Source organism: Endozoicomonas sp. ALC020 (assembly GCF_049275935.1).
Lineage (GTDB): Bacteria > Pseudomonadota > Gammaproteobacteria > Pseudomonadales > Endozoicomonadaceae > Endozoicomonas_A.
This window is the reverse complement of record NZ_CP184830.1, coordinates 6,617,620-6,732,962: the sequence shown is the minus strand read 5'-3', so window position 1 is coordinate 6,732,962 and position 115,343 is coordinate 6,617,620. Positions and strand designations below refer to the sequence as shown.

The window sequence follows — 115,343 nt, the reverse complement described above, 5'->3', positions numbered from 1 at the left end:
TCAACCGCTGCAGCATGAGCCTGCATCAATGTGCTGTTGATAATCTTGATCAGGTCGGATTCAGGCAGGCCAGCAATGTGGGCATAAGGTGTCAGGGTATCCTGAACATTAGCCAGAAATGCCGCCGTCTTGCGGCCGTTTTCAAAGGCAATATCGTCAAGAACGTAATTGGCGATGACCGCAGCTGCGTAGTCTTTCATGCCGGCAACAGACTCTTTCATACCGGCTGGGCCAGAGCCGGTGACGGCCACAGGAGTAAAGGCACTGCGCATAAGTTCCTCAGCCCCCTTGTCGGACAGCATCTGAACAACCTTCCTGAACTCAGGCACCTTGACGCCCTGGTTGTAGCCAAGGAAGTGTTCAAACTCATCCACTGTCTGATAACCGTCGACACCTCTGACGGCCTTTATGTAGTTCTCAAGTTCAACCTTGCTGATCAGACCTTCACGCAGCAGTGTTATGATCTTGTTACCACTGGCAGAATGGATCTCGAAGTATTCCGAGAAGCTTTTCAGGTGCCCTGATTCATGTTCGACGAAGTAAATGGCTGTTTCACCCATGCCGTTAATGATTTCGTCGTAATATTTAGCACCTCTTCCTATCTCATTCCTGGCTCGGTGCGCCAGAATCTGGACTTGTTCAATGAGGGTCTGGGGCTGATCTCTCTCAGGCTCGAAAGGAGGAGGGGGGGAGGGGAAGTCTGCCTTGAGGCTTCTGAAAACTTCCAGCATCCGACCGGCCTGATCAAACGTCAGATCTTGTCCGGCCATTGCCTGTAAGCGAATGGGCGCAAACTCATCGTCAAAATCGAAGGTCGCAAGGCAAGGTATTGCCTTTCTGCTCTTTTCTGAAGAGGCTGCCAGACCTATTGCGGCTTCCAGAGCTTGTTTCCAGAGAGAGTGCTGCTGCGTGAAATCGTAAATATCAGCCAGAACTTTTACCTGTCTCGGTGTGTACTGGAAGGGGCCGCCGTCGTTTTCGGCGGTTTGCTCTGCAGTCTTCAGGTTCTCCTTCATTCTCTCAATGTCTGCTTTTCTGGTTTCTATCTCACCTTCCAGGCGGCCCTGTTCCTGAATCAGTCGCTCGATCCTGCCGCCAGTGCCATCTTCCCCGCCCAGTTGCAGCTGTTTTTTTCTAAGGGCATCAATCCGTTGTTCATTGGTTTCAGAAGCGTCTGGTTTGAGACCCACAGCTTCTTCAGTGGCCTCAAGAGCCGTTTTGTGATGTTCCATCAGAGCGATTTCTGCTTTTGATAAAGCATCACTTTTCTGCTTCAGGGCCAGATCCAGCAGCTCTATCTCGTTTTCTATCGCCTCTTTTCTTCGATCCAGGTTCTCTTGCACAGCAAGCCGACGAACCACTTCCGATTCATCGTTGGCGATCAAACATCTCAGGGCATCCCGTTTCTCGATATCGGTAGAGTCTGGTTCAGGACCTGTGGCTTTCTCAGTGGCTGCAATAGCCTCTTTTCTTCGATCCAGGTTCTCTTGCACAGCAAGCCGACGAGCCACTACCGATGCATCGTTGGCGATCAAACATCTCAGGGCATCCCGTTTCTCGATATCGGTAGAGTCTGGTTCAGGACCTGTGGCTTTCTCAGTGGCTTCAATATTCGCTTTATGAGCCTCCTGAACTTTCGATGCTTCTGATTCAGCGTCACTTTTCTGCTCCGGGGTTTGCTTCAGGTCGGTCTGCTCAGGGTCTGTAATCTGCGATTCAAATTCGTTCTCATGTTCGGTTTTAACTTTTTGTTCGATGCCTCCGGCTTTGTTAATCTCCTCTTTTTTACGATCCAGATTCTCTTGTGCAAGCGCCTTTTGATGCCGTGCAGATTCTATGTCCATGCCTTTTCTGTCGTGTACACTCAGGAATTCCGTGACCTGAGTGTATTTTTTTCTGGTTAAAGGCAGTTCACCTAATGTTTCATCGACTTCATTGATTTCGTCCCGGCCATGAATTTTTGCGAAGGCTGTAATGGCAAAATAATCAGCTTGTTTCGGTAATCGGAGGTGATCTTTTATCTGGATGTTCAGGTTTTTTGTGGCAGCCTCCAGTTTATCAATGATTTCATCTCGTCTCTCTGCACCGTCTCTCTGCATAAAGCGGTTGATGTCGTCTACTCGTTCTTCAGTGGTTTGTTCGTCACCTGCAGGCAGACCCAGTTCGGTCTGTATTTTTTCCATTGCCTGATTGAGAGCGCTGCTATCTTCATCCGAGATAGGTTCAATGCCATCGCGATTTACCAGCACTAATTGTTTGCGACGAAGATCATTCAGCTTGCGATGAGCACCTGCCAGCTCAGTGTTAGCTCTTTCTATGACTTGCCTGGCTGTGGCGACATCACGTTCAAGAACGAATCGGGGTTTAGGTCCAAGGCGGCCCAATTGCCTGTCAAGCTCATCTTCAATGGCTGCGACACGCTCTTCAACTTCAGGCTGACCTGCATCCATCGATTCTTGATCCAGTTGCTGGGTCAGTTGCTGGAGTTTGCCGTTAATCAGCTCGATCTGGTCGTGGATAGCGGCATCATCTTTATACTCCTTAACGTTGAGTTGATGAGCCAATCCATTGTTAAAGGTTCTTTTGGCAGCTTCATCCCTATAGCCTTTGTGTAATTCATCCATCATTTTGTGAAGTACGGCACCCAGAGCATACATCCGGTCAGACAGGCTGAGATCCTTTTCAAACTCTAACTTCATATCACTGGCCAGCTTGTCAGTGAAAGCCTCGTGTCTTTTATTAGCAGCAGGGTTTTTCTGAGGGTTGATACCCAGCTTTTTCTCAATAGCAGTAAGATAATTAAGCTGGTGTTCTCTGGCTCGCAGATCGGATTCTTCGACTCGAGAGGTCAGATGCTCACGAAGCCTGTCGAGCCGTATATCTCCTTTCTCCGGATCCACCAGCGTTATGTCGTCCGTGAGGATCTTAACCATCTCGTCCAGCTGGTATTCTGATATATCATCACCGTTAAACTTTGAACGAACTGTTTCAAGTCTTGCTTCTTTGCCAGCATATTTGTCGATTTCGAGGTGGAATATTTCTTCCAGTGCTTCCAGTATGTTCAGAGCCTCTTCCTCTGACCTTTTTTCGGCTTCCGTGATGTATGTCTTTATGTCATCAGAAATAGCCTCGCGCCGGAGATAAACGTCTTCTTCTCCACCGGGGAGAGTCATCTCCATGGCATTTTCCACGGCACTCAGTTTCTCAATTACTTCAGGCTTGGCTTTGGGATGGCCCGGAGTTCTGACGTCTTCCAGTTCTTGTTCCAGTTCTGCAAGTCTGGAGAGCTTCTCGTAGACGGTTGACTCCAGAGTGACGGGGTCTTCCTCATTCAGCTTAATACCAAGAACCGCTTCTAAAGCGCCTTTTCTGGCCTCGGTGTAAGAATTCTCTGCATCCTGTCGATCAGCCTCAACTTTATGATGCAGCCGTTCCGGATGGTCTTCCAGTGCCGAAAGTCTTTGAATCAGGTACTGTTTTGAATTCTCCATCATCTTGATTTTTTTAAGCAGGCTTTCTTGCTGTTCATCAATATCTGCATCGCTATCAAAATTCTGAATGTTCAGATGTGCGGCAATGGTTGCATAGCGAGGTTTGATTTCAGCGACTACTTTCGAATCTTTTCTGATGTTCTGCTGCAGAAAGCGTTCTCGATCTATCTGAGCTGCCTGCTGTTTCAGGTGCAGCTGAACAGTCTGGAAACGGGCTTCCAGATTTTTATCGTCAACCGGGAAAAGGCCGAGCTGTATTTCAATGTCTGTCAGCCTGTTTTTTACGACATCATCGGTTACTTCTATCTGCAGTTGCTTGAAGTATTGGGCGGCCTTGTGAATGGAATCAAAGCGGCTAATCAGATCGTTTTCATTGTCTGGAGTCAGTTTGAGCCCTTTTTCAATCTCCGCCATTTTTACTTTTAAAGCTTCAGCCCGCTGTTGTTCTGTTGCGGCAGCTGAACTCTCGATTTCGTTAATTTTCTCTCTGATGAGTCTGGCTTGCTCTTCTGATGGCGTGCTATCAATACCAAGCTCTTCTGCCAGCTGGATGTTATATTTGTCTATGTGTGCTGTTAATGTTATGTGATAGTCTTTTCTCTTATTCAGAGTTTGATCGACTTCCTTCCGAAGATCTGTCAACTGTTTTTTCTGTATTTCCAGCCCCTGCTGATGCTCAAGATGTTTCTGAATGGCCTGGTGACGGGCCTTCAGGTCATCTTTGTTAATCGGCATCAGCCCGAGTTGATCTTCTATAACAGCCAGCGCTTCTTCTTCGGCGAGTTCTGCCCGTTGCTCCATATACTCTTGAATAAACGCAAAGCGGGAACCCAGATCGCTTTCATCGTCCGGAGTAATTCCTAACACGCTTTCAATCGCCGCCAGTTTTGCCTCTGGAGCTTCTTCATAAGACTCTCCTGTTGCAGCGAATGTTGCGGCCACCGCCAGGTTCATTTTATGAATTTTTTTTATAATGAGTCTGATTTGTTCTTCGGATGGCTGGGTATTATCCCAGTTGTCAATACCCAGTTCTGCTGCCAGTTGAGTGTTGTAATTTTTTATGGCCTCTTCTCTGGCATGACTAACTTGTTGTTCCAGCTCTGGAATTCGTTTGACTTCCTGCTTAAGTTGATCTGAATGCTCTTGCAGCTGTTCAATCACTTCACGATTCTCTGCAAGCTGACTCTCAACTTTTTGCTTGAGTTGAACTGCATAGAGTTTTTCTTCCTCACTGATAGCGGCTTTCTCCGACAGGAGTTTCAGCTCGTTTGTAATCTGAGCCAGCTTACCCTCTAAGGCCATATGCTTTGTCAGCTTCATTTCCATCTGAACCATTTGGTTGGCGATGTCGCTCAAGACTCTGGAAGCAAACTCTTCGTTGTGAGCTAAAGCATCGAGCATTAATGAGTCGGCGGTGAGTAGATTACTCAAAATACCCTTAGCAAAACTCTTAATGATTAGATGGTGTCTTAGTGCGGGTTTGAAACTGAAGTGTCTGGCGAGTTGAATCTGCATCCAGGTTGGCGTGATGACAGACGAAGCAACTCTGACCTGTTCCATTGAGAATTCAAATTCATCTGCTGGAGCTGCTGCAGCAGCACTGGCCAATGCCTGCTGGAGATATTCGTAGTGTGAAAGCGCACGAAACGCCTGCAGATCTTCGTCTGTATACGTCACCGGTTGATCTTTGTCAGCTCCGGTAGAGTGCGTCGCTACAAGCTCCTCCAGCAGTGCCATCTGCCTGCATCGAATGGCGAACTGGTAGCTTCCGACCTTATGTTTATTGACCACTGTTGCTGGAGCGGGTTTGTTTGCCTCTGTTTCTACCCAGAGTTTATGGAGGTTTTCTACAAAAGCGACATCTTGCGGATTCAGCCTCTGGCCATGGAAAACAATCACTCCCTCCGAAGCTTCTGATACTTCCAGCTTCGGATAGCCCGCAGGCACAGGATAAACCTCTGTGTCATCTTCGGCCTTTACAACGTAGCCGACGGGTTTGCTGTGTGCCAGGAGTTCATTAAGAGCCTGCTGTTGTAAATCCTCTTCCAGAACATGAACCTGAATATAGGCAGAGGCGGCGGCTGCCAGGAGAGCATCGTCATTGACAAAGAGCGATTGCCCCAGACGATCCAGTTCAGGGGGCTGAACGCCCGAAGCGACAAGACGCATGAAGGTGCGCCCATTGACCTCAACTTTTTCTACTTCTATGGTGGCAAGGGCAACATAGTGATCACTTGAGCCGAGGTTTCCTGCTCTGTCGTTGGCGGCGTCCAGCACATCAGCCAGTTGTATGGGGGTGGCGATTTTTGTTGACGGTTCCAGTGATTTGATGCCATGCGATTGCCATCCTTTACGAATAACCTCAATTGAATCCTGATCGGTCATTCCGCCTCTGACTTCAATGAGCAGTTCGTTTTCTTCAAGGTTATGGGTGATCCTGAATACGCCCTCATTACCCGCCTTCAGGACTTTGGTGTATTTCCTGGCAACATTATTCTCGTCTGTCTCAAACTGATCAACACTGGAAACTGTGCAACGAGTATTATAAAAAATTTCTGAAAAGCTTATAGAAGGATAGAGAAGGTCCTCATTTACTGCAGGCTCATAAGGGTAGGTGGTTGTAATGGATTTGGGTATTGGCTGTTGGTCATCACCTGAAGTTGGCTGAACCCTGACCACACTCTGAGTGAACTCCACATGTCCATTGCCCAGAATATCGGCAGATTTTGTCTGCAGCTTGCGATCGGCCAGTGCCTGTGTGCCAGTGATGGAAGAGCAGATTGCAAAGGTCACAGCAAGGCTTAGTGCATTGGGGTGAGTATTTGTCATTCTAATACCTCAGAGCGGAGTACTTCTGATACTGCGAAAAGTGATTTCCATACCAGCCAAGGATGCAGATTCCGGTCAGTAGCTCATGGCTGTTAATCGCGTATGGCTGTTAATCGCTCATGGCTGTCAATCGCTCATGGCTGTCCCGGTAAGCGGTTGAGAGAATTTGTAAGTACCCAAAACTTTTAGCAGTTAAATGGAGAGCTGCAAGTTCAAGTGTCTAAATATCCAAATTCTGGCCAATGAGCAGGTAAAGATATGAGACCTGTTTCAGCTGTTTCAGAAGATCATTATTGGGAAGGTCTGATGGGAGCCAGTCACGGTTTGTTGTGTTCTCTGAGCAACGAACTGCGAAACAGGAACCTGTCAGGTGACTAACAGTAATCCCCGTCGTCTGGTGGGTGTCAAAAGGGAAAGTGTCAAAAGGGAAAGTGGGCTGAGGCGGTAGCCTCAGCCTAACTGGTGAGCCACTCAGAATCAGGCTGCGGCTGCGGTACTAATGTACTGACTCCTTAACTCTTCGATCTTCTGCAGATAGCCGTTGTATTCAGGGGAACCGTCGTGTGAATAGTTCAGGTTCTTGAGCAGGCCGGTCAGCTTGACGAAGTAGTCACGGGCAACTTCTTTATCCTTGAAGGCGTACTGCTGACTGATCAGGCTCACAACCAGCTCGAAGCAGGCCTGCTGGCGACTCAGTGGGCAACTGCTGTCGACGTCATCAAAGGCGTCCTGCTGGAGGTAAACCATATCCAGGAAGAAAGACTTCTGGAAAGTAACGTAATCTTCCAGAGTAATACCTTCTTCACCGGTCACCTGCATCATCTGGTTAATACTGTCACCTTTGACAAGCAGAGCCTGCATTGCCTTGACGGTATCGACCCAGTCAGGGGACAGGTTTTTGCTGTACCAATCGGACAACTGATCAAGATAACGGGACCAGGAGATCAGTGGATCTATGGCAGGGTAGAAACGCTTGTAGGCGCGGTCGTAAGACAGCCCCAGAAAAGTTTTGACCGTACTCAGAGTGGCCTGGGTGACAGGCTCCTCGAAGTTACCACCGGCAGGAGATACGGAGCCTACCAGAGTCAGGGAACCTTCGTTTCCTTCTTCGTTACGAATCACACCACAACGCTCGTATACACCTTTAATGGCGGAGTCCATGTAAGCAGGGAAGCCTTCTTCACCCGGAATTTCTTCCAGACGGTTGGAGGTCTCACGCATGGCCTGGGCCCAGCGGGAAGTTGAGTCTGCCAGAGCGAGGACGTTGTATCCCATCTGACGATAGTACTCACCCAGTGTCAGACCCGTGTAGATAGAAGCCTCACGGGCAGCTACCGGCATGGATGAGGTATTACAGATGATGACGGTGCGGTCGATGAGAGAGCCGCCTGTTGTTGGATCTTGCAGGTGCGGGAATTCTTCAATGGTTTCCACCACCTCACCGGCACGTTCACCACAGGCTGTTACAATGACGATGTCGGCATCGCAGTAACGGGAGAAAGAGTGCTGGAGTACCGTTTTTCCGGAACCGAATGGACCGGGGATACAACCGGTGCCACCACGGGCAATGGGGAAGAAAGTGTCCACGATTCTCTGGGTGGTGACCAGGGGAGTATCAGGATACTGACGTTCAGTTTTACCTTTTCTGGACAGGGTTTCAGAAATGGAGTGACGCACTGGCCACTTTTGAACCATGGTCAGGGCAACCTCGTCTCCCATCTGATTGCGCACTTTGGCAACAACGGTATCAACGCTGAAGGAGCCTTCCTGAATCCAGATCACTTCCACTTCACCTTCGGTGTTGAAAGGAATCATGATTTTGTGGGTAAAGCGACCTTCCGGGACCGTACCAAAGGTTTCACCCGCGTGAAGTTTGTCGCCAATCTTGGCCACAGCTGTGAATGCCCATGTCTGACTGCGATCAAGCGCATCAATCTGAACACCACGCTGCAAGAACTTGCCGTGCAGAGACGCCAGTCTTTCCAGAGGGTTCTGCAGACCATCGTAGATCATGGAAAGAATGCCGGGACCCAGTTCCAGTGAGAGCAGCTGCCCCGTTTGGATGATAGCATCACCTACCGCGACACCCCGGGTGTCTTCGTAAACCTGAATATCTGCGATATCACCGCGAACCCTCAGGACTTCCGCCATCAGTTGCTCTTCAACCTGTTCATTGGAACGACGGCCGGGCATCACATAGACGACTTCGTTTTTGGTCAGTGGCTTACTGCCCAGACTCTTGATGGTGATGATATCACCCATTACGGCAACGACTTGGGCAGAGGCTCCGTGGGCCAGTGCCTGCTGTTCCGGTTCTGTGTTTGTCTGTTCACTCATTGGCGTTTTCCAAAAGCTGTTTACTGCTTGCCATGACGATAGAGTCCTCAGGCATCAGAGGGATGCTGTATCTTTTCATGGCTGCTTATATCAGGCTGTCCCCCAGGTACTGGTTCCAGATAGTGGGTGGACAAATTCGCCCAGCGCCAGGTCGGTCAATTCGTTAAAACGTTCCACTGCCTGGTCACCGTCGTAGGCTGTCCAGCGGGCGACCAGGTTCCAGCGCAGAAGATAGATCACAACCGCTTCAAAGTCGAAGCTGTGTTGTCTGCCAGCGTCGTCCAGTCGGCGCCACACGGCTTCCAGCAGGGTTTTCTCCAGTGTCAGATAGTCCTGCTTGTTCAGGCAATCAATAGCCTGTGGAATCCATGGGAAGGCATGCTGAAGGCCCAGTGTCGGGTTGCTCCAGTTGCGACGAATGTAAGCATAGCGGGTACCGAAGCTCCACTGGGGATCGCCCGGTGCCTGCTTGCCCTGCATTTTACGACGCAGTGCTGCCATGACCGTTCTCATGTCCAGCCGCCAGTTGATCAGATCACGCAGAGTCTGGCTGGGAAGTTCTCCATGCAGACGGGCAGCCAGCTTGATCAGGGCTGCCTCGTCTACATCTTCACCCAGGTGGCTCCAGTGCATAAGCTGCTCGACCTTGATCAGGGTATCCTTGTCTTCCTGATTCAACATGGAGAGGCGTCGATCCAGTTGCAGACGGGAGATCGGAGTGATCTTGCTGTCAAACAGTGAATCGATGTGAGGCAGCGAAGTCACCAGGGTGTAATAGGCGTTTTCTGCCATTTCATGCTCCCAAAAAGTCCGGCGTTTTCAGTCTTGACTGTCAACTTCCGACTCTTAACTCATTATTTGACGATACCTTCCAGCAGCGCCCGGAAACGAGGCTGTAGGTGCCTCAGTAAGACAGCAGTGACGGTTTGGTCACTCAGTTCTACTTCGATCTCCTTGTCCTGAAGACGGAATTTGATACCGCTCTGACTGGTCTTGCCTACCGAGAAAGTCACCCCCTCCTGAAGCATTTCAGCAGCCTGACCAGTGACGAAGTCCAACAGAGGACCTTTTTTAACCAGGTCCGGGTTTTTGCGCAGCTCATCAAGACCAATGACCTTGCGAGGCAGGACCACTTCCAGGTTTTTCTCGCCATGCAGGTTATTTTCGCCCGCCACTTCAAGAATCATCTGCTTGAGCACTTCTTCTTTCTCGAGGGAGCCGCTGACCAGGGCGCTGATCTGTCCGGAGAATTTTTCCAACAGGTAATCTTTCAGCTCCAGAACGGCATTACGCTCCGCGAGTTGCAGGGCTTCCTGACCGGATTGGGTGATAAAGTCCGCCTCTTCACGGGCTTTGCTGACAATCATGTCGGCTTTCGCCTGAGCTTCCCGGACCAGCTCGGCGGCATGGCTCTGGGCCTCGCTGACAATCCGGTCAGCCCGCTCACGACCGTCCTGTACGCCCTGATTGCGCAGTTTTTCGATCAGCTCCTGGACGCCAACAGAGACGTTCTGGCCGCCAGGATTCATTGCTGCTGTCATAATTTATTCCTCTGGTTAACAGTCCACCGTCTATTGTTCACAGTCTTCTGATCAGGCCGTGATCTGCTGACCCAGCACCAGAGCAAATACGAATGCGAATACCGAAAAGCCCTCAACAATTGCAGCAGGCGCAATGGAAAGGCCAAAGACTTCCGGTTTGTTCTTGGAGGCATTGATACAAGCGGCAACTGCCTGACCCTGGTAGATAGCAGAGTACATCAGGGCAATACCGGTCAGCAGACCAATACCCAGCAGGCCCGGGGCGCTGTTATCGGAAACACCGATACCGCTGAGGGTGAACATGATTACAATGCCGTATATAACCTGTGATGAAGGCATTGCCGACAGGCCGATAAATTTACCGTAGCCACTTTCAACATCCAGCATGGCACCACAGGCCGCCTGACCAGCGACTGAACAGCCAATGGCTGAACCCACTGCCCCCAGTGCAACCGGTGCAAATACGCCTATCCAGCCCAGGGCCAAGATCAGATTTTCCATGTTTAATCCTCTTGTTTTCTAAAAGATTTGAATGGGTAGCCCTCGTCGGACAGTCCCCAGTTAACGAATTCAATCACGTTGAGACGCATGCCATGTACGACACCGCTCATGATGCAAAGGGAAAAGTTGAGTATGTGTCCCAGCAGCAGAATCAGGCCGCTGAACAGCACGCCAATGACCGGACTGGAATCCAGGGCGTCCATAGCCAGGGTGTTGAAGGTCATTGCCAGGGAGGCACCGGAAAGACCCAAGGCAAACAGACGCATGTAACTCAGCACGTCACCGAAAGCGGAGGTGATGTTATAAATACCTTTCAGGCCGTCCAGACCTCTGAGGCAAAGACTGCCGATGGAGCGAACCGGACGGGTGCTGGTAAACAGGAACACCAGTAAAGCACCTGTGATCAGCCCGGCAGGTCCAACCTTGTCGGCAAAAACAGTCGGCAGAGTACCAGTCGTGCCCAGCCACATTGACAAACCCGAGGCCATAATAATTGCCCAGCCAACCGGGGCGAGCGCATGACTGCTACCCCGGTTGACCACTGCCGTCATGATGTTGGCAATGATCAAATGTGTCACACCGACAAAGACCGACAGTTTCATCATGGCACTGTAGTTGTTCAGGTTGATGACGGCCAGATGACCGAGAATCCCCCCCGATTCTGGTGCCACACCAAAGTAACTGCCAATCAGAACACCCCAGACAACGCCGGCCGCTGACATGAAGTAAGCCAGATTCATCAGGCGTGAACCGGCCTCGGTTTTTTTCAGGTTCTTGCGGAACATGAACACGATGCCACCAAACAGCAGGCTGTACATGGCGTCACTCATGATCATGGCGAAGAACAGTGAAAACGAGTAAAAGACCAGATTGCCCGGGTCCCAGGTACGATAGTTGGGTGTCTGGAAGAAGCCCAATGCATCTGAGCCACCGCCAATGCTGTCGGATTTTGCCAGCAGGGTAGGCGGATTGTCTTCTTCAGAGGGCTCCTCGAAGATCGCCGCAACGCCGTTTTCCAGACAAAAAGCCTCCACCGCTTTTTTCTCCGATACCGCTACCCAGCCCTGAACCAGGAAGAAAGTTCCCTCATCCTGAGTGCCACTGCTGGCTTCTTCCAGGGCAGCCTGGTCCAATCTGGCTGCCACCGTCTGACCCAGCAGATAGTGCCAGCGGGTCAGAGCTTCACGCTCTGCCAGCAGTTCTTCCAGCAGATGCTCAGACTCTTCCAGTTCCGTTTCAAGTCTGGAAAGAGGCACCATACCTACATGGGAGCGTGGTACTGGCAGCAGGTCTTCTGCCGGTTCACTGGTAGAAATGACAATCACATAGGCCTGGCGATGGTCCCTGTGAATTTCCTCCCAGGGCAGGTCATCTTCCTTCAGGACTTCGGAGAGAGCCTCCATTTCACCCAAAGGAACGACATAAAACCAGAAGCGCTGGCCATTCAGGTCGGACAGGCTGGGCAAGCTGAACTCTCCCCACTGACGAACTTCACGGATTCGCTCAACCAGTTTGTCACGGGCATCGGACACTTCCCGAACAGAGGTCTTGTTGTCCAGAACCTCGGCAACGACCTGATCAATGCAGACATGGTTTTTGTCTTTGAGCTGTCGACGTGTTCGTGGTGAGCGCTCCAGCCAGGCTATAGCTTCACTGGCCTGTGCCGGTTGCATGCGCAGGCTCTGATCCACGTTGTTATCGGACAGTGGAATCAGGTGCATGCATCCCAGAGTCTGGAGTCCCTGAAGAATCCGGCTTTTGTCTTCTCCGGGCCCGTATAGGGTAATTTTATTCAGCCGTTTAATGGCCATTGACGTCTGCCTCCAGTGATTCCAGTTCACGGGCTCTGGCCAACCTGGCTTCCTGAGCCAGCACTTTACCCTTGGAGAGCTTGGCGTTCATGACGTTGGCACGATCCTGGTCAGACAGGTAGATCTGGATTTTCTGGATACTCTTGCGGGTTTGCGGAATCAGTACCTTGGAAAACAGATTTACCCTTTGGGATGTTGTCCGGGTGGCCTTGTCCAGCTCTTTATGACGCAGCTCGCGCACCTGGTACTCAATGCGCAGACGCACCATCTGCTGAAGCAGTTCAACCAGAAAGTCGACCCAGACCGGCTTGGCCAGGTCACTGTAGGCTTTCAGGCTAATGGCGATGTTCTCTACCCTGGGTACTGCTGTACCCACGATATTCTCATCGATCAATGTGACTCTGGTTACCTTGACCAATCCTTCCAGAGGCACGTCTTCCCGGGCCAGCATCGGGAGCTGTTCCCTGACCAGACGCTCAACGTCCGCCAGATGAGACCGGGTTTCTGCCAGCGCCTCTTCAGCCTTTTTCCGTTCAACCATCAACTGTTGGCGCTTCAATTCCAGTGCCGGCAGATAACGGTTGTAGGTTTTGAGGCTGCGTTTTTCTTTGTTCAGCGAGCTTTTATTGAGGGCTACCTTGGCCATGGTTTAAGCCTCTGTCGCAGCTGTTTCCGAGCCAGACTTTTCAGTGGCCCCGGCGGATTCTCTGGCTTCGTCAAGACCAGGCCAGTACTTGTCCAGCAGGCTCTGTTTGAGCAGGGTTTCTTCGGGTTCAAAACATTCAGCCAGTGTCTGCCAGCAAAGATCCAGGGCTTCTTCCAGACCCATCCGGGCTTCAAGAACCATGAAGCGACTTTTGAATTTTTCACCGAAGGCGATCGCTTTCAGGTCGTAGCTGGACAATTCAAAGGCCATGGCCTGTTTCTGCTGGGCATTCACAGAGTCGGAGTAGAAACGGATCATGGTGTTCATGATGTGAGCATGGTCGTCGCGGGTTTCTTTGCCCTGAATCATCTGTTTCAAACGGGACAGAGAACCGAATGGATCAATGACGCCATTGTGCAGGTAGAACTGACCTTCGGTGATGTAACCGGTGTTATCCGGCACCGGGTGAGTGACATCGTTGCCCGGCATGGTGGTTACCGCGAGGATGGTGACAGAGCCTGCACCCTTGTAATCACAGGCTTTTTCATAACGCTTGGCCAGCTGGGAGTAGAGGTCACCCATGTAACCCCGGTTAGCCGGGATCTTGTCCATTGCTACGCCGATCTCTTTCATGGCGTCAGCGTAGGAGGTCATGTCGGTTAGCAGAACCAGAACCTTCTTGCTTTCGTTCACGGCAAAGTGCTCTGCCACTGCCAGCGCCATATCAGGCGTCAGAAGACGTTCAACGGTCGGATCAGAGGCCTGGTTGGTAAACATGACGGTACGGGAAGATACACCGGCTTCTTCAAAGGTTGTACGGAAGAAGTGGTAATCGTCGAAGATCAGGCCCATGCCAGCAAACACGACCACGTCAGCTTCAGCCTGAATGGCAATACGGGCGAGGAACCGGTTGTAAGGTTCACCGGCCACCGAGAAAATGGGGATCTTCTGTGATTCAACCAGGGTGTTGAATACGTCAATCATTGGAACATTGGTTCGTACCATTCTTGACGCCAGTACACGACGGACTGGGTTTACCGACGGGCCGTCAATTTCAACCTTGGGGTCTTGCTCCAGAGCCGGACCACCATCAATAGGTTCACCGGCACCGTTAAAAATGCGGCCCAGGATGTTGGGAGAATAGGTGGCCTTCATAGGCTCGCCCAGGAAGCAGACGGAGGCATCAGTAGAGAGACCCTTGGTGCCGGCAAATACCTGCAGGGAAACTTCTTCGTGATCAATCTTGATGATCTGGGCCAGGGAATAAACCTGTCCGTTTTGTTCGATCATCGCCAGATCGCCATAGCTGGCCCGGGAATTGCCTGCCGTCAGGTTAGGCACTTGAACGCGAATCAAGTCACCAACAATGCTGAGAATGTTGGTGTATCGCAATAGACTCTGGGGCATTTCTGCTCCTCTATACGGCTTGGGAACTGAAAAATCAGGACGATTGACCGGAAAGCCGGAACTTAATCACCATGTGCCTCTCTTAACCTAAAAAAAGAAACTCATGGTCATGGCGGTTCAGGTCAGGATCAAAGGGCCTCTGGTTAATCATAAGTTATCTGTCGCCTATAAACTTGAGGGGCCGACGATCAGATACTACCGGGCTGCAGAAGGTTTTGGAGTGATAGCTCCGCAGTCTCTGCAGCAGCCGGGTTGCATTGCAAAATTTACTCAATAGTAGACAATTCCGGACGTTTCAGTCTCGAGACTTTGTCAGGTTCACTCTTGGCACAATAAATATCTCTCTTCGATTACCGTCGTTTTGCTCTGACCGGTCAGGCTCCTAGGAGCCTGACCGAGAATAGACTGCCCTACTGCGGCGGCAGCAAATTGGTCTGAAAATCCGCTTTTGTTCGTCAAATAGCTCGCTATTCTCCTTACAAAACCGAATTTTCATCCTCAATTTTCTGCCGTCCTCGCTACGGGCGCTATTCTCGGTCAGGCTCCTAGTGTAGCCACCATAACGGCCTTGATGGTGTGCATACGGTTTTCTGCCTGATCAAAAACGATGGAGTGTTCAGACTCAAAAACATCTTCCGTTACTTCCAGGCCCGACATGCCGTATTTACTGGCAATCTCAAGGCCAATAGTCGTTTCATCGTTATGAAAAGCAGGCAGGCAATGCAGGAATCGGGCGTCAGGATTGCCCGTTTTTTCAAGCATAGAGGCATTTACCTGATAGGGCGTCATCAGACGTACACGCTCATCCCAGGCCGCTACCGGTTCACCCATGGAGACCCAGACATCGGTATAGATAAAGTCACATTCATGCACCGCTTCTTCTACGGACTGTGTGACGGTGATTCTGGCTCCTGATTTTTCTGCTAATGACTGGCAGCGTTCGAGCAGTTCCTGGGCAGGGGTATAACCTTCTGGTGCGGCAATTCTGAAGTCAACGCCCATTTTGGCACAACCTACCAGAAGTGAGTTCGCCACATTATTCCGGCCATCGCCTGCATAACAAAGCTTAAGTTTGTTCAGGGGGCGCCCTTTGCCATGTTCCAGCATGGTCAGAAAATCTGCCAGAATCTGAGTCGGGTGCCAGTCATCGGTCAGGCCATTCCAAACCGGGACGCCTGAGTATTCTGCCAGTTCTTCAACATGCTGCTGGGAGTGGCCACGAAACTCAATGCCGTCGTACATTCTTCCCAGAACCCTGGCAGTGTCTTTCACAGATTCTTTACTGCCCATCTGTGAGCCACCGGAAATGTAAGTCACATTGGCACCCTGATCAAAGCTGGCTACTTCAAAGGCACAGCGGGTTCGGGTGGACGCTTTTTCAAAAATCAATGCGATGTTGCGACCCTCAAGAAAACGGGGCTCGTTACCGCTTTTTTTGGCCTGCTTCAGCTGCGCTGACAGATCGAGCAGTGAAGCAATATCCTCTTTAGTGAAATCAAGCAGTTTCAGGAAATGGTGGTTGGGCAGTCTGAAATCCATCGTTTTACTCTTGCTTTTTGGTAGGCGCATGGTTACATGCTAAATGCACTGGTCGTATCTTCCGGTGGCACTCCAGACGTAAAGGTACACGATTCCGGGAGGCAATAGAGTATATGCGCAAAAACCGGATGACACTACGTAGAATTACTATTAATGTTGCTGCTCAAAGTAGATAAGGCTCTCGTAATCAGTAAGTACTTACGTTATGTTTTTCATCTAAAGGATTAAAACCCAAGAGCTTCTATTTCTTCACGAGCAATATTGCGCACCACAAAATGCAAACTACCGCTATGTGCTAAAGAGTAGGAGGTCGTTATTTCCGCGAAGGAGGCTGTCGCAAAGGCGGGAATCATTCAGCTCGAGTTAACAAGCTTGCAGTCATACCTGCTGGCGAGTAAACACTCACTCTTTTATATCAAGGTTCGTTACGAAATTGTCCCCTTCAGAGATCGTGTCGTCACCAGAATATACGCAACTAAACCCTCAGTTCTTCAGGCTTTTTTCAGTCTTGGTTACTCTTTGGAAGCTCGTACCTTGTCAAGGGCATCAAATTCGATGCATCGCCAGTATCCGTTTTTTTCTGTCGGTACACGGAAGGGGTCGACAGATCGTGCTCTTGAGAACCATTTATTCCATTCTTGATCACTGGCCCCCATCATCCTGAGACAATGGGCTTTTTGCGAATAAGCTCCAGCATTTGGAGGGTAATTTTTTATGACGGATTCCACAAACTCAAGCGCCTTGTTAAGGTTATCTTTTCCTGCCGCCGCGCCATCTTTGCTTATCTGCTTACAAGCCAGAGCATAATAGTGGATCGAGGTCGCCAGCAATGTGTTGGCACTTTTCGGATACCCGGCAATCATTTCCATAAACCCTACTTGCCCAATGAATAATTTAAACAGTGCCGATTCACATTCATCCGAACGATATCTTGTATAGCAATGCTGAAGCAGTCTTATAGCCGGTTCCGTTTTGCCAGCCGTTTGCCAGAGTCGCGCCAGAGCCAGGTCAATGTCATGATGCCCGGAAGGTTGCCACAGGCTCTCTTCACTATTATCGGGGTGTTTGCCAGTCATGTTCAGCAGCAGTCTTTCAGCCAGTTCATATTTGCCAAGCGACTGCCAGAGTCGCACCAGAGCCAGGTCAATTTCATAATGCCCAAAGGGCTTGCAAAGGACTTCTTCACCGGCATCAGGGTGCTTGCCAGTCATGTTCAGCAGCAGCCTTTCAGCCCACGCAAATTTGCTTCTTCCCTGCCAGTGTCGTACCAGAGTCAGGTCAATTTCGTGGTGCCCGCAGGGCAGGCACAGAGACAGCTCACTGGCATTGGGGTGCTTGCCGCTCATATTCAGCAGCAGTCTTTCAGCCAGTTCATGCTTCTCCATTACCTGCCAGTGTCGCACCAGAGTCAGGTCAGTGTCATAATTCCCACAGAGCTTGCAGAGGGCCTCGACACTGGCATCAGGATGCTTGCCACTCATGTTCAGCAGGAGTCTTTCAGTCATTTTATATTTGCCCATCAGCTGCCAGTGCCGCGCCAGACAGAGGTTGACATCATGATAAGCACAGGGCTTACACAGGGCATCCTCGGTGTCATCGGGGCGTTTGTTGCTCATGTTTAACAGCAGCTTTTCAGTCAATTGATGTTTGCCCATTATCTGCCAGTGTCGCGACAGGCAAAGGTTAATGTCATGGTGCTCACAGGGAGTACAAAGGATTTCCTCAGAGGCATTGAGGGGCTTGCCACTCATTTGCAGCAGCAGACTTTCAGCCGGTTTATGCTCACCCTTACACTGCCAGAGTCTTACCAGAGAAATATTGACGGTATGAAGGTATTTACTTAGTTTCTTTATGGTGCGAGGAAACGTCGATAACCGCAGCTTTTCAGTCAGCTCTGACTTTAAGTTCTGAAGTAGCGGTTCAACCAGCTCATATTTGTACAACAGCTGCCACTGCCTGGTCAGGCAAATATCAACTTCGTAATTGCGGGAAGGTTTGCACAGCGTCTGCACATTAGCATTGGGCTTTTTGTTACTGAGAGCTAAAAGTCGTGCTTCAGCGTGGAGGTTTCTTCCAAGTAGCTGTTCACAGCGGCTCAGGGTTAGATCAAGGTTATGAATGGTTGACGCCCCGTACTCAGTGAAGGTTCCGGTCAATCTGAGTTCTTCCAGAAGATAACAGGCCTCTTTCAGCTTTTCGTAGGTTTGTTCTTTCAACGATCTTGCAAGCCCTATGACTGAGCTTTGGTAGTGGAATTCACCCAGTACGGCCCTGCCATTTTGTATGATCCTTCGGAACATTCTTTCAACATTGATAAAATTTTTTTCTTTTATTAGTTCATCGAAAGCGCTATCGATCTGTTTTTGAATAGCTTCAGGACAACGGGCATTCGCCCTTGTTTGAAACTCCCGGGGAAAGCGCGATTGGAATACAGTTGTTTGCCGGTTCCTGATATTGGAGGGTCTGTTCCAATGTTCCCAGGCACACTGAGCAGGTTGATTAAACACTAAAGCTTTCGGGTCTATGGCAGATGGACGCTTTGTTGCATTATGGTCAGAACCTGAGGCACGATGCTGTAAAGGTTGCGATATTGTTCCGGTCGCAGCGCTGATTGTTGGTGGTAATCCGTAATTCATAGCAATCTAATCTCTCTGGCTATGCCTCTGAATCTGATGGGCATAAAGGTTCATGTTTATTTGCTTGCTCTGTGGGGCTTAACATTTTCTGAAGAGCAGCAGATTCGCAGCTTCGCCAGGACGAATTTTTATTCTTATATGTCCGGCTGGAGTCAAGTAAGTTGGCTTTATTGAAACTGGCTCGCCATACCTCCTCACTGGCGCCCATCATTCTGAGACAGTGGGCTTTTTGTGAATGAGCGCTTGCATTCAGGGGGTACTTCTCCAAAGTTGATTCCACATATTGAAGAGCTTTATTGAGATTATCCTTTCCTGATTTCAGGTCATCATTGATGATCTGTTCACAAGCCAGATTGAAATGATGGATCGAGGTAACCAGCAATGTGTTGGCACTTTCAGGATAATGGCTAATCATCTCCATAAATCCTGTTTGCCCGGCGTACAGACATAACAGAGATAATTGAAATTCATCCGAATGATAAAATTTGCTGCAACGCCAGAGCAGTCTTTCAGCCAGTTCATTTTTGCCCGTCACCTGCCAGATGCATGCCAGGGCCAGGTCAATGTCATGTTGCCCAGAGGGCTTGCACAGGATGTCTTCACTGTCATGGGGGTCCCTGCCACTGATGTTCAGCAGCAGCTTTTCAGTCAGTGTATGTTTGCCTATTACCTCCCAGTGTCTTGCCAGAGCGAGGTCAGTGTTATGATGCGCACAAGGTTTGCAGAGGTTTTCTTCACTGTCATCGGGATGCTTGTTGCTCATGTTCAGCAGCAACTTTCCGGTCATTTCATGTTTGTCCATCTCTTGCCAGAGTATTGCCAGAGCCAAATTAATCTCATGCTGTGGACAGGGCTTACACAGGCTTTCTTCGCTGCCATCAGGGTGCTTGCCACTCATGTTCAGCAGCAGTCTTTCAGTGCGTTCAGATTTGCCCATCATCTGCCAGACGCGCGCCAGAGCCAGGTCAATGTCACGATGCTCAGAGGGGCTGCACAGTACCTCCTCACTGGCATTGGGATGTTTAACAATCATGCTAAGCAGCAGGTTTTCAGCCCATTCATATTTACCCGTCAATTGCCAGTTTCGAGCCAGAGCCAGGTTTACGGTATGGAGATAGCTGTGCCGTTTTTGTGAAGTGACAGCGGACCGGTTTGAATGCAGCTCTGTAAACAGTGCTTTTCCCATGTTCATCAGAAGTGCTTCAGTCAGCGTGTTTTTTTTCATCAACTGCCACAGTCGGGCATTAGTAATATCTGCGTCAAAATTGCCAGAAGGCGTGCACAGTGCCTGAACATCGGCATCGGACTTCAGGTTCCTCAGCGCTATAAGTCGTGTTTCAGCTTCAAGGTATTTTCCCAGTACCTGTTCACATCGGCTCAGGGTCAGATCAAGGTGATGGATGGTCGAAGCCCTGAACTCGGTAAACGATCCAGTCAACCTGAGTTTTTCCAGAAGAGAGCAGGCTTCCAGCTGTTTTTTTCGGGTTTGCTCTTTTAGCGACCTTGCAAGCCCTATGGTAGCGTTCTGGTAGTCAAATGTACTTAGTATCTGCTGGTTTTCGTTTAAAATGTTCCGGAATGCTGTTTCTGCATCGATGAATTTTCGTTTTGTCAGTTCTTTGAATGCATCATTGATTCTGCCTTTAATATCCGCAGAGTCTTTTGGCTCCGTCCATTGCGAAAGTGTCTGGGGTATAAGCGTTTGGCATGCCGCTGCCTGTCGGTCTTTAATGTCTGAAAGTTTGACCGAATGCTCATGAACACGCTGAGCATGCGGAATAAATACTGAAGCTTCAGGGTTTAAGGTGTATTTGCTTTTTGTTGTCGAACGGGTTGTTGTCGAACAGGTTGTTGTCGAACTGGCGGCAGCAGCCGAACCAACGGCAGCGCTCGAATGGGCTGCGTTGCTCCTGACTGGCGGTAATCCGTAACTCATAGCAATCAAACTCTGCTGAAAAACTATGCTCTTGGACAGTTAATGGAGATAAAAGTTCATCTTGATCCATTCAGTCTGTGAGGTCCCTTATCTTCTGGAGGGCAGCTGATTCCATGATTCGCCAGCAGTCGTTTTTGTCCTTCACTGCACGAAAGGGTTCAAGGAATGTTGATTTTAGGAACAGCTCCCGCCATACAGGCTCTGCTGCACCCATCATTCTCAGGCAGTGTGCTTTTTGCGAAAAAGCGCCTGCACTCGGAGGGTACTTCTCCAATGCTGATTCAACAAGCGCAAGAGCCTTGTTAAGGTTATCGTCTCCTGACTTCGGGCCATCCTTTATTATTTGCCGACAAGCCAGATTGAAATAGTGTAAGGAAGCTGCCAGCAGTTTATTGGCGCTGTCCGGATACAGGGCCATCCTTTCTATAAACACTGATTGTCCAATCGATAAACACAACAGTGCTGATGCACATTCATCCGAACGATACAAGGCGAAGCAACGACTAAGCAGTTTTTCTGCTGACTCATAGTTGCCAGCCTTTTGCCAGGTTCGAGCCAGGGCCAGGTCGAGCTCTTGATTCCCGGAAGGTCTGAACAAGTTGTCCTCACTGTCATTGATGGACTTGCCACTCATACTCAGCAGCAGTCTTTCACTCCGTTCATGATTACCCGTGACTTGCCAGAGTATTGCCAGCGCCAGATCAATAGCATTTCTGCCAGTGGTCTTGCACAGATTCTCCTCACTGTCGGCGGGGCACTTACCACTCATGTTCAGCAGCAGTTTTTCAGCCAGTCCTTGTTTGCCGATCAGCTGCCAGTGTCGCACCAGAGTCAGATCAATATTACAATGCCCACTGGGCTGGCACAGGGTCTCCTCGTCGTCACCGGGATTCATGCCAGTCATGTTTAGCAGCAGTCTTTCAGCTCGTTCATGTTGGCCTGATATCTGCCAGTGTCGCACCAGAGCCATGTCAGTGTAATAATTCCCACAAGGCTTGCACAGGATCTCTTCACTGTTATCGAGACGCTTGCCACTCATCTTCAGCAGCAGCCTTTCAGTCCGTTTATCTTGGCTCATTATCTGCCAGAGTCGTGCCAGAGCCAGATAAAAATCATATTTTCCAGAGGGCTTTAACGGGATATCCTCACCGTTATCAGGGTGCTTGCCAATCAGGTTCAGCAGCAGTCTTTCAGCCCGTTCGTATTGACCCATCAATTCCCAGAGTAGTGCCAGAGCCAGATCAATATCATTTTTTCCAGAGGGCCTGCAGAGGATCTCCTCACTGTCATCGGGGTGCTTGCGAGTCATGCACAGCAGCATGCTTTCAGCCCATTTGTATTTGCCCATTACCTGCCAGTGTCTTGCCAGAGCGAGATTTACGGTATGAAGGTTTCTACGCAGTGCCTTGACAGTGGGAGCTGGTGAGGTCAATTGCAACCGGGACATCAGCTTTGCTCTCAGTTTTATCAGCAGTGTTTCAGCCAGTGTGTGCTTTTCCATAAGCTGCCATAGTCGTTCATTAGCAATATCAGCGTCAAAATTGTCAGAAGGTTCACACAGGGACAGCTCATCGGCATCAGGCTTTTTGTTTCTCAGTCTCGAAAGTCGTTTTTCAGCATCAATGTACTGTCCCAGCGCCTCTTCACATCGGCTCAGGGTCAGGTCAAGGTTATGAATGGTCGAGGCCCCGAAGTCATTGAGCGGTGCTTTCGACCTGAGTTCTTCCAGACAAGAGCAGGCCTCTTTCTGTTTTGAGTAGGTTTGCTCTTTTAGAGACCTTGCAAGTCCAATGACTAAGTTCTGGTGCTCGAATGTACTTAAGCTGCTCTCGTTTTTGTCCAGGATGAGCCGGAAAGCTGCTTCTGCATCTATGAATTTTTTATTTGTCAGTGCTTCGAAAGCCTTGTTGATCGCTTCTGTAATGGCATCAGGACAGGAAACATTCGTCCTTTGCTGAAATGTCCGGGAAGCAAAGGTTTCATCTGCAGTGACCCGCCTGCCAGAAATAGTTGGGAGCCTGTTGGAACGATCATCAATACGTTGAACGCGTTCAGCACGTGGAATGAACACTGGAGCTTCAGGGTTAAGGTTAGAGGTATGCTCTGAACCTGTCGCACGATTCTGTGACGGTTGTGATGTCGTATTGCTTGTGGCGCTGGCTGTTGCTGTAAATCCGTAACTCATGGCAATCAAAACTTCCGGGAAAACTAGGCTCTTGGACAGTTAACGGATATTAAAGTTCCTTGTGATCCATTTGCGCTTTGAGCCCCTGCAGCTTCTGAAGAGCAGTAGCTTCGTTTCTTCGCCAAAATTCAGTTTTACGCACATGCCCACGGTTGATGGCGAGGGAAGTGGCTTTTTTGAAGTATTTCTTCCATTCCTCAACGGTGGCACCCATCATTCTGAGACAATGCGCTTTTTGTGAAAGACCGGCCGCACTGGTGGGGTACTTTTCCAGGAGTGATTCCACAGTCTCAAGGGCTTTACTCAGGTTTTTATTTCCTGACTCCGGTTCATCATTTGTTATCTGTCCACAAGCCAGAGTGAAATAATGGATTGAAGTGGCCAGCAATCTACTTTCACCTTCCGGATAGCGGCTAACCAGTTCCATAAATCCCGGTTGCTCGCAAGATGAGACCAGGAGTGTGAGCTGACACTCCTTGGATTGATATAACTCACTGCAATTTTTAATCAGCCTCTCTGCCAGCCAATGTTTGTCAATTATCTCCCAGACGCGAACCAGAGCCAGATCAATGTCATGACGTCCGCAAGGTTTGCAGAGAATGTCCTCACTGGCATCGGGATGCTTGCCACTCACCTTCAGCAGTAGCTTCTCAGCGAGATGATATTTTTTTGTTGTCTGCCAATATCTCACCAGGGCCAGATCGACAGCATCATGGCCAGAGGGTTGGCACAGAATATCCTCACTGGCATCGGGATGCTTGTTACTCATGTTCAGCAGCAGCTTTCCAGCCCGTTCGTGTTGGTCCGACTCCTGCCAGAGTATCACTAGGGACAGGTCAATCTCAGAGTGCCCGGAGGGTTTGCACAGAATTTCCTCAAGGTTATTGGGGTGTCTGCCACACATACTCAACAGCAGCCTTTCGGCCAATCTGTGTTTGCCCCCATGTTCCCAGTGATACGCCAGAGTTATGTCAATTTTGTAATGCCCACAAGCCTGGCAAAGGAGATATTCACTGGCTTTGGGGTCCTTGCCACTCAGGTTCAGTAGCAGTTTTTCAGTCAGATGATGTTTTCCTGTTACCTCCCAATTTCGTGCCTGAGTCAGATCAATATCAAGCTGTCCAGTGGGTCTGCACAGGGCGCTGTCACTGGCATTGGAGGGCTTGTTACTCATGTTCAATAGCAGTTTTTCAGCCAGGTGATTTTTGCCCGACACCACCCAGTGCACAGCCAGAGCCATGTTAATGTCATGATGCCTGCAGGGTTTGCACAGTATGTCCTCGCTTGCATTGAGGGGCTTACCGCTCATGTTCAGAAGCAGCTTTTCAACCAGTTGATATTTGCCCATTTCCTGCCAGACTATTGCCAGAGTCAGATTCACGTTGCGATTTTCACAAGGCTTGCAGAGCACCTCTACGCTGGCACCCGGGTGTTTGCCACTCATGTTCAGCAGCAGACCTTCAGCCTTTTCATAATGGCTTTTCCCCTGCCAGAGTCGCACCAGAGCAATTTTTACGATATGGAGGTATTTATCCAGTCTTTCGGTAGTTTCAGTGGAAGTTACAGTGGATTGTCTCAACTTCAGCTCAGTTATCAGCTGTTTTTCCATGTTCAGCAGGAGTGTTTCAGCCAGTGTGTGTTTTTTCATAAGCTGCCATAGTCGTGTACTGGCGATGTCAGCGTTAAAATTGTCAGAAGGCTTGCACAGGGTCTCCTCATCGGCATCCGGCTTGATGTTTCTCAATGCTGTAAGTCGTGCATCAGCATCAGCGTACTGTCGAAGTGCCTGTTCACAGAGACTCAGGGTCAGATCAAGATCAGGAATGGTCGAAGCCCCGTGCGCAGTGAACCTTCCCTTCAACCTGAGCTCTTTCAGAAGAGAGCAGGCTTCTTTCTGTTTTTCGTGGGTTTGCTCTTTGAGCGACCTTGCAAGTCCTATCGTCAGGTTTTTCCATTCGCGATCACTCAGTTTATTCTTGTCTTCCTTCAAGATGGTCCGAAATGCTTCTTCTGCATTGCTGAATTTTTGTTTGCTCAGCTCTTTAAAGGCGTCATTGATTTTTGCTCTTTTAACACTCTTGGGTGGTGTCGCACTATCGCTTTGCTGAAACGTTTGTAGTGAAGGGTTTTGGCTTGCCTTTGTTTGCCGGTCCCTGATATTTGATCTGTCAGGATATTGGTGACCACGTTGAGCATGCGGACAACGCGGAATAAACGTTGGAACGTTCGTGCGTGCGGAAGATTGGCTCTTTTCGGTCGCATCCCGATCTGAACCTGACGCACGATACCCTGGCGGTTGTATTGTCGAACTGTCCGTGGTGCCGGTGGTTGCTGTTAATCCGTAGCTCATAAGTCACACAACATACTTGTAAAGTTATGCCTTTGGACAGCAAACGAACAAAAAAGTTCATGCTTACCCAGGTACCTGATCAGGTAATTTTTTAGTGAGACCCCTTAACTTCTGAAGAGCAGTGGCTTCGTTGCCTCGCCAAAAATCAGTTTTACTCCTGTAGGCCCGTCCGGGATCAAGGGATTCTGCTCTGTTAAACCATTCCCTCCATTCTTGCTCACTTCTACCCAGCATTCTGAGACAATGCCCTTTTTGTGAATAAGCTCCCGAATTGACAGGGTATTTTTCCAGTGCCGATTCAACAATCTCAAGCGCCTTCATAAGGTGATCGCTGCCTGCCTTTGGGTCATCATTTGTTATATGCTTACAAGCCAGACTGAAATAATGGATTGAGGTAACCAGCAAGGTATTGGCACTTTCCGGATAGCGGCTGATCATTTCCAGAAATCCCGCTTTCCCGGCAGACAAGCCCAACAGGGTTAATTGACATTCATCCGAATGATATAACTCACAGCAACGCCTGGATAGTCTTTCAGCCTCTTCAAATTTGCCCATAACGGTCCATAGTCTTATCAAAGCCAGGTCAATCTGTTGATTCCCGGAAGGCTTGAACAGGCTGTCTTCATCGGCATTGAGGTGCTTGCCACTCATGTTCAGCAGCAGACTTTCAGACAGTTCAAATTTGTTCATATTCTGCCAGAGTCGTGCCCGGGTCAGGTCAATGTTATGATGCCCGAATGGCTTGCACAACTCTTTCGCAATAGCTCCAGGGGGCTTGCCAATCATCTTCAGCATCAGCTGTTCAGACCATTGATATTTGCCCATCATTTGCCAGAGTCTCACCCGAGCCAGGTCAATTTCCAGGTTCCCACAGGGGCTGCACAGGCTGTCTATACTGGCACCGGGATGCTTGCCAGTCATGTTCAGCAGGAGTTTTTCAGCGAGTGTATATTTGCCAACAACCTCCCAATATCGCACCAGAGTCAGATCAATCTCATGGTGCCAGCAAGGCTTGCAAAGTTCTTCCTCGCTGGCATCAGGATGCTTGCCACTCATTTTCAGCAGCAGCTTTTCAGCCAATTGATTGTTGCCTACCTGCTCCCAATACCGCATCAGAGCCAGGTCAGTCAGATAATTCCCACAGGGGGTGCAAAGGGTCTCCTCGTTGGCATCAGGGGGCTTGTTACTCATGTTCAGCAGCAGTTTTTCAGTTCGTTTATGTTTGCCGACAGTCTGCCAAAGTCGCGCCAGGGTCAGATCAAGGTCGAACTGCCCAGAGGGTTTACACAGTTCTTCTTCACTGTTATTGGGGTTCTTGCCACTCACGTTCAGCAACAGCTCTTCAGCCAATTTATATTGGCCCGTCTGCTCCCACTGTCGCACCAAAACAATATTTACGGTACGGAGTTTTTGATGCAGTTTTTCAACAGCTGCGGCGGATTGCTTCTGCTGCAGCTTTTCAGTCAGCCTTGTTTTCATATTTAGCAGGAGTGTTTCAGTCAGCGTGTGTTTTTCCACAAACTGCCAAACTCGTGTAATAGTCATATCAGCGTCAAAATCGTCAGAAGGCTCGCACAGTGCTTTCACATCGGCATCGGGCTTTTTGTTTCTCATTCTTAAAAGTCGTGTTTCTGCATCAAGGTATCGTCCCAGTGCCAGTTCACTTCGGCTCAGGGTCAGGTCAAGGTTATGAATGATCGAGGCCCCGAACTCATTGAGCGGTGCCTTCGATCTGAGCTCTTTCAGAAGGGAACATGCTTCTTCCTGTTTAGCCCGGGTTTGTTCATTCAGAGACCTGGCAAGCCCTATGTGCATCTTTTGGTAGTCGTATTGGCTCAGTATGTCCTGGTCTATGCATAAGATGGATTGAAATGCCACTTCTGCACTTCTGAATTTTTGTGTTTTCAGTGCATCGTAAGCGTCATTTATCCTTTTTACCGTATCATCAGGGTATGTTGGTTTCTCTCTCCATCGATGAAACTTCTGAAGTACATCGGTTTTGCGTTCAGTGGCTTGTCGGTCTCTGATATTTGAGGGGGTGTTCCATTGATCAGCACCCTGATTACGAGGAACAAACGGAGCGGCTTCCGGGTTTAAGGTAAATCGACGTTCTGTTGTTACAGAATCTGCATTCTGTGGCGGTTGCGGTGTCGCACTGGTCGCAGGGTTGGTGATTGGAGGTAGTCCGTAACTCATAGCAATCTAAAATGATTGGAAACTTATGCTCTTGGACGGCAAACGGGTCTGAAAGTTCACTGATATCTATCTGACCTGTGAGGCCAGCACCTTTTGAAGAGCGGTAGATTCGTTGCTTCGCCAAAAATGACTTTTAACCTTATATACCCGAGCGGGGTCAATAGCTTCTGCTCTGCCAAAGCATTCTAGCCATTCTTGCTCACTTCTGCCCTGCATTCTGAGACAATGCGCTTTTTGCGAATAAGCTGCCGCATTGGAAGGGTACTTTTCCAGTAACGATTCAAGAATCTCAAGCGACTTATTAAGGTTATCGTTTCCTGCCTCCGGACCTTCTTTTATTATCTGCTCACAAGCCAGTTTGAAATAGTGGATTGAGGTAGCCAGCAGGGTGTTGGCACTTTCCGGATAGTGACTAATCATTTCCATAAATTCGGGCCACCCGGAAGATAGGGTTAAGAGCATATACTCACATTCATTCGTCTGATACAAATCACGGCAACGCCTGAGCAGCCTTTGAGCCCATTTGTTTCTGCCTATCATTTCCCAGGAGCATACCAGAGCCAGATCAATGTCATGATGACCACAGGGTCTGCACAGGCTTTCCTCACTGTCATTGAGAGATTTGTTACAAATATTCAGCAACAGTCTTTCAGTTTGTTCAGGTTTACCCATCACCTGCCAGAGTCGCGCCCGAGCCATGTCAATATCATAATTTCCACTGGGCCCATACAGGATCTCCTCAATGTCACTGGGGTGCGTGCCAATCATGTTCAACAGCAGTTTTTCAGCTCGTTTATATTTGCCTGTATTCTGCCAGTGTCGTACCAGACTCAGATCAATGACATGCCGCCAGCAGGGCACGCACAGGATCTCTTCTCTGGCATCGGGATGCTTGCCACTCATGTTCAGCAGCAGTTTTTCAGCCAATTTATTTTTGCCGATCTGCTCCCAATATCGCACCAGAGCCAGGTCTGTTTGACCATTCCCACAAGGCTTGCAAAGGGTCTCCCTGTTGGCACCTGGATGCTTGCCACTCATGTTCAACAGCAGTCTTTCAGCTCGTTTATGTCTGCCAATTATCTGCCAGAGCCGTGCCAGAGTCAGATCAAGGTCATGATCTCCACACGACCCGCAGAGGGTCTCCTCGTTGTCATTGGGGTTCTTGCCACTTATATTCAGCAACAGTTTTTCGGCCAGCTCATTTTTGTCCATTGTTTCCCAGATTCGCACCAGAGCCAGATCAATGCTTCGCTGGCCAGTGGGTTTGCACAGAATCTCCTCAGGGTCATCGGGACGCTTGTGACTTGTTTTCAGTAGCAGCTCTTCAGACTGGTGATGTTTGTCCATCAACTGCCAGATTCGTCCCAGAGCCACATTGACGGTATCGAGGTATTTACGCAGTTTTGATGTATCAGGAATGTATGGTTTTGACTGCAGCTCGTTAATCAGCTCTGCTTGTATGTTCATCAGGAGTGCTTCAGCCAGCCTGTGTTTGCCCATAGACTGCCATAGTCGGGCATTAGTAATGTCTGCAGCATAATGGCGAGAAGGTTTGCACAGGACCTCCTCATTGGCATTGCACCTTTTCTCTCTCAGTCTCAAAAGTCGTAGTTCGGCATCAAAGTGCCTTCCAAGTGCCTCTTCACAGAGGCTCAGGGTCAGATCAAGGTGATAAGTGGTCGAAGCCCCGAAGCTGGTGAATGTTCCATCTAACCTGAGTTCTTCCAGAATAGAGCAGGCTTCTATCTGTTTTTCGAAGGTTTGCTCTTTTAGCGATCTTGCAAGACCGATGGTTATGTTTTGCTTATCGAATGAACTCAGTATGCCCTGGTTTTTGTGTAAGATGATCCGGAATGCTTTTTCTGCCTCTGTGAAATTTTTGTTATTGAGTATTGCGAAAGCATCACTGACCTCTTCCTCAATAGCTTCAGGAGATGAGCTCTTAGTGCCCGGGTGAAAGGTCCGGGGAGTAACCCCCTGGTATTCAGAGGCCTGACGGTCTGAAAGAGTTGAGAGTATGTTCGAACGTTCTTGTACACCTTGATGAAGTCGCCTGCCTGGAATAAACGTTGGCGCTTCCGGATTTAAGGTAAGCCTGCGCCCTGTTGCTGCAGCCGCATCTGAACCTGACGCACCATACTGTGACCGTTGCGATGCCAAAGTGGTCGTTGAGTTCGAACTTGTGGTAGCACTGGTTGTTGGTAATCCGTAACTCATAGCCATTTAAACTCTCTGGAAAACATTACCCCGTCTGCCTGAAGGTGACACCTTCAGGCAGACGGGGTAGTCGTTGGACAGTCAATGGACAAAAAAGTTCATGGCTATCTACTTAACCTGTGAGGCCAGTAACTTTTGCAGAGCAGTGGTTTCGTTGCTTCGCCAAAAATCAGTTTTAACCTTATATGCCCGGCCGGGGTCGATCATTTCTGCTCTGTTAAACCATTCCCTCCATTCTTGCTCACTGCTTCCCAGCATTCTGAGACAATGCGCTTTTTGTGAATAAGCTCCCGCATTGAAAGGGTATTTTTCCAGTGCCGATTCAATAATCTCAAGTGCCTTCATCAGGTTATCGTTTCCTGACTTCGGACCTTTTTCTGCTATCTGTTCACACGCCAGGCTGAAATAATGGATCGAGGTAACCAGCAAGGTATTGGCACTTTCCGGATAGTTGCTAATCATTTCCATAAATCCTGCCTGCCCTGCAGATAAAGCTAACAGCGTATATTCACATTCATTCGTTTGATACATATCACGGCAACGCCTGAGCAGTATTTCAGCCCATTTATGTTTGCCTGTCTTTGCCCAGACACATACCAGAGCCAGATCAATGTCATGATGACCAGTGGGCTTGCAGAGGCTTTCTTCACTGACATTGAGGGACTTGCTACTCATGTTTAGCAATAGCCTTTCAGTCCGTTCAGGTTTATCCATGATCTGCCAGAGTCGCGCCCGAGTCAGGTCAAGATCATTATGTCCACTGGGCTCACACAGGATCTCTTCAGTGTTATTGGGTTGCATGCCAATCATGTTCAACAACAGTCTTTCACTCAGGTGATATTTGCCCACAACCTCCCAAAATCGCACCAGAGTCAGATCAATGACATAATTCCAGCAGGGCTTGCACAGAATCTCTTCACTGGCAACGGGATGCTTCCCACTCATGTTCAACAGCAGCTTTTCAGCTAATTTATATTTGCCCGTCAGCTCCCAATGTCGAACCAGAGCCAGGTCAATTTCATGATTCCCAGTGAGCTTGCACAGTTCATCCTCGCTGGCACAAGAGTGCTTTTTACTCATGTTTAGCAGCAGCTTTTCAGCTCTTTGATGTTTGTATAACTTCTGCCAGAGTCGCACCAGAATGAGATCAGTGTCATGATGCCCAGAGGGCTTACACAGGACCTCCTCATCGTCATTGAGGTGCTTACAACTCATGTTTAACAGCAGTTTTTCAGCCAGCTTATTTTTGTCTGTCTGTTCCCAGGTTCGCACCAGAGCCAAGTCAATGCCTTGATGGCCAGTGGGCCTGCACAGAATCTCCTCACTGTCATCGGGATGCTTGCGACTCATGCTCAGCAGCAGTCTCTCAGCCCGTTCACGCTTGTCAAAATCCAGCCAGATAATAACCAGAGCCAGGTCAATGTCTTTACGATCGGAGTGCTTGCAGAGCTTGTCCTCATTGTCATCGGAGCGCTTGCCAATCATTTCGAGAAGAAGCTCTTCAGATTGTTGTTGCTTGTTCATCAACGGCCAGATCCTTCCCAGAGCCAAATTGACGGTATCAAGGTATTTACGCAATCTTGCTGCTTTAGGCGCGTATAGTGTTTTCTGCAGCTCGTTAATCAGCTCTGTCTTTATGTTCAGTAAGAGTGTTTCAGCCAGCGTGTGTTTGCCCATAGACTGCCAGAGTCGGGCATTGGAAATATCTGCGGCATAGTAGCGAGAAGACTTGCACAGCTGGTTCTCATCGGCATTGCGATTTTTTCTTCTCAGTCTCAAAAGTCGTCTTTCGGCTGCAAAGTTCCTTCCAAGTGCCTCTTCACAGCGGCTCAGGGCCAGATCAAGGTTATGAATGGTTGAAGCCCCGAACCTGGTGAATCTTCCATCTAGCCGGAGTTCTTCCAGAATAGAGCAGGCTTCTTTCCGTTTTTCGAAGGTTTGCTCTTTTAACGATTTTGCAAGACCTATGGTTATGTCCTGCTTCTCGGATGAACTCAGTAGGCCCTGGTATTTGTGTAAGATGAGTCGGAATGCTTTTTCTGCCTCTATGAAATCTTTATTATTGAATATTGCGTAAGCCTCATTGATATTTTTCTCAATAGCTTTAGAAGAGGGCCTTTTCGCCACTGGTTGAAACGTCCGGGGAGTACGCCCCCGGTATGCAGTTGCTTGCCGGCCTGAAATATTTGAGGATCTGTTCGACGGTTGATGAACATCTTTTAGAAGTTGGGCTCGCGGAGCAAGAGATTTAGCTTCCCGGTCTGAGGTAGATGGTTGTTTTTTTACCGCATCAGCATATGAACCTGACGCACAATACTGAGACGGTTGCGATGTCACAGTGTCCGGACTGGTCGTGGTGCCCGAACTCGCGGCAGCACTGGTTGTTGTTGGTAATCCGTAACTCATAGCCATTGAAACTCTCTGGAAAATGGGTACCCCGTTTGCCTGAATGTGTTGCCTGTAGACAGAAGAGGTAGTTTTTGGACAGTCAACGGACAAAAAAGTTCAGGGTTATCTATTTAACCTGTGAGGCCTGCACCTTTTGAAGAGCGGTGGTTTCGTTGCTTCGCCAAAAATCAGTTTTACCCCTGTGTGCCCGTCCGGGGTCAAGGGATAATGCTCTGTAAAAAAAAAATAAGACACCCATAAATAAAAAAATAAGACACCCATTAAATAAATAAGACATTTAAAAACTGTATTCCCAAAAAAGGATCTGAAAACCTATCTTCGAATAGCCTATCAGCGAGCCACACAGGAGCATTCGACGAACAGAGGCTGCTCGAGCCATGTTCAGACGACACAAACTTATTCCGACTTAAAGTCGAGGAGGGATAAAGAGAAAGTGTTTAATTTCTTAACTGACTTCTACGCTAACTTGTCAGATACAACCGCCTGCAGGCGTTTAAACCTCGAAGCCACTTCTGTCCAACTTCAAGTGCAAAGGCCTTCATCGCTTCCAGACGGCCAACTGCCCGATAAAAACGATTATTCCATTGCATGGTTTTCAGCCACTCATCCGGATCAATGTCCAATCTTTCAAGAATAGGAGGGGTACACGACGGGATGGAACCTTTCTTATCTGTTCTGACAATGCGGCCACTCCAGTCAACCAGTTCCAGATAGTCGTGAAGAAGGTAGGGAAGGGCAACGTCCGTATTCTGGCCCTGCGAACAAAAAGGTTTCAGGGTCAGCGGCTGTTTTTTAGTCTCAGAATGTGTAACCTGCTCCACGCGTTCCTGAATCGACGTGTAGTCTGATGCTTCCGGTGTTTCTACCTTACCAGCCCGAATCGGATTCAAGTCAACGTAGGTCATGCAGGTCAGTAACGCTGCTTCGTCCAGCAATGCCTGGCTTTTAAAGCGTCCTTCCCAGAAGCGTCCTTTACACTCGTCTTCTTTGTTGGCCTCACGAGCAAGATGTTCATTCAGGCAGCGCATAAACCAGCTGATATCCGTTAAACGACGCCGGTATTCCTCAGCATATTCATCAATACGGGCCAATTCAGCGCTGCCCAGTTTGTCAGCGGCCAGGTGCCTTTGCACCAGAAGCGGACCTGCGAACAAGGTCGTCCAACGATGAAGCACTTCATTCCGTGACCAGCCTCTGGCAGATGACTGATTGATGTGCAAAACCACATGATAATGATTCGACATGACAGCGTAAGCGCAGACTTCGATAGCGAAGACTGAAACCAGTTCCCGGAGTTTATCCACCACCCACTGGCGGCGATGCTCGTAACTCTTGCCAGTCAGGTGGTTCTCTCCACAGAGGTAAGCCTGACGAACACATCTTGCCATGCAGTGGTAATAAGGCGTTGAGCCGGGATCAATCAGGGTACTGCGAGCTTGGGCCATGAACTCACCTGTCTGGACAAAAAATCAGTTGTAGGTGAAAAGTAGACCAGGTGGATGGTAAAGCAAATTTATGGGTGTCTTTTTTTCTTTTTTTAAACTTTGAGACTGCGCAACTTCAGCAGAGCAGTGGCTTCGTTGTTTCGCCACAAATCAGTTTTCTCTTTATAAAGCCGACCGGGGTCAAGGGATGCTGCTTTTTCAAACCATTCCCTCCATTCTTGCTCACCTCTGCCCAGCATCCTGAGACAATGCGCTTTTTGCGAATAAGCTCCCGTGTATAGAGGGTACTTTTTCAGTATTGACTCAACAATCTCAAGCGCCTTTTCAAGGCTATCCTTTCCTGACTCCGGGTCGTCATTTGTTATCTGCTTACAAGCCAGGTTGAAATAGTGGATCGAGGTGACCAGCAAGGTATTGGCAGTTTCTGGATAGTTGCCAATCATTTCCATAAATCCTGCTTGCCCCGCAGAAAAACATAACAGCGTATATTCACATTCGTTCGTATGATACAAGTCACAGCAACGCCTGAGCAGCCTTCCAGCCCATTCATGTTTGCCCATCATCTCCCAGAGTCGTACCAGAGCCAGGTCAATGTCATGTTGGCCAAAGGGTATGCAAAGGCTTTCTTCACTGTCATTGGCGGACTTGCCACTCATGTTCAGTAGCAGTTTTTCAGCCAGCTCATGTTTTTCCAGTTTTTCCCAGAGTAGCACCAGAGCCAGGTCAATGTCGTTATGGCCACAGGCCCTGCATAGTTCTTGTTCACTGGCACAGGAGGACTTGCCACTCATGTTCAACAGCAGTTTTTCAGACCATTTATATTTGCCCATGACATCCCATTGTCGCACCAGGGTCAGATCAATGACATTTTTCCAGCAAGGCTGAAACAGAATCTCTTCACTGGCACCGGGTTGCTTGCCACTCATGTTCAGCAGTAGTCTTTCAGCCCGTTCATGTTTGCCCATTATCTGCCATAGTCGTGCCAGAGCCAGATCAATGTCATGATGACCAGAGGGTTTGCACAGGCTTTCCTCACTGTCATTGAGGGGCTTGGCACTCATGTTCAGCAGCAGTCTTTCAGCTCGTTCAGTTTTATCCATATCCTGCCAGATTTTCGCCCGAGCCAAGTCAATATCATGATGTCCGCTGGGCTCACACAGGATGTCCTCATCGTCATCGGGGTGCTTGTGAATCATGTTCAACAGCAGTCTTTCACTCAGGCTATGTTTGCCATTAGCCGCCCAATGTCGCACCAGTGTCAGGTCAATTTTACGCTGCCAGCAGGGCTTGCAGAGAATCTCTTCACTGGCATCGGGATGTTTGCCACTCATTTTCAGCAGCAGCTTTTCAGCCAATTTATTTTTGCCTGTCAGTTCCCAATGCCTTACCAGAGTCAGATCAATGTCATGCTTACGGCAGGGTTTGCACAGTTCTTCCTCGCTGGCACCGGGGCGCTTACCACTCATGTTCAGCAGCAGCTTTTCAGCACGGTTATTTTTGCCTTTTATCTGCCACAGTCGTACGAGGGTCAGGTCAGTGTCAAGATGCCCACAGGGCTTGCACAGAGCCTCCTCACTGTCATTGGGATGCTTGCGACTCATGATCAGCAGCAGTTTTTCAGCCGATTCATGTTTATTCATCACTTCCCAGAGTCGCACCAGCGCCATATTTACGCTGTCGAGGTATTTCTGCAGCTTTGGTGCAATTGCAGCGGAGGGTTCTGACTGCAGCCTTTCGATCAGATCTGCTTTGACGTTCAGCAGGAGCCTTTCAGCCTGAGTGTTTTTGCCCATAGACTGCCACAGTCGGGCATTATTAATATCTGCGGGATAATAGCGAGAAGACTTGCACAAGGCTCTCTCATCGGCATTGGGACTTACTCTTCTCAGTTTCAAAAGTCGTGTTTCAGCCTCAAGTTGCTTTCCGAGGGCCTCTTCGCAAAGACTCAGGGTCAGGTCAAGGTTACAAATGGTCGAAGCCCCAAACCAGCTGAGTTTACCTTCCAACCTGAGTTCTTCCAGAAGAGAGCAGGCTTCTATCTGTTTTTCGCGGGTTTGCTCTTTTAGTGATCTTGCAAGCCCTACGGTTGTGTTCTCCTTTTCGAACGTAGTCAGTTCGCCCCAATTGTCGGTTAAGATGATCCGGAATGCTTTTTCTGCACCTATGAAATTTTGATTATTGAGTATTGCGTAAGCACTATCGATCTCTTTTGCAATCAGTTGTGAAGAGGCTTCCCTGACAGCTGGTTGAAACGGACGGGAAGTAGACTTCCGGTTTGCAGTTACTTGTCGTTCTGAAATATTTGCAGCCCTGTTCGAACGTTTGTGAACACCATGATGATGCGGAGCACTTGGAATAAACGTTCGAGTTCTCCTGTTAAAGGTAAATCCAGTCTCTGTTGTCGCAGGGGTATCAGTACCTGACGCACAATCCTGTTTCGGTTGTGATGCCGTAGTGGTCGAGGTGCCCGAACTTGCGGCGGCACTGGTTGTTGTTAATCCGTAATTCATAGCCATTTAAACTCTCTGGAAAGCGGTACACCTGTCTGAATGTAACAAGTTCAGGCAGTGGGGTAATGGTTGGACAATCAATGGACATAAAAGTTCACGCTCATGTCTGAACCAGTACCTTTTGAAGAGCCGCGTATTCGTTGCTCCGCCAGGCGTCCGTTTTACCCTTATATTTGCGGGCGGAGTCAAGGGCATTGGCTTTTTGGAAGTATTCCCCCCATTCTTGCTCATTTTTCCCCATCATTCTGAGACAGTGCGCTTTTTGTGAATAAGCTCCAGCAGTCGGGGGGTACCTCTCAAGTGTTAATTCCACATGCTCAAGCGCCTTAATGAGGTTTTCCTCTCCTGACTTGGGACTGGCTTCTGATATCTCCTTACACGCCAGTGCAAAATAATGGATTGAGATAACCAACAACTGATTGGCACTTTCCGGATACCTGTTAATCACCTCCATAAAGCTTGCTTTCCCGACAGATAAGGACAAATGTGATAATTCACATTCATCGGAATGGTATAAGTCACAGCAACGCTCAATCAGTTTTTCAGCCTGTTTATCTTTGTCGATCATCTGCCAGAGGCGTACCAGAGCCAGATCAATATCATGATTCCCGCAAGGCATGCACAGACTGTCCTCACTGTCGTTGAGGTGCTTGTTGCTCATGTTCAGCAGCAGCCCTTCAGTTAGATGATGTTTGTTCTCTATCTCCCAATGCAGCGCCAGAACCAGGTCAATGCCATGGTTTCCACAGGGCCTGCAAAGTTCTTCTATAGCGGCATCGGGGCGCTTGTTACTCATGTTCAGCAGCAGTATTTCTGCTTGTTTATGTTTGTTCAACTTCTGCCAGAGTCGAACCAGTGTCAGGTCAATGTCATGATGCCCACAGGGCTGACACAAGGTATCCTCATTTACATCAGGGTGCTTGGCACTCATATTCAACAGCAGCCTTTCGGCCCGTTGATATTGGCCCATTAGCTCCCAGAGTCGTGCAAGAGCCAGATCAATCTCATGTTTTCCAGAGGGCTTGCACAGGATCTCCTCAGTGTCATCGGGGTGCTTGTAAATGACATTGAGCAAGAGTTTTTCACTCAGTTGATGTTTGCCTGTCTCCTGCCAGAGAAGCGCCAGAGCCAGATTGAATTCGGGGTGCACAGAGGGTGTACAGAGGCTCTCGATACCGTCTTTGGAGTCTTTGCCACTCATGTTGAGCAGCAGTTTTTCAGCCCATTCATATTTACCCATCACCTGCCAGTGTCGTACCAGGTCTATGTCATGATGCCCAGAGGGTTTGCAAAGGGTCTCGATACTTTCATCGAGGTGCTTGCCACCCATGTTCAGCAACAGATCTTCAGCCCGATCATATTGGCACTGCTTTTGCCAGTGCCGTACCAGGGTTATATTTACGCTATCGAGGTAATTATGCAGCTTTTCTACTATGGCAGCGTGTGGATTCGACTGCAGCTTTTCAATCAGCCCTGCTTTCATGCCCAACAGCAGTTTTTCAGCCAGCTGGTATTTTCTCATATGCTGCCATAGTCGTGCATTAGCGATATCAACGTCAAAATAGCCAGAGTGCTGGCAAAGTGTCTCCGCGTCTGCATCGGGCTTTTTGTTTCTCAACCTTAAAAGTCGTGCTTGCGCATCATGGAACCGTCCAAGTGCCTCTTCGCAGAGGCTCATAGTCAGATCAAGGTTACGAATGGTTGAAGCTCCAGACTCGGTGAACGTACCATTCACCCTGAGTTCTTCCAGACGAGTAAGGGCTTCTTTCTTCTTTTCCGAGGTTTGTTCTTTCAGCGATCTTGCAAGCCCTATGACGGTTCTCTGGTGGTCGAATTCATTCAATGGTTCATCTTGCAAGATGGTCTGGAATGCTGCTTCTGCATTTATGTAATCTTGTTTTTTTAATAGTTTGAAAGCGCTATTGATCCTTTTAGCCGTTTCAGGACAGGATTTATTCACCCTTTGGTGGAACGTCCCGGGAGACGGCCACTGGTATGCCTTTGCTCGCCGGTCCAGGATATTTGAGGGTGCGCCCGGATCTTCCTGAACAGGTTGCATCCGTGGAACAAACGCTGGCGCTTTCGGGTTTAACTTAAACGGAGGCTTTGTTGTTTCAGTGGTGGCATTTGAACTTGAGGCACAATATTGCAGCGGCTGAGATCTGGCAACGGTTGCGGTGCACGAAAGGGGCGCGGAACGGGTTGTTGTTGGTAATCCGTAACTCATAGCCTCATTAATTCCCTGAAACTTTCACTTTATGACAGGCAGTGGATGTAATAAAGTACAAGGCCATCTAACCTGTGAGACCTCGTACTATCTCAAGAGCAATGTATTCATTCCTCCGCCAGAAATCAGCTTTCCTCTTTTGGGTTCGGCTGTAGTCAAGGGCTTGCGCTCTAGCAAAACATTCTGTCCATTCTTGCTTACTTCGACCCAGCATCCTGAGACAATGGGCTTTTTGTGAATAAGCTCCGGCATTCGGAGGGTACTTTTGCAACGCTGATTCAACCTGCTCAAACGCCTTTTCAAGGTTATCCTTTGCAGACTCCGGGCCGTCTTTTTTTATCTGGTCACAAGCCAGGGTGAAATAATGGATCGAGGTAGCCACCAGAGTATTGACACTTTCCGGACAGCGGCTGATCATTTCCAGAAATCCCGCTTTCCCGGTAGATAAGCACAACAGGGTTAATTGACATTCATTCGAATGATATAACTCACAGCAATGCCTGGTCAGTCTTTCAGCCTCTTCACATTTGCCCGTAGTGTCCCATAGTCTTACCAAAGTCAGGTCAATCTGTTGATTCCCGGAAGGTTTGCACAGGCTGTCTTCATCGGCATTGAAGTGCTTGCCACTCATGTTCAGCAGCAGCCTTTCAGACAGTTCAAATTTGTTCATTTTCTGCCAGAGTCGCGCCCGAGTCAGGTCAATGTCATGATGCCCAAATGGTTTGCACAGCTCTTCTGCAATAGCTCCGGGGGGCATGCCAATCATGTTCAGCATCAGCTTTTCAGACCATTCATGTTTGCCCATCATTTCCCAGAGTCTCACTAGAGCCAGGTCAATTTCCATGTCCCCACAGGAGCTGCACAGGCTGTGTATATTGGCATTGGGGTGCTTGCCAGACATGTTCAGCAGCAGCTTTTCAGCCAGTTTATATTTGCCCGCCAGCTCCCAATGTCGTGTCAGAGTCAAATCAATTTCACGATTCCCACAGAGCTTGCACAGTTCTTCCTTGCTGTCACCGGGGCGCTTTCCACTCATGTTCAGCAGCAGCTTTTCAGCCAGTTTATAGTTGCCCGTCAGTTCATAATGTCGTGCCAGAGCCATATCAATTCCACGATTCCCAGAGAGCTTGCACAGTTCTTCCTCGCTGTCACCGGGACACTTTCCACTCATGTTCAGCAGCAGTTTTTCTGCCAGCTCTTGTTTGTTCATTACTTCCCAGAGTCGCACCAGAGCCATATCAATTTCACGATTCCCACAGAGCTTGCACAGTTCTTCCTCGCTGTCACCGGGGCGCTTTCCACTCATGTTCAGCAGCAGCTTTTCAGCCAGTTTATAGTTGCCCGTCAGCTCCCAATGTCGTGCCAGAGCCATATCAATTTCAAGATTCCCAGAGAGTTTGCACAGTTCTTCCTCGCTGTCACCGGGGCGCTTTCCACTCATGTTCAGAAGCAGTTTTTCTGCTAGCTCTTGTTTGTTCATTACTTCCCAGAGTCGCACCAGAGCCAGGTCAATGTCACGATGGTCAATGGGGTTGCACAGAATCTCCTCACTGTCATCGGGACGCTTGCGACTCATGTTCAGCAGCAGTCTCTCAGCCCGTTGATAGTTACCCCTCACTTGCCAGATTCGCACCAGAGCCAAGTCAATGTCGTTGTGGCTGGTGGAGTTGCACAGAGTCTCCTCACTGTCATCGGGATGCTTTTGGCTCATGCTCAGCAGCAGTCTCTCAGCCTGTTCATATTTACCCTTTGCTTGCCAGACTCGCACCAGAGTCAGGTCAATGTCTTTATGACCAGAGTGCTTGCAGAGCGTGTCTTCACTGTCACCGGAGCGTTTGCCAACCATCTCCAGCAGCACTTCTTCAGCCATTTGATGTTTGTCCATCAACTGCCAGATTCGCCCCAGAGCCAAATTGACGGTATCTAGGTATTTACGCAGTTTTGATGTATCAGGAGAATAGGGATTTGACTGCAGCTTTTTGATCAGTTCTTTTTTTATGTTCAGGAACAGTGTTTCAGCCAGAGTGTATTTGCCCATAGACTGCCACAGTCGGGCATTATTAATATCTGCGTTATAATAGCAAGTAGGTTCGCACAGGGTTTTCTCATCGGCATTGCGGCTTTTTTTTCTCAGTCTCAACAGTCGGGTTTCGGCATCAAAGAGTCTTCCAAGTGCCTCTTCACAGAGGCTCAGGGTAAGATCAAGGTTATAAATGGTCGAAGCCCCAAACCTGGTGAATTTTCCATCTAACCTGAGTTCTTCCAGAATAGAGCAGGCTTCCAGCTGTTTTTCGCAGGTTTGCTCTTTTAGCGATCTTGCAAGTCCTATGATCACGTTATGCTTGTCGAACGGATCCGGTATGTCATGCTTGCCGTGTAAGATGACCCGGAATGCTTTTTCTGCATCTATGAAATTTTTATTGTTGAGCATTGTGTAAGCGCTACTGATCTCTTTTTTAAGAGCGTCAGGAGGGTAGGTCTTCGCCTCTGGTTGAAACGTCCGGGGAGTAGGTCTCTGGCATGCAGTTGCTGACCGGTCTGGAATATTTAAGGGTCTGTTCGAATGCTGATGACCACGATGATCTCCATGAGGAAGTTGCGAACGTGGGATAAATGTTTCAGCGTTCGGATTCAAGGTAAATTTTCGCCCTTTTGACGCACCGGTATCTGAACCTGATGCAGAATACTCTGACGGCTGTGATGTCGTGGTGCTTTTAGAACTGGTCGAGGCAATTTTTGTGGGTAATCCGTAGCTCATGGCCAAATGACCTTCCTGGGCACTTACGCTCTTGGACAGTCAATAGACATAAAAGTTCATGCTTATGTCTGAGCAAATACTTTTTGAAGAGCCGCGTATTCGTTGCTTCGCCAGGCGTCCGTTTTACCCTTATATTTGCGGGCGGAGTCAAGGGCATTGGCTTTTTGGAAGTATTCCCCCCATTCTTGCTCATTTTTCCCCATCATTCTGAGACAGTGCGCTTTTTGTGAATAAGCTCCAGCAGTCGGGGGGTACCTCTCAAGTGTTAATTCCACATGCTCAAGCGCCTTAATGAGGTTTTCCTCTCCTGACTTGGGACCGGCTTCTGATATCTCCTTACACGCCAGTGCAAAATAATGGATTGAGATAACCAACAACTGATTGGCACTTTCCGGATACCTGTTAATCACCTCCATAAAGCTTGCTTTCCCGACAGATAAGGACAAATGTGATAATTCACATTCATCGGAATGGTATAAGTCACAGCAACGCTCAATCAGTTTTTCAGCCTGTTTATCTTTGTCGATCATCTGCCAGAGGCGTACCAGAGCCAGATCAATATCATGATTCCCGCAAGGCATGCACAGGCTGTCCTCACTGTCGAAGAGGTGCTTGTTGCTCATGTTCAGCAGCAGCCCTTCACTTAGATGATGTTTGTTCTCTATCTCCCAATGCAGCGCCAGAGCCAGGTCAATATCATGGTTTCCACAGGGCCTGCAAAGTTCTTCTATAGCGGCATCGGGGCGCTTGTTACTCATGTTCAGCAGCAGTATTTCTGCTTGTTTATGTTTGTTCAACTTCTGCCAGAGTCGAACCAGAGTCAGGTCAATGTCATTATGTCCACAGGGCTGACACAAGGTCTCCTCATTCACATCGGGGTGCCTGACACTCATGCTCAACAGCAGTTTTTCGGACCGTTGATATTGGCCCGTTACCTCCCAGAGTCGTGCAAGAGCCAGATCAATATCATGTTTTCCAGAGGGCGTGAACAGGATCTCCTCAGCGTCATCGGGGTGCTTGTCAATCAGGTTGAGCAACAGTTTTTCACTCAGTTGATGTTTGCCTGTCACCTGCCAGAATTGTGCCAGAGTCAGATCAATTTCATGTTTTCCAAAAGGCGTGCACAGGGTCTCCTCATTGTCATCGAGGCACTTGCCACTCATGGCCAGCATTAGTCTTTCAGCCAGCTCATGTTTACCCTTTACTTCCCAGAGTCGCACCAGGGCCAGGTTCACGTCATTATGACGGGAGGGCTTGCACAGGAGCTCGATACTGTTACCGGGGTACTTGCCACTCATGTTGAGCAGCAGATCTTCAGCCCATTCATATTGGCCTGTCTCTTGCCAGCATCGCGCCAGAGCTATATTGACTTTATGGAGGAAATCTTGCAGTTTTTCTGCAAGCGCTGCGTGCAGGTTCCACTGCAGCCTGACAATGAGCCCGTATTTCATGCTGTGCAGCAGTTTTTCAGTCAGCTGGTATTTCCTCATAAACTGCCATAGTCGTGCATTAGCCATGTCAGCATCAAAATAATTAGAATGCTGGCAAAGGGTTTCTTCATCAGCACCGGGCTTTTTGTCTCTCAGTTTCAAAAGTCGTGCTTCAGCATCAGGGTTCTTCCCAAGTGTCTGTTCACAGAGACTCAGGGTCAGATCAAGGTTACGAATGGTTGAAGCCCCGAATTCGTTTAACTCTCCAGTCAACCTTAGTTTTTCCAGATGAAAACAGGCTTCTTTTTGCTTTTCACAGGTTTGCTCTCTGAGTGATCTTGCCAGCCCTATGATTGATCTTTGGTAGTCGGATGTTCTCAGTAAGTCCGCGTATTCTTGCAAGATGGCCCGGAATGTGTTTTCCGCGTCAATGAAATTTTGGTTCATCAATAAATCGAAAGCGCTATTGATCTTTTCACTGGCCGCTTCAGGAGATGTCCTCTTCACCGATGGGTGCAATGTCTGGGAAGAAAGTGTCAGGCACGCAGTTGTTTGTCGGCGATTAATAGTTGTGGGTGTGTTCGAAAGTCGATCAACACCAGAAGCACGAGGAATAAACGGTGGAGCTTTCGGGTTTAATTTAAATGGAGGCTTTGCTTCCTCATTGGAGTCAGTAAAGCGATTTTGCGCCGGTTGCGATGTCGTACCGGATGCGCAGTTGTAGGTTGGTGGTAATCCGTCATTCATAGTCATGAAACTTCCTCTGAAACTTGTGCCATTGGACAGTCAATGGATATAAAAGTTCATGCTTATGTCTGAGCCAGTACTTTTTGAAGAGCCGCGTATTCGTTGCTTCGCCAGGTATCCGATTTACCCTTCTGTTTTCGGTTGGAGTCAAGGGCTTGGGCTTTTTGGAAGCATTTCCTCCATTCTTGCTCATTGGCGCCCAGCATTCTGAGACAGTGCGCTTTTTGTGAATAAGCTCCCGCAGTCGGGGGGTACCTCTCAAGTGCTAATTGCACATGCTCAAGCGCCTTAATGAGGTTTTCCTCTCCTGACTTCGGACTGGCTTCTGATATCTGCTTACACGCCATTACAAAATAATGGATTGAGATAACCAGCAACTTATTGGCACTTTCCGAATACCCGTTAATCACCTCCATAAACTTTGCTTTCCCGGCAGATGAGGACAGATAGGATAATTCACATTCATCCGAATGGTATAATTCACAGCAACGCTCAATCAGTCTTTCAGCCTGTTTACCTTTGTCGATTAGCTCCCAGAGGCGTACCAGAGCCAGATCAATATCATGATTCCCGCAAGGCATGCACAGACTGTCCTCACTGTCGTTGAGGTCCTTGTTGCTCATGTTCAGCAGCAGCCCTTCAGTTAGATGATGTTTATTCACTATCTCCCAATGCAGCGCCAGAGCCAGGTCAATGTCACGGTTGCCACAGGGCCTGCAAAGTTCTTCCATAGCGGCATCGGGGCGCTTGCCACTCATGTTTAGCAGCAGTATTCCTGCTTGTTTATGTTTGTTCAACTTCTGCCAGAGTCGAGCGAGGGTCAGGTCAATGTCATGATGCCCACAGGGCTGACACAAGGACTCCTCTCTCTCATCGGGGTGTTTGAGACTCAGGTTTAACAGCAGTATTTCAGCCCTTTGATATTCGCCCATCTCCTGCCAGAGTCGTACAAGAGCCAGATCAATCTCATGTTTTCCAGAGGCCTTGCACAGGATCTCCTCAGCGTCATCAGGGTGCCTGGAAATCATATTGAGCAGCAGTTTTTCACTCAGTTGAAGTCTGCCTGTCGCATGCCAGAGAAGCGCCAGAGACAGATCGAGTTCGGGGTGCTCAGAGGCTGTACAGAGGATCTCGATACTGTCTTTGGAGTCTTTGCCAATCATGTTGAGCAGCAGTTTTTCAGCCCATTCATATTTGCCCATCACCTGCCAGTGTCGTACCAGGTCTATGTCATGATGCCCAGAGGGCTTGCACAGGGTTTCGATACTTTCAGCCAGGTGCTTGCCACCCATGTTTAGCAGCAGATCTTCGGCCCGATCATATTGGCACACCTCTTGCCAGTATCGCACCAGAGCTATATTTACACTATCGAGGTAATTATGCAGCCTTTCCACTATGCCAGCGTGTGGGTCCGACTGCAGCTTTTCAATCAGCCCTGCTTTCATGCCCAACAGCAGTTTTTCAGCCAGCTGGTATTTTCTCATATGCTGCCATAGTCGTGCATTAGCGATATCAACGTCAAAATAGCCAGAGTGCTGGCAAAGTGTCTCCGCGTCTGCATCGGGCTTTTTGTTTCTCAACCTTAAAAGTCGTGCTTGCGCATCATGGAACCGTCCAAGTGCCTGTTCGCAGAGGCTCATGGTCAGATCAAGGTTACGAATGGTTGAAGCTCCAGACTCGGTGAACGTACCATTCACCCTGAGTTCTTCCAGACGAGTAAGGGCTTCTTTCTTCTTTTCCGAGGTTTGTTCTTTCAGCGATCTTGCAAGCCCTATGACGGTTCTCTGGTGATCGAATTCATTCAGTTGTTCATCTTGCAAGATGGTCCGGAATGCTGCTTCTGCATTTATGTAATCTTGTTTTTTTAATAGTTTGAAAGCGCTATCGATCCTTTTAGCCGTTTCAGGACAGGATTTATTCACCCTTTGCTGAAACGTTCGGGGAGACATACACTGGTATGCCTTTGCTCGCCGGTCCAGGATATTTGAGGGTACGCCCGGATCTTTCTGAACAGGTTGATCAGGTTGCATCCGTGGAATAAACGCTGGCGCTTTCGGGTTTAATTTAAACGGAGGCTTTGTTGTTTCAGTGTTAGCATTTGAACCTGAGGCACAATATTGCAGCGGTTGAGGTGTGGCAACGGTTGCGGTGCACGAACGGGTCGCGAAACTGGTTGTTATTGGTAATCCGTAATTCATAGCCTCATTAATTCCCTGAAACTTACACTTTTTGACAGGCAGTGGACGTAATAAAGTACAAGGCCATCTAACCTGTGAGACCTCTTACTATCTCAAGAGCAATGTATTCGTGCCTCCGCCAAAAATCGGCTTTCCCCTTTTGGTTTCGGCTGTAGTCAAGGGCTTGCGCTCTAGCAAAACATTCTCTCCATTGTTGCTTACTTCGACCCAGCATCCTGAGACAATGGGCTTTTTGTGAATAAGCTCCCGCATTCGGAGGGTACTTTTGCAACGCTGATTCAACCTGCTCAAGCGCCTTTTCAAGGTTCTCCTTTGCAGACTCCGGGCCGTCTTTTTTTATCTGGTCACAAGCCAGGGTGAAATAATGGATCGAGGTAGCCACCAGAGTATTGACACTTTCCGGACAGCGGCTGATCATTTCCAGAAATCCCGCTTTCCCGGTAGATAAGTACAACAGGGTTAATTGCCATTCATTCGAATGATATAACTCACAGCAACGCCTGGTCAGTCTTTCAGCCTGTTCACATTTGCCCGTAGTGTCCCATAGTCTTACCAAAGTCAGGTCAATCTGTTGATTCCCGGAAGGTTTGCACAGGCTGTCTTCATCGGCATTGAAGTGCTTGCCACTCATGTTCAGCAGCAGCCTTTCAGACAGTTCAAATTTCTTCATTTCCTGCCAGAGTCGCGCCCGAGTCAGGTCAATGTCATGATGCCCAAATGGTTTGCACAGCTCTTCCACAATAGCTCCGGGGGGCATGCCAATCATGTTCAGCATCAGCTTTTCAGACCATTCATGTTTGCCCATCATTTCCCAGAGTCTCACCCGAGCGAGGTCATTTTCCATGTTCCCACAGGAGCTGCACAGGCTGTCTATACTGGCATTGGGGTGCATGCCACAGATGTTCAGAAGCAGCTTTTCAGCCAGTTTATATCTGCCCGTCAGCTCCCAATGTCGTGCCAGAGCCAAATCAATTTCACGATTCCCAGAGAGCTTGCACAGTTCTTCCTCGCTGTCACCGGGGCGCTTTCCACTCATGTTGAGCAGTAGTTTTTCAGCTCGTATATATTTGTATTTCCTCTGCCAGCGCAGTGCCAGACCGAGATCAATATCATGATGCCCAAAGGGTTCACACAGGAGCTCCTCATTGTCGTCGGGTCTCTTGCCACTTATGTTCAGCAGCAGCTTTTCAGCCAGCTCAAATTTGTCCAATTCTTCCCAGATTCGCACCAGAGCTATGTCAATGGCAGGATCGCCAGTGGGGCGACAGAGAATCTCCTCACTGTCATCGGGATGCTTGCGACTGATGTTCAGCAGCAGCCTCTCAGCCCGCTCATGCTGGCCCAACGCCCGCCAGATAAACGTCAGAGCCAGATCAACGTCTTTACGATCAGATTGCCTGCAGAGTACGTCCTCATGGTCATCGGGGCGCTTGCCAATGATTCCGAGCATCAGGAGTTCAGCCTCTTGATGTTTGTCCATAAACTGCCAGAGTCGCACCAGGGCTATATTGACGGTATCGAGGTATTTACGCAGTTTTGATGTATCAGGAGAATAGGGATTTGACTGCAGCTTTTTAATCAGTTCTTTTTTTATGTTCAGGAACAGTGTTTCAGCCAGAGTGTATTTGCCCATAGACTGCCACAGTCGGGCATTATTAATATCTGCGGCATAATAGCGAGAAGGTTCGCACAGGGTTCTCTCATCGGCATCGAGCCTTTTTTTTCTCAGCCTCAACAGTCGGGTTTCGGCATCAAAGTGTCTTCCAAGTGCCTCTTCACAGAGGCTCAGGGTCAGATCAAGGTTATAAATGGTCGAAGCCCCGAACCTGTTGAGTGTTCCATCTAACCTGAGTTCTTCCAGAATAGAGCAGGCTTCCAACTGTTTTTCGCAGGTTTGCTCTTTTAGCGATCTTGCAAGCCCTACGGTTACGTTCCGCTTTTCGAATGGATCCGGTATGCCATGTATGCTGTTTAAGATGACCCGGAATTTTTTTTCTGCATCAATGAAATTTTGATTGTTGAGCATTGCGAAAGCGCTATTGATCTCTTTTCTAAGGGCTACAGGAGAGTAGGTCTTCGCCTCTGGGTGAAACGTCCGGGGAGTAGGGCGCTGGCATGAAGTTACTGGCCGGTCTTGAATATTTGAGGGTCTGTGCCAATGTTGATGACCACGATGAGGAAGTTGTGAACGTGGAATAAACGTTTCAGCGTTTGGATTTAAGGTAAATTCACGCCCTTTTGCTGCACCGGTATCTGAACCTGACGCACAATATTGAGATAATTGCGATGTCGTAGTGCCCGAACTCGCTGGAGCGTTAGTTGTAGGTGTTGGCCCGTAACTCATAATGATATAGATTCCCTGAAAATCTATGCTAAGAACCTGACCAGTTGATTTCGCATATTCTGGCGAGTGGATTTTTTCATCCTTCAAGGCGCAACGATGGGCGCGTAGCCATAGCTACGCAACCAGAGTTGGAACGCAGAAGGATGGAAAAAGCCGCCGTCCAGAATATGCGAAACCAACTGGTTAGGTGCTTATTGGACAATCATCAGGCATAAAAGTTCAAGGATGTTTTTTTTATTCTTTGAGATTCGATAACTTCTGGAGGGCAGCGGCTTCCCTGCTTCGCCAAAAATGAGTTTTTGCCCTGTATGCCCGGCTGACGTCGAAGGCTTCCGCTCTATCAAACCATTCCCTCCATTCTTGCTCATTTTTCCCCAGCATTCTGAGACAGTGCGCTTTTTGCGAAAAAGCTCCCGCACTGGGAGGGTATTTCTTCAGTGCCGATTCCACAATTTCCAGAGCCTTATGAAGGTTATCTTGTCCTGACTCTGGACCTGTATCGATTATTTGCTTGCAAGCCAGGTTGAAATAATGGATAGAGGTAGCCAACAGGGTATTGATCGTTTCCGGATAGTGGCTAATCATTTCCATAAATCCTTCTTGCCCGGCAGATTGGCTGAGTAGTGCCTGTTCAAATTCATTCGAATGATATAATTTACAGCCTTGCTTAAGCAGTCTTTCAGCCTGTTCATGTTTGCCTATCCTCCCCCAAAAGCGTGCCAGAGCCATATCAACGTTATGATTGCCAGAGGGTTTGCACAGGCTGTCTTCAGTGTCATTGGCGTGCTTGCTGCTCATGTTCAGTAGCAGGAGTACAGTCCATTCGGGTTTATCCATGATCTCCCAGAGCATCGCCTGAGCCAGATCAAAATCATGATTCCCACAGGGCTTGCAAAGGATCTCCTTACTGCCATCGGGGTCCTTGCCACTCATGTTCAGCAGCAGCCTTTCAGAGAGGTGATATTTGCCTGTGACCTCCCAGTGTCGCATCAGTGTCAGATCAATTTCCTGCTGCCAGCAGGGCTTGCAGAGAATCTCTTCACTGGCACCGGGATGCTTGCCACCCATATTCAGCAGCAGCCTTTCAGCCAGGTTGTGTCTGCCCTCCATCTGCCAGAATCGAGCCCGGGTCAGGTCAGTGTCACAATGCCCGGAGGGCATGCACATTTCTTCCTCACTGGCACCGGGTCGCGAACCGCACATGTTCAGCAGAAGTTCTGAAGACTGTTTAAATTTGCCCATTATCTGCCAGAGCCGCACCAGGGCCAGGTCAATGTTAGCTTTCCCAAAGGGCTTACACAGAACCTTCAGACTGTCATTGGGGTGCTTGCCAATCATGAGTAGCAGCAGTTTTTCAGCCAGCTCATGTTTACGCGTTTCTTCCCAGAGTCGCACCAGAGCCAGGTCAATGTCATGATTCCCGGAAGGTTTGCAGAGAGTGTCCTCACTGTCATCGGGACGTTTGTTACTCATGTTCAGCAGCAGTCTCTCAGACTGTTCATATTTGCCCATTAACCGCCAGAGTACCGACAGAGCCAGGTCAATGTCTTCACACTTGGTGAGCTTGCAGAGAATGTCCATATAGTCATCGGGGTGCTTGCCGCTCATGTCCAGCAAGAGGTCTTCAGCCAGTTGATATTTCTCCATCAGCTGCCAGAGTCGCGCCAGGGCCATATTGACCTTACCGAGGTATTTACGCAGTTTTTGTGCCGCAGGAGAGTCCGGTTTCGACTGCAGCTTTTTAATCAACTCCTCTTTTATTTTCAGGAGGAGTGTTTCAGCCAGCCTGTGTTTGCCCATAGACTGCCACAGTCTGGCATTAGTAATATCTGCAGCATAATAGCCAGAAGGCTTGCACAGGGTCTTCTCATAGGCATTGGTGCTTTTCCGTCTGAGCCTCAAAAGTCGTGTTTCGGCGGCAAAGTGCCATCCAAGTGCCTCTTCACAGAGGCTCAGGTTCAGATCAAGGTTGTGAATGGTCGAAGCGCCAAACTTATTGCATGTTCCATCCAATCTGAGCGCTTCCAGAAGAGAGTAGGCTTCTAACTGTTTTTCGTTGGTCTGTTCTTTCAGCGCTCTTGCAAGCCCTATGGTCGTGTTCTGTTTGTTGAATGGACTCAGATTGCCTTGGTATTTCTTTAAGATGACTCGAAATGCTTTTTCTGCGTCTGTGAAATTTTGATGTCTCAGTATTGCGAAAGCACTATTGATCTCTTTTCTAATAGCTGCAGGAGAGGGGGTCTTTGCCTCTGGATAAAGCGTCCTGGGGGTAGACCTTTGGTAAGCTGATGCCTGCTGGCCTGAAATATTTGAGGATTTGTTCGAATGTTGATGAACACCCTTTGCCAGTTGAGCGCGTGGAGCAAGAGGTTTAGCTTCCCGATTTGGGGCAGATGGCGGCTTTTTTGCCGCATCGGCATAGGAACCTGACGCACAATACCGTGACGGTTGCGATGTCGTAGCAGGCTGGCAGGCAGATGCCTGCCGACCTGAAATATTTGAGGGACTGGTCGAACGTTGATGAACAACTTGTGGAAGTTGAGCCGGTGGATTGAGAGATTTAGCTTGCTGATTTGAGCTAGATGGACGTTTTTTTGCCGCATCGGCATAGGAACCTGACGCACAATATGGAGACGAGTGCGATGTCGTAGTGCTCGAACTCACTGGAGTGCTGGTTGTTGGTGTTGGCCCGTAACTCATAATGATGGAGATTCCCTGAAAATCTAGGCTGTTGGACAGTCATCAGTCATAAAGGTTCAAGGGCGTTTTTTATTCTTTGAGATTCGATAACTTCTGAAGGGCAGCGGCTTCCCTGTTTCGCCATAAATGAGTTTTAGCCCTGTATGTCCGGCTGGAGTCAGAGGCTTCCGCTCTATCAAACCATTCCCTCCATTCTTGCTCACTTTTCCCCAGCATTCTGAGACAGTGCGCTTTTTGGGAAAAAGCTCCCGCAATCGGTGGGTACTTTTTCAGTGCCGATTCCACAAATCCCAGAGCCTTATGAAGGTTATCTTGTCCTGACTCAGGGTTATCCTGAATGATCTGCTCACAAGCCAGACTGAAATAATGGATCGATTTAGCCACCAAGGTATTGGCACTTTCCGGATAGTAGCTAACCATTTCCATAAATCCTTCTTGCCCGGTTAATAACTTTAATAGTGTGAGTTCAAATTCATTCGAATGATAAAATTCACAGCCACGCTTAAGCAGCCTTTCAGCCCGTCCAAGTTTGCCGGTATTCTCCCAGCAGCGTGCCAGAGTCAGGTCAATGTCGTGATTGCCAGAGGGCTTGCACAGGCTGTCTTCGTCGTCACCGGGGTGCTTACCACTTATGTTCAGCAGCAGTCTTTCAGTCCGTTCAGGTTTATCCATCATCTCCCAGAGCCGTGCGAGAGCCAGGTAAAGAACATCATGACCACCGGACTTGCCCGGGATCTCCTCACTGTCATTGGGTTGCCAGCCAATCATATTCAACAGCAGTCTTTCAGAAAGTTTATATTTGCCTGTAAGCTGCCAGCATCGCACCAGAGCCAGATCAATGTCATGCTGCCAGCAGGGTTTGCACAGAATCTCTTCACTGGCGTCGGGATGCTTGCGACTCATGTTCAGCAGCAGCTTTTCAGCCAGTGTATATCTGCCCGTCAGCTCCCAAAATCGAACCAGAGCCAGGTCACTTTCACGATTCCCACAGAGCTTGCACAATTCTTCCTCGCTGTCACCGGGGCGCTTTCCACTCATGTTCAGCAGTAGCTTTTCAGTTCGTATATATTTGTATATCCTTTGCCAGAGTAGTGCCAGAGAGAGATCAATGTCATGATGCCCGCAGGGCTTGCACAGTTCTTCCTCGCTGTCACCGGGGCGCTTTCCACTCATGCTCAGCAGTAGCTTTTCAGTTCGTATATATTTGTATTTCCTCTGCCAGATTAGTGCCAGAGAGAGATCAATGTCATGATGCCCACAGGGCTTGCAAAGTTCTTCCTCGCTGTCACCGGGGCGCTTTCCACTCATGTTCAGCAGTAGCTTTTCAGCCAGCTCAAGTTTGTTCATTTCATCCCAGGTGCGCATCAGAGCCATGTCAATGGCACGATGGCCAGTGGGGCGACACAGAATCTCTTCACTGTCATCGGGATGCTTGCGACTCATGTTCAGCAGCAGTCTCTCAGCCCGCTTATGCTTGCCCAACGCCCGCCAGATAAACGTCAGAGCCAGATCAACGTCTTTATGATCAGATTGCCTGCAGAGTATGTCCTCATCGTCATCGGGGCGCTTGCCAATGAGGTCGAGCATCAGAAGTTCAGCCTTTTGATGTTTGCCCATCAACTGCCAGAGTCGCATCAGGGCCATGTTGACGGTATCGAGGTGTCTACGCAGTTTTGATGTCGCAGGAGAATAGGGTTTTGACTGCAGGTTTTTAATCAGTTCTGTCTTTAAGTTCAGTAACAATGTTTCAGCCAGAGTGTATTTGCCCATAAGCTGCCAAAGTCGTGCATTACTGATATCTGCGGCATAATAGTGAGAAGGTTCGCACAGGGCTCTCTCATTGGCATTGCGCATTTTTTTTCTCAGTCTCAACAGTCGGGTTTCGGCATCAAGGTGTCTTCCAAGTGCTTCTTCACAGAGGCTCAGGCACAGATCAAGGTTACTAATGGTCGAGGCTCCTAACCTGGTAAGTTTTCCATCTAACCTGAGCTCTTCCAAAATAGAGCAGGCTTCCAGCTGTTTTTCGTGGGTTTGCTCTCTTAGAGATCTTGCAAGCCCTATGGTTGCTTCCTGCTTGTCGAAGCGACTCGGTATGCCATGCTTGCCGTTTAAGAGGGTCCGGAATGCTTTTTCTGCATCTATGAAATTTTGATTGTTGAGCATTGCGTAAGCGCTTTTGATCTCTTTTTTAAAAACTTCAGGAGGGCAGGTCTTCGCCTCTGGGTGAAAGGTCCGGAGAGTAGAACTCTGGTCTGCAGTTGCTGGCCTTGAGGGTCTGTTCGAATCTTGATGACCACCATGAGGAAGTTGTGAACGTGGAATAAACGTTTTAGCGTTCGGATTTAAGGTAGATCTACGCCCTTTTGATGCACCGGTATCTGAGCCTGACGCACAGTACCCTGACGGCTGAGATGTCGTAGCAGGCTGGCAGGCAGATGCCTGCCGACCTGAAATATCTGAGGGACTGGTGGAACGTTGATGAACAACTTGTGGAAGTTGAGCCGATTGAGTAAGAGATTTTATTTCCCGATTTGAGGTGGATTGACGGTTTCTTGCCGCATCGGCATAGGAACCTGACGCGCAATATGGAGACGATTGCGATGTCGTACAGCTCGAACTGGCTGGAGCGCTGGTTGTAGGTGTTGGCCCGTAACTCATAATGATGTAGATTCCCTGAAAATCTATGCTAAGTACCTAGTGCAGCTAAGCTCTGATATCCATACACCCCTCGTTCCCACGCAACAGAGGGTGTCGCAAAACCCGTTCCCCTCCCGTCATTTCCGGCCTCACTCCCGTCATTCCCGCGAAGGCGGGAATCCACACAGACTCATCACCAGAACCATACTGCCCGGTGTCCCCCTGGCCTTTTCATCCGCGAGAAGGCAGAGACCCGCTGTTGGCGCTGGATTCCCGCCTTCGCGGGAATGACGACCTCAGAGTATCGGAACGAGTGGCCTGTATGGATATCAAGGCTTGGCTGCACTAGGTACTTATTCGACAGTCATCAGTCAAAAAGGTTCAAGGATATTTTTTATTCTTTGAGATTCGATAGCTTCTGAAGGGCAGCGGCCTCCCTGTTTCGCCAAAAATGAGTTTTCGCCCTGTATGTCCGGCTGGAGTCAAAGGCTTCCGCTCTATCAAACCATTCCCTCCATTCTTGCTCACTTTTTCCCAGCATTCTGAGACAGTGCGCTTTTTGGGAATAAACTCCCGCACTCGGTGGGTACTTTGTCAGTGCTGATTCCACAAATTCCAGAGCCTTATGAAGGTTATCTTGTCCTGACTCAGGGTTATCCTGAATGATCTGCTCACAAGCCAGGCTGAAATAATGGATCGAGTTAGCCAGCAAGGTATTGGCACTTTCCGGATAGCGGCTAATCATTTCCATAAATCCTTCTTGCCCGACAGATAATTTTAACAGTGTGAGTTCAAATTCATTCGAATGATAGAATTCACAGCCACGCTCAACCAGTCTTTTAGCCCGTCCAAGTTTGCCTGTAATCTCCCAGCAGCGTGCCAGAGTCAGGTCAATGTCATGATTGCCAAAGGGCTTGCACAGGCTGTCTTCGTCGTCACCGGGGTGCCTACCACTTATGTTCAGCAGCAGTCTTTCAGCCCGTTCAGGTTTATCCATCATCACCCAGAGCGTCGCCAGACCCAGATCAATATCATAATTTCCACAAGGCTTGCAAAGGCTCTCCTCACTGCCATCAGGGTCCTTGCCACTCATGTTAAGTAGCAGTCTTTCAGAGAGGTGATATTTGCCCGAGACCTGCCAGTGTCGTACCAGTGTCAGATCAATTTCCAGCTGCCAGCAGGGCTTGCACAGGATCTCTTCACTGGCGCCGGGATGCTTGCGAATCATGTTCAGCAGCAGCTTTTCAGCCAGTTTATATTTGCCCGTCAGCTCCCAATATCGCATCAGAGCCATGTCAATTTCACGATTCCCACAGGGCTTGCACAGTGCTTCCTCGCTGTCGCCGGGGCGCTTTCCACTCATGTTCAGCAGTAGCTTTTCAGTTCGTATATAGTTGCATTTCCTCTGCCAGAGTAGTGCCAGAGTGAGATCAGTGTCATGATGCCCACAGAGCTTGCAAAGTTCTTCCTCGCTGTCACCCGGGCGCTTTCCACTCATGTTCAGCAGTAGCTTTTCAGCCAGCTCAAATTTGTCCATTTCATCCCAGGTTCGCACCAGAGTCATGTCAATGGCACGATGGCCAGTGGGGCTACACAGAATCTCCTCACTGTCATCGGGATGCTTGCGACTCATGTTCAGCAGCAGCCTCTCAGCCCGCTCTTGCTTGCCCAACGCCCGCCAGATAAACGTCAGGGTCAGATCAACGTCTCTATGATCAGATTGCCTGCAGAGTAGGTCCTCATCGTCATCGGGGCGCTTGCCAATGATGTCGAGCATCAGGAGTTCTGCCTTTTGACGTTTGTCCAGCAACTGCCAGAGTCGCCCCAGGGCCATATTGACGGTATGGAGGTATTTAGGCAGTTGTGCTGTAGCAGGAGAGTAAGGTTTTGACTGCAGGTTTTTAATCAGTTCTGTTTTTATGTTCAGTAATAGTGTTTCAGCCAGAGTGTATTTGCCCATAGACTGCCACAGTCGGGCATTACTAATATCTGCGGCATAATAGCGAGAAGGTTCACACAGGGCTCTCATGTCGGCATCGCGCCATTTTCTTCTCAGTCTCAACAGTCGAGTTTCGGCATCAAGGTGTCTTCCAAGTGCTTCTTCACAAAGGCTCAGGGTCAGATCAAGGTTATTAATGGTCGAAGCCCCGAACCTGGTAAGTTTTTCATCTAACCTGAGTTCTTCCAGAATAGAGCAGGCTTCCATCTGTTTTTCGCAGGTTTGCTCTTTTAGAGATCTTGCAAGCCCTATGGTTGCTTCCTGCTTTTCGCACCGATTCGGTATGCCATGCTTGCCGTTTAAGAGGGCCCGGAATGCTTTTTCTGCATCTGTGAAATTTTGATTGTTGAGCATTGCGAAAGCGCTTTTGATCTTTTTTTTAAGAATTTCAGGAGGGCAGGCCCTCGCCTCTGGGTGAAACTTCAGGGGAGTAGCGCTTTGGTATGCAGTTGCTGGCCAGTCTGGAATATTTGAGGGACTGTTCGAATGTTGATGACCACCATGAGGACGTTGCGAACGTGGAATAAACCTTTCAGCTTTCGGATTTAAGGTAGATCTACGCCCTTTTGATGCACCGGTATCTGAACCTGACGCACAATACTGTGACGGCTGAGATGTCTTAGCAGGCTGGCAGACAGATGCCTGCCGACCCGAAATATTTGAGGGATTGGTCGAATGTTGACGAACACCTCGTGGAAGTTGAGCAGGTTGAGTAAGAGATTTAGTTTCCCGATTAGAGGTAGATAGACGTTTTCTAACCGCATCGGCATAGGAGCCAGACACACAATATTGAGACGATTGCGATGTCGCAGTGCTCGAACTGGCTGGAGCGCTGGTTGTAGGTGTTGGCCCGTAACTCATAATGATGTAGATTCCCTGAAAATCTATGCTCAGTACCTGGCCAGTTGGTTTCGCATATTCTGGCGAGTGGATTTTTTCATCCTTCAAGGCGCAACGACGGGCGCGTAGCCATAGCTACGCAACCAGAGTTGGAACGCAGAAGGATGGAAAACGCCGCCGTCCAGAATATGCGAAACCAACTGGTTAGGTACTTATTGGACAGTCATCAGTCATAAAGGTTCAAGGAAGTTTTTTTATTCTTTGAGATTCGATAACTTCTGCAGGGCAGCGGCCTCCCTGTTTCGCCAAAAATGAGTTTTCGCCCTGTATGTCCGGCTGGAGTCAAAGGCTTCCGCTCTATCAAACCATTCCCTCCATTCTTGCTCACTTTTTCCCAGCATTCTGAGACAGTGCGCTTTTTGGGAATAAACTCCCGCACTCGGTGGGTACTTTGTCAGTGCTGATTCCACAAATTCCAGAGCCTTATGAAGGTTATCTTGTCCTGACTCAGGGTTATCCTGAATGATCTGCTCACAAGCCAGGCTGAAATAATGGATCGAGTTAGCCAGCAAGGTATTGGCACTTTCCGGATAGCGGCTAATCATTTCCATAAATCCTTCTTGCCCGACAGATAATTTTAACAGTGTGAGTTCAAATTCATTCGAATGATAGAATTCACAGCCACGCTCAACCAGTCTTTTAGCCCGTCCAAGTTTGCCTGTAATCTCCCAGCAGCGTGCCAGAGTCAGGTCAATGTCATGATTGCCAGAGGGCTTGCAAAGGCTGTCTTCGTCGTCATCGGGGTGCTTACCACTCAGGTTCAGCAGCAGTCTTTCAGTCCGTTCAGGTTTTTCCATCATCTCCCAGAGCATCGCCAGAGCCAGATCAAAATCATTGTTTCCACAAGGCTTGCAAAGGCTCTCCTCACTGTCATCGGGGTCCTTGCCACTCATGTTAAGCAGCAGTCTTTCAGAGAGGTGATATTTGCCCAAGGCCTCCCAGTATCGCACCAGTGTCAGATCAATTTCCTGCTGCCAGCAGGGTTTGCACAGGATCTCTTCACTGGCGCCGGGATGCTTGCGACTCATGTTCAGCAGCAGCTTTTCGGCCAGTTTATATTTGCCCACCAGCCCCCAAAATCGCACCAGAGCCAGGTCAATTTCACGATTCCCACAGAGCTTGCACAGTGCTTCCTCGCTGTCACCGGGGCGCTTTCCACTCATGTTAAGCAGTAGCTTTTCAGTTCGTATATAGTTGTATTTCTTCTGCCAGAGTAGTGCCAGAGTGAGATCAGTGTCATGATGCCCACAGGGCTTGCACAGTTCTTCCTCGCTGTCTCCGGGGCGCTTTCCACTCATGTTCAGCAGTAGCTTTTCAGCCAGCTCAAATTTGTCCATTTCATCCCAGGTTCGCACCAGAGTCATGTCAATGGCACGATGGCCAGTGGGGCTACACAGAATCTCCTCACTGTCATCGGGATGCTTGCGACTCATGATCAGCAGCAGCCTCTCAGCCCGTTCATGCTTGCCCAACGCCCGCCAGATAACCGACAGAGCCAGATCAACGTCTTTATGATCAGATTGCCTGCAGAGTATGTCCTCATCGTCATCGGGGCGCTTGCCAATGATGTCGAGCATCAGAAGTTCTGCCTTTTGATGTTTGTCCAGCAACTGCCAGAGTCGCCCCAGGGCTATATTGACGGTATCGAGGTATTTAGGCAGTTGTGCTATAGCAGGAGAGTAGGGTTTTGACTGCAGGTTTTTAATCAGTTCTGTTTTTATGTTCTGTAACAGTGTTTCAGCCAGAGTGTATTTGCCCATAGACTGCCACAGTCGTGCATGAGTAATATCTGCGTCATAATAGCGGGAAGGTTTGCACAGGGCTTTCTTATCGGCATCGCGCCATTTTCTTCTCAGTCTCAACAGCCGGGTTTCGGCATCAAGGTGTCTTCCAAGTGCTTCTTCACAAAGGCTCAGGGTCAGATCAAGGTTGTTAATGGTCGAAGCCCCGAACCTGTTGAGTGTTCCATCTAACCTGAGTTCTTCCAGAATAGAGCAGGCTTCCATCTGTTTTTCGCAGGTTTGCTCTTTTAGAGATCTTGCAAGCCCTATGGTTGCTTCCTGCTTCTCGAACCGATTCGGTATACCATACTTGCCGTTTAAGATGGTCCGGAATGCTTTTTCTGCATCTATGAAATTTTGATTTTTGAGGATTGCGAAAGTGCTTTTGATCTCTTTTTTAACCGCTCCAGGAGGGCAGGTCTCCGCCTCCGGGTTAAACGTCCGGGGAGTAGAACTCTGGTATGCAGTTGCTGGCCAGTCTGGAGTATTTGAGGGTCTGTTCGAATGCTGATGACCATGATGAAGTTGCGAACGTGGAATAAACGTTTCAGCGTTTGGATTTAAGGTAAATTTATGCCCTTTTGATGCACCGGTATCTGAACCTGACGCACAATACCCTGACGGTTGTAGTGTCGTAGCAGGCTGGCAGGCAGATGCCTGCCGACCCGAAATATCTGAGGGATTGGTGGAACGGTGATGAACAACTTGTGGAAGTTGAGCCGGTTGAGTAAGAGATTTAGTTTCCCGGCCTGAGGTAGTTAGAGACTTTTTTGCCGCATCGGCATAGGAACCCGGCGCACAATATTGAGACGATTGCGATGTCCTGATGCTCGAACTCACTGGAGCACTGGTTGTAGGTGTTGGCCCGTAACTCATAATGATGGAGATTCTCTGAAAATCTATGCTGTTGGAAATGTTGGACAGTCATCAGGCATAAAGGTTCAAGGAGGTTTTTTTATTCTTTGGAATTCGACAACTTCTGAAGGGCTGCGGCTTCCCTGTTTCGCCAAAAATGAGTTTTAGACCTGTATGTCCGGCTGGAGTCAAAGGCTCTCGCTCTAGCAAACCATTCCTTCCATTTTTGCTCATTTTTCCCCAGCATTCTGAGACAGTGCGCTTTTTGCGAATAAGCTCCCGCACTTGGTGGGTATTTCTTCAGTGCTGATTCCACAAATTCCAGAGCCTTATGAAGGTTATCTTGCCCTGACTCCGGGGTGTCCTGAATGATCTGCTGACAAGCCAGGCTGAAATAATGGATCGAGTTAGCCAGCAAGGTATTGGCACTTTCCGGATAGTGGCTAATCATTTCCATAAATTCTTCTTGCCCGGTAGAAAACTTTAACAGTGTGAGTTCAAATTCACTCGAATGATAGAATTCACAGCCACGCTCAACCAGATTTATAGCCCGTTCATGTTTGCCTGTAATCTCCCAGCAGCGTGCCAGAATCAGGTCAATGTCATGATTGCCAGAGGGCTTGCAAAGGCTGTCTTCGTCGTCATCGGGGTGCTTACCACTTATGTTCAGCAGCAGTCTTTCAGTCCGTTCAGGTTTATCCATATTCTCCCAGAGCACCGCCAGAGCCAGATCAAAATCATGGTTTCCACAAGGCTTGCAAAGGATCTCCTCACTGCCATCAGGGTCCTTGCCACTCATGTTAAGCAGCAGTCTTTCAGAGAGGTGATATTTGCCCAGGACCTCCCAGTATCGCACCAGGGTCAGATCAATTTCCTGCTGCCAGCAGGGCTTGCACAGGATCTCTTCACTGGCGCCGGGATGCTTGTGACTCACGTTCAGCAGCAGCTTTTCAGCCAGTTTATATTTTCCCGTCAGCTCCCAAAATCGCACCAGAGCCAGGTCAATTTCACTATTCCCACAGGGCTTGCACAGTGCTTCCTCGCTGTCACCGGGGCGCTTTCCACTCATGTTCAGCAGTAGCTTTTCAGTTCGCATATATTTGTACATCCTCTGCCAGAATACCGCCAGAGAGAGATCAATGTCATGATGCCCACAGAGCTTGCACAGTTCTTCCTCGCTGTCACCGGGGCGCTTTCCGCTCATGTTCAGCAATAGCTTTTCAGCCAGCTCAAGTTTGTCCATTTCTTCTTCCCAGGTTCGCGCCAGAGCCATGTCAATGGCACGATCGCCAGTGGGTCTACAGAGAATCTCCTCACTGTCATCGGGATGCTTGCGACTCATGTTCAGCAGCAGCCTCTCAGCCCGCTCTCGCTTGCCCAACGCCCGCCAGATAAACGTCAGAGCCAGATCGATGTTTTTATGATCAGATGGCCTGCAGAGTATGTCTTCATCGTCATCGGGGCGCTTGCCAGTGATTTCGAGCATCAGAAGTTCAGCCTTTTGATGTTTGCCAATCAACTGCCAGAGTCGCATCAGGGCCGTATTGACGGTATTGAGGTGATTACGCAGTTTTGATGTAGCGGTAGAGTGGGCTTTTGACTGCAGGTTTTTAATCAGTTCTGTTTTTATGTTCAGTAACAATGTTTCAGACAGAGTGTATTTGCCCGTAGACTGCCACAGTCGGGCATGAGTTATATCTGCGGTATAATAGCGAGAGGGTTCGCACAGGGCTCTCTCATCGGCATCGCGTCTTTTTCTTCTCAGTCTTAACAGTCGGGTTTCGGCATCAAAGTATCTTCCAAGTGCCTCTTCGCAAAGGCTCAGGTTCAGATCAAGGTTACCAATGCTCGAAGCTCCGAACCTGTCGAGTGTTCCATCTAACCTGAGTTCTTCCAGAATAGAGCAGGCTTCCATCTGTTTTTCGCGGGTTTGCTCTTTTAGCGATCTTGCAAGCCCTATGGTTACTGTCTGCTTGTCGAACGGATTCGGTATGCCATGCTTGCTGTGTAAGATGGCCCGGAATGCTTTTTCTGCACCTGTGAAATTATGATTGTCGAGCATTGCTAAAGCGCTTTTGATCTCTTTTTTAAGAGTTTCAGGATGGCAGGTCTTCGCCTCTGGGTGAAAGGTCCGGGGAGTAGAACTCTGGTATGCAGTTGCTGGCCAGTCTGGAGTATTTGAGGGACTGTTCAAATGTTGATGACCACCATGAGGACGTTGCGAACGTGGAATAAACGTTTCAGCGTTTGGATTTAAGGTAAATTTACGCCCTTTTGATGCACCGGTATCTGAACCTGACGCAGAATACCCTGACGGTTGCAATGTCGTAGCAGGCTGGCAGGCAGATGCCTGCCGACCCGAAATATCTGAGGGACAGGTGGAACGTTGATGAACAACTTGTGGAAGTTGAACCGGTTGAGTAAGAGATTTTATTTCCCGATTTGAGGTGGATAGACGTCTTTTTACCGCATCGGCATAGGAACCTGATGCACAATATGGAGACGATTGCGATGTTGAAGTGCTCGAACTGGCTGGAGCGCTGGCTGAAGGTGTTGGCCCGTAACTCATAATGATGTAGATTCCCTGAAAATCTATGCTGCTGACATGTTGGACAGTCATCAGTCATAAAGGTTCAAGGAAGTTTTTTTATTCTTTGGAGTTCGATAACTTCTGAAGGGCAGCGGCCTCCCTGTTTCGCCAAAAATGAGTTTTAGCCCTGTGTGTCCGGCTGGAGTCAAAGGCTCTTGCTCTATCAAACCATTCCTTCCATTCGTGCTCATTTTTCCCCAGCATTCTGAGACAGTGCGCTTTTTGGGAAAAAGCTCCCGCACTCGGAGGGTATTTCTTCAGTGCTGATTCCACAAATTCCAGAGCCTTATGAAGGTTATCTTGTCCTGACTCCGGGTCATCCTGAATGATCTGCTTACAAGCCAGGTTGAAATAATGGACCGAGTTAGCCAGTAAGGTATTGGTACTTTCCGGATAGTGGCTAATCATTTCCATAAATCCTTCTTGCCCGGTAGGTAACTTTAATAGTGTGAGTTCAAATTCAATCGAATGATAGAATTCACAGCCACGCTCAAGCAGTCTTTTAGCCCGTCCAAATTTGCCTGCATTCTCCCAGCAGCGTGCCAGAGTCAGGTCAATCTCATGATTGCCAGAGGGCTTGCACAGGCTGTCTTCGTCGTCACCGGGGTGCTTACCACTCATATTCAGCAGCAGTCTTTCAGTCTGTTCAGGTTTATCCATCATCTCCCAGAGCATCACCAGAGCCAGATCAATATCATGATTTCCACAAGGCTTGCAAAGGATCTCCTCACTATCATCGGGGTCCTTGCCACTCATGTTAAGCAGCAGTCTTTCAGAGAGGCGATATTTGCCCGAGACCTCCCAGTATTGCACCAGTGTCAGATCTATTTCCAGCTGCCAGCAGGGCTTGCACAGAATCTCTTCAGTGGCGCCGGGATGCTTGCGACTCATGTTCAGCAGCAGCTTTTCAGCCAGTTCATATTTGCCCGTCAGCTCCCAAAATCGAACCAGAGCCAGGTCAATTTCACGATTCCCACTGAGCTTGCACAGTGCTTCCTCGCTGTCACCGGAGCGCTTTCCACTCATGTTCAGCAGTAGCTTTTCAGTTCGTATATATTTGAATTTCCTCTCCCAGACCAGTGCCAGAGAGAGATCAATGTCATGATGCCCACAGAGCTTGCACAGTTCTTCCTCGCTGTCACCGGGGCGCTTTCCACTCATGCTCAGCAGTAGCTTTTCAGCCAGCTCAAGTTTGTCCATTTCATCCCAGGTTCGCACCAGAGCCATGTCAATGGCACGATGGCCAGTGGGGCTACACAGAATCTCCTCACTGTCATCGGGATGCTTGCGACTCATGTTCAGCAGCAGCCTCTCAGCCCGCTCACGCTTGCCCAACGCCCGCCAGATAAACGTCAGAGCCAGATCAACGTCTTTATGATCAGATGGCCTGCAGAGTATGTCCTCATCGTCATCGGGGCGCTTGCCAATGATGCTGAGCATCAGAAGTTCAGCCTTTTGATGTTTGTCCATCAACTGCCAGAGTCGCATCAGGGCCATGTTGACGGTATCGAGGTGTTTACGAAGTTTTGATGTAGCAGGAGAATAGGGTTTCGACTGCAGGTTTTTGATCAGTTCTTTTTTTATGTTCAGGAACAGTGTTTCAGCCTGAGTGTATTTGCCCATAAGCTGCCACAGTCGGGCATTACTAATATCTGCGACATAATAGCTAGAGGGTTCGCACAGGGCTCTCTCATCGGCATCGCGCCTTTTTCTTCTCAGTCTCAACAGTCGAGTTTCGGCATCAAGGTGTCTTCCAAGTGCTTCTTCACAGAGGCTCAGGCACAGATCAAGGTTATTAATGGTCGAAGCTCCGAACCTGGTAAGTTTTCCATCTAACCTGAGTTCTTCCAGAATAGAGCAGGCTTCCATCTGTTTTTCGTGGGTTTGCTCTTTTAGAGATCTTGCAAGCCCGATGGTTGCTTCCTGCTTGTCGAACCGATTCGGTATGCCATGTTTGCCGTTTAAGATGGTCCAGAATGCTTTTTCTGCATCTGTGAAATTTTGATTGTTGAGCATTGCGAAAGCGCTATTGATCGCTTTTTTAAGAGCTTCAGGAGGGCATGTCTGAAACGTCCGGGGAGTAGAACTCTGGTATGCAGTTGCTGGCCTTGAGGGTCTGTTCGAATGTTGATGACCACCATGGGGAAGTTGCGAATGTGGAATAAACGTTTCAGTGTTCGGATTTAAGGTAGATCTACGCCCTTTTAACGCATCGGCATAGGAACCTGACGCACAATACCGTGATGGCTGAGATGTCTTGGCAGGCTGGCAGGCAGATGCCTGCCGACCTGAAATATCTGAGGGATTGGTCGAATGTTGACGAACACCTTCTGGAAGTTGAGTTGGTGGATTGAGAGGTTTAACTTCCCGACTTGAATTAGAAGGACGTTTTTTTGCCGCATCGGCATAGGAAACTGGCGCACAATACTGGGACGATTGCGACGTCGTAGTGCTCGAACTGGCTGGAACGCTGGCTATAGGTGTTGGCCCGTAACTCATAATGATGTGGATTCCCTGAAAATCTATGCTGTTTGACAGTCATCAGTCATAAAGGTTCAAGGATGTTTTTTTATTCTTTGAGATTCGATAACTTCTGAAGGGCAGCGGCCTCCCTGTTTCGCCAAAAATGAGTTTTAGCCCTCTGTGCCCGTCTGAAGTCAAAGGCTCTCGCTCTATCAAACCATTCCCTCCATTCTTGCTCACTTTTCCCCAGCATTCTGAGACAGTGCGCTTTTTGGGAAAAAGCTCCCGCACTCGGTGGGTATTTTTTCAGTGCCGATTCCACAAATTCCAGAGCCTTATGAAGGTTATCTTGTCCTGACTCCGGGTCATCCTGAATGATCTGCTCACAAGCCAGGCTGAAATAATGGACCGAGTTAGCCAGCAAAGTATTGGCACTTTCCGGATAGCGACTGATCATTTCCATAAATCCTTCTTGCCCGGTAGGTAACTTTAATAGTGAGAGTTCAAATTCAATCGAATGATAGAATTCACAGCCACGCTCAAGCAGTCTTTTAGCCCGTCCAAATTTGCCTGTATTCTCCCAGCAGCGTGCCAGAGTCAGGTCAATCTCATGATTGCCAGAGGGCTTGCACAGGCTGTCTTCGTCGTCACCGGGCTGCTTACCACCCATGTTCAGCAACAGTCTTTCAGTCTGTTCAGGTTTATCCATCATCTCCCAGAGCATCGCCAGCGCCAGATCAATATCATGATTTCCACAAGGCTTGCAAAGGATCTCCTCACTGTCATGGGGGTCCTTGCCACTCATGTTAAGCAGCAGTCTTTCAGAGAGGTGATATTTGCCCGAGATCCCCCAGTGTCGCACCAGTGTCAGATCAATTTCCAGCTGCCAGCAGGGCTTGCACAGGATCTCATCACTGGCGCCGGGATGCTTGCGACTCATGTTCAACAGCAGCTTTTCAGCCAGTTCATATTTGCCCTTCAGTTCCCAAAATCGAACCAGAGCCAGGTTAATTTCGCGATTCTCAGAGAGCTTGCACAGTGCTTCCTCGCCGTCACCGGGGTGCTTTCCACTCATGTTCAGCAGTAGCTTTTCAGTTCGTATATATTTGTATTTCCTCTGCCAGACTAGCGCCAGAGAGAGATCAATGTCATGATGCCCACAGGGCTTGCACAGTTCTTCCTCGCTGTCACCGGGGCGCTTTCCACTCATGTTCAGCAGTAGCTTTTCAGCCAGCTCAAGTTTGTCCATTTCTTCCCAGGTTCGCACCAGAGCCATGTCAATGGCACGATGGCCAGTGGGGCGACACAGAATCTCCTCACTGTCATCGGGATGCTTGCGACTCATGTTCAGCAGCAGCCTCTCAGCGCGCCCACGCTTGCCCAACCCCCGCCAGATAAACGTCAGAGCCAGATCAACGTCTTTACGATCAGATCGCCTGCAGAGGACGTCCTCATCGTCATTGGGGTGCTTGCCAATGATGCCGAGCATCAGAAGTTCAGCCTTTTGATGTTTGCCCATCAACTGCCAGAGTCGCATCAGGGTCATGTTGACGGTATCGAGGTATTTACGCAGTTTTGATATAGCAGGAGAATAGGGTTTTGACTGCAGGTTTTTAGTCAGTTCTGTCTTTAAGTTCAGTAACAATGTTTCAGCCAGAGTGTATTTGCCCATAAGCTGCCACAGTCGTGCATTACTAATATCTGCGGCATAATAGTGAGAAGGTTCGCACAGGACTCTCTCATTGGCATCGCGCATTTTTTTTCTCAGTCTCAACAGTCGGGTTTCGGCATCAAGGTATCTTCCAAGTGCTTCTTCACAGAGGCTCAGGCACAGATCAAGGTGACTAATGGTCGAAGCTCCGAACCTGTTAAGTTTTCCATCTAACCTGAGTTCTTCCAGAATAGAGCAGGCTTCTATCTGTTTTTCGCGGGTTTGCTCATTTAGAGATCTTGCAAGCCCTATGGTTGCTTCCTGCTTGTCGAACCGGTTCGGTATGCCATGTTTGCCGTTTAAGAGGGTCCGGAATGCTTTTTCTGCAGCTGTGAAATTTTGATTGTTGAGCATCGCGAAAGCGCTATCGATCGCTTTTTTAAGCGCCTCAGGAGGGCAGGTCTTCGCCTGAAAGGTCCGGGGAGTAGAACTCTGGTATGCAGTTGCTTGCCTTGAGGGTCTGTTCGAATGTTGACGAACACCATCTGGAAGTTGAGTCGGTGGATTGAGAGGTTTAGCTTGCCGATTTGAGGTAGATGGAGGCTTTTTTGCCGCATCGGCATAGGAAACTGGCGCACAATATTGAGGCGATTGCGATGTCTCAGTGCCCGAACTGGCTGGAGCGCTGGTTGAAGGTGTTGGCCCGTAACTCATAATGATGTAGATTCCTTGAAAATCTATGCTGTTGGACAGTCATCAGTCATAAAGGTTCAAAGAAGTTTTTTTATTCTTTGAGATTGATAACTTCTGAAGGGCAGCGGCTTCCCTGTTTCGCCAAAAATCAGTTTTACTCCTCTGCAATCGGTTGGGGTCAAGGAAGTTGGTTTTTTGGAACCATTGCTTCCATTCTTTCTCGCTGGCACCCATCATTCTGAGACAATGCGCTTTTTGCGAAAAAGCGCCTGCACTCGGGGGGTACTTTTCTAATGCTGATTCAACAAGCTCTAGCGCCTTGTTTAAGTTATCTTTTCCTGACCCCGGGACGTCCTCTGCTATTTGCTCACATGCCAGTCTGAAATAATGGATCGAGCAAGTCAGCAGGGTATTAGCACTCTCCGGATACCTGCTGATCATTGCCAAAAATCCTGCTTGCCCGGCAGATAAGCTCAACAGTGATAATTCACACTCACTCGAAGGGTATAAATCACAGCAGCGTGTGATCAGTTCTTTAGCCCATTCATATTTGCCAATTCTCTGCCAGTGTCGTACCAGTGTCAGATCTATAACATTATTCCCGCAAGGCATGCACAGATGGTCGTCACTGTCATCGGGGTGCTTGTTACTCATGTTCAGCAATAGCCTTTCGGCCAGATAATGTTTGTCCATTAACTCCCAAAGTCGCGCCAGAGCCAGGTCAATGAAATGATTCCCGCAAGGTTTGCACAGGCTGTCTTCGCTGGCATTGGGGTGCTTGCCACTCATGTTCAGTAACAGTCTTTCAGTCAGGTAATATTTGTCCATTGACTCCCAAAGTCGCGCCAGAGCCAGGTCAATGAGATGATTACCGCAAGGTTTGCAGAGGCTGCCTTCATCGGCATCGGGATGCTTGCCACTCACGTTCAGTAACAGCTTTTCAGTCAGGTAATATTTGTCCATTAACTCCCAGTGTCTCGCCAGGGACAGGTCAACGGCATGATTTCCACAGGGCCTGCACAGTTCTTCCTCACAGGCACAAAAGTACTTACCACTCATGTTCAGCAGCAACTTTTCAGACAGTTGATATTTGCTCGTATTTTGCCAGAGTCGCACCCGAGCCAGGTCGATGTCTTGATTCCCGGAAGGTTTGCACAGGGTGTCTTCATCGGCATCGTCTTCATCGGCATTGTCTTCATCGCCATTGTGCTGCATGCCAATCATATTCAGCAGTAGCCTCTCGGACAGTTTATTTTTACCGATACGTAGCCAGAGTCGCACCCGAGCCATATCAATGTCATGATTTCCTGAAGGCCTGCACAGGCTGTCTTCATCGGCATTGGGATGTAGGCCAATCATGTTCAGTAGCAGCCTTTCAGAGCGTTCATGTTTGCCCATTAGCTGCCCGAGTCGGATCCGGGTCAGGTCAATTTCCTGATTCCCACAAGGTTTGCAAAGGCTGTCTTCACTGGCATCCGGGTGCGTGCCGCACAGGTTAAGGAGCAGTCTTTCAGCCAGTTGATATTTGCCCGCCAGCTCCCAATGTCGCACCAGAGTGAGGTCGATAATAGGATGCCCAGAGGGCTTGCAAAGGCTGTCTTCACTGTCATGAGGATGTTTGTGGCTCATGTTTAGCAGCAGTCTTCCAGACAGTTCATGTTTGTCCATATCCTGCCAGAGGCGAACCTGAGCCAGATCAATAATATGATTTCCGGAGGGCTTGCACAGGTAGTCACAACTCTCATCGGGGTGCTTGCCACAAGTGCTCAGCAGCAGTCTTTCAGCCAGCTTATGTTTGCCCATAATGATCCATAGTCTTGCCAGAGCCAGGTCAATGTTATGATCTCCTGTGGGCCTGCAGAGAATGTGCTCAGTGTCCTCAGGATGCTTTTTGCTCATTTTCAGCAGCAGTCTTTCGGCCTGTTTATGTTTACCCATATCCTGCCAGAGACGCACCAGAGCCAGGTTGATGTCATCATGGGCGGAGGGCTTGCAGAGAATGTCCTCACTGTCATCGGGATGTTTGCCCATCATATCCAGCAGCAGGCTCTCAGACAGTTGGAATTTTTCCAGATGCTGCCAGAGTCGAGCCAGAGTCAAATTTACGGTGTGGAGTTTTCTGCGCAAGTTTTTTACATCATATGGATTCAACAGCAGGCTATTAATCAGCCCTGCTCTCATGTTCAGCAGGAGTTTTTCAGACAGCGAGTATTTGTGTAAATGTTGCCATACCAGGGCCATAGTAATATCTGCGTCAAAATTGCCAGAAAGCGCACACAGGGCATTTTCATTATCATTGAGCCTTTTGTGTCTCAACGTCAAAAGTCGTGCTTCTGCGTTCAGTTGCAAACCAATTTTTTCTTCACAAAGGCTCAGGGTCAGATCAAGGTTATGAATGGTTGAAGCCCCAAATGCATTAAGTGGTCCTTTTGATCTGAGTTGTTTCAGAATATTGCAGGCTTCTATCTGTTTGTTAACTGATTGCTCTTTTAGCGACCTTGCAAGCCCTATGATTATGTCTCGATAACCGAACTGGTTTTCTATTCCCTGGTTTTCGCTTAAGAGGGTCCGGAATATTTCTTCTGCTTTTATGAAATTTTGTTTTTTTAGTGCTTCGTAAGCCTTATCAACCTTCATTGCAGTTTCTTTGGAATAATTTTTCCTCCTCTGTTTTTGAAACGTCTGAGGAGGAATGTTCTGGCCTGCAGTCGTTTGTGGGTATCTGACAGATAAGGGTGTGTCCGGACTTTGCTTAACCTGTTCAGAGCGTGGAATAAACGGTTCTGCATTCGGATTTAAGGAAGATTTATTCGCTTCAGGCGTTGCTGCCGGAGCGCTGGAACTGACCGCAGTGCCGGTCGTCGGTGTTGGTCCATATGCCATAGAACTATTACATTTTTGTAAAACGGTGCTCCTTGGACAGCAAACTGACATTAAAGTTCATGGTTGTTCGTCTATATTGAGAGCCTGCAAGGTATTCGCACTTTTCGGATAGCGGCTCATCATACCCATAAATCATTCTTGTCCGGCAGATAGGCCTGAGTCATCAGGCATAAAGATTCAAGGATGTCTGTTTACTCTTTGAGATTCGATAACTTCTGAAGGGCAGCGGCTTCTTTGCTTCGCCAAAAATCAGTTTTACTCCTCTGCAATCGGTTGGGTTCAAGGAAGTTGGCTTTTTGGAACCATTCCTTCCATTCTTTCTCCCTGGCTCCCACCATTCTGAGACAATGCGCTTTTTGCGAACAAGCGCCTGCACTCGGGGAGTACTTTTCCAATGCTGATTCAACAAGCTCGAGCGCCTTGTTTAAGTTATCTTTTCCTGACTCCGGGACGCCCTCTGTTATTTGCTCACATGCCAGCCTGAAATAATGGATCGAGCAAGTCAGCAGGGTATTAGCATTCTCCGGGTGCCTGCTGATCATTTCCAAAAATCCTGCTTGCCCGGCAGATAATCTCAACAGTGCTAATTCACACTCACTCGAAGGGTATACATCACAGCAGCGTGTGATCAGTTCTTTTGCCCATTCATATTTGCCGATTCTCTGCCAGAGTCTTACCAGTGCCAGATCTATATGATGATTCCCGCAAGGCATGCACAGACGATCGTCACTGTCATCGGGGTGCTTGCTACTCATGTTCAGCAATAGCTTTTCGGCCAGATAATTTTTATCCATGAACTCCCAAAGTCGCGCCAGAGACAGGTCTATGAGATGATTCCCGCAAGGTTTGCACAGGCTGCTTTCGTCGGCATTGGGGTGCTTGCCACTCATGTTCAGTAACAGTCTTTCAGTCAGGTAATCTTTGTTCATGAACTCCCAAAGTCGCGCCAGGGACAGGTCAGTGAGATGATTTCCACAGGGCCTGCAGAGTTCCTCCTCACTGGCACATAAGTACTTACCACTCATGTTCAGCAGCAGCCTCTCAGACAGTTCATATTTGCTCTTATCTTGCCAGAGTCGCACCCGAGCCAGATCAATCTCATGATTCCCGGAAGGTTTGCACAGGCTGTCTTCATCGGCATCGGGCTGCAGGCCAATCATATTCAGCAGCAGCCTCTCGGACAGTTCATCTTTGCCGATAACTTGCCAGACTCGCACCCGGGCCATATCAATGTCATGATTCCCTGAAGGCCTGCACAGGCTGTCTTCATCGGCATTGGGGTGTAGGCCAATCATATTCAGTAGCAGCCTTTCAGAGCGTTCATGTTTGCCCATTAGCTGCCCGAGTCGCATCCGGGCCAGATCAATTTCCTGATTCCCACAAGGTTTGCAAAGGCTGTCTTCACTGGCATCCGGGTGTGTGCCACACAGGTTAAGCAGCAGTCTTTCAGCCAGTTGATATTTGCCCTCCAGCTCCCAATGTCGCACCAGAGCGATGTCGATAATAGGATACCCAGAGGGCTTGCACAGGCTGTCCTCACTGTCATGAGGATGCTTGTGGCACAGGTTCAGCAGCAGTCTTCCAGACAGTTCATGTTTGTCTATTTCCTGCCAGAGGCGTACCAGAGCCAGATCAATAACATGATGCCCGGAGGGCTTGCACAGGTACTCCCAACTCTCATCGGGCTGCTTGCCACAAGTGCTCAGCAGCAATCTTTCAGCCAGCTTATGTTTGCCAATAATTATCCATAATCTTGCCAGAGCCAGGTCAATGTCATGATCCCCAGAGGGTCGGCAGAGAATGACCTCAGTGTCCTCAGGATGCTTTTTGCTCATTTTCAGCAGCAGTGTTTCGGCCTGTTTATGTTTACCCATATCCTGCCAGAGAAACACCAGAGCCAAATTAACGAGATGGAGGTGTCTGTGCAATTTTTGTACATCGTATGGATTCAACAGCAGGCTATTAATCAGCTCTGCTCTCATGTTCAGCAGGAGTTTTTCAGACAGCGAGTATTTGTGTAAATGTTGCCATACCCGGGCCATAGCAATATCTGCGTCAAAATTGCCAGAAAGCGCACACAGGGCATTTTCATTATCATTAAGCCTTTTGTTTCTCAACATCAAAAGTCGTGCTTCCGCGTTCAGTTGCAAACCAATTTTCTCTTCACAAAGGCTCAGGGTAAGATCAAGGTTATGAATAGTCGAAGCCCCAAATGCATTAATCGGTCTTTCTGATCTGAGTTGATTCAGAATATTGCAGGCTTCTATCTGTTTGTTAACCGTTTGCTCTTTTAGCGACCTTGCAAGCCCTATGATTATGTCTTGATAGCCGAACTGACTTTGTATGCCCTGGTTTTCGCTTAAGAGGGTCCGGAATATTTCTTCTGCTTTTATGAAATCTTGTTTTTTTAGTGCTTCGTAGGCCTTACCAACCTTCATTGCAGTTTCATCGGAATAATCTTTTATCCTCTGTTTTTGAAACGTATGAGGAGCGATGTTCTGGACTGCAGTCGTTTGTGGGTATCTGACAGATAAGGGTGCTTCCGGACCCTGCTTAACCTGTTCAGAGCGTGGAATAAAGGGTTCTGCATTCGGGTTTAAGGAAGATTTACTCGCTTGGGGTGTCGTAAATGTCGGAGCGCTGGAACTGACCGTGGCGCTGTTGGTTGATGTTGGTCCGTATGTCATTGCAATACATCTCTGTAAAACTGTGCTCCTTGGACAGAAAACGGACATTAAAGTTCATGGTTGTTCGTCTATATTGAGAGCCTGCAAGGTATTCGCACTTTTCGGATAGCGGCTCATCATACCCATAAATCATTCTTGTCCGGCAGATAGGCCTGAGTCATCAGGCATAAAGATTCAAGGATGTCTGTTTACTCTTTGAGATTCGATAACTTCTGAAGGGCAGCGGCTTCTTTGCTTCGCCAAAAATCAGTTTTACTCCTCTGCAATCGGTTGGGTTCAAGGAAGTTGGCTTTTTGGAACCATTCCTTCCATTCTTTCTCCCTGGCCCCCATCATTCTGAGACAATGCGCTTTTTGCGAACAAGCGCCTGCACTCGGGGAGTACTTTTCCAATGCTGATTCAACAAGCTCGAGCGCCTTGTTTAAGTTATCTTTTCCTGACTCCGGGACGCCCTCTGTTATTTGCTCACATGCCAGCCTGAAATAATGGATCGAGCAAGTCAGCAGGGTATTAGCATTCTCCGGGTGCCTGCTGATCATTTCCAAAAATCCTGCTTGCCCGGCAGATAATCTCAACAGTGCTAATTCACACTCACTCGAAGGGTATACATCACAGCAGCGTGTGATCAGTTCTTTTGCCCATTCATATTTGCCGATTCTCTGCCAGAGTCTTACCAGTGCCAGATCTATATGATGATTCCCGCAAGGCATGCACAGACGATCGTCACTGTCATCGGGGTGCTTGCTACTCATGTTCAGCAATAGCTTTTCGGCCAGATAATTTTTATCCATGAACTCCCAAAGTCGCGCCAGAGACAGGTCTATGAGATGATTCCCGCAAGGTTTGCACAGGCTGCTTTCGTCGGCATTGGGGTGCTTGCCACTCATGTTCAGTAACAGCCTTTCAGTCAGGTAATCTTTGTTCATGAACTCCCAAAGTCGCGCCAGGGACAGGTCAGTGAGATGATTTCCACAGGGCCTGCAGAGTTCCTCCTCACTGGCACATAAGTACTTACCACTCATGTTCAGCAGCAGCCTCTCAGACAGTTCATATTTGCTCTTATCTTGCCAGAGTCGCACCCGAGCCAGATCAATCTCATGATTCCCGGAAGGTTTGCACAGGCTGTCTTCATCGGCATCGGGCTGCAGGCCAATCATATTCAGCAGCAGCCTCTCGGACAGTTCATCTTTGCCGATAACTTGCCAGACTCGCACCCGGGCCATATCAATGTCATGATTCCCTGAAGGCCTGCACAGGCTGTCTTCATCGGCATTGGGGTGCAGGCCAATCATATTCAGTAGCAGCCTTTCAGAGCGTTCATGTTTGCCCATTAGCTGCCCGAGTCGCATCCGGGCCAGATCAATTTCCTGATTCCCACAAGGTTTGCAAAGGCTGTCTTCACTGGCATCCGGGTGTGTGCCACACAGGTTAAGCAGCAGTCTTTCAGCCAGTTGATATTTGCCCTCCAGCTCCCAATGTCGCACCAGAGCGATGTCGATAATAGGATGCCCAGTGGGCTTACACAGGCTGTCTGCACTGTCATGAGGATGCTTGTGGCACATGTTCAGCAGCAGTCTTCCAGACAGTTCATGTTTGTCCATTTCCTGCCAGAGGCGTACCTGAGCCAGATCAATAACATGATGCCCGGAGGGCTTGCAGAGGTAGTCCCAACTCTCATCGGGGTGCTTGCCACAAGTGCTCAGCAGCAGTCTTTCAGCCAGCTTATGTTTGCCCATAATTATCCATAATCTTGCCAGAGCCAGGTCAATGTCATGATCCCCAGAGGGCCGACAGAGAATGTCCTCAGTGTCCTCAGGATGCTTTTTGCTCATTTTCAGCAGCAGTCTTTCGGACTGTTTATGTTTCCCCATATCCTGCCAGAGACGCACCAGAGCCAGGTTGATGTCATCATGGGCGGAGGGCTTGCAGAGAATGTCCTCACTGTCATCGGGATGTTTGCCCATCATTTCCAGCAGCAGGCCCTCAGACAGTTGGAATTTTTGCATAAGCTGCCAGAGTCGAATCAGAGCCAAATTTACGAGATGGAGGTGTCTGCGCAATTTTTCTACATCGTATGGATTCAACAGCAGGCTATTAATCAGCGCTGCTCTTATGCTCAACAGGAGTTTTTCAGACAGCGACCATTTGTGTAAAAATTGCCATATTCGGGCCATGTTAATGTCTGCGTCAAAATTGTCAGAAATCGCACACAGGGCATTTTCATTATCATTGAGCCTTTTGTTTCTCAACATCAAAAGTCGTGCTTCCGCGTTCAGTTGCAAACCAATTTTCTCTTCACAAAGGCTCAGGGTCAGATCAAGGTTATGAATGGTCGAAGCCCCAAATGCATTAAGCGGTCCTTCTGATCTGAGTTGATTCAGAATATTGCAGGCTTCTATCTGTTTGTTAACCGTTTGCTCTTTTAGCGACCTTGCAAGCCCTATGATTATGTCTTGATAGCCGAACTGACTTTGTATGCCCTGGTTTTCGCTTAAGAGGGTCCGGAATATTTCTTCTGCTTTTATGAAATTTTGTTTTTTTAGTGCTTCGTAAGCGTTATTAACCTTCATTGCAGTTTCTTTGGAATAATTTTTTATCCTCTGTTTTTGAAACGTCTGAGGAGTGATGTTCTGGCCTGCAGTCGTTTGTGGGTATCTGACAGATAAGGGTGTGTCCGGACTTTGCTTAACCTGTTCAGAGCGTGGAATAAACGTTTCTGCATTCGGGTTTAAGGAAGATTTACTCGCTTCAGGTGTTGCTGCCGGAGCGCTGGAACTGACCGCAGTGCCGGTCGTCGGTGTTGGTCCATATGCCATAGAACTATTACATTTTTGTAAAACTGTGCTCCTTGGACAGCAAACGCTCATTAAAGTTCATGGTTGTTCGTCTATATTGAGAGCCTGCAAGGTTCGCACTTTCCGGATAGCGACTCATCATGTCCATAAATCCTTCTTGCCCGGCAGGCTGGCCTGAGTCATCAGGCATAAAGGTTCAAAAATGTCTGTTTACTCTTTGAGATCCCATAACTTCTGAAGAGCAGCGGATTCTTTGCTTCGCCAAAAATCAGTTTTACTCTTTTGTAATCGGTTGGGGTCAAGGAGGTTGGCTTTTTGGAACCATTCCTTCCATTCTTTCTCGCTGGCACCCATCATTCTGAGACAATGCGCTTTTTGCGAACAAGCGCCTGCACTTGGGGGGAACTTTGCCAATGCTGATTCAACAAGCTCGAGCGCCTTGTTTAAGTTATCTTTTCCTGACCCCGGGACGTCCTCTGTTATTTGCTCACATGCCAGTCTGAAATAATGGATCGAGCAAGTCAGCAGGGTATTGGCATTCTCCGGTTGCCTGCTGATCATTTCCAAAAATCCTGCTTGCCCGGCAGATAATCTCAACAGTGCTAATTCACACTCACTCGAAGAGTATATATCACAGCAGCGTGTGATCAGTTCTTTTGCCCATTCATATTTGCCGATTCTCTGCCAGAGTCGTACCAGTGCCAGATCTATATGATGATACCCGCAAGGCATGCACAGACGATCGTCACTGTCATCGGGATGCTTGCTACTCATGTTCAGCAAGAGTCTTTCAGACAGGTACAGTTTGTCTGTTTCCTCCCAATGTCGCGTTATAGTCAGGTCTAGTTCCAGATTTCCACAGGGGCTGCATCGTTCTTCCTCAGTGGCATAGAGGTGAGTACCTCTCATGTTCAGCAGCAGGCTTTCAGCTAATTTATTTTTTCCCGTTATCTCCCAGAGTCGAACCAGGGCCAGATCAGCTTCATGATTCCCGGAAGGCGTGCAGAGCCTGTCTTCATCGGCATTGGGATGCTTGTGACTTATGTTCAACAGCAGCCTCTCAGACAGTTCATATTTGTTCATATTTTGCCAGATTCGTGCCTGACACACGTCAATGCTATGATTCCCGGAAGGCGAGCAAAGGGTGTCTTCATCGGCATTGGGGGGCTTGCCTCTCATATTCAGTATCAGTCTCTCAGACCATTCATATTTGCCCATCAGCTGCCAGAGTCGCATACGGGTGAGGTCAATTTCCTGATTCTCACCAGGAGTGCAAAGGGTGTCTTCACTGGCATTTGGGTCTATACCACACATGTTGAGCAGCAGTCTTTCAGTGAGGTTATATTTGCCCGCCAGCTCCCAATGTCGTGCCAGAGTGATGTCGATAACATGATTTCCAAAGGGCTTGCACAGGGTGTCTTCACTGTCATCGGGATGCTTGTGGCTCATGTTCAGCAGCAGTCTTTCAGACAGTTCATGTTTGTCCATATCCTGCCAGAGACGCAGCAGAGCCAGATCAATGACATGTTGCCCACATGGCCTGCAAAGGATGTCCGAACTCATACCAAGGTGCTTGCCACTCATATTCAGCAGCAGTCTCTCAGCCCGATCATATCTACCCATCTTCTGCCAAAGCCGCACCAGAGCCAGATCAATTTTACGATGATCAGAGGGGGTGCAAATAATCTCCTCACTGGCATAAGGAGGCTTGTTACTCAGGCTCAGCAGCAGTCTTTCAGATTGATAATTTTTGTCCATCACGTTCCAGAGTCTTGCCAGCGCCAGTTTAATGTCATGATGGCAGGGACGGTGCAGGAACTCCTCACTGCCATTGGGGGCTATACCAATCATGCTCAACAGCAGACCTTCAGCCCATTCATTTTTACCTCTCTCCTGCCAGAATATTGCCAGAGTCATATTAACTGTATGGAGGTTTTTATGCAGTTTTTGTAAGGCGTAAGCGGATCGGACCGACCGTAAATTAATAGTCAACACTGATCGCATGTTAAGCAGGAATGTTTCAGTCAGTGTGTGTTTTTCCATAACCTGCCACAGCTTGCTATTAGCCATATCAGCGTCAAAATTGTCAGAAGGCTGACAGAGGCTCGCCTCATCAGCATCGGGATTTATGTTTCTCAGTCTCAAAAGTCGTGCTTCAGCATCAAGGTACCTTCCAAGTGCCATTTCACATTGACTCAGGGTCAGATCAAGGTTTTTAATGGTTGAAGCCTTGAGCGCGGTGAGCTTTCCTTTCAACCTGAGTTTTTCCAGAAGATCGCAGGCTTCTCTCTTTTTTTCATAAGTTTGCTCTTTTAGCGATCTTGCAAGCCCTATGGTTGTGTTCTGCTCTTCTAACAGGGTCAGCTTGCCCTGGTTTTCGTTTAAGATGGCCCGGAATGTTGCTTCTGCATTTATGAAGTCCTTATCTTTTAAGGTATCGAAACCGCTACTGATCTTTTCTTTAATCGCTCGTTGAGTCGCTTCAGGGCGAGAGCTATTTGCTCTTTGGCCAAACCTCCGGGGAGTAAACGTTGGGTATTCAGTCGCTTGTCGGCGCCCGATATCTGGAGGTGTGTTCGTACATTCCTGAACACCTTGAGCACGTGGCATAAACGGTCGAGCTTCCGGGTTTAAGTCAGATTTACGCTTTGGTGCATTATCGGTACTTGAACCTGACGAATAATACCGTGATGGTTGCGATGTCGTAGTGGTACTTGAACTGGCGGCATGGGTTGTTGTTGGTAATCCGTAACTCATAGCAATAGAACATCCAAAGAAATCTATGCCATTCGACAGTAAACAGGCATAAAAGTTCATGGTTATCCAGTCCGGAGTTCTTGATTCCGCTATTTCTCTGGAGTGTGAGTACCTTGCAACTAGCGGAAATTACTCTTGGCAAATACCTGTAATGCAGATTTAACAGCTGCAACTTCCGGATAACGTTCTAATTCCGGAGGACAATAAAATGATAAATGTACCCGAAGCGCGTTAGCCAGTTCATTAACATTGAGTTGCACCAACTGACCACTTTGCAACAAGGGCGCAGCTAAAGAGTGCTCCAGGATCGCCCACCCGTCTTCAAGCAGCAGAGTCAGTAGTACATCATTATTACTCACTAAGCATACATGGGTAGAAATGGAATAAAGTTCAGGATTACTATTATGGTGGTTTTCGCTTAAGTATTGCGTGGCCAGTTCAAGCTCATCCATTTGAATACAATCTCGCTTTGCCAGTGCGTGCTCAGGATGACAATAAAAACCGTGTTCACTGGTACCCAGATTAATAAAACTGAAGGTACGCTCAGGCATGTTTCTAAGCCGGCTTTGCATAATGGCAACACAATGCTGGTTGCTCACTAACGCGTCCAGCGTCTCATCCCGGTTTCGATGCAACCAATGCAGGCGCAACATCGGAAACTGATCCCTGACTGATTGATTAACCACTCTTATCAAGCTATTGGGTACCAGGTTGTCATGGTAAACAATCAGAGATTCAAGTGCCTGTTTGTAGCTGTCGATCATTCGGCGATAGAGAAGATTACTGTTTTTAACCAGCACCTTTGCTTGACGATAGAGGGCATCAGCTTCGTTTGTTGCCACGGCTTTCTTTCCCTCAATGGCAAACAAACGGATTGCAAAACTGTCTTCTAACGCCTTCACTTGCTCACGAATGGTGGTTCTGTCTTTGTGCAGTTTCTTTGCTGCTTTGCTGTAGCTGGCTTCTTCAAACGTGGCGCAAAATGCGGCTAAGTGCTCGTATGAGAACATTTATCTTTCTCCTGCTGCCCATAAAAAAATGAATGTAATTGCCCATCATAATGCATTTATCATGGCCGTTTAATATTGCTATTTTTTGCATCTTGCCTTTTGGTGGAGTGGTTAACCCGGGGATGCTCTGCCTTTTTCATTGACGGTTTGTAATATGAAAAATATCTTCAAAGTTTCCGCATTAACTGTGTCCTTATCCATCCTGGCAGGGTGCTCACTCGGAAGGGCTCCAGATGAGTCTGTTACCAGCCCTATCACTGTATTTGTCTCCAATGACATCATTACCCTTTCAGAGGCTATTAAAGACAAGCCCACAGCCATTGCAGTTCAGGATGGGAAGATTATCAATATCGGCCATCAGGAAGCGTTAATAGAAGCCTACAAAGACGAAAGTAATCTGGTGGTAGATACACAATACATCGATAAAACGATTCTGCCGGGTTTTGTCGAACCTCATATGCATATCTGGATGAGCAGTCTGTTACTGAGTATGGATTTCATCACCCCCGCAGACTGGGCATTCCCCTGGGGGTATGTGAATGGTGTCCAAAATGAGAAAGCCTACTTTGACCAGCTTGCTCGACTGGAACAGTCTCTGCCTGAGAACGAACCTCTTATTACCTGGGGATATCACAACTATTTTCATGGTCAGAACATGAGCAAAAAGGCCTTGAATAAGCTCTCCGAAACCCGGCCAATTATTGTATGGCACCGTAGCTTTCACGAGGTTTATTTTAACGATGCTGCCCTTAAGATGCTGGGCTGGAACGAAACGGATTGGAAGAAAAAACAAATATCCCAGCTTAATTGGGATAGAGGTCACGCCTACGAGACGGGTCTGAAAGCGATCATGAACGAGCTCTTTATGTATTTCTTGGACTCGGGACGATTTGCCAAAGGGGTTAAACGCACTAAAGACTATGTCCATTCAGGCGGTATCACCACGGTGATTGACCCGGGTGTCCTGCTCTCTGCGCAGATGTATAACGAAATGGTGGATGTCTTGACCAATGATACCTTTCCGATGGACTACTGGTTGATCCCGGCAGGTAATTTCACCTACATGCTATCGCAAAATGATGCCGAAAAAGGCAAAGCCATGGCAGAACAACAAACCCGGACCTACAAAGAATCTGACCAAATCAATTGGCTGCCAAAGTACGTCAAATTATTTTCTGACGGGGCAATGTATAGCCAGTTAATGCATATGAAAGATGGCTATACCGATGGCCACAAAGGCGAATGGATCCAAAAACCGGAAGAACTCGAAGACAGCATGAGGCCTTACTGGTACGACGATTACACGGTTATTGTCCATGCAAATGGTGACCTCGGGTTTGAAACCGCTATCGATATTGTTGAAACGCTAAACAATGAAGCGCCCAGAGAAGATCACCGAACCGGATACCACCACCTGGGCTTTACCGGCAAAGACGATATTACCCGAGCCGTTGACCAGGGCGCCAACTTCAGCGTTAATCCTTACTACACCCACATACTGGGTGAGCTTTATAGCGTGCACGGAATCGGGAAAGAGCGGGCGGAAACCATGTCCCGTGGCCAATCGTTCATTGATGCAGGCGGTGTACTTTCCCTACACTCTGATGCACCCATGGCACCGGCGCAGCCACTGAGCCTGGCTTGGGCAGCAGTTAACCGCTTAGGCTTATCCGGCAGTAGAACACTTGGGCCTCTGGAGCGGATCAGTGTCGAAGAAGCACTCAAGGCCATCACTATCAACGCGGCCTATACTGCCCGCTTAGAAAACCAGATTGGCACCATTGATGTCGGGAAGTACGCCAACTTCACTGTATTGGACGAGAGCCCGTTTGAAGTCGATCCGAAAGATCTGAACAAGATCACCGTCTCAGCCACAGTCTACCGGGGAGAGCCTGCGCCGGTTAAACACAGTAATGCCGGTCTGGATATGACCTTTCGCTCCCACAAGGCAGTGAGAGTAATTAATAGGCTTTCAGCCAGAGATGGTTCAGGGGATTTCTGCACCACCAGTATTGAGATGCAGCGCAGTGCGCTGGGAGTGGTAGAGCATTAACTGAACCATAAGGCTCCAATATCACCAGGCTGCTGTACCGGGTGCCCTGCGCGAGCGGGGAAGGGTATTCCCCTGCCTGGTATTTAAGCCGATTTGGCGCAGGCTTAATCGGACAATAGTGGTAATTCAGCGGAAATCGCCATGGAACATTCATGTTTGCGTTTCATATAGAGCTGTGCAGTATTGTCCCAGATGACGTCTGCAAAGATACTTTTGTCAAGGTTGTCGTCTACCTGACATTTTATGGAATAGGCCTCAGAAGGTTTGGCAGTCCCCCATGGAATCTTGTAATAGTCACCATTAGCGCTTCTTGTCCATAAATTCTCTATTAGCGATGTATCATCACTCTCTGTTGATTCGCCAAAGGTGGCTGAAAATAAAAGACCCTCCTCTGAACGCAGAGAAAAAGTGTCGTTCCCATTTACTTTTTTGACAGTCATTGAGCCATAAGATGTATTGTATTTGTCGAAATATTTGAGAACATATTTCATTTTCAATGAATCAGTATGTGCTTTGATTGCCAGATATGAGCCTTTGCTGAGTTCCAGCATCCAGATAGCCTCGGTGTAAACTAATTGAAAGAAGTTAGGCAATGGAATCTTGAAGGCGCTATCAATGTTAATGGTGACCACCAGCATAGCGCAGCTTACTCGTTCCGGTGAGTCTGCCGACGACACGAATTGAAAAGCCTCACCGGCCAGCTCAATAGCCTTGTCCCGGGGAACGGAGCCTTTTATAAAGAATCCCACATACTCACTGCCCACAAAAGAATACCCAGGTTCCGGTTCAACCTTGTCTTTTGATACCGAAGGGGCGCTTGACGGGTTACATTCAGTCGCTGCCCCCGGGTCTTTATGACCCGAACATTCGTCAGCACAGGAGCCACTCACCTGCATGAGCAGAGAGACAAAAGCCAGTGCCAACAACTTGAAGAGCTGATAATAATGATAAAAAGCCAGACGAAACATAATGACAACACCAAAGTAAAATCATGAAGCGAGCTAAAGTCATTAGCGCGTGTAAATTGCTACACTGACCGACAGCTTTAAAGAGTAGACGATGATAAAAGTCAGAAGGTGTAGATTGGGTAAGATTCTTAATCTGCGAATTCGGTGGGGGTATTAGGAAAGGCTGGGCTTGTCGTCTGGTTTTCAGGCTCATGTTTGTTTTGTCAGACCCCGAACCTAAAAAAACAGTGGGTTCGTTGTTAAGTCAATGCCCTATTGACCATAACAAACGTGCAGCCTGTTCACTTGCTTTCAAAAACTACAGTGGGAGTTGGGGTTGAAAGGTTATGAACTGTTGATGTTTATCATGTTACTCATATAGCCTGCCCCTATAATGTGAAACTCTTGTCAGAAAGTGGAAGCAGGCATGTCTTTCTATAACTATTGGGGCAAAGCAGGTAATCAATCTGAAGGTGATAATGCCAGTTATCATTTGTTGGTTTATCACTGTTTGGATGTGGCTGCGGTTGCGAAGGTTTGGTGGCAAGCATCTGCGTCACTCCGCCGTCAGTTTTGTCATCAAAGTGGCCTGCCAGATCAACAGACTCGGGCCTGGCTACTTTTTTTTATTGCCTTACACGACCTGGGCAAATTTGATATCCGTTTTCAATTAAAAGCAAAGGATGTCTGGCGGCAGGTTAATCCTGAGACAAATTGCTTTAAGCCTGACTTTCTTCAAGAAAACATTAATGATTATTATCACGGGCCCGCCGGTGTTTATTGGTTGTATCAAGACTGGCAGGATCGTTTTGCAGGTGAGCAGGATGACAGTTATATTTTTTGTGATGATGACGAAAACGAAAGCTGGCGAGCGTGGTTTAGTTGGCTTGGACCGGTTGCAGGGCATCATGGAACCCTGGCAGATAACTCCGACAAAGATGACTGCAGCTTTGGTTTTTCACCGGGTATGGTCAGTGCCCGGGGGTTGGAATCACTGCAACAGGCTCGACAGGATTGGTTGAAAGCACTTGAGTCTCTATTTTTAAAACCCGCCGGGCTGACACTGGAAGATGACCCGCCAGTTCTGGCTGATGGCACTTTGCTGGCTGGTTTTTGTTCGGTTTCTGACTGGTTGGGTTCAGCCAGTGATGAGGGTGATTTTGAATTTCAAAGCCAGCCGACAGGTGATCTTCAGGAGTGGTTTGAATCGCGTCTGACGATCGCCAGACGTTTGCTTCATCGAGCAGGGATTATTGGTTATCAAACTCGTGACAATCCTACTATTCAGAACTTGCTTGAGAAAGGGTATCAGCCGCGACAAGTTCAGTGTCTGGTGGATCAGCTACCGCTCACTGAAAGCTTAACATTAATAGAGGCCTCAACCGGTTCAGGAAAAACAGAAGCTGCGCTGGCTCATGCCTGGCAATTAATCCAACAGAATCTTGCCGATAGTATTGTCTTCGCACTGCCGACTCAGGCAACAGCCAATGCTATGTTGGGGCGTATTGAAAAGGCCGCACTCATTATTTTTAAGGGGGAAATCAATGCGGTGTTATCTCATGGTCGGGCTGGATTTCAGCAGAATTTTATCGATCTCAAACAAGCAGCCAATTCGCACCCTGCACAGGGGGAAAAGGAAGCCAGAGTTCAATGCGCGCAATGGCTGGCCGAAAGTAAAAAAAGAGTTTTTTTAGGACAAATCGGCATTTGTACCGTAGATCAGGTGCTCGCTTCAGTCTTGCCGGTGCGACACAAGTTTGTTCGTGGGTTTGGTATTGGGCGCAGTGTTCTCATCATCGATGAGGTGCATGCTTATGATGCCTATATGTACGGCCTTTTGGAGGAAGCATTGAAACAGCAGCGGACTGCGGGCGGATCGGCCATTTTGTTGTCTGCAACCTTGCCGGATTATCAGAAGCGGCAACTCATGGAGGCATGGGCAGGAAACACAGTGCCCAGCCATTTTGAAAACCCCGTTGATGCACCTTATCCGTTGATAACCTGCTATGGGCATAAGCAGCAATACTTCTCTCTAGACACCCGACAGCAGCCCACCAAAACGCATGTCAATATCGAACTGCAAACCGTATCCGAGTTGTTGCCTGATGATGACTTGTTGGAGCAAATGATTACTGCCGCAGAGCAAGGGGCTCAGGTCTGTTTTATCTGCAATCTTGTTGATGTAGCACAGCAGTCTCTAAGACAGTTACGGGAAAAAGCAGCTGGGCGACTGAGTGAAGACCAGCTGATTCTGTTTCACTCTCGCTTTGTGTTTGCTGATCGTCAGAAGAAAGAGGACAAAGTCCTTGATCTGTTTGGCCCCGATGGTAAGCGACAGCAAGGGTATATATTGGTCAGTACTCAGGTTTTTGAGTGCTCTATTGATGCTGATATGGATTGGATGATTACTCAACTTTGTCCCGTCGACCTGTTATTCCAGCGCTGGGGTCGGCTGCATCGACATCAAAACAAGCACAATCGTCCTGACGGATTTGATCAACCTCTCTGTACTGTGTTGGTGCCTCCGGAATCTGAAGATTATCAGCTGCATGAGCTTATATACGGTGATAGTCGTATACTATGGCGAGCTCAACAGTTATTGGTTGACTCAGGAAATATCGTTGAATTTCCTGATGCATACCGGAAATGGATTGAGTCGGTTTATGATAAAGAAGATTGGGGGAGTGAGCCTGATTGGGTTATGAAATCTCATCAAGATTTTGCTGGTCATCAGCAAAGCCAACGTATGGGCGCAAAAGTATTAATTAAATCCGCGATGAATACGCTGGCAGACACTGATGATAAAATTTCTGCAGTTACCCGTGACGGTGAAATGAATCTGACATTGGTTCCAGTTATTTCCAATGCTAAGGGTGAACGTTGCCTACTGGATGGTTCGGTGGTTGATGAGTTGGATAAAAGTAACCGTTTTGAAAAAATTAGCCTTAACAGTCTTGGAATACCAGCCGGTTGGAACAAAAATGAAGGGCAGTTGCCCGATATGGATGATGGCGGATTAATATGGCTGGAAATGAAAGCCGACGAACAAGGCTACCGAGGGTATTGGGGGGAGACAGAGTACAGCTATTCTGCAGAGGCTGGTTTTCAGCGCATAAAAAAAATGAGGCATCCCCGCGGGCGCGGGGAACAGGGTAGTGAACTGAGCTTTATTTAAACAAACTATGGTTCATCCCTCTGTGAGAGGGAACTTCCATTATATAACATCGGCTCTTTTTGGTGGAGTTGTTATCAGAAAGATATTGTAGAATCGCTGATTGTCGGAAGTCCTGTTACCTCAGGGGTTTATATCATCTTTCCTTAGTCTGACCTGCATACAGAACTAAATACATTTTTCACTAAAGTCAGTAACCTTTGTGAGTTTATTAGACACACGAGCACAAAGGGTTGTTAAGGGTTATGATTGAGGTCTCTGGTTTATCCAGAGCCATTGTTTAGCAAGGTCTGACAAGGGTTCACAGGTTCAGGTGAATGTATGAAGATACGCGAGCTCAGGCTCAAAAACTTTCGGAAGTTTGAGGACTCGGTCTTCAAGTTTAATACTGATACGAATGTCTCAGTTCTCATTGGTGATAATGCAACCGGTAAAAGCGCCATTCTTGATGCTCTGTCCATTATGATGGGGAGTTATCTGCTGGATTTTAAAGCTGGTGTAGGGCGGCATATCCGTAAGGAAGAGGTACGGCTAAAGCAGATCAATCTGGGTGATACGGTCACTCTTGAGCCGCAGTGGGACGAAGGGGTTTCGCTTTCTTGTCGTGCCTCTCTGACCGAGTTAGCCAGTAGTAATGATTCATCTCTTCTTGAAGACCTGCGCTGGACTCGGGAACTGAAATCCGAGAAAGGTAAAACCACCCGTATTCTGGCAAAGAACATTGCCAAAGTGGGGAAAGATGCCAGAGCCAGGATGGAAAAAGGCGAAGAAGTCCTGTTGCCTGTTTTTGGCTACTACGGCACTGGTCGTCTCTGGCATATCAAACATGTTGTAAAGCTGACGAAGCCTGAATCCAGATCGGCGGGCTATCGTGATTGCCTTGATCCGGCTTCCAGCCACAAGTTGTTTCTTAGATGGTTTGCTCAGTTGGAGCAGGCTTCGTTCCAGAAGGGTAAAAAATTCGGCGTGCTCGAAGCGGTTCGTAAGTCGATTCAATATTGTATACCTGAGTGCAGGTACTTTTATTTTGATATTGAACTGCAACAGCTGATGATTGAGCTGGAAAACGGACAGCTATTCAGCTTCGATAATCTGAGTGATGGTTATCGTAATACTCTGGCTATAGTGGCAGATATAGCACACAGAGCGGGTCGCCTGAATCCTCATCTGATGGATAGAGCCCCATTAGAAACTCCCGGCATTGTGCTGATTGATGAAGTCGATTTACATCTGCATCCCAAATGGCAACGTCGGGTATTAAATGATCTGCGGGAAGCATTCCCGAAAGTGCAGTTTATTGTTACTACTCACTCTCCTTTTATCATTCAATCTTTACGACCCGGTGAAGTGATTGACTTAAACTCTGTTCTGCCCACGGATGAAAGCTCTGAAACAGCGTCACCTGCACCAACTGAGCCATTCAGTGATCAGAGTGTTGAAGATATTGTGGAAAGGGTGATGGGTGTTGAGGTGCCTTCTCGGAGTCAGCGTTGGCAGGCAATGAATGATACCGCTAAAAAATATTACACGTTGCTTCAGCAAGCGAACGGTGCCTCAAAGGAAGAAAAAGAGCAGTTAAAGCAGGAGCTGGACGAGCTGAGTGCACCCTTTAGTGATAATGTGGCTTACCATGCCTTTCTTGAGATGGAGCGAGCCGCAGCCGGTCTGAGCAAAGGAAAAGCTGTTGAGGAGTAATTCATGAGGCCAGTGGATAAGGGGGCTGAGCCTCTGGGTGCGAACGGAAATCCAAAGCAATTCAGTCAATACCAAAATGCCCGAAGAGATTTAATTGAAAGACTGGGTGGTTATTGCTCTTATTGTGAAATGAAGCTTGACGCATCTTTGGCAGTTGAGCATGTTCTGTCGAAAAAACATCACAAAGATTCGGCGTTGTCCTGGTCAAACTTTCTGCTGGGTTGTACGAATTGCAATTCAACCAAGGGTGATCATGATCCGCTTATAAACAGCTGCTTCTGGCCTGATGCAGATAATACTTTCAGAGCTTTTGAGTACTCAGAGGACGGGGTTGTTCGCCCGAATCAGTCACTCTCTGATGCTGAAAGAGAAAAAGCTATGCGAACTATCCGACTAACTGGCCTGGATAAAACGCCTTTGCAAGCAACAGCTTCTGATCGTCGCTGGCAACAGAGAAGAGAAGTCTGGCATATTGCCCAGCGAGCCAGGCAACGGTTGCAGCGCAATGACAATGAAGACTTCAGGGATCAGGTGGTTGAAACGGCTGTTGGTCATGCTTACTGGAGCATCTGGATGACTGTGTTTGCGAATGACCGTGATATGGTCAATCGTCTGATTCGTGCTTTACCGGGTACTGCTCAGAGTTGTTTTGATACAGATGGTCATCCTGTATTAAGGCCAGGCGGTCAGATATAACAGCTTTAAACCATCTGATCGCTCTGACGTTTTATATAGACGAACTACTTGAATAATATCATCTAGGCTTTATTATGCTCTTCATCCTGTAGCAGGTTGTTGTGGTTGTTGGGCTGGCTTGAAGCAGGCGTTACGATTTTGAACTCTTCAATGACCATGGGCTTGCTGCGCAAACCTTGGTTTTTACACTGGTTGTCATTTGGAGAGGCATGAAAAATTGAAGCCATTTTCATTACTTGACCAAGCGTGGATTCCCCTTCATTACGAAGGAACACGGCTCTGGGTCACCTATCAGCAACTCTTATGTGGGGAGAAAAAAGGTAAACTCTGCTTGCCCCGCGATGATCTGGAGCTGGCTGGCGTTCAGCTATTGGTAGCCATAACTCAGGTTTGCTTTACACCAGCCGATCGAAAGGAACTGCTGGCCCGGCTCAAAAAGCCTTTGTCTACCGATGAGTTTCTGAAGGGGGTGAAGGATAAAAAGGACTGGTTTGATCTGAATCACCCAGTTACACCCTTTATGCAAATCCGTGGGGTTAAGGCGAGCAAACCGACCCCAATGGATAAGCTGCTGGCAGGTGTAGCAGATGGAACCAATAAACCCTTTGTTAATCCTCATGGATTGGCGGAAGGACTCTGTGGTAGCTGTACGGCGATCGCCTTGTTTAACATGGCTAACAACTGTCCCAGTATGGGCGGTGGCTTCAAGGGAAGCCTGCGCGGTAGCACTCCAATTACGCAACTGATTACCGGATCTGATCTGCGCACAACAGTATGGTTGAATGTGCTGCATCAGGAGCGATTGAATAATTCAGTCATGCCCTGGTATCAGGCGACTGCACAACAAGTTCCAAACTATGTTGAGCCTGTCAAAGCAGGAGAAAAAATTCAAGCAACGAACATCGGCCTTGCCCGTGGTTTATTATGGCAACCCGCACATTTTGAACTCTTGCCTGCTGAAGACACAGGTTGCTGCAGTGTCTGTAATGCTTCTGCACCCTTGTATAAGGGTTTTAATAAAGCCAAATTTAATTACACAGTGGAGGGTAACTGGCCGCATCCACTGTCAGCCCGAACCTTCAAGATTGTCAAAGGCAAAAAAGAAGAAAAGTTTCCGTCGTTTACCACCACCGCACCTGGCTGGACTCAACTAAGCCGTCTGGTTGTGGCAATGGAATCCAGTAAAGAAGGACAAATTCCTGCTCCTGTACTGTTACAGATCAGGGATGACGGGTTGATCAAGCAGAAGCACTTACGATTTGTTATCGGCGGTTATAGAAACAATCAGGCAACGGTACTGGAACGGCGCCACGAGTTTTTCAGTCTGGCGGATGGCTGGGCTGAACACGGCGAGGTGATCCACTATATCATAAAGACAGGTCTGGCTTACAAAACGGCTTTGCGCAAGGCGCTCTATCTCTTTTCAGAAGGTATTAAAGATAAAAACAAAGAGATCAAAGGCTCTGGTGTTAATCTCTGCCAGTCGGGTGACGACCTCTACTTCCAACAAACAGAACAGTGGGTTCGGGACTCCTTTGCTGATATCAATTTCAAGGAGCCACTACCCACTATAGATTGCCTGCGCGTTCAATTAAAACAAACAGTATTGGAATTGTTTGATCAGCTCACAAAACCCTACCGGCAGGAACCCAAAATGCTCAAAGCACTGGCATTGGCCCGGCGCAGCCTGAATAAATCACTGGCTGAACTTCAGGCTGTGGTGACAGAGGAGAATTAAATGCAACCTTCTAACAAAAAGTCTCAGGATTTCATCCAGCTGTGGAATCGTTATGTCGATTTGAGTGCTGGTAATAAAGCCGAGTTACGCAGGGTTTCGACACCCGATGCTCTCATTGAAGTTCCCGCCTTTTACCGGTTAACACGCGGTTATGCCAGCCATAAAAATATCCGGCGGTTGGTTTACTGTCTGCCATATCTGCAACATCAGGTTGGTGGTGATTCACTGGGTAAAGCTCTGGCTGTGGCAGGTGTCAGAGAAAAGCGCCTGTTCGTGATCATTCGTTCACAGGAACCTAATGATCTGATTCAGTTGCGGAGGTTATTGCAACAGGTAAACCCAGTGGTCGACTTTTATCAAACAGCCTGGTTGCTGCTGCGCTGGAATAATCCTGAACAAAAGCAAAAATTGCTGGAAACTTTCTTTCTGCATCAGAAAGAATCCTCCTGAATCATTTTCTTTTTACACGACATTTAAAAGGACAATCTTATGAATAAGAACTTCATTAACTTTCATATCCTGATTTCCCATAGCCCATCCTGCCTTAACCGGGATGACATGAATATGCAGAAGTCGGCTATTTTCGGTGGTAAACGGCGGGTGCGTGTTTCCAGCCAGAGTTTGAAGCGAACCCTGCGTAAAAGTGATTATTATCGGGAGCATCTTGGTAACCCCAGCCAGCGGACAAAACAGCTGGGTGAATATCAGAATTTTGTTGTTGAACAGTTAAAAGAGCGATTTGCAGCGGATTTAATCAAAAAGGCTATGACCTGGGTATCCGGTAAAAAAGACATTGAAACGAGCACCAAAGGTGATGCCGTTGCTCCCTGGGTTATTGAAGAAATTGCCTATGTATGTGAACAGATTCAATCCCCTGAAAATGAAGGGCTGGATGAAAAAAAACTGCAAAAGCTGATTGAAAAAGACAGTCAGGGATTCCGACAAGCTGTGGGACAAGCGGTGGATATCGCTCTGTCTGGGCGGATGGCGACTTCAGGGCTGATGAGTGCGGTAGGCAAAGTGGACGGTGCCCTTGCTGTGGCCCATTCCATCACCACCCATGCAGTTGATGCTGATATCGATTGGTTCACTGCCGTTGATGATTTGCAGGAAATGGGATCGGGCCACCTGGATACCCAGGAATTTTCCTCTGGCGTTTTTTATCGTTATGCCAGCCTGAACCTTCAGCAGTTACAAAAAAATCTGGGTGACGCTTCCCGTGAACAGGCGCTGGAAATTGCTGCCCATGTATTGCATATGCTTGCTACTGAAGTGCCTTCTGCCAAACAACAAAGTTTTGCTGCCCATAATCTGGCTGATCTGGCACTGGTTAGTTTTTCTGACCAGCCACTGTCACTGGCCAACGCCTTTGAAAGTCCTGTGAAGGAAAAAGGAGATGGTTTCCGCCGTCCTTCTATAAAGGAACTCCATGACTATTGGAAAAAACTGACAGTAAGGTTTGATCTGGATGATAGCTGTGCCGAATTTGTGCTTGAAGATGTTGAAGTTCCTCAAGGTATTAATGCTGTTGAGTCCTTATCCGTACTGAAGCAATGGGTTCAAAACAATGGTGAGGACTAATTATGCGACAGTATTTGATTCTGAAGCTGGAAGGTCCTTTGCAAAGCTGGGGTAAACACAGCTTTGAAGGATTGCGACCATCGGAGGCTTTTCCGGGGCGCAGTGCCTTGTTGGGGCTTCTGGGAGCCTGCCTTGGTATTGACCGTGAAGACTTTGAAAGGCAGCGCCAACTGGCGACGAGTGTCGGCTTTGCAGTGCGTATTGATCAGGGCAAACACAGGCCGATAAAAATGACTGACTATCACACCGTTAAGGATGCACGGGAGGATTATCAGGGGCTGAAAAGCCATCAGACCATTCAGACCTGGCGTGAGTATTGGCAGGATGCCAAATACACTGTTGCCATCTGGAATCTGGCAGAAGCCAGTATCTCTCTGCAACAATTGCAGCAAGCCGTTCGCAAACCCATCTTCACTCCGGTACTGGGCCGACGCAGCTGTCCATTGGTTCGACCCTTGTTTGAAAATATGATTGAAGCCGAAGATGCGCTAGCCGCACTCATAGAAATTGAACCTGTAGCCGGTACGGTCTACAACGAAGAAAAATCAGGCAGCCGCCAGCTTCAGCTCAGGGATGTCCCCATCACTGAACAGCCAAGGCAGTTTGCTAATCGGAGAGTCCATGTGCAGGTGCTGACGAAAGAGGAGGGATGTGATGTATCTGGCTAAAGTGCATATTTCCCCCGCAAAGAGTAATAATGCTTACGAACTTCACCGGGCTTTATGGCAATTGTTTCCTGATCGACCGGATGACAACCGTACCTTTCTGTTTCGTGTAGAAAGCTGGAGTCATGCAACCGGGGCTCAGGTCTTAATGCAATCACTCTCAAAACCAGCTGATGGCAGTGAGCATGCTCGTTGTCTGGCGACCAAAGCAGTTAATTATAAATTCCAGGAAGGTCAGCAACTGCGGTTTCGGCTGCGATGTAATCCGGTTAAGGCGGTTAAGGATGAGCGTAAAGGTACGGTAACTCGTAACGGTAGAACACATATTCGTTCGGTCAGAGTACCTTTGTTCAGAGAAGAAGAGCAGCAGCAATGGCTGAAAAGTAAACTCAAACGGGCTGGTGCCCGCTTACAGGCGGTCAATATAGTGCAGGAAAATCCAATTTACTTTCGTAAAACACGGGAAATGCGCAGTGGCAAGGTGCAGCCGGTGCTGTTTGAGGGTGTATTACTGGTGGTCGAACCATCAGCATTACAGAAGGCTGTGGCTGAAGGCATAGGGCCTGCAAAATCCTTTGGCATGGGGCTGATGAGTCTGGCTGCCTGTTAAGTCTGAAATCTAACGATAACAGAGAGATTAGATGTCGTTTATCCCACTAAAACCCATCCCAATCAAAGACCGGCTCTCTATGGTATTTGTCAGCAAAGGTCGAATAGATGTCCGTGATGGCGCTTTTGTTGTAGTTGATGAAGTCAACGGTGACAGAAAACATATCCCTGTGGGTTCTGTCGTTTGTATTAGGCTCGAGCCGGGTACACGAGTATCACATGCTGCTGTCAAACTTGCGGCAACGACCGGGACACTCTTGATTTGGACGGGTGAGTCCGGTGTACGACTTTATTCTGCCGGACAGCCGGGTGGAGCAAGGTCAGATAAATTGCTTTATCAGGCAAAACTGGCTCTGGATGAAGAACTGAGACTGAAAGTCGTTCGCAAGATGTTCGAATTTCGTTTTGGCGAACCAGCCCCTTCTCGCCGTTCAGTGGATCAACTGCGAGGTATAGAAGGTGCCAGGGTCAGAAAAACGTATCAGCTAATGGCAAAACAATATGGTGTGGAATGGAAGGGGCGAAGTTATGACCCAAAGGATTGGGCGTCAGGTGACACCATCAACAAATGTTTAAGTGCTGCTACAGCCTGTCTTTATGGCGTTACTGAGGCGGCAGTGTTAGCGGCGGGTTATGCACCAGCCATTGGATTTATTCATTCTGGTAAGCCCAAAGCATTTGTGTATGACATTGCTGATCTGTTCAAATTTGAAACAGTAGTGCCTGTCGCGTTTCAGATTGCTGCCAAGGGTACTCATAACCCAGACAGGGATGTACGTATTACCTGTCGCGACAGTTTTCGTAAAACACGACTACTAAAAAAGATCATACCCACTATTGAAGAGATTCTGGCGGCAGGAGAAATTACGCCACCTCCACCGCCAGAAGATTCACAGCCACCGGCGATTCCTGAGCCTGTTTCTATTGGTGACACAGGTCATAGGAGCAGTTGAAATGAGTATGTTGGTTGTGGTGACTGAAAATGTACCACCAAGATTAAGAGGAAGGTTGGCCGTCTGGCTTCTGGAAATTCGAGCTGGCGTATACGTTGGAGATGTATCTATGAGAATCAGGGAAATGATATGGGAGCAAATAAATGCGCTGGCTGAAGATGGCAACGTGGCCATGGCCTGGGCCACCAACACAGAATCCGGATTTGATTTTCAAACTTACGGCACGAACAGAAGAATACCTATTGAAGAAGATGGTTTAAGGCTGGTTCTTTTTCAATCGGGAGAGTAATTAATCCGTTCTTTAACAATGGAATATTTACAGTGATTTTTTGATGAATTCGCTGGTGGAAATTTTAGGTATTGTAACCTTTTGATTTAATGGTGTATTTTTTTAGGGTGTTCCCTGCGCCCGCAGGGATGAACCGGTTGTATTTGTAAGCCTGGTTGTCTTTGGGCAGTGTTCCCTGCGCCCGCAGGGATGAACCGCACTGGTGCTGTTTACACCTCTTTGACTTCTGGTGTTCCCTGCGCCCGCAGGGATGAACCGTAGACGAAGTGTTGCACATGCAATGCAAAGTAGTGTTCCCTGCGCCCGCAGGGATGAACCGATTGCGAACACACAAACTGCATCACAACCCCGGTGTTCCCTGCGCCCGCAGGGATGAACCGCAGACACTCTCGTTATTGAAAATCCAGTTGAGCGTGTTCCCTGCGCCCGCAGGGATGAACCGGTAATACGGGGGTAAATTCCCACACGTCGAAAGTGTTCCCTGCGCCCGCAGGGATGAACCGTTTTTGGGATACAAAGATATGCCAAGCGGCAAGTGTTCCCTGCGCCCGCAGGGATGAACCGTGCCGAAAGCTTTTCGGAACATTTCTACACGGGTGTTCCCTGCGCCCGCAGGGATGAACCGCTTTCAGCGATGATCGGTATGTTCCCTACAAGGTGTTCCCTGCGCCCGCAGGGATGAACCGGATAGAAACCCACTGAACAATAACAGGAGTAACGTGTTCCCTGCGCCCGCAGGGATGAACCGCCGGTACTCATCTCACCAACGGTACCGGCAATGTGTTCCCTGCGCCCGCAGGGATGAACCGTCTGAGGCTATTTTTCTTGATCCTGAAGTCGAGTGTTCCCTGCGCCCGCAGGGATGAACCGCCGACACTCTCGTTACACAACATCCAGTCGAGCGTGTTCCCTGCGCCCGCAGGGATGAACCGCTGGCGGATTACGCCTCGGGAAATTCTGGTAAGTGTTCCCTGCGCCCGCAGGGATGAACCGAACGGTCAGTTAACTCATGTAGGACTATGTGAGTGTTCCCTGCGCCCGCAGGGATGAACCGGCTCGGGCCCGAGCCAGAATGTTGGATTTATGGTGTTCCCTGCGCCCGCAGGGATGAACCGACGGGGTGGACTACTGCATGACCCAGGTATCGGTGTTCCCTGCGCCCGCAGGGATGAACCGCCGGCAACTCAGTATTAGCCTGCCCGGCAATGCGTGTTCCCTGCGCCCGCAGGGATGAACCGAGTGGGGCGCTGTCACGGGGTTGAGAGAAGGTGTGTTCCCTGCGCCCGCAGGGATGAACCGAAACCAGCAGCTGGACCAGTTAATTCAACAGCGTGTTCCCTGCGCCCGCAGGGATGAACCGCACTTCCTCACGACAGCTAAAAGACCAGCTGAGTGTTCCCTGCGCCCGCAGGGATGAACCGCGTTACTCATCCGGTGAACTCCGGCACAAAAAGTGTTCCCTGCGCCCGCAGGGATGAACCGAAATGGAAAGGCGAGGGCAACACCGGAACCAAGTGTTCCCTGCGCCCGCAGGGATGAACCGAAATGGAAAGGCGAGGGCAACACCGGAACCAAGTGTTCCCTGCGCCCGCAGGGATGAACCGCAGCTATGGTCAATTCATCGGGTGCGGCAAATGTGTTCCCTGCGCCCGCAGGGATGAACCGGCGTCTAATCGGCTTGAAGATTGGGACAGAAAGTGTTCCCTGCGCCCGCAGGGATGAACCGCGATTTTCTCACAAACCGAGCCAGTAAAGTCAGTGTTCCCTGCGCCCGCAGGGATGAACCGATTCCGCCGTCGCTGGTGTGTTCACATGGACAGTGTTCCCTGCGCCCGCAGGGATGAACCGCAGTTCCCGGGCCGCCCATAAAAACTTCTGGGGTGTTCCCTGCGCCCGCAGGGATGAACCGTGAGCGGGCCGCAATTTGAGCATCAGTTATTGGTGTTCCCTGCGCCCGCAGGGATGAACCGGGTCTACAGCATTGGGAAATTCTACATAAGGGGTGTTCCCTGCGCCCGCAGGGATGAACCGAATTTCTTCCTTGTTGTCTTCCCAACATGCAAGTGTTCCCTGCGCCCGCAGGGATGAACCGCTCAGCCTGGCCAATGCCAATGTGGTAGGTAAGTGTTCCCTGCGCCCGCAGGGATGAACCGTCCATTAACGCTGAACGTTGTGTTATTGATTGGTGTTCCCTGCGCCCGCAGGGATGAACCGCCATGGCAGAGAACATGGTGGACCCCTGGCAGCGTATTCCCTGCGCCCGCAGGGATGAACCGGATGGTCATATGGAATATCAGATCTTCGTAGGGTGTTCCCTGCGCCCGCAGGGATGAACCGCTTGTTTAAGAGCTATCGGCGAGCACGTACCGGTGTTCCCTGCGCCCGCAGGGATGAACCGCGGCTGGTCGGGTGTCATTTCGGCGTACAACCGTGTTCCCTGCGCCCGCAGGGATGAACCGTCTTCTATTACATGGCCTGTGATGGTGATAAAGTGTTCCCTGCGCCCGCAGGGATGAACCGGGCCTGCGCGACTATCCCTGCCTGAAAGTGCAGTGTTCCCTGCGCCCGCAGGGATGAACCGGACCACGACATCACCCACGCCTGGCTGCAGGCGTGTGTTCCCTGCGCCCGCAGGGATGAACCTCGTAATCTTGAGGCCGATGATCTCCTTGGGATGTGTTCCCTGCGCCCGCAGGGATGAACCGCACTAAAACTAAAGGTGTCCAAATATTTCTTAAACTGGAAACGTAAACTTAGAGTTAATATCCCAGTTGTGATTATCAAGCCTCCAGCGACCTTAAACTGGCAATTCGAATTTGAGTGGTTTGGTGGTGTTATTCTTCATATACGTCGCTGATCATGTTTTTTATGGAGTCTCAGATTCAAGTCTGCCTCCATAATTGGCTGATCCACTGGCACGTGAAAGAGTTTGCTTTTAATGCCTTAAGTAAGTAGGTTACCCCAAAGCGGTGCCCCTTCTTGGTTCGATCATTGGCAAGCCTCTATTCCGGAATTTTTACTCTATCAAAAACCGGCAAAAAATAATGGAAAATATCCATAAAACCCTTTGTTTAGCTATGCTAGATTGGAAAAAAGATCGGCAAAAAGATCGGCAAAAATGACTTCTATAGCACCATTTTTACTTCAGGATAGTGCTCCAGGGGAGCTACAAGATGCTGCGGTTGAGCTGATGCAACTTGATGCAGCACTCAATGCCCATATACCTGAATCTCTCAGAGAGTCGCTCAAATTTATGCTTAGAGTTGTAAACTCTTTCTACAGTAACCGCATAGAAGGAAATCCAACTCAGCCAGCAGAAATACTAAAGGCACAATTAAACAAAGAAAAAGATTTAAAAGATGATTTATTTGAAATAAAGCATCATATTGAAGTTCAAAAATATTTAAATCAAAAGTCGTTAGATAGAAATGAAATTTGCACTGTTGATTTTTTAAAAGAACTTCACAGATCCTTTTATGAAGGGATGCCTAAGAAATTTCTTGAGATTGACAACGAAGAAACCGGTGAGAAAATCAACATTCAACCTGGTAAGTTTCGCACAAGAGATTTTCATGTAGGAAAACATATTGCTCCCGAATACCAAGAACTCACACGCCTTCTAAACTGGTTTTCGAACGCTTACAGCCCAGATAGGGTTTTTGGGACCAACCGCATTTTTGCTGCCGCTGCCTCACACCACAGACTAATGTGGATTCACCCCTTTATGGATGGAAATGGTAGAGTGGGCAGGCTATTCACAGATAACTATATGAAACACTGTGCCAACCTTGGTGGGTATGGTTTGTGGTCGATTAGCCGTGGTTTTGGCAGGGATGTTGACTCTTATTACCAAGCTCTTGCAGCAGCTGACATGGAGCGACAGGGTTCAAGTGATGGCAGAGGGATGCTGTCAGATAGAGGCTTATTAAAATTCACGACCTATTTTATTGAAACCGCATTGGATCAAGTTAAGTTCTTTTATGAACTACTCGACCCTAAACGCTTGGTTGAGCGAGTAGATATTTATTTTGAAATGAGAAACAGGCAGGCTATAACAGGCTTGGATGGTAGCCATCTTCCAAAAATGAGGCCTGAAGTTAAGACAATATATAAAGAACTGCTGACAACAAGAACAGGCGAATTAGAAAGAACTGAGATACAAGGAATGTTCAATCTTGGAGAGAGAACAATAAGAACTATTTTATCTCAAATGGTCGATGAGCGTTTGGTCAGCGCCCCTCCCAGAAAGCCAGTATCTCTCTCTTTGTCTCCAAACTCAGTGGAAATCCTGTTCCCAAGATTGTGGTAAATCATTGCACGTGTTAGCGTAACTGCCGATAAAGTGCTTCTGTTAACCGTACGACCATGGCTAAATGATTGGGCGGTTAGCATCTTAGGAATAAAGCAGCCTGTTGCTACTGGCTATGACGCTTAATTGGCATTGGCTGCTAGCAGCCTGTCGGACTTAAGACTGTCCTACACGGCAACTGCTCCTGCGTTGCTCTAGCTCCTGCATCCATGCAGTCGTGCGGTTGCAATAAATTGGTCTAAAAATCTCTGTTTCTTCGTCAAATAGCTCGCTATTCTCCTCAGAAACAGAGATTTTTATCCTCAATTTCTTGCAATCCTCGCTACGGACGCTTAAGTCCGACAGGCTGCTAGTTCGAGAGGTATGAAAAAGTGTTCCCTGTGCCTGCAGGGGTGAACCGCCATGCCTCTCAGAATGACACGTTTATATTTGCTCTCATGTCATGCACCTTAAAAAGGGCTCTGCTGATTAGCCAGGAGATAGCTTCAACTGCTCCAATTCACATTCATCCAACTGATACAATTCACTGCATCGTTTCAGCAGCCTTTCAGCCAGTTCATGTTTACCCATCACTCGCCAGAGATTGATCAGAGCCAGATCAATGTCACGGTTTTCAGAGGGGATGCACAGAATGTCTTCACTGGCACTGAGTTGCTTGCCGCTCATGTTCAGCAGAAGTCTCTCAGTCTGTTGATGTTTGCCCATCAGTGACCAGAGTCTCACCAGAGCCAGATCAGTGTCACTCTGTTCAGAGGGGGTGCACAGAATGTCTTCACTGGCATTGGCTTGCTTGCCGCTCATGTTGAACAGCAGCCTTTCAGCCAGTTGATATTTGCCCACTAGCCCCCAGTGTCGCACCAGTTTCAGATCGATGTCATGATGCCCGGAGGGTTCGCTGTCTTCACTTGCATTTTCGTGCCTGTCACTCATTTTTCGTAGCAGTCTTTCAGCCTGCTCATATTTGCTCATCACTTGCCATATTCGCACCAGAGCCATATTAACGGTAGGGATGTGCTTACTCAGTCTTTGCACAGAGGGAGCGTGTGGTTTTGACCGCAACCTTCTGGTCAGCTCTGAATTTATGTTCAGAAGAAGTGTTTCAGTCAGTGTGTGTTTGTCCATAGACTGCCAAAGTCGTGCAATAGTAATATCTGCGTTGAAATTCCCTGAAGGTTCGCACAGGGTCCTGTCATTGGCATTGGGCTTTATGTTTCTCAATGCTAACAGTCGTGCTTCAGCGTTAAAGTACTCTCCAAGTGCCTCTTCACAACGACTCAGGGTCAGATCAAGGTTATGAATGGTCGAAGCCCCGAACTCAGTGAATGATCCAGTCAACCTGAGTTCTTCCAGAAGAGAGCAGGCTTCTATCTGTTTTTTGCGGGTTTGCTCTTTTAGTGACCTTGCCAGCCCAATCACTATGTTTTGGTAGTGGAACAGACTCAGTATGTCCTGATCTTCGTTTAATATGATCTGGAACACTTTTTCTGCATTTGTGAAATTTTGTTTTTTTAGTTCTTCGAAAGCTTTATCGATCCTCTCTCTGGTGGATTCAGGGTAGGAGGGCCTGGCACTTTGCTGGACTTTGGTATTTGAGGATCTGTTCGAATGTTCATGAACACGCTCATTAATTGATGAAGATTCCGGGTTTAAATTGGATCGGCTCTTTTTTGTTGTTTTTGTTGCACTACTGGCCGCAGCGCCAGTTTTTGGTTTTATTACATACCTCATATCAATAGAACTTCCATGGAAAAGTTAATCTGTTGGACAGTAAACGGTTGTGAAAGTTCATATTTATCTATTTATCTTGTCAGATTTTTTTTTCTTATGAGCGGGGTAGCGGATTCGTTGCCTGGTCAAAAATCAGCAAGACAAAAGGCGATGAAGCTCGTTATCACCATGAGTCGGAAGAGCTATAAAACTCATACCTCCAGATAATCAGCGGGGACAGAGGTTCATGTTTGCTTTGTGAGACTTTTCATCTTAGCCAGGGCAATGGCTTCTTTGATTCGCCAATGATCGGTTTTATCTTTATGTTGCCGGATGGGTTCAAGGGATCGGGCTCTACTGAACAATGCTTTCCATACTTGCTCACTGGCACCCATCATTCTGAGACAATGCGCTTTTTGTGACACCGCACTTGCATTTGTGGGGCTCTTCGCCAATGCTGATTCTACAAGCTCAAGAGCGTGTTTGAGGCTATCACTTCCTGATTCAGGGCCACTCTTTATTATTTGCTCACGTGCCAGGATGAAATAATGGATCGAAGTCAACAGCAGTGTGTTGGTATTTTCCGGATACCGGGCAATCATGTCCATAAATCCTGCTTGCCCGAGATGAAAGTTCAAGAGTGACAATTCACATTCAGTTGAATGATAGAGTTGACAACAATTCTCAATCAGTCTCATGGCCTGTTGAGATTTGCCCACTATTTCCCAGTGATGTGCCAGAGTAAGATCAATATCATGATGCCCGGAGGGCTTGCACATCTCTTCCTCACTGGCATCAGGGCACTTGCCACTCATGTTCAGCAGCAGTCTTTCAGCCCATTTATGTTTATTGCCTTCCATCAGCTCCCAGAGTCGTACCAGAGCCAGATCAGTCTCGTTATTTCCAGAGGGTTTGCACAGGACTTCCTCAGTGGCATCAGGGGGCTTGTTACTCATGTTCAGCAGCAGTCTTTCCGCCCATTCATGTTTGCCATCTATCGTCTCCCATAGGCGTGCCAGAGTCAGGTCAACTTTATGATTTCCAGAGGGCTTGCAAAGGACTTCTGTATCGGCATCAGGGTGCTTGCCACTCATGTTCAGCAACAGTTTTTCACAGCATTTATCCTTGTCCATTATTCGCCAGAGTATTGCCAGAGCCATATCAACAAGATATTTTCCAGAGACCTTGCACAGGACTTCCTCACTGGCATCAGGGTGCTTGCCACTCATGTTCAGCAGCAGTGTTTCAGCCAGTTTATATTTGCCCATCACCTCCCAGTGTCGTGCCAGGGTCAGATTGATGTCGTCATTCTCACAGGGGCTGCACAGGACTTCCTCACTGGCATCAGGGTGTTTGCCACTCATGTTCAGCAGTAGCTTTTCAGCCAGTTTATTTTTGTCCATCAACTGCCAGAGTCGCACCAGTGCCAGATCGGTGTCATGCTTGGTGGTCTGACACAGACTGTCCTCATCGGCATTGATGCGCTTGCCACTCATGCTCAGCAGCAGTTTTTCAGCCAGTTTGTATTTGCCCATTATTTCCCAAATTCGCACCAGGGACAGGTTGGTGACATGATCCTCACAGGGCCTGCACAGAGTGTCTTCACTGGCATTGGGGTGCTTGTTACTCATTTCCAGCAGCAGTTTTTCACTCTGTTCATGTTTGCCCTGCGCCTGTAAGAGTCGCACCAGAGCAATATTGGCGTTATGGAGGAATTTACCCAATTTTTTTTTAGCGTTGGCGGATGGGCACGACCGACGCTTTTGAGTCAGCTCTGCCACGACTTTTAGTAGCAGTCCATCGGCCAGCTTGATTTTGTTCATAGTCTCCCATAGCAGGGCCAGGGCAATATCAACGGTGTAGTTGCCAGAGGGCTCACACAGTGCCCTCTCGTTGGCTTGAGGCTTTTTGTTGCTCAGCATTAAAAGTCGTTTTTCAGCCCTGAGGTGCCTCCCCAGCGCCTGTTCGCATTGGCTCAGGGTCAGCTCAAGATGGGTAACGGTCGACGCTCCGAATGGATAGAATGTTTCATTTGATCTGAGCTCTTCCAGAAGAGAGCTGGCTTCTAACTGTTTTTCGCGGTTTTGTTCTTTTAGCGACCTTGCAAGCCCCAGCAGTACCTCATGTCGCTGGTATTGATTCAGTGACTCCATACAGTTTTTCAAGATGGTACGAAACGCTTTTTCTGCCGTTGCGTATTTGCGGTCTTTGAATTCTTGGTAAGCATTATCAATCATGTCTGAATAAGGGCCAGGACCTTTCTTCTGACTGAGTTGTTGAGACCTCAGGGAAGAAGGTTTCTGGTTTACCGTTGTATGCCGGTCTCTGATATTTGCGGGTGAATTCCAATGTTGCTCAGCACTCTGAACACGTGGAATGAACGCTGGCGCCTCGGGGTTCAATTTAGATTGTGGCTTTGATGTTATGGAATCTGCAAGGGCCGAACTTGTATTGGCTGTGGCGCTGGTTGGAGTTAGTCCGTGATTCATAGCGATATAACTCTCATGGAAACATGCTCTTTGACTGTTCACAGGGACAGAAGTTCATTTTAACTCTGCGCGACCTCGCACTTTCCGAAGAGCTGCGGTTTCTGCACTTCGCCAATGATCGGTTTTATCTTTATGCTCTCGACTGGGTTCAAGGCGACGGGCTCTTTGGAACAATCCTTTCCATACTTGCTGATCGGCGCTCATCATTCTCAGACAGTGCGCTTTTTGCGACACCGCGCCCGCATTTGTGGGACACTTCTGCAATGCTGATTCTGCGAACTCAAGAGCTGTTTTGAGAGTATCTTTTCCTAATTCCGGGCCACCCTCTGTTATCTGCTCACATGCCAGGATGAAATAATGGATCGAAGTCGTCAGCAGTGTATTGGCATTTTTCGGATACCGGGTAATCATTTCCATAAATCCTGCTTGCCCGACATGGAAGTTCAACAGTAACAATTCACATTCAAGCGAATGATAGAGTCCACTGCAACGTTCAATCAGTTTCCTGACCTGTTGAATTTTGCCCACTGCTTTCCAGTGCCGCGCCAGAGCCAGATCAATATCATGATTCCCGGAGGGCTTGCACAGGTCTTCCTCACTGGCATCAGGGCTCTTGTTACTCATGTTCAGCAGCAGTCTTTCAGCCCGTTCATGTGTGCTCTCTGTCATCTCCCAGAGTCGCGCCAGAGCCAGATCAATTTCTTTATTTCCACAAGGCTTGCACAGGGCTTCCTCAGTGGCGTCAGGGGGCTTGCCACTCATGTTAAGCAGCAGTCTTTCAGCCCATTCATGTTTGCCATCTGTCATCTCCCAGAGTCGCATCAGAGCCAGGTCAATTTTATGATCTCCTGTGGGCCTGCAAAGGACTTCCGCATTGGCATCAGGGTCCTTGCCACTGATGTTCAGCAACAGTTTTTCACTCCATTCAATGTTGCCCATCACTCGCCAGAGTATTGCCAGAGCCAGATCAATAGCAAACTTTCCAGAGATTTTGCAGAGGTGTTTCTCACTGGCATCAGGGTGCTTGCCACTGACGTTCAGCAGCAGTTTTTCAGCCAGTTTATATTTGCCCATCACCTCCCAGTGTCGTGCCAGGGGCAGATTGAGGTTTTCATGCTCACAGGGGCTGCACAGGACTTCCTCACTGGCTTCAGGATCCTTGCCAGCCATTTTCAGCAGCAGTTTTTCAGCCAGTTTATGTTTGTCCATCAACTGCCAGAGTCGTACCAGTACCAGATCAATGTCATGCTTTGTGGGCTGACACAGACGGTCCTCATTGGCATCGGCGCGCTTGCCACTCATATTCAACAGCAGTTTTTCCGCCAGTTTATATTTGCCCATTACCTCCCATATTTGCACCAGGCTCAGGTTGATGTCCAGATGCTCACAGGGCCTGCATAGAATGTCTTCGCTGGCATTGGGGGGCTTGCCACTCATCTCCAGAAGCAGGTTTTCAGCCCCTTGCTGTTTGCCCATCCGCTCCCAGAGTAGTACCAGAGTCATATTTGCGTCGTGGAGGTATTTGCAAAATTTATTGGCAGCGCGAGCGGATAGACGTGACTGAAGTTTTTGAGTCAGTTCTGCCAGGATTTTCAGTAGCAGTGTTTCAGCCAGCTTGCGTTTGTTCATAATCTCCCATAGCCGGGCCAGTGCAATATCAACGTTATAATCCCCGGAAGGCTGACACAGTGCCCACTCGTTGGCATTGGGCTTTTTGTTGCTCAGAATTAAAAGTCGTGTTTCAGCCTTGAGGTACCTTCCCAGCGTCTGTTCGCATTGGCTCAGGGTCAGCTCAAGGTAGGGTATGGTCGAAGCTCCGGATTGAGAGAATGTTCCATTTGATCTGAGTTCTTCCAGAAGAGAACAGGCTTCTAACTGTTTTTCTTGGGTTTGTTCTTTTAGCGACCTTGCAAGCCCCATCAGTACAGAATGGCGCTGAAATTGACTCAGTGTCTCCTCAGAGTTTTTGAGGAGGGTCCGAAATGCTTTTTCTGCCGTTGTGAATTTGTGTTTTCTGAGTTCTTTGTAAGCATCATCAATCATGCCTGAATAAGCGTTATGATGTTTTTTTCTGTGTTGTTGAAACGTCGGCGTAGAAAGGTCCTGGCTTGCAGTTGCTTGCCGGTCTCTGATATTGGCGGGTGGATTCCAATGTTGCTGAGTACTCTGAGTACGTGGAATAAATGCTGGCGCCTCAGGGTTCAATGTAGATTTTGGCTTTGATGTTGTGGAATCTGCAGGGCTCGTGCTTGTATCGGCTGTGGTGTTGATTGGGGTTAAACCGTGACTCATAGCTATAACTTCCATGGAAATCTTTGCCTTTGGACAGCGAGCGGACATGAAAGTTCATGGTTATCCGGCCTTTGACTCTTGAATCAGTGCATGGAGGGCATAAATAGTGGTGACAAATAATCCGGGCCGGGTGTCAGGGTAAACAGGTCCTTTTCTCAAAAGGCCTTGAATTGCTTGTGATAATTTGCGTTCATGTTTGCCCCATGGAGCTACGCACTTTTTGAAGAGCACTGGCTTCGATGCTCCGCCAATAATCAGTTTTATTCTTCTGCGCCCGGGAGCTGTCGTGGTGTCCTGATTTATCAAACCAATACTTCCATTCTTTCTCACTGGCACCCATCATTCTGAGACAATGGGCTTTTTGTGAAAAAGCGCCTGCATTTGGAGAGTACATCTCTATTATTGCTTGCACTGACCTCAGGGCCTTATTGAGGTTGTCCTGTCCTGACTCCGGGCCATCGTTCATTATCTGCTGACAAGCCAGAATGAAATAATGGATTGAGGTAGCCAACAATGTGTTGGCATTTTCTGGATAACCGGCAATCATTTCCATGAACTCTGCCTGTCGAGCAAGTACGACCAATAGAGTTAATTCGCATTCATTCGAATGATATAATTCATCGCAGCGCCTTAGCAGTTTCTCAGCCTGTTCATATTTACCCGCTCTTTGCCATTGTCTTGCCAGAGCCAGATCGACGTTATGAAGCCCAGAGGGCTTGCACAGGACTTCCTCAGAGGCATCAGGGTGCTTGCCAATCATATTCAGCAGCAGTCTTTCAGCCAGTTTATGATTACCCACCATCTCCCAGCATCGCACCAGAGCCAGGTCAATATCATAATGCCCGGAGGGCTTGCACAGGCTGAACTCATCGTCACCGGGGTGCTTGCCAGCCATTTTCAGCAGCAGTCTTTCAGACTGTTCGTATTCGCCAATCTCCTGCCAAAGTCTTATCAGAGCCAATCCGGTAACATAATGAGCAGAGGTTTTGAAGTGGCTCTCCATACGGCTACCCGGGTTGTTTCTACTCATGTTAAGCAGCAGTCTTTCAGCCAGTTTATATTTGCCCATTGCCTGCCAGTGTCGCGCCAGAGTCAGGTTGATTTCATGATCTTTACAGGGGGTGCAGAGGCTTTCCTCATTGCCATCGGGGTTCTTGCCACTCAAGTTAAGTAGCAGTCTTTCGGCCTGTTCATGTTTTTCCATCACGTGCCACAGACGCACCAGAGCCAGATTAATGTCATCATGTTTACGGGCCTTGCGTGGGGTTTCCTTACTATCATCGGGATGCTCTCCACCCATGTTAAGCAGCAGTCTTTCAGCCAGTTTATATTTGCCCATTACCTGCCAGTGTCGCACCAGAGCCAGGTTGATTTCATGATCTTTACAGGGTTTGCAGAGGCTTTCCTCACTGCCATTGGGGTTCTTGCCACTCATGTTCAGCAATAGTCTTTCGCAGGCTTTATGTTTCCCTGTCAGCTGCCAGTTTCGCGCCAGAGCCAAATTGACGATGCGTATATATTTATGCAGTTTGTTGACATCGGAACTGAATGTGTCTGTATGCAAGCTGTCATTCAGCGCTGCTTTCATTTTCAGTAATAGCGTGTCGGTCAACTTGTATTTGCTCATAATCTGCCAGTGTCTGGCTGCAGCAATATCAATTTCGAAATTGCCACCAGGCTCGCACAGGGTTTCCTCATCGTCATCGTGCTTTTTGTTTCTCAGAGCCAATAGCCGTGCTTCAGCCTTAAGGTGTTGCCCAAGTCCCTGTTCACAGCGGCTCAGGGTCAGATCGAGGTTATGAATGCTTGAAGCCCCGAATTCATTGACTGATCCTTTCTGTCTGAGTTGTTCCAAAAGGGAGCATGCTTTTTCCTGTTTTTCACGGCTTTGTTCTTTTAGCGATCTTGCAAGCCCTATGGTTACGTTTTTGTAGTTGAACGGACTCAGCCTTTTTTCTTGCAAGATGGCACTGAATACTGCTTCTGCATCGCTGAAACGTTGGCGATTCAGTGCCGTGAAAGCCTCATCAATCCTTGCTTGAATGGTCAAGGGTGCCTTTTTTTCCCGGGGGTGAAGCCTCTGAGGAGAAAGCCTTGAGTGTGCTTTTGCTTGCCGAACTTTAATATCTGAGGGCGTGTTCCTACGTTGAAGAGCGCATTGAGACGGTTGAGTCCGTGGAATAAATGGAGCAGCCTCCGGATTCAAGGACGATGGGCTCTTTGTTGCCGTCTTATCAGTATCAGAATCTGGCGCGTAATGCTGTGAAGGTCCTGGTACCTCACCGGCCAAAGCGATGGTAGGCGTTAATCCATAACTCATAGCAATCTAATCTTCGTGGAAATCTGTGCTTTTCGACAGTCAATGGACATAAAAGTTCACAGTTATTCAACACGGCTATCTTTATTGGCATGCTTTCCTGGGCATCATGAAAAAAGCTGCTCGTCAGTTTGATCACTTGTTGGAGGGGTTGAAAGCGGACCGGTCAGGAATAATGAATTATTTGAATCTGAAAATGCAGAGAATGGAACTATCATTTATTTTTATGGTCTTAATTTATGGGAAGCAAATTTAATTCTTTCGACAGATTATCAATCCCAAATATCCAATGGATTTTGTCAGTTGCACTATCGCAAATGTCAGGGAAACTGATTCTCTTTAAAGATAAAGTAATTTGAACGATTCATAGTTTAGAAAAAGGAGGTACCTTGAGATGAATATAAATAATCAAGCAGCCGGTCATCCAATTGCTGATCAAGGCACACAGGCAGAACCAGAAACGGGTTCAAGTGTTGGTCAATTCCTGACGAGGTCCGTAAAAAAATTATCCATCAGAAATATTTTCTGGGATGTTGATCAGTATAATAAATACTCCAATGATGGAAAGTTTTATATACAACAACGAATGGCGTTAATCCCTCCATTGACTGTTTCCGCTTTCTGTTTTTCTGTTGCGAAATATATGTCATGTAGTAATTTAGGGATTGCGGTCGCAACCGCAGCTGGGTGGTTAGCTGGCTCTCAGATAAGTCACTCGATCGGGAAAGAGTTTTTTAAGGAACTTGATCGATTAGAATCTGAAGCTATTCGAAATGCAGTAGTTGCTTTTCAACCTCAGCGGGACTACATCGATGAAGACTTAGAGAATCCTCCACCATCCTATGAAGAATGTGTGCCTGATAACACAGTTCGTCAAAGAGTAAATCGCTCTGATGGTTCAAGCTCACAAACAAACGTGGAATAGTGTCCGGAAAAACTGGTCGGAGCGAGAGGATTCGAACCTCCGACCCCCACAACCCCATTGTGGTGCGCTACCAGGCTGCGCTACGCTCCGACTTTCGCTTTGGGGTTTCTGAAAGTGCCCCGCTGACGAAGTCGTATATTAACCTGTCGACCTTATTTTGCAAGGGGTATCTGCGACGGATTCGCTCCAGCCGCGTGTCGGCAGCCCGTCCTCTGCTCAGTGCAGGGTTTCGTCTTTGATGCTATGAAATCTGGCCAGTACTTCGTGCATCATTCTCATTTTCTTCATAATGCCCTCAATCGTGGCTCTCTGGTTTTCAGGTTCCATAATGGGCAGACTTTCAATTTCGTCATTTAATTCGATCAGATAGGGCAGAAAACGGTTAGCGGAGGCACTGAAGCCTGAGTCCTTCTGAAAAATGGCAGAAAAGTTGCCTTTCTCTTGTTTTTGCAGAATCTCCAGCTGTTCATCGGCATTGAGTGCCAATGTGTAGATGTCTTTCAGGGTGAGAGTCAGTTTGGCCTGAATTTCCTGAATAATTGAAGTTGAATTCATGGGTTACTCGATGGGATTAATAATGGCGCAGTATAGGTTAATACTGAGCTCTGTTGTAGTGATTTGCACCTTCAGACCGGGCTCTCTGAAGACTGGCTCTGCAGTTGCTCGTAGAACTTTTCCAGCTCGTCCACATCACAGGCCTCGGCAATTTGCAGAAGGTACTGGCAATAGGTCTGCAAATGTGCTTCTTTGAACTCATCCGTTATGGACGTCAGTTCTTGTATATCACCGAATTCAAGCACCCGGGAGACCTTTCTCAGCAATGCTTTTTTATGAGTCTCATCCAGTTGCGGCAGTTCAGAAACTTCTGCTTTATCGGCGGCTACGCGAGACTTCCTGATATCCAGATTCAAAAGGCTGGCCACTACTTGTAGCAGGTAATTCACCTTGAAGGGTTTGGCCAGCACGCCGTCAAATCCTGCCTGCTTGAGTCTTGTCTGGATGTCAGAGCCTGCGCTGGCGGTCACAGCGATCACTTTCAGGTTTTTCAGCTCGGGATTCAGACGGATATGTTTGAGTGCTTCCATTCCATCCATTTTGGGCATTCTGATGTCCATCATAACCAGCTCCGGTTTCTGGATTTCCAGGCGAGCCAGAGCTTCCAGTCCATCACTGGCCTGCAGGGTTTTGAAGCCGGCTTCTTCCATGATGACTTTAAGCAGGTCACGGTTTATTTCCAGATCATCAACAATCAGTGCGGTGTAGGTCTGATTGTCAGCCAGTATCAGTTCCACCTGGTCGGAAGAAAAAACATTATCGGTATCCAGCGCCGGAACTTCTTTCAACGGGATCGAAAACCTGAAGCTGCTACCCTGGCCGACATGGCTGGTAACAGTCAGGTCATCTCCCATGGCTTTAACCAGGTGGCGACTAATAGCCAGACCCAATCCGGTGCCTCCTGACTTCAGGCTTTCATCCAACTGTCTGAAGGGGTCAAAGATAATTTCAAAATTATCCGGATCAATGCCTACGCCGGTATCTTTCACTGAAAAGCAGAGTCGTTCATCCACCGAATCAATGCGGATTTCAACGGAGCCTTCTTCGGTATATTTAATGGCGTTGCCCAGAAGGTTGGTCAAAATTTGCCTTAGCTTGACATCATCAACTTCTATCCACTCCGGAACCTGCTCATCAATGGTCAATATTAACTGTAAATCTTTATACTCTGCCCTTGGGACAAAAAACTCCCGGGTTTCCAACAGCAACCGTCTGAGGTTAATTGATACCGGGTGCAGGTCCACACCCTGAGTCTCAATTTTAGTAAGATCAAGAATGTCGTTAATCAGGGTTAGCAGATGCTGGCCACACCGCTCAAGAATGGCCAGCTTCCGGTGCTGTCCGGGGTTCAGTCCTCCTGACCGCTGTAACACCTGCGCATAGCCAATGACACCATTCAATGGTGTTCGTAACTCATGACTCATGCACGACAGGAACAGGCTTTTTGAGCGACTGGCGGTAATCGCTTCGTCCCTTGCTCTCAGCAGGGCCAGCTCAATCTGTTTGCTTTCCGTGATATCCCGGATGACAACGTATATAAGAATACCGTCGCGGGTAATCAGTGGATTACTGGTTAACTCTGCTGGAAAGGTGCGCCCACGTCGGTCAACGGCTTCTGTCTCCCGACGAAACAGTTGTGTTCGCTTCCAGGCTCTTTCTAGCAGAGGGCTGATCAAAGGATGGTTCTCCCGGGATTGAGGAGGAACAAGCAGAGAAAGGGGCATATTGATAAGGTCATCGCGAAGGAAGCCCAGTAGTTCGACAGCTCTGGTATTGACCATGACGATAATGCCATCCGGATTCAGGATGATCATGGCATCTGGTGCAGAATCCAGCAAAGCCTTGAATTTAAGGGTATCACTAACCCGTTCAGTGACATCATTGGCCAGTCCTTCAATCACTCTTTGCTGTCCGGAAGTCATGGCGTTCCAGAACAGTTCAATCCTTCGGGACTGTCCCTGTTTATTCTGGATATCCAGTTCAAAAGCTTCTACCGGCTCTCCTCTCAGTGCTTTCTCAAAATTGACTTTGTAGTTGCAATTGCCCGGATCGTGACTCAAAAAGTTCTCCAGTGGGCCGGAAAACTCTTCACTGCGATAGCCCAGGACCGATTTCACCGAACGACTGATATGAACAATTTTGCCGTCAGTGTTGAGCTGGAAATAAAAGTAGCGTCCTTTCAACCCCTGAACGATATGCCCCATATTGTTGGCTCTGGCCTGGTGCAGGGCAAGGTCCCTGGCATCAAGCCACTGAGTCAGTTTTACAAATGAACGGGCCAGGGAGCCGGCTTCGTCCCTGGAATGGGTGTCGGGCAGTTCAACAAGCTTATGATGCTCGATAAAGTTATCCATGCAGGATTTCAGGGTAATCAGGGGGTTGGTGATTTTTTTGGAGGCATAGCAGATGCCACCCAGAATCAAGAGCAGGGAGATCAGCATAATAGCAATGTCCAGCAAGGCTATGTCGAGCACTCCCTGGAGAGCATGTTGTCGACTGACTGAGGTATAGAGCCACCACTGGGAAGAAGACACCGGGGCACCGAAGAACCAGTATTCTTTTTGATACTGAGGGTTTGGCAGCCAGGCCCGGAAGGTCTCGGCCCGCCCGGAATCAATCCACTCCTCGATCTTGTTGCCGAACCCTTCGATACCATAAACTTCACCGGTCTGGCGCAGGTTTTTATGGCCAAAGCGGTTCGCCTGAATGCTGTCGCTGTAGAGGTAGTCACCGCTGCGGTCGACCATATTGAATTTCCAGAGGTTGATCCCGATATTGCGTCCTTCAAACAGCTTTGGATTGATGACATCGTGAACCATACGATTGATATCAACATCCAGTTTAAGCAGATGCCCATCGCCCTTTTGAGAGCTCGGGACAATAAAACTGACCAGTCTCTTGCCGGTTTTGGCATCCCGATAGAGCTTGCTCCAGTAGTCATTCTGTTTGAGCAGCTGCAGCCAGTTGCTGCCCAGTTCGGTGGGCGGCATTGCGGGCAGTTGGGTGGGTTCTGCCTTGTTTTTGCGTTTATTGATACACGCTGAAGTCGCTATATTTTTAGTGTCAATCCAGCAGACTCTGGTCAGGAAGGGGCTGGAAGCGAGAATACTGTGTAGCAACGGGTAGGTCGGGTAGCTTTCAGTCTGTAATAAACGAATCTGGGCTTTAGCCTGGGACATGATCTCCTGAGTGTAGGCATCGAGGGTACGGGCAAAGTGCACAATGTTGTTGCGCATCTGTATCTCTATCTCATGGGAGGACTCCTTGAAAGAGGTATAGATGTGCAAGGCACTCAGCAGGTTATAGAAGAGTGTGACGGGCACTACGGTGAAAAGAATGATTTTTTTTCGAATAGAGGGTTTGACCACGCCCTGCCTCAAGCAAAATCTTAGCAACCTGTTCAGAATAGCCAAGGGAGATGAAGTTGGCGGCTAAATGTTTCGTTTCCATCAACCGTCTGAGACGTTATGTACGACCAGAGTCATAATAATCACCAGCCAGCGAACCCAGTAAATTCCTTCAAGTACACTGGGTGCCCTTGTTGCCATCAGACTTCCATAGTCCCCGGGCAGGTAATCTTCAGGGATCTCAATGCCATCATTGTCAGAGTAATCGCTCCCGAATGCGGACAGGGGAGGCGGGGATTCAGGCTCGGTTTTTATGTCAATGAGAGAGATAACAGGCTGTTGTTCAGAAGAGGAGTCCTTCGTTTTAAGGCTTACCGCTGGAGCTAATGTCTTCGGTTGCGGTGTTCGCACAACAGGCTGCCAGTGATTGCCAGCGTTTATGAAATTGTCTGCGATCAGTGGCGCTTGCAGATTGCCATGGAACAGTGTGATGGTGCCCCGATCATCAAGCCATTCTGCGATCTGCGAGGAGTCATGGCTGGGCACCGGCATCGCCCCAAGGGCGGGGTTGCCAGCCATTGCCGGTATAAACATGGCACCCAGCGGGTTTTGAAAGTTGTGAACGGCAGGAGTAACAATCATGACGTTCAGCGGCGTATTCGCTGCGCGTAGCAAAGGCATCAGAAGGTGTTCTACGACATTGTTATCCCCCCACATATGTTGTCCCGGCTGAATAGGCGTAAGACCCTGAAGCATCTGTAAGCCAGCCTGAGTGGGGTTGTCCATGAGATCGTCAAGGGCCTGGGCTCCCAGTCCGAGAAACAAAATATAAGGCGTTAACCTGGAGCCATCCTGATGCCATTGGTTGCTCAGATGCTGAACCAGGTCATTAATCAGTTGTATTTGTTGGGTTTGACCGGCAAAAACCGCTAATTGGTTAATCAGGTCCGCTAACAATAGATCAAGAGCGGTATTGTTACCTGAATGGGTGATCAGCTGATTCAAGAGGGACCATAGTTCATCGCTATCCATGGTGTCGAGTGTGTCCAGGGTCTCCTGGTAGCTCGCAGGCAGATGTTCACGAAGGTGTCTGGGCAGATGGCTCAGGAATCCTTTGAGCGTATTCTTGAGCAGGGGAGTATCATTAAAGAGCAGGTGTCTCAGCTGGAACAGAAGATGATGGCTGATTACATTGTTTTTTAAAGCCAGAAAGATAATGTTTCGAAACAGGCCGGCAATAATTTGAGAATTCATGCCATCAGGTCGGGTTAATACCAGTTTTCTCAGCAGGGCGATGATATGGTCAATGAGCTTACTGGCAGTTTCAGGCCTCATATTCAACAAGTGAACCAGGCTGTTGTAGAGGCAGAAGTGGTCTGGAGCTACGTTTACAGTTTGCCATCGTTGTGATTTCAGGGCATTGACAGCCTCTTGTTCCAGCTGATTCAGGTTCGCCTGTAATGCAGCCTGCCGGGCTCTGAGCCGGGTCAGTTCTGCCAGTGATAATTCCGTGACTCCCCGTTGTTCCAGCTCTATGTATTCATGGGGGGTCAGGGGAAGGTTTTCCGGTTTGGTTCGCTTAAAAGGGTGGAACGACTGCGAAGTCAGGGGGGGGGGTAATTGATCCCGCAACATCTGGTTATCGGTGAGAGTTTTTCTTCTGTCTCTTTTACTTTTGACGGATTCAGGCAGTTTGAGGGTGAACCATCGATCTTCATCGCTAACACTTAAAATCCTGAGGAGATAGTCGTAATTTCTGTTCTCAACAATCCATTGGTTTAATTGTGCAAGGGGGATGCTCACCTGTTTAACCTGACTCAATTTTTCGGACTCGTGAGGACTAGGGCTTGACTGAATCACGATGATTCTGGGCGGTGAGGGTGGAGGTGCGGAGTGATAGGTGGCACCGGATATCGTTTCATCAATAGATGAGGAAAAGTCAATAATCACCAGAGGTTTTGGCTCGCGACTCTGATTTCTATGCTCCATGACTTCCTTGATCGCTTGAATCAGCGTGTCCCTGTGGGTGTAACTTGGAAATTGCACTTTGTCATGGCTGGATATTAGTCTGAGCTCTCTGGCCAGGTAGTGACGTTCATAAACCCGGGGTCTTAAACGCAATCTGACGGTTTCCGGCAGTGGGTAAACCGCAGAAATGGGAAAGGAAGTATTAAGATTATTCAACGCTTTGGCCCAGCTCTGGGATTTCAGTCGGCTATAGGCCTCAGGAAAGGTCGTGGCTTCCGCCTGCACGACGTCCATAGGGTAAACACCCCATTTTTTCATCAGCTCGGCAAGGCCTTTTCGGCTAAGGCTAATGGCCCCGTTTCCTGTTGTCAGTAATTCACTGGCCGGGGACGGCTGTGTCAGCTCTACCCGTTTTGATTGTTGGCTGACAGGAGAACTGCTTCTTTTTACAGGCGCATTGTCCGGTTCATCGATGACCATATAATCCCGTTCCTGCTCTGTGGCAGAAGCGCATTCATCAGTAAACAGAGGAATACGGGGATCGGATAAAATTTCCCGGATGAGTACCTCAAGCAGGGAGTCGTTGGCCAATAGCGGTATTTTATCTTCGAAAGCTTGCTCTCCTAGTGCGCGGTACAGGGTGGCTTGTATTTTTTCTGAATACTTCTGATTGACCTGTTGTATCCACTCATCTTTTTTGATGGTATCAAGCTGTTTCTGCTCGCCTTTTGACAGGGGTGGCTGGTGACGGTTTACCAGGTGCGACCAAAAAAGTTGTTGTAGTTTGCTGAATCCCTTTTTGAAAGCTTTCAGGCTGTCTTCATAAATTTCATTGGCACGAACCGCTTGTAATTCAAATAATTTATTAGCCGGCAAGCCTGGCCATTGATTCCTATGCAGGCTTTGGAGTCGACTTGAGTAAAAGTGGTTGACTCTTCGAATGAGGTAGTCTCTTTCGATTCTTTTTAACTCGCCTTCATGTTTTTTTCTTTGTTCTTGCTCATGCTCGGGTATCCTGCCGACCATGATATGCCAGTTGATAAGTCGGCTTAATTTTGCTTCATCGACCAATGTGCGGTCGGCCGCTACCGAATTGACCAGTGTTCTCAGAAAGTCGCTGGCCACCTTACTGGGCTCACTATCATTCGTCTGATTGGCTTCCAGTTCAGAGAAGCGACTTTCCAGCGCTTTTGAAAAATCATCCCGGTATTTTTTGTCCACGATACGCAACCACCAGTCCTGTTGATAGTCAACGGGTAGATAGAGCTGATGATTGAACTGTTCAGGTCGCATCTCTCTGGTCAGTTTTAAAAGGTAGTGGTGAAGCTTTAGCTTGAGATTATTTCTCGAGCTATTGTTTCGATACTGAATCACACTCTCAGCCGTAATTTCATCGGGATCAAAGAACAGTCGGTCCAATGGCAGTTTACCGGCATCAAACTGTGGAACGGGGCCCTGACGCAGGTAGTCCATATAACGTCGACTGAGTTCCGGGCTGGATTGCCACTCATCCAGAAGCATCACACGCGTTCGGTCTACCAGCTCTGGCATGATCTCATACGCCATATCGCCGGCGTGATAGGCAATGTTTGCCAGCGATTTAACAATCAGCTGTTTGGCATCAGCCCAGTTTTTAATCTTCTCTTGATACCCCTGGTAGGGGTTGTAGCCCAGGATGTAGGTGAGCAATGCAGCTTCAGGGCCGCCATCGAAAAGCAATTGATCAAATAACACCAGAGAGCAGGGATGAAAATCCGTTAGATCAGCCTGAGTGATCACGTCACGAAGGTATAGGTTGTTTCTTTTCCACTCCTTACGGTATGAAAAGCCAACGGCAAAGTTATCGGGTTTGGCATCGCAGCAGATTCTGTGGGCACAATCTTCGTTGCCCAGTTTAACCAGGTTTTTATAGATGGCGGCGATTACAGCATGCAGAATGCGGCTAACCGCTTCTGCGTATCCCATCTCGTGAACTTCACCAATGCTGCCCTGGGATTTGATTGACATGGCAATTTCATCAGGGCCAAAGTCCAGCAAACCTTCGATGAAATTTTGGGCCAGTTCATCTTTTTTCAGGTGACGCTGGATCATGTAGATGGTAAAACCCTCTCTGGCTCTGATCCTCAGAAGCCGGGTGGGCTCGAGGTTGACACCCAATTCCTTGTAAAGCTTCAGTGCTGCTTCGTGGGTTAGCAGAAAATTGTCAGCGTCCCTCTTGTTCGTGTAACCGGGGAAACGTCGCAAAGCCAGGCCGGGCAGAACATCGAGGGTAAAAACAACAGAAAACTGGCCTCTTCCAATCACTCGGGCATCGGCATGTCCTATAGACTTGTATGCTGATGAAACGTCTACGCTCATTTCGTCCTCGACATTAAGGAATTCAGCATGGATATTTTGTTCAAAGACCTGAAGGAACCTCTGATAGTCAACATCTCTGAGTGTGGAAGTATAGGGAGCGCCTGATAATTCTTGCTCAACAGGATTATTGAAAATGCTTCTCGGGTCATAAAAGTGGCTCGCTGTCCTCAGGTCATGGATGCTCTTTTCGTCTTCCTGAGTCTCAAACTCTACGCAGACCTCACAGGTTGAGTTTTGACTGTTGATGTAGTGACAGAAAAAGGTTTGGTCGGGTTTGTGTTCTGGCTTGAGCATGGCTGCAGTGTGAGTTGCATCATAGGGCACAAGAATAAACGTTCTCTGCTTGGGCCTGGGGTCTCCGGTTCTGTGGTTCTGTACCCTCATTCTGACACTGAGCAAAGTCTCATCGTCCAGATTAAACGTAATGGGACTTCCGCTCGCACTCAGTTGCCTGAAGGTAGAAAGTCCCATTCTTTGAAATGGCGGGCCATTGACCAGAGTATGGTTCTGGTAGTCAATGCGCCAGGAAATAAAGTGTTGGCTGCTACCCAAAAATGGGTTGCTTGCAGACAAGGAATGAAGTTCGA

At 48.4% G+C, this 115,343-nt stretch carries 59 protein-coding genes, 1 tRNA gene and 1 CRISPR repeat array (2 of these 61 only partly in view); of the genes, 14 read left to right on the top strand and 46 right to left on the bottom strand.

Going from position 1 to position 115,343, the window contains the following annotated elements; genetic code table 11:
* The 25 genes from ACOJUO_RS25090 to ACOJUO_RS24970 all read right to left on the bottom strand — a co-directional run.
* On the bottom strand, positions 1-6,320 hold the 5' portion of the coding sequence (locus ACOJUO_RS25090) for a hypothetical protein (RefSeq protein ID WP_422138530.1). The gene continues 1,561 nt to the left of window position 1, outside the view; the window shows 6,320 of its 7,881 coding nt (coding positions 1-6,320); the start codon lies at positions 6,318-6,320; its stop codon lies off the left edge, out of view.
* 477 nt (positions 6,321-6,797) lie between these two features.
* Positions 6,798-8,657, bottom strand: a complete 1,860-nt coding sequence (locus tag ACOJUO_RS25085) for a V-type ATP synthase subunit A (protein WP_422134604.1) — start codon at positions 8,655-8,657, stop codon at positions 6,798-6,800.
* A 90-nt stretch (positions 8,658-8,747) separates the two neighbouring features.
* Complete coding sequence (locus tag ACOJUO_RS25080; RefSeq protein ID WP_422134603.1) at positions 8,748-9,449, bottom strand: DUF2764 family protein; 702 nt, start codon at positions 9,447-9,449, stop codon at positions 8,748-8,750.
* Positions 9,450-9,511: 62 nt separating this feature from the next.
* Positions 9,512-10,198, bottom strand: a complete 687-nt coding sequence (locus ACOJUO_RS25075; protein ID WP_422134602.1) for an ATPase — start codon at positions 10,196-10,198, stop codon at positions 9,512-9,514.
* 51 nt (positions 10,199-10,249) lie between these two features.
* A complete protein-coding gene (locus tag ACOJUO_RS25070; RefSeq protein ID WP_317145793.1) occupies positions 10,250-10,699 on the bottom strand; it encodes an ATP synthase subunit C in 450 nt (149 codons plus the stop codon).
* Positions 10,700-10,701: 2 nt separating this feature from the next.
* Complete coding sequence (locus ACOJUO_RS25065; protein ID WP_422134601.1) at positions 10,702-12,510, bottom strand: V-type ATP synthase subunit I; 1,809 nt, start codon at positions 12,508-12,510, stop codon at positions 10,702-10,704.
* Complete coding sequence (locus ACOJUO_RS25060; protein ID WP_422134600.1) at positions 12,500-13,156, bottom strand: V-type ATP synthase subunit D; 657 nt, start codon at positions 13,154-13,156, stop codon at positions 12,500-12,502. The genes ACOJUO_RS25065 and ACOJUO_RS25060 overlap by 11 nt, the downstream gene beginning before the upstream one ends.
* Positions 13,157-13,159: 3 nt before the next feature.
* Positions 13,160-14,563, bottom strand: coding sequence for a V-type ATP synthase subunit B (locus ACOJUO_RS25055; protein ID WP_422138529.1), 1,404 nt, complete (start codon positions 14,561-14,563; stop codon positions 13,160-13,162).
* A gap of 537 nt (positions 14,564-15,100) precedes the next feature.
* Positions 15,101-16,102, bottom strand: a complete 1,002-nt coding sequence (argF, locus tag ACOJUO_RS25050; protein ID WP_422134598.1) for an ornithine carbamoyltransferase — start codon at positions 16,100-16,102, stop codon at positions 15,101-15,103.
* 512 nt (positions 16,103-16,614) lie between these two features.
* A complete protein-coding gene (locus ACOJUO_RS25045; protein WP_422134597.1) occupies positions 16,615-18,738 on the bottom strand; it encodes a hypothetical protein in 2,124 nt (707 codons plus the stop codon).
* Between the two features lie 19 nt (positions 18,739-18,757).
* Positions 18,758-20,674: a hypothetical protein gene (locus ACOJUO_RS25040; RefSeq protein ID WP_422138528.1), complete on the bottom strand. Its 1,917-nt coding sequence runs from the start codon at positions 20,672-20,674 to the stop codon at positions 18,758-18,760.
* Positions 20,675-20,744: 70 nt separating this feature from the next.
* Positions 20,745-22,859, bottom strand: a complete 2,115-nt coding sequence (locus ACOJUO_RS25035; protein WP_422138527.1) for a hypothetical protein — start codon at positions 22,857-22,859, stop codon at positions 20,745-20,747.
* A 49-nt stretch (positions 22,860-22,908) separates the two neighbouring features.
* On the bottom strand, positions 22,909-25,209 hold the full coding sequence (locus ACOJUO_RS25030) for a hypothetical protein (RefSeq protein WP_422138526.1): 2,301 nt from the start codon (positions 25,207-25,209) through the stop codon (positions 22,909-22,911).
* Positions 25,210-25,272: 63 nt separating this feature from the next.
* Positions 25,273-27,405, bottom strand: coding sequence for a tetratricopeptide repeat protein (locus tag ACOJUO_RS25025; protein WP_422138525.1), 2,133 nt, complete (start codon positions 27,403-27,405; stop codon positions 25,273-25,275).
* A 66-nt stretch (positions 27,406-27,471) separates the two neighbouring features.
* The gene (locus ACOJUO_RS25020) at positions 27,472-29,628 is read right to left on the bottom strand and encodes a tetratricopeptide repeat protein (RefSeq protein ID WP_422138524.1); all 2,157 of its coding nucleotides are present in this window, start codon (positions 29,626-29,628) and stop codon (positions 27,472-27,474) included.
* A gap of 102 nt (positions 29,629-29,730) precedes the next feature.
* Entirely contained in the window at positions 29,731-32,028 is a 2,298-nt protein-coding gene (locus ACOJUO_RS25015) for a hypothetical protein (protein WP_422138523.1), read from the bottom strand.
* A 464-nt stretch (positions 32,029-32,492) separates the two neighbouring features.
* Positions 32,493-33,476, bottom strand: a complete 984-nt coding sequence (locus ACOJUO_RS25010) for a transposase (protein WP_422138522.1) — start codon at positions 33,474-33,476, stop codon at positions 32,493-32,495.
* A 92-nt stretch (positions 33,477-33,568) separates the two neighbouring features.
* Positions 33,569-35,992, bottom strand: coding sequence for a hypothetical protein (locus tag ACOJUO_RS25005; protein ID WP_422138521.1), 2,424 nt, complete (start codon positions 35,990-35,992; stop codon positions 33,569-33,571).
* A gap of 94 nt (positions 35,993-36,086) precedes the next feature.
* Positions 36,087-38,213: a hypothetical protein gene (locus tag ACOJUO_RS25000; RefSeq protein ID WP_422138520.1), complete on the bottom strand. Its 2,127-nt coding sequence runs from the start codon at positions 38,211-38,213 to the stop codon at positions 36,087-36,089.
* A gap of 67 nt (positions 38,214-38,280) precedes the next feature.
* Positions 38,281-40,971, bottom strand: coding sequence for a tetratricopeptide repeat protein (locus ACOJUO_RS24995; RefSeq protein WP_422138519.1), 2,691 nt, complete (start codon positions 40,969-40,971; stop codon positions 38,281-38,283).
* A gap of 62 nt (positions 40,972-41,033) precedes the next feature.
* The gene (locus ACOJUO_RS24990; RefSeq protein WP_422138518.1) at positions 41,034-43,154 is read right to left on the bottom strand and encodes a hypothetical protein; all 2,121 of its coding nucleotides are present in this window, start codon (positions 43,152-43,154) and stop codon (positions 41,034-41,036) included.
* 56 nt (positions 43,155-43,210) lie between these two features.
* The gene (locus ACOJUO_RS24985; RefSeq protein WP_422134585.1) at positions 43,211-45,346 is read right to left on the bottom strand and encodes a hypothetical protein; all 2,136 of its coding nucleotides are present in this window, start codon (positions 45,344-45,346) and stop codon (positions 43,211-43,213) included.
* Positions 45,347-45,413: 67 nt separating this feature from the next.
* Positions 45,414-47,690, bottom strand: a complete 2,277-nt coding sequence (locus ACOJUO_RS24980; RefSeq protein WP_422138517.1) for a tetratricopeptide repeat protein — start codon at positions 47,688-47,690, stop codon at positions 45,414-45,416.
* Positions 47,691-47,924: 234 nt separating this feature from the next.
* Positions 47,925-50,390: a hypothetical protein gene (locus tag ACOJUO_RS24975; RefSeq protein WP_422138516.1), complete on the bottom strand. Its 2,466-nt coding sequence runs from the start codon at positions 50,388-50,390 to the stop codon at positions 47,925-47,927.
* 69 nt (positions 50,391-50,459) lie between these two features.
* Positions 50,460-53,048, bottom strand: a complete 2,589-nt coding sequence (locus tag ACOJUO_RS24970; RefSeq protein WP_422138515.1) for a tetratricopeptide repeat protein — start codon at positions 53,046-53,048, stop codon at positions 50,460-50,462.
* A 193-nt stretch (positions 53,049-53,241) separates the two neighbouring features.
* On the opposite strand from ACOJUO_RS24970, the gene ACOJUO_RS24965 reads away from it, so the two are divergent.
* A complete protein-coding gene (locus tag ACOJUO_RS24965; RefSeq protein ID WP_422132603.1) occupies positions 53,242-53,376 on the top strand; it encodes a hypothetical protein in 135 nt (44 codons plus the stop codon).
* A 45-nt stretch (positions 53,377-53,421) separates the two neighbouring features.
* Here the strand turns inward: ACOJUO_RS24965 and ACOJUO_RS24960 are convergent, their stop codons facing one another.
* The 11 genes from ACOJUO_RS24960 to ACOJUO_RS24910 form a co-directional block, all read right to left on the bottom strand.
* Positions 53,422-55,887 carry a tetratricopeptide repeat protein gene (locus ACOJUO_RS24960; protein WP_422138514.1) on the bottom strand — a complete coding sequence of 822 codons (2,466 nt, stop codon included), beginning with the start codon at positions 55,885-55,887 and terminating at the stop codon, positions 53,422-53,424.
* 233 nt (positions 55,888-56,120) lie between these two features.
* Positions 56,121-58,583 (bottom strand): tetratricopeptide repeat protein, encoded by a 2,463-nt coding sequence (locus tag ACOJUO_RS24955; RefSeq protein ID WP_422138513.1) that lies wholly within the window; start codon positions 58,581-58,583, stop codon positions 56,121-56,123.
* 79 nt (positions 58,584-58,662) lie between these two features.
* On the bottom strand, positions 58,663-61,131 hold the full coding sequence (locus ACOJUO_RS24950) for a tetratricopeptide repeat protein (protein ID WP_422134579.1): 2,469 nt from the start codon (positions 61,129-61,131) through the stop codon (positions 58,663-58,665).
* A 78-nt stretch (positions 61,132-61,209) separates the two neighbouring features.
* Positions 61,210-63,651, bottom strand: coding sequence for a hypothetical protein (locus ACOJUO_RS24945; protein WP_422138512.1), 2,442 nt, complete (start codon positions 63,649-63,651; stop codon positions 61,210-61,212).
* A gap of 70 nt (positions 63,652-63,721) precedes the next feature.
* Positions 63,722-65,980 (bottom strand): hypothetical protein, encoded by a 2,259-nt coding sequence (locus ACOJUO_RS24940; protein ID WP_422138511.1) that lies wholly within the window; start codon positions 65,978-65,980, stop codon positions 63,722-63,724.
* 42 nt (positions 65,981-66,022) lie between these two features.
* On the bottom strand, positions 66,023-68,842 hold the full coding sequence (locus ACOJUO_RS24935) for a hypothetical protein (RefSeq protein WP_422138510.1): 2,820 nt from the start codon (positions 68,840-68,842) through the stop codon (positions 66,023-66,025).
* A gap of 191 nt (positions 68,843-69,033) precedes the next feature.
* On the bottom strand, positions 69,034-71,529 hold the full coding sequence (locus tag ACOJUO_RS24930) for a PABP-interacting PAM2 motif-containing protein (RefSeq protein ID WP_422138509.1): 2,496 nt from the start codon (positions 71,527-71,529) through the stop codon (positions 69,034-69,036).
* A gap of 188 nt (positions 71,530-71,717) precedes the next feature.
* A complete protein-coding gene (locus tag ACOJUO_RS24925) occupies positions 71,718-74,345 on the bottom strand; it encodes a hypothetical protein (protein WP_422138508.1) in 2,628 nt (875 codons plus the stop codon).
* 7 nt (positions 74,346-74,352) lie between these two features.
* Positions 74,353-74,514 (bottom strand): hypothetical protein, encoded by a 162-nt coding sequence (locus tag ACOJUO_RS24920; protein ID WP_422134572.1) that lies wholly within the window; start codon positions 74,512-74,514, stop codon positions 74,353-74,355.
* A gap of 20 nt (positions 74,515-74,534) precedes the next feature.
* On the bottom strand, positions 74,535-77,081 hold the full coding sequence (locus tag ACOJUO_RS24915; RefSeq protein ID WP_422138507.1) for a hypothetical protein: 2,547 nt from the start codon (positions 77,079-77,081) through the stop codon (positions 74,535-74,537).
* Positions 77,082-77,200: 119 nt separating this feature from the next.
* Complete coding sequence (locus ACOJUO_RS24910) at positions 77,201-78,091, bottom strand: LysR family transcriptional regulator (protein WP_422134570.1); 891 nt, start codon at positions 78,089-78,091, stop codon at positions 77,201-77,203.
* Between the two features lie 154 nt (positions 78,092-78,245).
* Here ACOJUO_RS24910 and ACOJUO_RS24905 point away from each other — a divergent pair, with 154 nt between their 5' ends.
* Positions 78,246-80,144 carry an amidohydrolase gene (locus ACOJUO_RS24905; protein ID WP_422138506.1) on the top strand — a complete coding sequence of 633 codons (1,899 nt, stop codon included), beginning with the start codon at positions 78,246-78,248 and terminating at the stop codon, positions 80,142-80,144.
* Positions 80,145-80,248: 104 nt separating this feature from the next.
* On the opposite strand, the gene ACOJUO_RS24900 is transcribed toward ACOJUO_RS24905, so the two are convergent.
* Positions 80,249-81,112 carry a hypothetical protein gene (locus ACOJUO_RS24900; protein ID WP_422134568.1) on the bottom strand — a complete coding sequence of 288 codons (864 nt, stop codon included), beginning with the start codon at positions 81,110-81,112 and terminating at the stop codon, positions 80,249-80,251.
* A gap of 406 nt (positions 81,113-81,518) precedes the next feature.
* Here ACOJUO_RS24900 and cas3 point away from each other — a divergent pair, with 406 nt between their 5' ends.
* From cas3 to ACOJUO_RS24885, 3 genes are all read left to right on the top strand, one after another.
* Positions 81,519-84,266, top strand: coding sequence for a CRISPR-associated helicase/endonuclease Cas3 (gene cas3 / locus ACOJUO_RS24895; RefSeq protein ID WP_422138505.1), 2,748 nt, complete (start codon positions 81,519-81,521; stop codon positions 84,264-84,266).
* 318 nt (positions 84,267-84,584) lie between these two features.
* On the top strand, positions 84,585-85,958 hold the full coding sequence (locus tag ACOJUO_RS24890; RefSeq protein WP_422138504.1) for an AAA family ATPase: 1,374 nt from the start codon (positions 84,585-84,587) through the stop codon (positions 85,956-85,958).
* Positions 85,959-85,961: 3 nt separating this feature from the next.
* Positions 85,962-86,654, top strand: a complete 693-nt coding sequence (locus ACOJUO_RS24885; RefSeq protein WP_422138503.1) for an HNH endonuclease — start codon at positions 85,962-85,964, stop codon at positions 86,652-86,654.
* A 62-nt stretch (positions 86,655-86,716) separates the two neighbouring features.
* On the opposite strand, the gene ACOJUO_RS24880 is transcribed toward ACOJUO_RS24885, so the two are convergent.
* Positions 86,717-86,929, bottom strand: a complete 213-nt coding sequence (locus ACOJUO_RS24880) for a hypothetical protein (RefSeq protein WP_422140108.1) — start codon at positions 86,927-86,929, stop codon at positions 86,717-86,719.
* Between ACOJUO_RS24880 and casA the strand changes: the two genes are divergently transcribed.
* The 8 genes from casA to ACOJUO_RS24840 all read left to right on the top strand — a co-directional run bounded on the left by casA (position 86,854) and on the right by ACOJUO_RS24840 (position 96,798).
* Positions 86,854-88,392, top strand: a complete 1,539-nt coding sequence (gene casA, locus ACOJUO_RS24875) for a type I-E CRISPR-associated protein Cse1/CasA (protein ID WP_422138502.1) — start codon at positions 86,854-86,856, stop codon at positions 88,390-88,392. The two genes, ACOJUO_RS24880 and casA, sit on opposite strands and share 76 nt — an antisense overlap.
* Positions 88,393-88,842 (top strand): type I-E CRISPR-associated protein Cse2/CasB, encoded by a 450-nt coding sequence (casB, locus tag ACOJUO_RS24870; RefSeq protein WP_422134563.1) that lies wholly within the window; start codon positions 88,393-88,395, stop codon positions 88,840-88,842.
* Between the two features lie 39 nt (positions 88,843-88,881).
* Positions 88,882-89,973 carry a type I-E CRISPR-associated protein Cas7/Cse4/CasC gene (gene cas7e, locus ACOJUO_RS24865; protein ID WP_422138501.1) on the top strand — a complete coding sequence of 364 codons (1,092 nt, stop codon included), beginning with the start codon at positions 88,882-88,884 and terminating at the stop codon, positions 89,971-89,973.
* 2 nt (positions 89,974-89,975) lie between these two features.
* Positions 89,976-90,641: a type I-E CRISPR-associated protein Cas5/CasD gene (gene cas5e / locus ACOJUO_RS24860; RefSeq protein WP_422134561.1), complete on the top strand. Its 666-nt coding sequence runs from the start codon at positions 89,976-89,978 to the stop codon at positions 90,639-90,641.
* Positions 90,628-91,248: a type I-E CRISPR-associated protein Cas6/Cse3/CasE gene (gene cas6e, locus ACOJUO_RS24855; protein WP_422138500.1), complete on the top strand. Its 621-nt coding sequence runs from the start codon at positions 90,628-90,630 to the stop codon at positions 91,246-91,248. The genes cas5e and cas6e overlap by 14 nt, the downstream gene beginning before the upstream one ends.
* A gap of 31 nt (positions 91,249-91,279) precedes the next feature.
* On the top strand, positions 91,280-92,200 hold the full coding sequence (cas1e, locus tag ACOJUO_RS24850; RefSeq protein WP_422138499.1) for a type I-E CRISPR-associated endonuclease Cas1e: 921 nt from the start codon (positions 91,280-91,282) through the stop codon (positions 92,198-92,200).
* A 1-nt stretch (position 92,201) separates the two neighbouring features.
* Positions 92,202-92,489 carry a type I-E CRISPR-associated endoribonuclease Cas2e gene (gene cas2e / locus ACOJUO_RS24845; RefSeq protein WP_422134558.1) on the top strand — a complete coding sequence of 96 codons (288 nt, stop codon included), beginning with the start codon at positions 92,202-92,204 and terminating at the stop codon, positions 92,487-92,489.
* 107 nt (positions 92,490-92,596) lie between these two features.
* Positions 92,597-95,194: a CRISPR direct-repeat array (repeat unit 29 nt; unit sequence GTGTTCCCTGCGCCCGCAGGGATGAACCG).
* Positions 95,195-95,607: 413 nt separating this feature from the next.
* Positions 95,608-96,798 carry a Fic family protein gene (locus ACOJUO_RS24840; protein WP_422138498.1) on the top strand — a complete coding sequence of 397 codons (1,191 nt, stop codon included), beginning with the start codon at positions 95,608-95,610 and terminating at the stop codon, positions 96,796-96,798.
* 468 nt (positions 96,799-97,266) lie between these two features.
* Here the strand turns inward: ACOJUO_RS24840 and ACOJUO_RS24835 are convergent, their stop codons facing one another.
* The 4 genes from ACOJUO_RS24835 to ACOJUO_RS24820 form a co-directional block, all read right to left on the bottom strand.
* A complete protein-coding gene (locus ACOJUO_RS24835; RefSeq protein ID WP_422138497.1) occupies positions 97,267-98,526 on the bottom strand; it encodes a hypothetical protein in 1,260 nt (419 codons plus the stop codon).
* A gap of 224 nt (positions 98,527-98,750) precedes the next feature.
* Positions 98,751-100,994, bottom strand: a complete 2,244-nt coding sequence (locus ACOJUO_RS24830) for a tetratricopeptide repeat protein (RefSeq protein ID WP_422138496.1) — start codon at positions 100,992-100,994, stop codon at positions 98,751-98,753.
* 54 nt (positions 100,995-101,048) lie between these two features.
* Positions 101,049-103,286 carry a hypothetical protein gene (locus ACOJUO_RS24825; RefSeq protein ID WP_422138495.1) on the bottom strand — a complete coding sequence of 746 codons (2,238 nt, stop codon included), beginning with the start codon at positions 103,284-103,286 and terminating at the stop codon, positions 101,049-101,051.
* Positions 103,287-103,476: 190 nt separating this feature from the next.
* Positions 103,477-105,336, bottom strand: a complete 1,860-nt coding sequence (locus ACOJUO_RS24820) for a tetratricopeptide repeat protein (protein WP_422138494.1) — start codon at positions 105,334-105,336, stop codon at positions 103,477-103,479.
* A 661-nt stretch (positions 105,337-105,997) separates the two neighbouring features.
* On the opposite strand from ACOJUO_RS24820, the gene ACOJUO_RS24815 reads away from it, so the two are divergent.
* On the top strand, positions 105,998-106,528 hold the full coding sequence (locus ACOJUO_RS24815; protein ID WP_422134552.1) for a hypothetical protein: 531 nt from the start codon (positions 105,998-106,000) through the stop codon (positions 106,526-106,528).
* Positions 106,529-106,541: 13 nt separating this feature from the next.
* On the opposite strand, the gene ACOJUO_RS24810 is transcribed toward ACOJUO_RS24815, so the two are convergent.
* The 4 genes from ACOJUO_RS24810 to ACOJUO_RS24795 form a co-directional block, all read right to left on the bottom strand.
* A tRNA-Pro gene (locus ACOJUO_RS24810) sits at positions 106,542-106,618 on the bottom strand.
* 126 nt (positions 106,619-106,744) lie between these two features.
* Positions 106,745-107,083: a hypothetical protein gene (locus tag ACOJUO_RS24805; RefSeq protein ID WP_422134551.1), complete on the bottom strand. Its 339-nt coding sequence runs from the start codon at positions 107,081-107,083 to the stop codon at positions 106,745-106,747.
* Between the two features lie 71 nt (positions 107,084-107,154).
* The gene (locus tag ACOJUO_RS24800; protein ID WP_422134550.1) at positions 107,155-110,451 is read right to left on the bottom strand and encodes a PAS domain S-box protein; all 3,297 of its coding nucleotides are present in this window, start codon (positions 110,449-110,451) and stop codon (positions 107,155-107,157) included.
* A gap of 81 nt (positions 110,452-110,532) precedes the next feature.
* On the bottom strand, positions 110,533-115,343 hold the 3' portion of the coding sequence (locus tag ACOJUO_RS24795; RefSeq protein WP_422138493.1) for a hypothetical protein. 388 nt of this gene lie beyond the right edge of the window; 4,811 of the gene's 5,199 nt are visible here — the last part of the coding sequence; its start codon lies off the right edge, out of view; the stop codon is at positions 110,533-110,535.

What these genes read in the sequence shown, in the direction of transcription:
- ACOJUO_RS25085 (WP_422134604.1), bottom strand. Translation starts at nt 8,657, where the DNA reads ATGAGTGAACAGACAAACACAGAACCGGAACAGCAGGCACTGGCCCAC.
- ACOJUO_RS25080 (WP_422134603.1), bottom strand. Translation starts at nt 9,449, where the DNA reads ATGGCAGAAAACGCCTATTACACCCTGGTGACTTCGCTGCCTCACATC.
- ACOJUO_RS25075 (WP_422134602.1), bottom strand. Translation starts at nt 10,198, where the DNA reads ATGACAGCAGCAATGAATCCTGGCGGCCAGAACGTCTCTGTTGGCGTC.
- ACOJUO_RS25070 (WP_317145793.1), bottom strand. Translation starts at nt 10,699, where the DNA reads ATGGAAAATCTGATCTTGGCCCTGGGCTGGATAGGCGTATTTGCACCG.
- ACOJUO_RS25065 (WP_422134601.1), bottom strand. Translation starts at nt 12,510, where the DNA reads ATGGCCATTAAACGGCTGAATAAAATTACCCTATACGGGCCCGGAGAA.
- ACOJUO_RS25060 (WP_422134600.1), bottom strand. Translation starts at nt 13,156, where the DNA reads ATGGCCAAGGTAGCCCTCAATAAAAGCTCGCTGAACAAAGAAAAACGC.
- ACOJUO_RS25055 (WP_422138529.1), bottom strand. Translation starts at nt 14,563, where the DNA reads ATGCCCCAGAGTCTATTGCGATACACCAACATTCTCAGCATTGTTGGT.
- argF (WP_422134598.1), bottom strand. Translation starts at nt 16,102, where the DNA reads ATGGATTTCAGACTGCCCAACCACCATTTCCTGAAACTGCTTGATTTC.
- ACOJUO_RS25045 (WP_422134597.1), bottom strand. Translation starts at nt 18,738, where the DNA reads ATGAATTACGGATTACCACCAACAATCAGCGCTGCGACCGGAACAATA.
- ACOJUO_RS25040 (WP_422138528.1), bottom strand. Translation starts at nt 20,674, where the DNA reads ATGAGTTACGGATTACCGCCAGTCAGGAGCAACGCAGCCCATTCGAGC.
- ACOJUO_RS25035 (WP_422138527.1), bottom strand. Translation starts at nt 22,859, where the DNA reads ATGAGTTACGGATTTACAGCAACAGCCAGCGCCACAAGCAATACGACA.
- ACOJUO_RS25030 (WP_422138526.1), bottom strand. Translation starts at nt 25,209, where the DNA reads ATGAGCTACGGATTAACAGCAACCACCGGCACCACGGACAGTTCGACA.
- ACOJUO_RS25025 (WP_422138525.1), bottom strand. Translation starts at nt 27,405, where the DNA reads ATGAGTTACGGACTACCTCCAATCACCAACCCTGCGACCAGTGCGACA.
- ACOJUO_RS25020 (WP_422138524.1), bottom strand. Translation starts at nt 29,628, where the DNA reads ATGGCTATGAGTTACGGATTACCAACAACCAGTGCTACCACAAGTTCG.
- ACOJUO_RS25015 (WP_422138523.1), bottom strand. Translation starts at nt 32,028, where the DNA reads ATGAGTTACGGATTACCAACAACAACCAGTGCTGCCGCGAGTTCGGGC.
- ACOJUO_RS25010 (WP_422138522.1), bottom strand. Translation starts at nt 33,476, where the DNA reads ATGGCCCAAGCTCGCAGTACCCTGATTGATCCCGGCTCAACGCCTTAT.
- ACOJUO_RS25005 (WP_422138521.1), bottom strand. Translation starts at nt 35,992, where the DNA reads ATGGCTATGAATTACGGATTAACAACAACCAGTGCCGCCGCAAGTTCG.
- ACOJUO_RS25000 (WP_422138520.1), bottom strand. Translation starts at nt 38,213, where the DNA reads ATGAGTTACGGATTACCAACAACAACCCGTTCCGCGCCCCTTTCGTGC.
- ACOJUO_RS24995 (WP_422138519.1), bottom strand. Translation starts at nt 40,971, where the DNA reads ATGAGCTACGGATTACCCACAAAAATTGCCTCGACCAGTTCTAAAAGC.
- ACOJUO_RS24990 (WP_422138518.1), bottom strand. Translation starts at nt 43,154, where the DNA reads ATGACTATGAATGACGGATTACCACCAACCTACAACTGCGCATCCGGT.
- ACOJUO_RS24985 (WP_422134585.1), bottom strand. Translation starts at nt 45,346, where the DNA reads ATGAATTACGGATTACCAATAACAACCAGTTTCGCGACCCGTTCGTGC.
- ACOJUO_RS24980 (WP_422138517.1), bottom strand. Translation starts at nt 47,690, where the DNA reads ATGAGTTACGGGCCAACACCTACAACTAACGCTCCAGCGAGTTCGGGC.
- ACOJUO_RS24975 (WP_422138516.1), bottom strand. Translation starts at nt 50,390, where the DNA reads ATGAGTTACGGGCCAACACCAACAACCAGCACTCCAGTGAGTTCGAGC.
- ACOJUO_RS24970 (WP_422138515.1), bottom strand. Translation starts at nt 53,048, where the DNA reads ATGAGTTACGGGCCAACACCTACAACCAGCGCTCCAGCCAGTTCGAGC.
- ACOJUO_RS24960 (WP_422138514.1), bottom strand. Translation starts at nt 55,887, where the DNA reads ATGAGTTACGGGCCAACACCTACAACCAGCGCTCCAGCCAGTTCGAGC.
- ACOJUO_RS24955 (WP_422138513.1), bottom strand. Translation starts at nt 58,583, where the DNA reads ATGAGTTACGGGCCAACACCTACAACCAGTGCTCCAGTGAGTTCGAGC.
- ACOJUO_RS24950 (WP_422134579.1), bottom strand. Translation starts at nt 61,131, where the DNA reads ATGAGTTACGGGCCAACACCTTCAGCCAGCGCTCCAGCCAGTTCGAGC.
- ACOJUO_RS24945 (WP_422138512.1), bottom strand. Translation starts at nt 63,651, where the DNA reads ATGAGTTACGGGCCAACACCTATAGCCAGCGTTCCAGCCAGTTCGAGC.
- ACOJUO_RS24940 (WP_422138511.1), bottom strand. Translation starts at nt 65,980, where the DNA reads ATGAGTTACGGGCCAACACCTTCAACCAGCGCTCCAGCCAGTTCGGGC.
- ACOJUO_RS24935 (WP_422138510.1), bottom strand. Translation starts at nt 68,842, where the DNA reads ATGGCATATGGACCAACACCGACGACCGGCACTGCGGTCAGTTCCAGC.
- ACOJUO_RS24930 (WP_422138509.1), bottom strand. Translation starts at nt 71,529, where the DNA reads ATGACATACGGACCAACATCAACCAACAGCGCCACGGTCAGTTCCAGC.
- ACOJUO_RS24925 (WP_422138508.1), bottom strand. Translation starts at nt 74,345, where the DNA reads ATGGCATATGGACCAACACCGACGACCGGCACTGCGGTCAGTTCCAGC.
- ACOJUO_RS24920 (WP_422134572.1), bottom strand. Translation starts at nt 74,514, where the DNA reads ATGCCTGATGACTCAGGCCAGCCTGCCGGGCAAGAAGGATTTATGGAC.
- ACOJUO_RS24915 (WP_422138507.1), bottom strand. Translation starts at nt 77,081, where the DNA reads ATGAGTTACGGATTACCAACAACAACCCATGCCGCCAGTTCAAGTACC.
- ACOJUO_RS24910 (WP_422134570.1), bottom strand. Translation starts at nt 78,091, where the DNA reads ATGTTCTCATACGAGCACTTAGCCGCATTTTGCGCCACGTTTGAAGAA.
- ACOJUO_RS24905 (WP_422138506.1), top strand. Translation starts at nt 78,246, where the DNA reads ATGAAAAATATCTTCAAAGTTTCCGCATTAACTGTGTCCTTATCCATC.
- ACOJUO_RS24900 (WP_422134568.1), bottom strand. Translation starts at nt 81,112, where the DNA reads ATGTTTCGTCTGGCTTTTTATCATTATTATCAGCTCTTCAAGTTGTTG.
- cas3 (WP_422138505.1), top strand. Translation starts at nt 81,519, where the DNA reads ATGTCTTTCTATAACTATTGGGGCAAAGCAGGTAATCAATCTGAAGGT.
- ACOJUO_RS24890 (WP_422138504.1), top strand. Translation starts at nt 84,585, where the DNA reads ATGAAGATACGCGAGCTCAGGCTCAAAAACTTTCGGAAGTTTGAGGAC.
- ACOJUO_RS24885 (WP_422138503.1), top strand. Translation starts at nt 85,962, where the DNA reads ATGAGGCCAGTGGATAAGGGGGCTGAGCCTCTGGGTGCGAACGGAAAT.
- casB (WP_422134563.1), top strand. Translation starts at nt 88,393, where the DNA reads ATGCAACCTTCTAACAAAAAGTCTCAGGATTTCATCCAGCTGTGGAAT.
- cas7e (WP_422138501.1), top strand. Translation starts at nt 88,882, where the DNA reads ATGAATAAGAACTTCATTAACTTTCATATCCTGATTTCCCATAGCCCA.
- cas5e (WP_422134561.1), top strand. Translation starts at nt 89,976, where the DNA reads ATGCGACAGTATTTGATTCTGAAGCTGGAAGGTCCTTTGCAAAGCTGG.
- cas6e (WP_422138500.1), top strand. Translation starts at nt 90,628, where the DNA reads ATGTATCTGGCTAAAGTGCATATTTCCCCCGCAAAGAGTAATAATGCT.
- cas1e (WP_422138499.1), top strand. Translation starts at nt 91,280, where the DNA reads ATGTCGTTTATCCCACTAAAACCCATCCCAATCAAAGACCGGCTCTCT.
- cas2e (WP_422134558.1), top strand. Translation starts at nt 92,202, where the DNA reads ATGAGTATGTTGGTTGTGGTGACTGAAAATGTACCACCAAGATTAAGA.
- ACOJUO_RS24840 (WP_422138498.1), top strand. Translation starts at nt 95,608, where the DNA reads ATGACTTCTATAGCACCATTTTTACTTCAGGATAGTGCTCCAGGGGAG.
- ACOJUO_RS24835 (WP_422138497.1), bottom strand. Translation starts at nt 98,526, where the DNA reads ATGAGGTATGTAATAAAACCAAAAACTGGCGCTGCGGCCAGTAGTGCA.
- ACOJUO_RS24830 (WP_422138496.1), bottom strand. Translation starts at nt 100,994, where the DNA reads ATGAATCACGGACTAACTCCAACCAGCGCCACAGCCAATACAAGTTCG.
- ACOJUO_RS24825 (WP_422138495.1), bottom strand. Translation starts at nt 103,286, where the DNA reads ATGAGTCACGGTTTAACCCCAATCAACACCACAGCCGATACAAGCACG.
- ACOJUO_RS24815 (WP_422134552.1), top strand. Translation starts at nt 105,998, where the DNA reads ATGAATATAAATAATCAAGCAGCCGGTCATCCAATTGCTGATCAAGGC.
- ACOJUO_RS24805 (WP_422134551.1), bottom strand. Translation starts at nt 107,083, where the DNA reads ATGAATTCAACTTCAATTATTCAGGAAATTCAGGCCAAACTGACTCTC.